Below are 115,343 nucleotides of genomic sequence, written 5' to 3'. Positions count from 1 at the left end.
TAAGTAGAATTTGAGGAACAGCTATCTTTACTCAAGGCAGATAAAATCTAGTTTTATTGGAAAGGAAATAAAAAATGGCGAGAAATTTTTATATGGTCAGCATGGCGCTTGGGCAAAAAGATAAAGATATTGAAACATGGCCTGGACCCGGAGGTACTTATATTCGCAACAAAGCAATTTCAATGGCAAAAGAGTTGCAAAAAGAAATCAATGCAGGCAAGTGGGATGAGAGAAAACGTGACGGATATACATTAAGAGCATGTATTGAAGAGCTTGATCCCAGAACAACGGATCTAATCTCTGTTATAGAAATCTAATTATTCGTCCTAAGAACAAGAGGAATTTAACTATGACAATAAAGGAATGCATTAAAGCAAAAGGAATTTTGATAGACTGCGAGGTAGTACCTCATCGCTGCGGAAACGTAGAGGTGTTTTTTCTTAACACAGCAGATGGCGCAGAGGACTCGACGAACTTTGATGTTCAGTGGCCTCTTACAAAAGTTGGAGCAGCCGAACTAGAATCTCTTTACAAGGAATTCTGCAGAGAGAACAAAATAAAGACAAACACTGTGGAGCTTATCCAGCTTAACAGCGTTGCTGAATACTGAGTAAAACCTAATTTTCATATTGTAGGAACATGGAAGGATAAAAATGGCTAAAGTCAAAAACTATGTATACGTCGTGACATCACTGCCCTGTGACTGTGACGGTGCATCAAAAGAAATTGTCAAAATCTTTTCTGACGAGGAAAAAAGCAGATGTGTTCAGGGATAAAATGGAGCTTAAGGATAAAAAAGATCAGAAAAAATACATGTGTGATCCTACAGAATACGAAGTGGAAAAATGGGAGGTTGAGTGAATGAACTATAAGAAAGTATCCGTTAAGGATTTGGTGAATGTTAAGAAATATGCTTATGGCTGCAAGTTTGAGGACAGTTTTCTCAATGCGGTCAGTGATGATATTGCTGATTATGATGTCAGCTACCTCTGGTATAAGGACTTACCACGAAATCGTCGTTTCAATGATAATTGTGAATGCTATATATCTGTGAGGCATAAAGAATTATGCCTTGCCGGAAGTGGATATATAGAGGGCGAACCCACAGACGAAAAAGTAACAGAAATGGTCAGATATTTCATTAAAGGAATTAAATTACATGCTGTTACACCGAAGCATATAGTAGGTGGCTCAAACGAAGCAGGATTCGCAAGACACTATGATAAGAGAGAGAAATATTGGCTGTAATACCAATAAGCCAATATTTTATGGAGGAAACCTATGAAAACTAATCTTTGATTTCTCGAAAAACTTGCTGAATAAGATAATAAAGAAAGAGGTTTAGAATTTGATATCCGAACATCGCATAAACGAAATATATAAGGCATCAAAGCCATTTCTTGATGATGAAAGAGACTTTGATGAATACTTTGAAGAATTAAAGACAGGTTACACTGAAGACGAATTAGAGAAGGGCTATGCCATTGTATCAGACAAGAAAGGACATGGAGCAACAAGGATAAAAGTCATTCCCGAATTGGGAAGATGTTCCTCTGATAAAGATGCTATGATATGCGCAAAGCATGATGGCATCAAAATTATAGAGGATCTCGTATTTGTAAAGCATCACAGAGCATTTTATATTGATACTCCTGAAAATCGCACTATTCTTGAACCATTAGTGCAGAATAATCCGGCTGCTAAGATTGTTATATCAGATGATGGACGGAAAACTGTTGAGATCCAGAGCATTAAATTTAGTGGGAAAAGAAAGATTGATTGGGAAGGTGTTGAACAATATCTTAAACAGTATATTGGGAAATATTATACTATAGATGAAACAGACGATATTGTTTACATTGGTTCAGACTTCCCGGATGAATATACTCACAGCAATTATAAGAAAACAGCGTTTGGAACTATTGGAAAAGCAAAAGCAAATCTATCGCAGGCTATCCCTGAACTTATTAAAACGGTTGATAATCTGTGCTTTAGACAGAATTATAAAAGCAAGAATGAAAATAAAGCAATGAATGGATGGTATTATGGGACTATTCATTTCACACTTCCAACCACAGACGATAAAGGTTCCATAACTGGGCGCAACAAATTTAGAGGGAGAATGGTAATTAGATGTGATACGAATAACAAACTTTATCTATACGACATAATTGACATAAAAAAAGAAACGTAGTAGGCCGCATGAGCTAAGGCTGTACGGTATGAAACCACATTTCCTAATCAATATAATACATATCATGCAGCTATATGTCAAGAAAAAGAGAGCCACTTTCCCTTTTTTAAGGAAGTGACTCTCTTCGTTTTTTCGTTAAGATTGTCTTAACTTAATAGCATTGGTCCTGAGGGGCTGGCTCTTTTTTTTAGTGGAGTTCGTGAGGGTTATTCGTGAGGGTTGTTCGTGAGGGGCATTCGTGAGGGGCAAACTTGAGGGTCTGGAGTTATAGCCCCAGACCCTCTGATTAGATTACAGCAGCACAGGATAATCAATACCATGTTCATCAAGGATTTTCTGTAGTTCCAGGATGTAGTTGTATTGTTTTTCTATTTCAATCCAGTTACCATGGCAAAGTGAGTCTGCTTCTTCTATCTCTTGAAGCATTATCTGATAATCTTCCCATTTGATGCATTTATGGTCTTTGCTGAAAGCACAATAATCAAGCATTAATTAGTCCTCCTAAAAATCATCTTCTTCAAAGTAATCAACAGGGTTATAGTCAGTTACGCCATTGAGCACAGGAGCGGATCTGGTTGAATAAAGGAACCGGTTGCGGAAGTGCTCAAAGTTCCTGAAGCCTCTGCCCATGCGCTTCAGATCCTTTATTTTCCTGTTTATTGATTCAATAGGGCCGTTAGAAAGCCTGCTGTTGTAGATTTTTCCATTTCCCATTTTTTCAACCATTATGAAAGAATTGATTATGGGATCCTCAAATTTTTCAAGAAGTGAGGCAAAATCGCGGAATATATCATGCCTGGAGCTTCTGTATTCTTTTATCAGCGTGTACAGTTCCAGCCTTGCTGAATGCGGATCGCCGTTGTTGCGAGAATTGAACTGCACATACTTTTCTTTGAGATCCCTGAATTCCTGAAGATTGGGATCTATCCTGAACAGGGCATCTTCATAATCAAACGTGTTCATAAGCCGGTGGAAATGCGGATCCATACGAAGATCTTGATGATAACGGATATTTGATAGATTGGACAGGACCAACCAACGGTACTTCTGTAGAATGTATACCTCATCAGAGACCGGAAGAGTGACAGGTTCATGACGTTCCATAGAAAGCTTGGCCTGGAGCTCACGGTCACGCTGGCGGTATTTCTTTATCAGCTGCCGGATATGATTGTCTATCAGGCGGGTTATCCATTGAATCACGTGAAAGGAATCCACAACGGGGATTGCATTGGGGAAATATTTCTCTACATAAGCGATATAGGGCTTGTACATGTCAGAAATAAGGTATTTTACAGATAATCTCTCCTCAATTGGAATTCCAGTGAAATAGGGCTCTGTGACATCATTTCTTCTACTGCGCAGCAGGTCAATCGGGTCACCGGTATGGAAGTCCTGTATGACCAGGGCGTACTTACAACGTTCATCCATATCTATGCAGACCTCATCAATAGAAATGGCATCTGTCAGAGGAAGACGGTCGAGTTTGACATACCTGTCGAAGACTTCGTGAGCATGGGAATCTGAAACATGAAACTTCTTGGCAATAGAGACCGATGTTTCCATAAGATTTCTATACGCGTCTACAATCAGCATATCCGTAGCGTTGGATGTGCGCCTGCGCTTGTTTACAAACTTGAAATTTTCGCTGATGTCATAAAGACACTCGGGATTAGTACAGCGCCATCGCCGCTGTTTCAGAATAATGATAAGCGAGTAGTTGTCTTGAAGAATAGGATGATTAACTTTTCGCTTTTTGACACCTCTTGAATACATCCTGTAGCCGCAGTTAGGGCAGTAATGAGCCACAGGTTTGGTTTCGATGGTGATAGTTTTAGTCTGACCTTGAATCTGGGTTTCTGTGATACAGAGGTCGCCATCTTCAAGGTCTAATAAATCTGTGATACTATTCATGTATCCTCCTTCTTTAGTGTATTTTCCGCAAAAAGTATCATACGAGAAGGAAGAAAGAAGGACAATGATCCTTCGAAAAAAAGAAACAGGATTAACCAACAGACTATGTTGATCAATCCTGTTTTTTTGCTATTTAAGGCTAAACCCTCACGAATAACCCTCAAACCAGACCCTCAAGTTTGCCCCTCACGAGCAACCCTCAAGAAAGACCCTCACGAAGGTAGCCCCTCATTAAAATCGATTACCCATAAATACTTAGAGAGAAAACAGTTTATTTACCTTTCAGGATGCAAGAAATCATAGGTCACTTTTCCGTTTTTGCAAGCTATAAGATGTTCTTCGGGATCGGTCTCATCGAGAAGAATTACATATACATGCCTATCATATTTTTTATAAGCAGCATACAATGTTTCACTTATATCTCTCATTGCTTCAACCATGTAATCCCAGGTGGGCTGGTACGTTTCGTCTATTGCAGCCAGTTTTACAAGGTCGTTCATTCCGGTATACCACATCTCAACAACTATACGGTCATCATAGGTTCTGAGATTGTAGCCGCTGCTTTCATCATCATCACAGCTTGATTTAAGCAATTCGTCGGTATAAGCAACAAGTTCATCTAGAGTCATAGCGTCCACTTCAGGACTGATTTCCACAGTGGTTTCTTCTGTTACTGTCCCTGCAGCTGGCTCAGATGCGGATGTTTTTACAGTACCTGTCATTTGATTAGCGGCTAAAACCCTGACTGACGGAGCCATTACTAGTGACATCATTATTGCCAAAGCCGTAAATGTAGCAAGCTTCTTATTGATCTTAACCATAAAAAATCCTCCTAACGCCTAGTCTTTTTCCACGTTACTTATAAATCAATTATATTTTGCAAAGTCTTTTTTTAGCCATAAAAATCCTATTAAATACGCTTGAAAAAGATTTTATATATCAGTAAAAACACCAATAACTGAAACTAAATTTTTTACTTTTGCTCTTTTTCCGAATAAAATAGGAGGAGAGGATTTTTTAGAAAACCAATAAAACACAAAAACTCAACTATGGATGTTGTATTTGGGAGCGATTAAGGAGTCGTTATGAGAGTAACCGGCGGACTTGTTTTTGATAATAATTTCAGATTTGTGGAAAAAGATATATTTACCGATGGCGAATTCTTTGTCGATGGGGCGGCTGCTGTGAAGGAATCAGAAGCAACTTATGATGATAAGGTTGTTGATGCATCCGGATGCTATGTTATTCCCGGTCTTGTGGATATTCATGTCCATGGATGTATGGGAAGTGATTTCTGTGATGGAAGTTTGCAGGCTATAGAAAAGCTTCTGACCTACGAGGCATCCTGCGGGGTTACAGCGATTTGCCCGACAACCATGACTGTTTCAAAGGAGAAGCTCCTGAAGGTGGCTGATGCTACCCGGGAGTTCTTTTTGCATGCTGATTCAAAAGATAATACCGAAGAGTTTGCTAGGAAAAAATCACTACAAAATAAGGCACATTTCATCGGAATTAATATGGAGGGCCCCTTCATCTCGCCTAAAAAGAAGGGATCTCAGGAACTGTCCGATATTCTTGCTCCTGATGTAGATTTTGCCAGAGAAATGATAAAAAGGAGCGGCGGGAAAATATCCCTGATCGACATCGCACCTGAAACCGAGGGAGCCATGGATTTCATAAGAGAACTCGCTGGGGAGGTGACAATCTCCATAGCTCATACGGACTGCGATTACAATACGGCTATGAAGGCAATGAACCTTGGGGCTCATCATGTCACTCATCTCTATAATGCTATGAGTCCATTTCTCCATAGGGCACCCGGAGTTGTAGGAGCTGCAGCAGATGATCCTGAGTGTATGGTAGAACTCATAACAGATGGAGTTCATCATCATCACAGCGTGGATCGAAACACCTTCAGACTTATTGATAAGGACAGAATTGTTCTTATAAGCGACAGCATGCGTGCCACCGGACTTCCGGACGGAAGCTACGAGCTAGGCGGTCATGAGGTGCATGTAGAGGGCAAGCGTGCCCTCCTTTCAGACGGAACCATCGCTGCCAGCGTAACTAATCTCTATGACTGTATGATTACTCTTGTTAAGGAGATAGGAATTCCGCTTGAGACAGCAGTGCAGTGCGCTACCATCAATCCCGCAAAATCAGTTCATGCTGATGACAAGCTTGGCAGCATAACTCCCGGAAAATATGCGGATTTTCTTCTTGTTGATAAGGACACACTTGAGCTTAAGGCTGCTTTCTGTAAGGGAAAATGTGTTATCTGATGTATTTTAATATATGGATATAGGCACTAATTATGAGATAATTGCCAAGATGCAGCCTGCTTTTGCTATATATTGGTAGTATTCTACAGACAATAAACCAATATAAAGCTGATTTCAGTTATATATTGGTATTATTTTTGCAAATCTGAACCAAGATATAACCGGTTTTAGAAATATCTTGGTATTATTCTGAATACTATGGACCAAGATAAAGGCGATTTTAATAATATCTTGGTGATATCGAAGTAATCCCATACCAAGAAAAGCTACAAATAGCCCATATATTGGTACTGGTTCCCCTCACCCCCAAAAATCACAAGACACTTTCAACAATAATGTGCACATTTTTAGTATCACAAGCGTAAAGGGATATCTAAAACAGCTTTCGGTACTTGCAGGTCTTATTGCGGGCTATAATGGAGATAGAATAACTTTTTTATAGTATTTATACATAAATTCTTTATCGTTATTTAATATATTCGCCAATTGATTTGATGTACCATATATTTATAGATATTTTGCCCTCAGTGTCGGAACGACTCCTTTACAAGGAAGGTGAACGTCTTGAAAAATATACGGAGATCAAGTCAAATCTTCATAGTTTTGCTATGCACCTTTATGGTGTTTATTAGCACTGCTATGTCTTCAAACAGCGTAGCGGCAGCTTCAAAGAAACCACTTATCGTGGGTGTTCCGGCTGACCGCTGCCCTATGTATTATGTTGATCATCGGACAAACGAAATTGTCGGTATAGGGGCTGATCTTCTGCGTAAAGCAGGAGATGCAGCCGGCTATGAAGTACAGTTTAAGGCAATGCAGGAAGGAAATATTAAGGCGGCCCTCGATAATGATAAGTATGACCTTGTCATGCCGCTTGGAAGTGCTATTTCAAGCGAGGGTGGTCTGCAAAGTGTCATAACGGATGCCTTGGTAGAGACGCCGATGACACTTGTTACTGTGAGTAATCCGGAACTTCCTGCATTTAACAAGTTAAGAGTAGGTATGCTTAAATCTCAGGCAGGTATTGCGGAGACACTCAAACAGACTGTACCGGGAATGGATATAACTTTATACGAAGATGTTTCTGAATGTGTGAGCGTGCTTAAGGCGGGAAAAGTTGATGCACTTTTGAATAATGCATATGTATGGAGCTACCTGCTTCAAAAGCCATTCTATTCGAATCTGAGGGTTCATCCGACGGAAGTCATTTCCATGGGAGTTTATGCAGGCGCGCCTGATACTTCAAATAGCCGTAAGATTATTGAGAAGCTGAACAAGGAAATAGCAACGATTTCAGATAGTGAAAAGCAGGCTATTATTCTTGATTACACGACAAGAAGGCTATACAAATATGATCTTTTGGATTATCTGTACGCGTACAGAGTTATTCTGGGATTATTCTTTATAGTTGTCGTGGTTGGAGCCATTATGTACTTCAGACTCAGAAAAGCCTACAAGATCGCAGAGGAAGCTTCCAGGGCTAAAACTCTGTTTCTTGCAAATATGTCCCATGAGATCAGAACCCCCATAAATTCAATTATGGGTATGGGGGAACTTGTGCAGAGAGAGACGAACGACAAAAAAATCAAGCAGTACGCATTCAATATAAACAGTTCTGCCAATGCGCTTCTGTTCCTTGTGAATGATATTCTTGATTTTTCCAGGATGGAAGAGGGCAAGTTAAAGATAAAAAAAGAGTCCTATCATTTATCGAGCATGATTCACGATGTCAATATGATGATTACAGAACGTGCAGAGAGCAAGGGACTTTTCTATAATCCAATAGTTAATCCGAATATTCCCGATGGGCTTATCGGCGATGAATCAAGGCTGAAGCAGGTCCTGATAAACCTTCTTACAAACGGTGTGAAGTACACCATGGCAGGCTTTGTGGAGCTGAATATAGACTTTACAAAGGTCGAAAATGATTGCATCGATTTGAAAATTCACGTCAAGGACTCAGGCATTGGAATGAAACCTGAGGAGCTTGATAAACTGTTTAGTACCTTGGAGAAAATTGAAGAAGGCAATAGAAGATCCCTTGAGGGGATAGGGTTGGGCTTGAGTATTGTCAAACAGATTCTTGATGGAATGGACAGCAAGCTTGAAATTAAGAGTTCGTATGGCGTAGGTAGTGAGTTTTCCTTTGTAGTAAGACAGAAGGTAGCCAACTGGGAGAAGATAGGGGCATATGACAAAATTGATGAGGAAGTTGCTACCGGACAGGGCAATTACAGTCCAAGCTTTATTGCTCCCAATGTAAAAATCCTGGCAGTTGATGATAATGAACTGAATCTTAAGGTTGTTACAGGGCTTCTGGAACGTACAAGGATGACAGTGGATACTGCCCTTAGTGGAAAGACGGCTCTGGATCTCCTTAGCAAAACGAAATATGACATTTTGCTGATAGACCACCGTATGCCCAAGATGGATGGTGTAGAGCTCCTGAAGCATATCAAATACGATGCTGATGGAATAAATTATTACAGCGTTTGCATAGTCCTTACAGCTAATGTTGTCAGCGGAGTAAGAGACATGTTTATTAAGGCCGGTTTTGATGATTATCTGGAAAAACCGGTTAACGGAAAACGTCTCGAGGATATGCTGAAGAAGTATATTCCGGCTGAGAAAATAATTACTCCGGGAAACGCCGAGGCTAATGCTATTGAACAAAATATTGGTAATGGCTCGGAAGAAACTGAAGGCAGTGACGATAATAACGAAGAACCTCCGGTAGTCAGATCCGACACTAAAAAAGTGCTTAACAGTCTGGAGAAAGAGGGCTATATCGATATCGAAGCAGGAGTGGACTACGCCGGAACGGAGGAATTGTTTGTCGATACACTTCGTTTCTTCAGGGACAGCGTGGATAAGAAATCGGATGAAATAGAAGAGCTTTACTTTAAAGAAGAAATTGAGGATTACACAACAAAGGTTCATGCACTAAAGAGCTCCGCCAGAATAATCGGAGCGAGGGACCTGTCCGAAAAAGCAAGACTTCTTGAGGAAGCCGGAAATCGCGGAGACCTTGATTACATTAAAGATAATAATGGCGAATTGCTTGAAGATTATCGAAAGTACAAGGAGGTTCTGGAGCAGTTGTAGTGTCTGTGAGAGGATAAGCAGTGAAGGCAAATACTTATCGGAACAAGAAATACAACCTGCTCGGAGTGGGAACAATTTCATTCGGTATTGCAGTCAATGTGATTATTTCCTATGTGTCCTATAAATTGGACTTGCCGATTTTTCTCGATACAATAGGAACCATAATTGTTGCTGCAATGGGTGGACTGTTTCCCGGGATAGTGACAGCTGTAGTGACCAATTTGATCTGCACTGCATTTAATGACATTGCGGTTTATTTTGGATTCGTAAACACTCTGGTTGCTATCTATGTAGCATGGTTTGTAAGAAAAAGATCGTTTCGTAAAATTCAAAATATAATTCTGTTCATACTGGTTTCGGGAAATATAAGCGGCGGAATCAGCGTGCTTATTCAGTGGGGCCTTTTTGGAGGCCCTCAGCAGGACTACACTCTGAGAATCCTTTCTGCGATCGGTGCAGAAGATGAATTTTACAGGTTCTTTATGTCTCTTGTAATAAACATCTGCATGGATATTATTGACAAGAGCATTTCTATAGCAGCAGCGCTTGCGGTTATTCATTTTATTCCATCTAAAGCGCGGGATATCATGCAGGAGATGGGATGGAGACAGCGGCCACTGTCGCCTGAAGAAATCCGGGAGATGGATGAGCATGCAGGTAAAACTCATCATTCCGTGAAAAGGCGAATGACGCTTATGCTGCTGGCGATTTCTGTTGCGCTTGTTGCAATAATCAGTGAGCTTGGAATAAGACTCTATTTTGATAATACAAAACAAGAAAGAATGCGGGTTGCAACTACTGCAGCCGATTTTGCTGCGTCCGTTGTTAATCCTGATATGATCGACTCCTATATTGAATACGGGAAAAACATGTCCGGTTATAAAGAGACCGAAGAAATACTCAGAAAGATCAGGGAAAATGCAAACGGAGTAGATTATCTTTTCGTTCTTCAGTACAGAGAAGACGGCTGCTACACCGTTTTTGACCTTGGGGATGAGAACGGCAACACAAACCCTCCGGGATCTGTTCTTCAGGTTGAAGCTTCAATGGCACCATACCTGTCACAGCTTCTTGCGGGCGAGGAAATAGAACCGATAGAAACTGATGCCATCAATAAATGGACGCTTGTTACTTACAGTCCTGTCAGGGACAGATTCGGGAAAACAGTTGCCTATGCGGGTGCTGTGGTTTCTCTGTCATATATGGCAGATTATATGGGTAATTTTATCCTGCGTGTACTTCTTAGTATGTCAGGATTATTCGTGCTGATTCTCGCCTATGGAATGTGGTATACAGGCGCATTTACAACCTATCCGATAAATAGCATGGCTCTTTCAGTAGAGGATTTTATAGGTGCTGGTACCGACCAGAAAAGACTCGATGCAGCCGTGAGAAAATTGCGAGCTCTTGATATTCATACAGGCGATGAAACAGAAAAACTCTATAAGGCTATCTGTGACATGGCACTTAATCAGACAGAGCAGTTCAGAAGTCTTCGCAGATTTTCCGAAAATACCGTGAAAATGCAGGATGGTCTGATCATAACGATGGCTGACCTCGTCGAGAACAGAGATTCCGATACCGGAGCACACGTCCAGAAAACAGCAGCCTATGTGAAGATAATAGTTGAGGGACTTAAGAAAAAGGGATATTACGCTGAAAAAATTACACCGAAATTCATATCAGACGTTGTTCGAAGTGCGCCTCTTCATGATATCGGAAAAATAAATATCCCCGACAATGTGCTTAATAAACCGGGAAAGCTTACGCCTGAAGAATATGAGATTATAAAAACGCATACCACCGCGGGCAAAGAGATTATGGAGAAAGCCATAAGTACGGTGGAAGGCGCGAACTATCTTAAGGAAGCAAGAAATATGGCAGCATATCACCATGAGAGGTGGGATGGAACAGGTTATCCCGAAGGCTTACACGGTGAGGTGATTCCGCTCTCTGCAAGAATTATGGCAGTTGCGGATGTTTTTGATGCGCTTACTTCTCCCCGGGTTTATAAACCGCCGTTCACCCTGCAGGAATCCCTTGCGATGCTGCAGGATGGTGCCGGAACACAGTTTGACCCCAAGTGTGTGGAAGTGTTTATGGATGCCCTGCCTGAAGTTAAGGTAGTGCTTAGAAAGTACAATGAAAATGTGAATATGGAGGTTGCCGATGAGTAAGAATTCTTTAAAAACAAGGCTAGCGGCAGCCTTTACAGCATTTGCATTATTCCTTACCATAGCGGCGAAAGCTTCTGTGGCAGTAAGTGCTGCAGGAGATACCGGCGATGGGGAAAGCTATGATTTTATTTCGGATGCCGCAGTAACTGCACAGAATTCTATGGATGAATACTCGCTGTATGGTGGCGGATACTCTGCTACGGGACAGATTCCCGGAGTATCTTATACTGCGAAACTGTATACTGCTGAAAAAGGCCTTCCGACCTCAGATGCTATGTTTTTACTTGGAGCAAGTGACGGTCACGTGTGGATTGGTGGCTACAGCGGAATAATAAAATATGATGGAACAGAGTTTACGAGACTGGACACTTCTGACGGTCTGACCAGTGCGAGAGCGTTTTTTGAGGACAGCCTTGGCAGAATATGGGTTGGGACAAACGATAACGGAGTTGTAATACTCGATGGAGAGAAAAGGACCTGGCTTACATACGATGACGGCCTCCCTTCATCTTCCACAAGGGAGTTTGCAGAGGATAATGCCGGTAATATTTTTATCGGAACCACAGCCGGTGTTTGCTATGTAGATAAAAATATGCAGATACATACTTCTGTGGATGACAGATTAGCGGATGAACGTTTGCTGAAGATGGATTCTGATAGTACGGGAAGAATCTATGGACAAACATCAAGCGGTATTGTTTTTGCGATAGATGACTGCGCGGTCAGTGAGCTCTATACTAGTGAAGAACTTGGACTCGGGAAAATAACAAGCCTTGTAGCAGACCCTTACAATAATGGTAAGCTATATTTCGGAACAGAAGGAAGTAACCTGTTTTACGGGGACTTTGGCCTCAATGCCAAAGCACTAAAACGTATATCGGTATCACCACTTGAGGGTGTTCATTGGCTTAGCTATGACTGCGGACGTGTATGGGTAGCTTCAAGAAGCATAGTGGGCTATATTGGTGATGAAGGTCATTTCCATGCTCTTCGAAATATTCCTATGGACAACAACATCGAGATGATGACTTCGGATTATCAGGGGAATATGTGGGTTGCATCTTCTACCCAGGGTGTGATGAAAATTGTGACAAACAATTTCATGGATCTCACCTATGAGGCAGGAATGGAAGAGGCGGCAGTAAATGTCACCTGTCTTATAAAAGGTAATATTTATACCGGTACGGATGAAGGTCTGAAAATTATTGGTAAAAATATAGGACAGGTAAAAAATTCGATTACATCTTTTGTCGGAGAAACAAGAGTCCGTGATATCGAAAGAGATCTGCTCGGAAATACCTGGATATGCACATATTCAAACGAGAAGGGACTTATCTGTGTCCTTCCGGATAATACTATTACTTCGTACACCGTAGAGAATGGCTTGCCTCATAACCAGGTGAGATGTATTGCCTTTAGTCCCGATGGCACAGCTGTTGCGGGTACAAATGACGGAATTGCCCTAATTAAAGACGGTGAAGTGGTAAAAACATTTACCGCGAAGGACGGAATAAAGAATTCTTTAATACAAACGATTTTTGTCGATGATTCCGGGACAATATTTGCAGGTTCGGACGGCGGAGGAATATATGTTATAGAGGGTGATAAGGTTTCGCATCTTGGAAGAGATGACGGGCTTACAAGCGATGTCATAGTTCGAATTATGAGAGATGACAGGCGCGGTGTTTGCTGGATTCTTACCTCCAATTCAATAGAATATATGAAGGACGGAGAAATAATTCCAATAACGACTTTCCCTTATAACAACAACTATGACATTGCATTTGACGATAAAGATAACGCATGGGTTTTATCCTCCTATGGAGTATATGTTGTAAACGCAAATCTTATGCTCAGGAATGAAATCAGTGATTACAGATTATACACTGTTGAGAACGGACTTCCTTACGGAATTATGGCCTATTCCTTTGCTACTAAGGACTATACGGGCAACCTTTATATTCCCGGAAGGAACGGTGTTATCAAGGTCAATATCAATGACTATTATGAAGAAAACGAAAAAGTTAAAACCGGTATAAGTTCTGTAGTTTGTGATGACAAGGAAGTTCCAAGGAGTGAGGACGGATCATACAGGATACCGGCTTCAGATGGAAGAATTCAGATTTCTGCCTCTGTTATGGATTACACAATGCTTAATCCTCTGGTAAGGGTATTCCTCGAAGGCGGGCAGGATGGTGGCATTACTGTGCTTAGGAGTAAGCTTTCACCACTTGAATTTACAAATCTCAAATATGGCAATTACACCTTGCACATTCAGATATTGGACACCAGAACCGGCGACATTTTACAGGATGATACCTACACAATTATAAAAGAGGCAAAATTTACCGAGCTTTTCCTGTTCAGAATGATAATGGCTTTGATTGTCATCGGTATTTTAGGGCTTTTAATCTGGAGAATATCGACACATTCAGTAGTGCAAAAACAGTATGCGGAGATCCTGAAGGCAAGGGACGAGGCCGAGCAGGCAAACCAGGCAAAATCCAGATTCCTTGCAAACATTTCCCATGAGATCAGAACACCTATAAACACAATTATGGGAATGAATGAGATGGTTCTGAGAGAGGATTCGACAGGAGTTCCCAAGGGATATTTTATGTCCATGATGAACTATGCTTTTGATATTAGAAATGCATCGGAATCCTTGCTGGGACTCATTAATAACCTGCTTGATATTTCAAAGATCGAATCCGGAAAAATGCACCTGGTGGAGCAGGAATACGATACTCAGGAGATGCTGCGTTCAATCGTATCCATGATACGTGTGAGAAGTACGCAGAAAGAACTGACCTTTGATGTCATCGTAGATGAAATCCTGCCGAAGCGCCTGTACGGTGATTCCGGGAAAATAAAGCAGATAGTTTTAAACCTTCTTACAAATGCGGTCAAATATACAGATTCAGGAGGCTTTGCTCTGATTGTGTCCATGGATGAACGTGAGGATGATATAGCTGGTCTTCGCTTTTCGGTAAAGGATACAGGAATCGGTGTCAAGGCCGAGGATATGGAAAAGCTGTTCACAGCATACGAAAGACTTGAAGAGGAGAAAAACGCAAACATTCAGGGAACAGGACTGGGACTTGATATTTCCAGACGTTTCGCCGAGCTTATGGAAGGAAAGCTATGGTGCGAAAGTATTTACGGTGAGGGCAGTGAATTTATTCTTACCGTGAAGCAGCGCATAGTTGACGATACTCCTCTTGGAGCATTCATGGAGCATGACGAAAATTCGCCTAAGGGACCTTATATTCCTAAGTTTATAGCACCTGATGCAGATATTCTGGTGGTTGATGATAATCCCATGAATCTCAGTGTTATGAAGGGACTCCTTAAAGCCACAAAGGTATATGTGACGACTGCTTCGAGTGGAGAGGATGCTCTGGATAAGATAAAGGATTCCTCCTTTGATGTGGTACTTCTCGATCACATGATGCCCGGGATGGACGGAATAGAGACGCTACAGAAGATCCGTGAGCTAGAACCCGATCTTCCGGTATACGCACTTACCGCAAACTCCATTGCAGGAGAGGAATTCTATCTGTCGAAGGGCTTTAATGGATATCTTGAGAAACCGGTGGATACTGAAATCTTGGAAAAAACCATCATGCGTCATCTGCCTGAAGAGAAGATGGAAAAGCCGACAAATGACTATGTGGTGGAAGAGATTACTGAGATGCCTGAAACCATGCAGTGGATATACAGCACAGAGGGCATAGATGTAGAAGAAGGTATTAAGAACTCCGGCGGTATTGCATCATATATTTTTGCTCTTGAGCTTTTCCTTGAAACAATTGACGGTAACTCAAAGGCATTAAATGATGCGCTTGAAAACGGAAACATAAGGCTTTACACGATAAAGATACATGCACTGAAAAGTTCTGCGCGTATTATTGGAGCAAAGGCACTTTCCGAGCTTGCATTTAAGCTTGAGGAAGCGGGAAATAAGTCGGATACTGATTTTATAGATGAAAATAATGATAAGTTCATGGTGGAATACCTGGCATATAAAGAAAAGCTTGCAAAGCTAAAGCAGGGAGATACCAAAGAGGAAGAGGAAAAGGAAGAAATATCACCTGAAGAACTTGCAGATGCTTATGCCGCTCTTTCTGATGTCGTTCCGCAGATGGATTATGATGCGGTTGAGATGATTCTTGAGCAGCTTTCACATTATAAGCTTCCGGAAGAAGACGAGAAAAAGATGAAAGAACTGGAAACCATGATGAAGAACTTTGATTGGGACAATATGGAAGAATTGGTAAAATCATTGTAGTAAAGGGGAAAAACAATGACGACAAAACGGATGCTTTTCATAGGAGATAAGGAATCATTCATTATTCGTGTCCTTATTGGCAAGGTCAGGGATGCAGGGGTGGACTGCGTGTTTGTTCCGTGTACTGTGAACAGTATAAATGAGAATTGGCAGGATACGCAGCTTCTGGCATTTTACATCGATGATGCTCCTAAGTCTAAGGAAGAAGTCATCCATTTCCTGACAGACAGTATGGAGGAAAGGGGTGCTGAGCTTATCCTTATCGGAGAACAGCTTGATCTTGAGTATGTTTCAGATCATATTCCTGAAGAACTGGTATACAGAACATTTTCACGACCGGTTGATAATCAGGAATTTGTTGATGCCGTAAGTGATTACTTTACGAAGGTCGATGCGGGAGAGTTCAGGAAAAGCATACTCATAGTAGATGATGATCCCCAGTATTTATCTCTTGTGAGGCAGTGGCTTAAGGAAGATTACAAGGTTGCTATGGCTAACTCCGGACTGCAGGCCATAAAGTACCTTGGGAAAAACAAGGTGGATCTCATACTGCTTGACCATGAAATGCCGATTACAACCGGTCCCCAGGTGCTTGAAATGCTCAGAAATGATGAGGAGACAAAGGATATTCCTGTGATTTTCCTCACCGGCAAGGGAGATAAGGAAAGCGTAATGGCAGTTGTTGCGCTAAGACCCGAAGGATATTTTTTGAAGGATATTACAAAGGGAGAACTCCTTGAAAAACTGGATGAATTTTTTATCCTCCACAGGTAGTTATGTTAAAAGGAGTAGTAGGATATGTTTGAATTTATAAGGGCATATCAGCTGGATATCATGCAGTGGCTCTGCGCTGCATGTACGACAATTGCATTCCTTTTGTTTATTACAAGATTCCTCGACAGGCGGAGAAAGTGGATCCTCATAGCAATGGAGTTCACAGCGACTTTTCTCCTCTTTTTCGATCGTCTGTCCTACGTATACCGAGGCGATCTTTCGCCTAAGGGTATTTTTTTGGTGCGCATCAGTAATCTCTTGGTGTTCTTTTTGACTTCACAGGTGGTTTTTGTATTCAATATTTATCTTTATGATATTTTGAGAAACGTGAAGGGTGAAATACGGATTCCGAGACGACTGCAGTTTTCAGGAGCGGCAGCAGCCTTCGGGATGATCTTTTCCGTGATAGCACATTTTACAGGTTTCTATTACTACTTTGATGAGAACAATGTCTATCATAGAGGTCCGGGATTTCTTGTGTGTTACATTGTTCCGGTAATATGCCCGATCATTCAGTACACAGCCGTCAGAATGTATAGAAAGAGAATAGCCAGGCTTATTTATATAGCACTTACGGCATACATTTTTGTTCCGATAGTAGTCGGGATTATTCAGATATTTGCCTATGGTGTTTCCATCGTAAACATGGCCATGGTTGTGGTATCAATCCTTATGTATGTGTTCTCTTACCTTGACATTAACGATACGGTTGAGAAGGCGCAGCGTGTTCAGATGCACGAACTGCGTGAGGAGAGGCGGAGTATGAAGCGCCTCTTTGATCAGACAGCGACAGCTTTTGTGACAGCAGTTGAAAAGAAGGATTCTTTTTCAGTGGGAACTTCCGAGCGTGTTGCGGATTGCGCCAAAAGGATAGCGGAGATTTACGGGAAAAGTGCTGAGGAGTGCGATGAGATATATTACGCAGCGCTTCTGCATGATGTCGGTAGAATAGGAATCGCTGATAATCTTATTGATAAGAATGAAAATTTAACGGATGAGGAGCTTCAAATTGTAAAGCAACAGCCGGTCATCAGCAGTGAAATATTATCCAGTATCAGGGAGTATCCTTCTCTAAAGACCGGAGCTCTTTACTGTCATGAAAGGTATGATGGCACAGGATATCCTGATGGCTTAAAGGGAAAAGAAATTCCTGAGATAGCAAGGATAATAGCGATTGCTGATGCTTACGGCGCCATGATGGCTCCGAAAAGCTACCGCGATGCTTTACCTTATCTCACCGTGCGTGAGGAACTTATCAAGGGATCAGGCACGCAGTTTGATCCGGATTTTACCGACATTATGGTTAAAATTCTGGATGAAGATAGAAGAAGTGAAAGTCAGGAGGAAATTAAGCTTCAGAAGACGCTTAAGTGCAGGAAGTACAGAGACAGTATCTCCGTGGGAATTCCGGTTAATACAAAGGAGAGGGAGATCATTTTTTCCTCCAAGAGGGCAGGTGGAGACAGTAAGAGCTTTTCAGCCCCTTCAATTATTCTGTTCGATTCCTATGACAGAATTGTGCATGACAATCAGAAAGCCATAGAGGCATATCATTATCTGGAATTCGGTGAAATATGGTTTGACGGGCATTATATCTCCACAAGTGCGAGAGAGGTGGAGATAACCGAGGCAGAGAAAACAGCATTAGATGGAAAACGTAAATACAGCATTCAGGCGGCAAAATTTGAGGATCATTTGTCACTTCAGATGATTAGCCCCGAGCACATTTTTAATGTTATTGTTGCACTGCCTGATAAATCAAAGGCTGTTTATATCGGTATCACCGGTGAAAACTGTGATATAAATGATATCGAAGTTCAGCTCACAGGAAGAGAGATTAAGGAAGGTGATATAAGGAAAATCGTTGGTGATGTAAGCTTCATCGAGAGGATGGAATCCGATGTCCCGAATGTCCAGGTAAACGGCTTCCGCAGCGCATCTACTCAGGGGATAAAGGTTGAAGACGGTCTTAATATCAAATTTCATAGCATGACACTTCCCGATGCGGATCTTGTGTGGCATTGTCCTTACATAGTTCTTTTCTCCTCCGAGGATGGAAACATAGGAGGAAGCGGGTATAAGGAATATGCGCTTATTAAGATAAACGGCGAGGAAGAGGAAGTAGAGACCAACGCCCGCAACAAATTTATTATGAAAAAGAAGGACACCTTCCCAGGGTGGGATGTCTGGAAAACTGAAAATAAGGCAGGAATTGAGAGTGAGATAAACTTTATTAAGCGAGGAAACAAGATTACAACGATTACTGAGAATCTTGGTATCTACATAGAAAATATCACTGAGGTATCGGGAATTGGAGAGATTGTTTACGCGGCTCTGACCGGCGATGAAGTCGCCCTGACTGACATCAGAATAAGATAAAAAATGGCACAGACGCCTCTAAGAGGAACTGTGCCATTTCTGCGTTTAAACATCAGTCTTCAAATGATACATCAAAAAGACCACTTGTGATATCTGCTTTTATGTACTTTTCTTTATTATTGTCTGTTCTGAATTTGCGCTCTGTTATAGTGCCGCCAACCTTGATGGTTCCGGAAGTTGCATCTATATTAAAGTCGTAATCGTCCTTTTTTCCGGCAATACCAACCTTCATATCACCTGAAGTGGATTGAAGATCAGCTTTGTTCACCTTGAATTTCTCAAAGACCATAAGACCGCTTGTCATATCGGCACTGAGTTCATCTGTTTCGCAATCTGTAAGGTGCATATCTCCCGAAGTGAGTTCGAGGCTCAGTTTGTCAGTGATGACTTTATCGAGATTGATGTCACCTGAAGATGCGGATACTCTAAGATCTTCGGACTTTATGTTATCAAGCTTTACAACTCCTGAAGATACTTCAACTTTTCCCTTGATATCAACACTGTCGACAGCTATTGTGCCGGAAGAAGCCTCGAGCTTGGTATCGATTATTCCGGCATTATCGGGAACGGTGATCTTGTAATACTGCTCACCATTTCTGTCAAAATTGAAGCTGAGAAGTATTCCGTTATGTGAAGGCTGATCAATCTTAAGCTTTTTACCTTTCTGATCCACCTTGGGAATGTTGTCCTCATAGGCGCAGTACTCAAGCTTATAGGAATCGCCCCTTACAAGATATGTGTTGATTGATGCTGTATCCACGTCCAGCTCGTCAAATTCGGAAAGCTTTATAGTATCTTTTACCAGTTCTTTATTTGCTCTTGCGCTCGCGCCGTTTGAGCCAATTGCGATAATGGGGCTGGCACCGAGAAGTATTCCTGCGCCGAGGATTATCGCACCGAAAGCTACCATCACACCTGCTACCATAAATACAATTCTATTATTCATATCGCGTCTCCCTCACTTTCTTATTTCTAAAAATCGAACGGAAAAATGCTTTAACAAATATAATAAGTGCATAGGTAAGTGCTATACCAAGACCTGCCATGATCAATCCCGCACCTATTGTGAAGAACTTCTGGCCTATTCCGGGAACCATCACGCCCCAGAATATGGAAGCAAAACCTGCTGCTGCAATTGCAACTGCTGTAATTACCAGTGATAAGAGTATGGCCAGTAATGCTATGCCAAGTGCAAACACAACCGCAACTGCTGCAATTCCAAGGGGCAGTGAGAGAGGGAGAGATATTATGCCAAGTATTGTGAGCCATAAAACTGTGGCCTTTCCCTTTACTGTCTTTTGCTCCTCGGTGTTCTCTATGTGCTTTTGCGTGCACTGTTCGATAATACTTTTGGCAACTTCCTTGGGAGTTCCGAGCTTTGCTACAACATCCTCGTCTCCGGTAAGTTCCATGTCGGAAATATATCCATCGTAATACTCGATAGCATCCAGCCTGTCGTCGACAGGGATGAGTCTTAATCTGTTATCGAGTTCATTTAAAAATTGTTCCTTGTTCATTCTGTCATCCCCTCCTCAGAACTCTTGGCGATGTCTGATCCTGTCCCCTTTATCAGACCGTCGATTTTGTCCTTGTACTCGTTCCACTCGCCTTCATAGAATCCAAGCATCTGTCTGCCCTCATCCGTGATTGCGTAATATCGTCTGTTTCGCCCCTGAAATGGAGCATCATAGGTTCTTAGGCAGCCTGACTTCTGAAGCCTTCTGAGAACCGGATAGAGGGTTGATTCCGAAATATCCACCACCTGACGCACCTTTTGTGTCAAAGTGTAACCATATGAATCTTCACTTCTAACTATTCCCAGAACGCAGGCATCAAGTAGTGGTGCTGTTAATTGATACGTCATGCTTGTCGCTCCTTTCTTTTTTTGATTATACAATATTATATAGCATATAGTATTATAGATGTCAACACATTATATAAAAAATAATAATATAACAGGAATAAGGATGAACTGTTTTGGGAATGAACATAATATGTTATTATATTGGTAAGAGGCAAAGACGCTTACATCAGTGGCGTTCTTTGCCTTTTTCTTTTACACAGTGTTTTTCTTACATGGAGGGCTTCGTATGGCAGCATTTGACAGAATATTGTCCGGGATTCCGGAGATGGATAAGGCACTTGATAACATCAGACTTGGTGACAATGTGGTGTTCAGAGTATCTGAGCTCTCCTACGGAAGCCACATCTTCCAGGATCTCGTCGAGGCTGACATCCTCTACACCGCTGTTTTTGCAAATGAAAAGACTCTTGCTTTCGCTCCGGATAAGCTCTCCGCATATAAAGATATCTCCTCTGATTTTATAAGTGATGAGAAAAATAAAGACATAGCCAGAGTCTACGATCTTAAAGGCAGCGAACTTACTCTGTACTACGACCTTGAGAACAACAAATTGCTATTGGTATAGGATAGTAAATAAAAATTTCATCCCCCGGTAAATAATTTGAACTTTTATTACGATATATAAGTATAGAACAAATTATGAGGGGGATCACATGTACAAGCACAGAATTACTTCACACATTTTATCAGTATGCTTTTCCTGCATGCTTTTTATTACTGCACTTTTCTCATCAAATATCACCGTTAGGGCTGACTCTGCGCCTACATCCTACAACCTCTGGATCGGCAGTACCCAGATCACAAGCGCCAACATGGCTTATATAAAATGCGGAACAGGAAGTGCTTCATTTGATCCTTCCACCAATACTCTTACCTTTAATAATGCAACGGCAATAAGCGGCACCTACAATGGGAAAATCGCTTCAAACTGCATGGTCTACACAGAAATCCCTCTTAAAATTCGCGGCAGCGCAAAACTACTGGCTCCCAATATCACAACTATGATAATCGGATCCTACATGGCTGCGCTCGACATACAAGGTAATTTTGATTTTAGCGGAGGAAAGAACGGCTTCTTCTCCACAGACAAAATAACAATTAGCGGTGGTAATACTTCTATTACAATAAAAAACGCTGACAAAGCGATATCAGGAAGAGGAGGAGTTCTGGTAGATGGCGGCACATTGGAATTCACCTCTGTCAATCAGGGAATTTATACGGACACAGGAGCGCTTGAACTCCTTAGCGGGAAAATAAGCATCAGTGCGAAAGAATCTGTAGTACTGGCCTATGATAACAATGACATAAATATAGCAAGTGACCTCATATTTGAAACACCCAAAAACTTCACAATTAAGAATATAAAAGTCGGCGATAGCAGCTATAACGTGATTGCGGACGAAGCAGGGAACATTGCCAAAGAACTACGCGCAGCATCAGCACAGCCTGCTACTTATGGAGAAGCGCCTGCTCCGGAGCCTGAACCTGAAACAAAACCGGAAGATAATACGAGCAAAACAGGATTGCAGCCGGTACAGGAAGTAAAGAAAGTTGAAGAACCTGCACCGGAAGGGAAGAAAGAAGGGACTACTTTTACTGTGGCGGAAAAAGCGGCTGAGTTTGTAGTGACTTCCTCTGCACAGGAAAATCCTACGGTAGATTATAAATGTACTATTAATAAGAAAGCAAAAAAGATAACCGTTCCCGAGACGGTTACTGTAGACGGAATTACATATAACGTTACGGGTATTGCAACCAAGGCATTTAGCGGATGCAAGAACCTTAAGACTGTAACTATAGGGAACAACGTAATTAACATCAGAGCAAATGCATTTAAAGGTGCAAAGAACCTTAATACCATAAATGTCAAATCTACAAAATTGACCAAAGACACTGTTGCTTCAAAAGCTTTTAAGGGCACACCTAAAAACGTGACAGTAAAGGTTCCGAAGAAACTGAAGAAGACCTATCAAAAGCTTTTCATAAAGAAGGGCTTGGCAAAAAACGCTAAGATCAGGTGATCTCTATGGATGATTCAAAAAGAAGCCATGACTTTTTATGGATAGTGTTATTTCTTATTGTATTCATCAACGGCTTTGAAGCAGGCGGATATCAGGCAAGTCTGTGGAACATCGGGAAAAACTACGACTTGTCGGTTACAACCATGGGCCTGTTTGCTTCTGTTGAGCTTTTTGCGACAATGCTTGCACCGTTGATTCTCGGAGGATGGGCAGACCGAACCGGAAAAGCGAAGTGCATTACAATTCTCTTAGCTCTTCAGATCACGGCAGCAACTTTGATATTCTTTACGGATGCGGAGAAATTCTTCATCGGTGGAGTGTTCTTCCTGGGACTTACCACCAGCGCTCTTCAATTTATTTCCATCGCAGCCCTGATTGACGCATATCCCATAAGCGGAAGTAAGAAGATAGGCTACATCACATCCATGTATGCCTTCGGTGCACTTACGTCGCCGCTTATCGTTAATTATTATCTTGGAAAAGGCCTAAGCTGGCGTACACTTTTCGCGCTTCTTGCAATAGGAAGCACAGTATCTCTGATAGGCCTGTTTAAAACTAAGAACACCGCGAATGAAACAGCAGTAGCGGGAGATTCCGCGCAGAGCAAGAACTCTGCCGGAGAATTTATCATTGGCGGAATTTTACTTTTGTGCACAATCATGTGTATCTATGTCGGTTTTGAAAACGGCTTTGCCTTCTTCGTCGATACACTGTTTACCGATGTATTAAAATCAGGAATCGGGAAGTATGCTCTGTCACTTTTCTGGGCTGTTATGATTCCTTCGAGAGTTATCGTCGGCCACTTCTCGAAGTATGCGCGGCAAATTCTCCTTACTGCCACTGCTGCAATTCCGATTATCACAATAATCCTAACCAATTCCGAAAACAGCATGCTTGTACTTTTACTTTGCATACCGCTTGGCTTTGCGAGTGGGGCAATCTATCCCTGCGTACTTAATATAATGAAAACTATGGCAGGGAAGAAGACAGCAACAGCAACCGGAATGATCACCACCGCTACAGGTATTGGCGGAGTAGTATTTACAGCCCTCACCGGAAAATTTGGGGATCTTTTTGGACTTCGCAAAGCAATTATGTGTCTTGCGGGCTTCTTTATAATATCTTTTTTGTCAGCATATTTCGCAGGGAAAATTCATAATAGGAATAATATGTAATTCTCATAAGTAATTTTATATGTAAATTTTTTGTAAACAATTTTTTTCTTGTTCTTTAAAATGCCGGTTAAATCACACCGGTTTCCGCGCTATTTCTGCGCTAACAGAATTCATTTAACAAAAAAGCTCGATAATAAAAGAGGAAACTCATAAAATTCATGTATACTTGAATATATATGCAAAGAGCGCATGAATTTATTTTTGTATGCCTTAATAATTGTATAAAGTGATGAAATTACTAAAAAATGCTTGCTATAATCATAGAAACGTATTATATTGTAATCGTTTCATATAATTATGATTATGTTATGGAGAAGAAAAATGTTGAAGAGGTCTAGCAAAGTAATTTCATTCGCGCTCGCTATCGCGCTTATGATAGGGGTGTTCAATGTAAATACCCTTAGTGCAGAAGCAGCGACAATCAGCGGCTATGCTAATGTGAATTTTAAATGGTCCGGAAATGGTGACACTCCCGGTAAGTCCATAAAATACGGAAATATTAATAAGGAAGTTTGGCCCAGATGGAAAAGCACAGGTGATCAGTCACAACCGGCAAATAATATATACTTTGCGAGCAAGCATAAAGAATATATTTTTGAATTGGATGATGAATATCAGGGCTATGATGTATACGAAATCAGGATAAAACTGAGCCGTCAGAATACTCCGATTGCCCTGGCATTGCATGATAAAATTACACTGAGCGATGGCAATAATGATACTCACAAAAATAAGGCAGATCTGTATAATCAAAGCATGAATTCAAACGGTGAGATTATTGTAAAGCCTGATTTCTCCGGAAAGTTTAAGTATATAGGCTTTGTATCCCAGGTAGCAGGAACAGTAATCGGAATAAACTCAGTTACTGTTGTAAAAAAGAGTCATGGTGATCAGTCATCTACATATTCCGGAACAACAAATACTTTAAAGTATTCTGCAAAAAAGAATATGGCATTCTACAATATGTATCCTAATGAGGATAATAAGTATTGGGGTAATAAGAATGTCATAACAGACGGAAGTATTTATTTCGGAAGAGATTATCAGGAATCTTATTTTGACCTCGAACAAGATATTGATATAAGTAAGCTTGTCAGCATAAAAGCAAAAATAAACAGTTGGGATACTTCTCTTAGAACTGTTACATATATTTTATATGATAAAAACTTCAATCAAATATGGTGCAGATATGATATAAACGGAACCGGAAACTTCGGAACTGAACCTGTGGCCGGAAAAGCCAGATACTTTGGCGTAATGTCAAATAATGATGATTACGAAGGGAATATATACTGGTCAACAAAAAAGGTATCCATCAGTGATGTGGAATTTGTTATGGCAGATAAGCCCAACCCGATCATTGATCCCAGCGCAGAAATTTCTGAAGCTCAGAGTGCATACACGGAAGCATACTATGCATACCTGGAAGCTTTAAATGCTGCAACAAATGTTAAGAATAATCCTACTGCAGATACTATTTCAAAAGCGCTTGAAGCAGCAGATTCAGCTAATAAAGCAGCAAGCAGAGCTAATGCAGCTGCAATGGCATTATATGATATTGCGTCTAAATTAACGGATTCAGATACAAAAACCAGAGCAAATAATAATGTATATTATGCCTGTTACTATGCTGATCTTGCTGAAAGCGGAGCTATACAGGCTAAATCAGCAGCAACTTCAGCAAAGAAAAAGTTTGATGATGCAGCAACAGCAGCAGCACAGGCAGCTAATGATGCAGCAACAGTTGCAAATAATGCGGCAAGCGCGGCCCAGAGAGCAGCAGATTCAGCAAATGCGGCACCAAGTGCAGACACAATCAAAACAGCAGAAACAGCAGCAAAGGCAGCAACAGATGCAGCAAAGGCAGCTGACACAGCTGCGAAAAATGCTAAAAATGCAAAAAGTGCAGCATATAGCAAAGATGCTCAGACAGCAGCTGGAAATGCATATACAGCAGCGAAGAATGCCAAGGATGCAGCTAATACAGCAGCGAAGAATGCAAAGGATGCTGTAAAATCAGCTAAGCAAAAACTTATTGATAAAGCAGAATCAGCAGAGGCAGCAGCAACAACTGCTGCAGATGAGGCAAACACAGCAGCAAAGGCAGCAAGAGATGCAGCTGCAGCAGCCAATGCAGAGTCAGAGAAGGAAAAACCTTCCATAGAAAAACTGGAGACAGTAGCAAAGAATGCTGAAGATGCAGCAGAGGCAGCAATAAACAAAGCAAAAGCAGCAGCAGAGGCAGCAACAGCAGCAACAAAAGCAGCAAATACAACAGATTCTACAGTAAATAAGAATGCGGAAAATGCGGCAACAAAGGCAATAAATGCAGCAAATGCAGCTACAGTATCTGCAGATGCAGCAAAGGCAGCAGCAGAGGCAGCAAGAGTAGTAAAGATTGCTAAGGAAGTAAGTGATGCAGCACAGGCAGCAAAGGATAAGCCTTCAGCAGATACAGTAGCGGAAGCAAGTGCAGCAGCTAAGAAAGCAGAAGATGCAATAACTGAGGCACAGGCAGCTGAAAAGGCTGCAGAGGAAGCCATAACTAATGCAACTGATGCTGATACAAAGAAAGCAGCAGAAGATGCTAAGAAAGCAGCAGAAAATGCTGTAACAAAGGCTACAGAAGCTAAAAAGGCAGCAGAAAAAGCAGCAGAAGAGGGACGGGGAAAACTTGAAGCTGCAGAAAAGGAAGCAGCGGAAAAGGCAACTGCAGCAGCTAAGGCAGCAGACGAAGCAGAAAAGGCTGCAGTTAATGCTGAGAAGGCAGCAGAGGAAGCTAAGAAGAAAGCTTCTGAAGCAAAAGCAACTCCTACAGTAGATACGATAAAAGCAGCTGAGGAGGCTTCAGAAAAGGCAAAAACAGCTAAGACTGCAGCAGAGACAGCAATGGCAACAGCAGATGCAGCAGCTAAGGCAATAACTGATAAGAATAATTCTTCAAAGAAAGATGCTGAGACAGCAGTAGGCCTGGCAGATACAGCAATAAAAACCGTAGAAGAAGCTCTGAAAGTAGCAGCTGATGATATTGCAGCAGCTAAGAATGCTCTTGATGAAGCTGCAAAAAAGCAGGCAGAAAGTGCAAAGGCAGCAGCAGAGGCAGTTAAAGGTCAGGCGGATTCAGCAAAAACTGAAGCAATCAATGCAAGAGAGGCAGTTGATGCTGTTGATCCCACAGAAGGTCAGATTAATGCAGCTAAATCAGCAGCAGATGCAGCAGTTTCAACTGCAGACATGACAAAAAAGACTGCTTCATCCTTAACAGATACAATTAACAGCATTTTGAATAATCCTTATATATCGGATGCTACAAAGGATGCCGCAAATACAGCAAAGACAGCGATAGGGGATGCAACCACAGCTGCCAACCAGGCAATAGAGGAAGCTTCAGAGACAAGACGTGTTGCAGAAGAAGCTCAGAGTAAGCTTAATCAGAAGGCAACAGAAGCACTCCAGAAAGCACAAACAGAAGCTGCGGCAGCAAAAACAGAAGCAACTAATGCAGTTGACGGAGCAAAGGATGCTGCAGAAGCAGCAAAGGAAGCTGCTGAAAAAGCAGAAGCGGCTGCAAAAGCTGCGCAGGAGAATCCGTCAGATTCAACATTTGAAGAAGCAAAAGCAGCAGCAAATGATGCTAAAGATAAAGCCAATAAGGCCAAGGATGCAGCTAATGATGCAGTAAATAAAGCTGAAAAGGCAAAGGAAGCAGCAGAGGCAGCAAAGACTGCAGCTCAGTCATCCGGTGATGCAGCAACGATAACTTCAGCAGGCAAGGCTGTAGATGACGCCACAAATGCGGTTTCAGCAGCAACTGCAGCTAAGAAGGCAGCAGAAGCAGCAGAGGCAGCAGCAAAGGCAGCAGAAGCAGCTATAGCAGCAAATGAGGCAAAGGCAGCTGTGGAGAAGACTCCTTCTCAGGCAACAATTGACGAGGCAAATACTGCAGCAATAAATGCAGAAGAAGCAGCAAAGGCAGCAGAAACAGCAGCAACTGCAGCCAGCGAGGCAGCCGGCAATACAGATGATGAAATTGCCAAAGGAGCAGCAAATACAGCAGCTGGAGCTGCTAATACAGCGGCAGGAGCAGCAAATACAGCAGCACAGGCAGCAAGAGAGGCGGCACAGGCAGCACAGAACAATCTTGAAAAGGATGCAGTAGATAAGGCAATAAGTGAAGCACAGGCAGCAGCTGAGGCAGCAAACGAAGCAGCTAAAACAGCAAATGAGTTAGTTAATAACACAAATGATAGTTATTCTCCTGAGGCTGTAACAGCTGCGGAGACGGCAGCAAAGACAGCATATGAAAAAGCAAAAACAGCATATGAAAAAGCACAGGCAGCAACAGATGCAGCAGCTAAGACAAATAATGAAGATTATAAACAGACATTAGCAAAGGCAGCAGAAGAAGCCAGAAAAGCAGCAAATGCAGCATCCCAGGCATCAACTGCAGCATACCAGGAAGCAAAGAGAGCTTCTCAGGGTGCAGAGATCAGAAAAACTGTAGATGAGACAACAGCAGCAGCCGATGCAGCTGATGCAGCTAAGGTAGAGGCGCAGAATGCACAGAAAACAGCAGAAGATGTAGCAAAGAAGGATGATAATGACATTACTGAAGATGCAGTAAATGAAGCTTCTAAAGCAGCAGAGAAAGCAAAGACTGAGGCAAAGACAGCATCTGACAAGGCTAAAGCAGCTGAAAAATCAGGAAATAAAGCAGCTGAATTGATTGATACAGCTAAGAAAGCTATAGATCAGGCTGAAACAGAGGCAAAAGCATATCCTGATAGTGAAGATAAAACAGCATGGCTTAATAAGATTGCTAAGGCCAAGGATGCAGCTGAAGCAGCTGCTACGGAAGCGTCCAATGCAGTAGCTAAAGCGAAGAAAGCAGCTAAGGATGCAGCAGATGCAGCAGAGAAAGCAGCTGAAGCAGCAAAGGATGTTCAGAAAAAGTATAACGATAAGCTGAGTGCAGAAAATGCTGCAGCAAGACAGGCAGCACAGGATGCAGCAGATGCAGCTAAAAAGGCAGCAGATGATGCCAAGGATGCAGCTGATAAGGCAAAGAATCTTGCAGATGATGCAACAAAGAAGGCAGAGATTGCTGATAAAGAGCGTACAGCAGAAAATATAAAGGCAGCAGAGGATGCAGCTGACGCAGCTAAAAAAGCAGCAGAGTCTGCAGCAAAGGCAGCTGAGAATGCAGCACAGGCAGCAGCAGATGCTAAGAAGACAGCAACTGATGCAGGAAATAAAGTTGCTGAAGGTACAGCTAATACTGCAGCAAATACAGCCGGAAATGCTGCAACAACTGCAAAAGAAGCATCAGAAGTAGCACAGGCAGCAGCAGATGCTGTAAAGAAAACAAAGGAAGAAGCGGAAGCAGCAAAGAAGGCAGCTGATGAAGCAAAGCAAGCAGCAGACGCAGCTAAGAAAGCTGAAGCTTTAGAGAAGGCACAGACAGCAGCAGATGAAGCAACAAAAGCAGCTGAAAAAGCAAAGACAGCAGCTGATGAAGCAGCAAATGCTGAGGCAGAAGCTAAAAAGGATCCTTCAAAAGATACAGCCCAGGCAGCAGCTGATGCGGCAGACAGAGCACAGCAGGCAGCAGAAGACGCTAAGGATGCAGCAGACGCAGCACAGAAAGCAGCTGATGAAGCAGCTAAGGCAGCTGAAGGATTAGACGACACAGAAGCTACAGATGCTGCAGCTAAGGCAGCAACAGATGCAGCTAAGGCAGCTGAAGCTGCGGCTCAGGCAGCTGAGGATGCTAAGAGAGCTGAAGATGCAGCAAATCAGGCCGTTGAAGCAATCATATCTGATGAAGACAAGAAGGCTATTGAAGAGGCAGCCGAGGAGGCGGCTAAGAAGGCAGCTGAAGAAGAGGCAGCTAAGAAGGCAGCTGAAGAAGCAGCTCAGAGAGCCGAGGATGAAAAGAAGGCAGGCGAGAATGGTCAGAATACTGATCCTTCCTCCAAAAATGATCCTGCAAATGGTGATAACGGAACAGGCGAGAATGGCACAGGTAACACCGGCGCAGGTGAGAACGGCACTGGTAACACCGAAACAGGTGAAAACGGAAACGGCCAGGGTACTACTCCCGAAGGTTTGGAGAACGGTGGCAACAACGGATCAGGCAACGGCACAGGTGCCGGAACCGGTGAAGCAGTAATTCCACAGGATGTTGCCGGGAACAACGGTAATTCCGAAACAGTTCCCGAAAAATCTGAGAACTCAGAAAATGCTAATGAAAGTAATAACGGTCAAGCTAAGTCTGGAAGCAAATGGAGTACTTCTGATTATGAAGAAGATGATAATGAATTTGATCCCGATTTTGCTGACTGGGATGAGGACGAGAACTTCGAATTCAATGGAGTCCTTCCGGCAACTGTTACAATAAGAGGCATCACATACTATGTTGGTGCTGACGGAAGAGCTACAGTTACAAAGATTGGAAAGATTAAAAAGGCTTACATTAACGCTATTACATTAAATGGTGTTAAGTATCCTGTAGTTCAGATCAAGGCAAATGCCTGCAAGGGTAACAAGACTCTTAAGATTCTTAAGATTGGTAAGAACGTAAAGAAGATTGGTAACAAAGCATTCTTTAAGAATACAAAGCTTAAGAAAATAACAATTAAGGCGAATAAGTCTCTTAAGGTAGGAAAGGGCGCCTTTAAGAAGCTTGCCGGTGGTGCAACCATCAAGGTCAAGAGTGTTAAAGGAAAAGCTAAGGCTAAATTTATTAAGAAACTTAAGAAGCAGGCAGATGCTAAGATAAAGTAATCATCTAAATAGCATAAGAAAAGACGCAGATAGAGAAATCTATTCTGCGTCTTTTTGTATTATCTTGCTAATGAGATATTGACACCTTCCGGGTGCCGGAAGATACCTTATTTATCTTCATCCAAAGGGAACGGAAAATCCTGAATCTCTGCGAGCGCATCGGAGAAACGTTTTGTAAGGCTCGCCTCATTATCCAGAATGTATCCAAGCCTCTGGCACCAGATTTCGTAAAGGATATTCACCATTTTTTCCGGATCATAGCCCAGATCGTTTAAAATGGCGCGCTCCTGATCAAGTAAATCATGGTAGTGCTTAAACTGCGGATCATCCTGAAGATCGTCTTTTGCTATATTTATAAGAGAATTGATTTTTAAGATATCCATAAGGTAGTCTCCTTGTTTCTCTATATCTATATTTTAACCCTTTTCATGCTATAAAAATCTAAAAGTTATCTTAAAAATAAACCAAGTAAGCTTTTGAAAAAAGGGCGTAAAAAGACTATAATTTGTATATTCGGTATAGAAAGAAAATACTATATGTAGTGGGAGGAAAAAAACAAAAATGTCAAAGACAATTACACTGACAATCAAAAAGCAGAAAAATATCGCGCTCATAGCTCACGATGGTAAAAAGGCTGAGCTTATCGAGTGGTGCAAGAATAATGCGGAACTGCTGAAGAAACACTTTTTATGCGGCACAGGAACCACAGCACGCATGATTACAGATGCGACGGATCTTCCGGTCAGAGGTTACAATTCAGGCCCTCTTGGCGGAGACCAGCAGATCGGAGCTAAAATCGTTGAGGGTAAGATCGACTTTGTAATATTCTTCTCTGATCCCCTGACAGCAGCGCCTCATGATCCCGATGTGAAGGCTCTCATGAGAATTGCCCAGGTGTATGACATACCTTTTGCAAACAACAAGGCAACAGCTGATTTCCTTATTCATTCAACACTTATGGATGAGGAGTATGATCACGACATTATAAATTTCAAGCAGAATATTGAGCATAGAGCAGAGACCTTGCTCTGATGCCCGGGAGGAGAAGGAAAAATGGCATCAGGTACACTTAGATATTATTCACTTGCCCAGGGGGGACAGGTTAACATCACTTATTCTATTCCGGCAGATACTCCGGACTTTATGGTGGCAGAGAATCCGAATTTCAAGCGCCCCATGAAGACTTTGTATCTTCTTCACGGCTATTCCGGAAATGAGAGCGACTGGATTTACAGCGGTGTCGCTGAGGATTTAGCTTCTACTTATAACCTTGCGGTTATCATGATTACAGCCGGCAACAATTTTTATCTGGACAGAAAGGCTACAGGCCACCAGTACTGCACCTTCGCAGGTAAGGAAGTGGTGGAATTTACAAGAAAACTGTTTGGCTTATCTGATAAAAAAGAGGACACTTTCATTGCAGGTCTTTCCATGGGAGGCTTCGGAGCCCTTCACACAGGTCTTGCTTTTCCTGAGACCTTTGGAGGAATTGTGGCACTGTCTTCCGCACTCATCATTCATGAGGTTGGAAACATGAAACCGGGAGAGGGCAATGATGTAGCAAACTACGAATATTACAGCGAGGTATTCGGAGATACCACCAAGGTAGTGGAATCCGATGCCAATCCGGAGGTTTTGTACAAGCGCCTCAAGGATGAGGGTAAGAGTATCCCTCCGATTTACATGGCTGTCGGAACAGAGGATTTCCTCTACGAGAACAATCAGGTGATGAGGAAATTCCTTGAAGACAATGATGCAAACATGAAATACGAAGAAGGTCCCGGAATCCATGATTGGAAGTTCTGGAACAAGTATATTTATAACGGAGTTGAGTGGGTTCTTAACACAGTCGGATAATTGGGGAAAAGTCTGTTGGGGGTTGTATGGAACTGTACTATAACATGATCGTTAATATCGGCTTTCTGATTCTGATTGCCAATATTTTAGTCAGGATTCCGGTAGTAACACAGATAATCTGCGAAGAAAAAAAGCACACGCTTTTAGCTAAGCTGGTGCTTGGAGCAATCTTTGGCGGCTTTTGCATTTTTTCGACCTGTACAGGCGCCCAGGTTCAGGGCGCCATACCCAACACCCGTGTTCTGGGTGCCCTTGCGGGAGGTCTCTTATGCGGACCTACCGTGGGGATTCTTGCAGGGCTCATCGGCTCTGTTCATCGTATCCTTTTTGATATTCATGGTGTGACCACCTTCGCCTGCGCACTTTCCACTTTTATGGAGGGCGTTCTTGGCGCTTTAATCTACACCTTTTTCCAGAAAAGAAATATTGATTTTGAGTGGTACTTCCTTGTGATGATAACCGCTGCCTGCGAGTGTCTTCACATGGTTAACCTTCTCATTTTCGTAAAGCCCTTTAGCCTTGCGGAGAGCATTGTTAAGGTTATCGCCATACCCATGGTGGCATTTAATTCAGCCGGAATGGTGTGGTTTTTCTCCGTGTTCGAGGATGTCTATACGAAGCAGAATCTTATAGCGGCGGATAAGATGAGGCTTGCTCTGAATATTGCGGACGCCTGCGTATTGAATATCAGGAAAAGTCGTATCACCGATGATGATTATAAGGAGATGGAGAAGACTATCAGCGGCTTTTCCAGGTGCAGAGACGTATTCTTCTTGCCTTACAGTCAGAAGAACAGGCTCTTTGAAAGTGAGTATGAGTTCAGTGAAGACTTTGTGGAGGGCATGGAAAAAGAGTGTACCACTCAGCTTATCTACAGGAAGGAAAAACGTCCCTTCGGTTTCAGGCAGGCACTGGTTGCTTCCGGCTGCCGAGTAACAATGGGAAATGAAACCTGGGGATACCTTGTTCTGGTATTTGAAAGACGATATTCATCTCCGGAGGCTGCGGAATGTCTGGTATCTGCGCTGGCAAAATTCTTTTCAACCAATTATGAAGCCTATCAGGTTGAGTACCAAAAGAAGATGCGAGAGCGCGCAGAGTTTAGGGTACTTCAGTCGCAGATAAATCCTCATTTTTTGTTTAACAGTTTAAATACTATCTCCTGTTTTTGTAGAGAAAAGCCCGACTATGCCAGAGAGCTTTTGCTGGCGCTAAGCGTGTACTTCAGGCATAACCTTAATTCGAGTAATGACTACATGATAGATATCGCTGCTGAATTTGAGCAGGTGGATGCATATCTGATGCTTGAGAAGGCCCGATTCGAGGATAGGCTCAGAATAGAGAAGAATATCGAGGAAGATATTCATATGCAGGTTCCGACGCTGATCCTCCAGCCCATTGTTGAGAATGCGATTAAGCACGGAGCGATGAAAAGAGAGATCGGAGAAGTCAGGATAGATGCCGGAATGGACGGCGAGGAGCTTCTGATAAAAATATCCGATAACGGCCACGGCATTCCCGATCAGGTACTCCGCGCTTTCAATGATAAAACGACCAAAGGTAAATACGGACTCCTTAATGTTGACGGAAGACTCCGCAGCATCTACGGAGAAAAGTACGGTCTTGCAATCGATTCATCACCTGAGGGCACAACCGTTACAATCCGTATCCCACCCAGGACACTAATTTGATTATATGCCTTCCCCCTCTGGGGGCGCTCGACGTCCGGGGTTGCTACTCGTCCGGGGGACGAGTGCTTAGCAACGACCGGAGTGGAACGTAGACCGTCGGTTCAGCGCGGACCGAAGCGGAGCGAAGACAGGTGTCTGCGAAGCAGACGGATGAGGGGAAAAAAATGACACGAATCCTTATCGCCGACGACGAACGTCCGGCACGCAGCGAACTGCGTTTCCTGCTTGAAAAAATAATAAGACAGCTAAACCGTCCCGATGCCGAGATCCACGAAGCGGGCAGCGGAGCAGCAGTTCTGGAGCTGACAGAAAAAGTTAATTTTGATGTCTGTTTTCTTGACATTGAGCTCGGGGACATGAAGGGAACAGAGCTTGCTGAGAAAATCCGAAAGAAAACACCGGATGCCGCAATTGTATTTGTGACGGCTTATGAAACCTATGCCCTGAATGCCTTTGAACTTGATGCCATTGACTATGTCATGAAACCCTTTGACGAGGTGCGCATAAGGAAAGCTGTCGAGAAACTCATGCAAAGAAAAGTCGCGGTAAAAAAGATGCCGGGGCCCTTTGCACTTCCGGCGGGAGATCACATGGAAGTGGTTATGGCTGACAGCATCAGTTATATTGAGGCGGTACACAAGGGAGCCAAGGTCCACTGCCATAAGAGCGTATACTTTACAGGAGATCCTCTTATTGAATGGGAGAAGAAGCTTTCCTCTGCAGGCGACCAGTTTGTCAGGGTTCACAAAAGCTTTATAGTAAACTTAAATGCCTGTGAAGCCCTTGTGCCCGATTACAATAACGGATATGCATGCAAGCTTAAGGATTGCGGTGAGGAGACTATTCCTATAAGCCGCAATATGATCCATGAGATAAAAACTCATTTTGGAGTCTGAATATATAACTGATTTTTATAAGCATATACATTTTAGTACCCATTTTTTGCATTTGAATCCCGGAGCATTGCTTCGGGATTTTCTGCGACTATACTTAAAAGTAGGGAAGAAATGTCTTTCACTAAAGTATAGGAGGGGATTCATATGATCAGCTTTTTGGTATGTTTGTGTGTTTTGGTAGCAGGTTATTTTATCTACGGCGGCATTGTTGAAAAAGTATATGGGCCGGATGACAGACAGACTCCGGCAGTAAGAATCAATGATGGTGTAGACTTTGTTGTAATGCCGAGATGGAAACTATTTTTGATTCAGCTCCTTAACATCGCAGGTCTCGGACCAATCTACGGTGCTCTTGCAGGAGCTCAGTGGGGAACATCCGTATTCCTCTGGATTACCCTCGGAACCTTACTTGCAGGTGGTGTACATGACTTCTCGGTAGGTTTCATGAGTATGCGTCATGACGGCGCAAGCGTATCTGAGCTTACAGGTATGTACCTTGGAAACATTATGAAAACCATCATGCGTGTTTTCAGCGTAGTACTGCTTGTAATGGTTGGTACTGTTTTCGCAGTAGGCCCGGCCGGACTTATTTCACTTCTTATTGGTAATCAGGGAGGTTCAGGACTTCTTACGAACACAACCTTCTGGCTTGCTCTTATCCTTGTTTATTACTTTATCGCAACCTTCGTTCCGATCGATAAGATCATCGGTAAGCTTTATCCCGTATTCGGTATCTGCCTTATAGTTATGGCAGTTGGTGTTGGCATTGGTATTTTCACACATGGATATACAATCCCTGAGATCGAATTATCCAATCTTCATCCCAGCAGCACACCTATATGGCCAATGATGTTCGTATCTGTTGCCTGCGGCGCTATTTCAGGATTCCATGCAACCCAGTCACCTCTGATGGCTCGCTGCTGCAAGACTGAAAAAGAAAGCCATATGGTATTCTACGGAGCAATGGTATGTGAAGGTATAATCGCCCTGGTTTGGGCTGCAGCAGGCAGTGCAGTTTATGCAAGAACCGGCGGCCTTACAGCAGGTCTTACAGAAATGCTTGGAAATGGCCAGGCAGCATGCGTATATGATATCTGCACAAAGACAATGGGCGGCTTTGGTATAGTTCTTGCAATGCTCGGTGTTATCGCTTGTCCTATCACATCAGGCGACACAGCTTTCCGTTCAGCAAGACTTGTTATTTCAGACTGGTTCAAGGTAGATCAGAAGCCTTATATGAAGAGACTTATCCTCTGTGTACCGCTTCTTCTTGCAGGCGCATTTATCAGCCAGCTTAACTACAATGTCATCTGGAGATACTTCAGCTGGTCGAATCAGACACTTGCTATGATAGCTCTTTGGACAGCATCAATGTACTTGTACAGAAATTCCAAGAACTACTGGATTACAGCAGTTCCCGCAACCTTCATGTCCGCAGTATCCGTTACATATTTCTTCTGCGCACCTGAGTGTCTGCACCTGTCGACGATGATCGCTTATCCTGTTGGAATTATCGCAGCGATTGCATTCCTTGGACTTTTCATCGTAAGCACAAGAAAGCCGGTGGTGAACAACGAAAAAAAAGATGATCACCATCAGCACTTACACACAGCCTGACAGCAGGTGGTGATTTACAGGCAAACTAAAACGGGAGCTTCGGCTCCCGTTTTTAATTGCCTTCCCCCTCTGGGGGCGCTCGACGTCCGGGGGACGTCGGTTCAGCGCGGACCGAAGCGGAGCGAAGACAGGTGGCACGAAGTGCCGGATGAGGGGATTTTTTTAATTACTTTCAGTTAAGGCTTCAACGATTTTCGTGTAAGCCGGCTTAGGCTGGTAATACTTGTCAAAGAGCCTTGAGTTGGTTGTATCGCCCTCACGGTAATGATCGACAAGACCAAACACGGTGACATTGGTTATGTTTGCTGGACCGCCGTTGTCACTGTCAAGTCTGCAGAGCATTTTGAAAATGCGACCGTATTTATCAGCCTGTCTGTTAAACTGAGAGTCGGTTTCATCATCGACTCCCACTGAGAGTTCGGTTATCTGAATCTCAAGACCGAGCTCGGAGAACTTGCGGATGGCAGATTCTATAACGGCATCCGAAGGATAATCGATGCCCCAGTAACCCTGCATTCCAATGCCGTCTATCAGTCCTTTTTCTTTCAGAGATTCACAAAGCGTATAAATACCTTCAGTTTTGGGCGCCTGATAGGTATTGTAGTCATTGTAGAAAAGCTTAACATCATCTGCGACATATTTTCTTGCGTAGGTAAATGCCATTTCTACGTAGTCCTGGCCGATAGTCTTGTACCATGGATTATCAGCGTTTTCTATTTTGGTTCTGCACATGAAAACACTGTCAGAGTCTGCGCTGTCGGGATCGACTGCCTCATTTACAACATCCCAGCAGTAAACAACTCCGGGATATTCATCCTGAACATGACTTACTAGCTGGCGGATATAACTCTCCATTCTAAGGAGCATGGTATCCTTGGAAACATATTCGCCGTCATCTGTGTAACCCTCTCTGAAAAACCACTCAGGAGCCTGGGTGTGCCACACGAGGGTATGTCCTCGCATCTTCATGCCATTTTGCTTACACCAGGAAAGCGTGGGATCTATGGACATAAATGAAAGAGCAGGCTCTTCATTTCCCTCTTCCAGGTTTTTCTGTGATCCGACCTGATCCAGTATGTAGCAGCTTTTCATCAGGTTTGTCATTGTGCAGCTGTTAAAATGCTTCTTGGAGAGCTCCATATACTGCGGAATGTTTAAGGTCTGATTGTCCAAAGTACTTCCGTTTATACCCACACCGATAGTGAAATAGTTTGCGCACAGATCCTTTAAAATCGCGTCATCCGTAGGTGCGGATTCTTCCTCAGTATCGTCTGTCTCTGTGGAAACCTCACTAACTGCTGTTCCGTTTGTGGTAGGATTGGTATTTCTTCCACAACCACTGAGCGATGAGATAATAAGGGCACTCATCAACAGAACACAAATGCAATTTTTTCTCTTCATCTTAATTCCCTCACATAATATTGATTTTTGCATTCTCTACTATAAATGAACATGGCTGTACTATCTAACCATTAGTTGCCATGATATACGTTTATATTGCGGGAACGATTAACGCCAAACGGCAAAAGGTAAACATTTTATCCACGAAACCGTAAAAGCGAATTATAATGATTTTAATAAATCAAAAAAAGTCGAGGGGTTTATATGATAATTGCTAAGTATTTCGTGGAGTTCCTGTTCTACAGCTTTCTGGGCTGGGTGTGGGAATCAATTTATTGCACAGCCAAGGAGAAGAAATGGGCGGACAGAGGCTTTTTGTTTGGGCCGGTGTGTCCGATCTACGGCTCATGCGTTGTGGTAACATCAGTAGTTTTCAGCTATTTCAAGGTGCTTTCTTCGCCTGATTTTCCTATATGGGGCATATTTATTATCTGTATGCTCGGAAGTGCTGTTGCCGAGTTTGCGACTTCCTGGGTACTTGAAAAAAGATTCCACGCCAGATGGTGGGACTACAGTACGATGCCTCTAAACATTCAGGGGCGCATATGCGTACCGGTAAGTATTGCGTTTGGAATAGCCGGAGTTTTGATAGTAAAATTCCTGATCCCTGTTGTGGAAGGTTTGCACTCTGTGGCCAATCCTCATATCTATGAGGTTCTGGCAATAGTTCTTGCGATGGTATTCGGAGCAGACTTTGCTCTCACCGAGGCCAGCCTTTCAGCACTTTTGAAGGATGTTGAGAGGATGCACGAGGAATTCAACATTCGAGCCCAGACCAATTATGAGAAGATGGCCTCAGCTTCCAAAGCTATTGAGCAGAGAATTACGGAAGAGCGCGCGGCGGCCGAACTGCGGGTGGAAGCGCTCTCAAAGGCTTATGTTGAACAGCTCTCTTTGAACCAGAGACGAATACTTCTTGGAATAGAGAGCTTTACATCCAGGAAAAACGAAGAACTTGCGAATCTGAAACTGAAGAATAAGTTTGCGCAGGACCTTAAAAACAAGGTAAGAGAGCGCAGGTCAAAAAAATAATCATCCGGTATTTACAAAATTAAATATGTGTAATAAAATATAACCGACAGCTTGTCGGTTATATTTTTTATTTCATAGAAAATTCCTATGAAATAAAAAAGTATCAGGTAGAATTGGAAGATGAGAATAGTTAAAAGTGCTGAAGAGAGAAAAAATGAAATACTGGATGTTGCGGAGCAGCTCTTTGCGGAAAAAGGCTACGACAATGCAAGCACAAATGATATCATAGCCAGAATTGGAATTGCCCGCGGTACCCTATATCATCATTTCGGATCAAAAGAAGAGATACTTGATGCGATAATTGACAGGATGACCCGGGAGGGTATAGCCAGAGCTGCTATGATTGTTGGCAGCAAAGATATGTCGATTGATGCGAGGCTGGTTGGAGCCCTCAGTGCACTTAATGTACAGAGCAATGTCAAGGATGAAGTCATGGAGCAGATTCATAAACCTCAGAATGCTCTATTACACCAGAAGATGCAGGAGAAGCTGCTTGGCGGTGTGGTTCCTCTGATGACAAAGCTCATAGAGGAAGGAATTTCAGAGGGGCTGTTTAATACTTCATATCCAAGCGAAGCGTCTGAGATGATAATGCTTTATGCAAATACCGCTTTTGATGAAAACGAGAACTTATCACCGGAGCAAAGGATAAATAAAGGAAAAGCATTTATTTATCACGCTGAGAGAATCCTTGGGGCAAAGCAAGGGAGTATGCAGGAATCGCTTATGAGATTCTTTTAGAATTTACACGGGACTTACAAAAGTGAGTCCCATATATTTGAAACTTTGACCGACAATCTGTCGGTAAGGGCGAGGTGAAAAATGTATAAGAGACTTTTACTTAATGATTTAAAAAAGAATAGGCTTTCTGCTATGGCTACCTGTATCTTCATGGCCGTAAATGCGACGCTTTTGGGACTGTCGATACTTCTGTTTGCCAGTCTGTCAGGTGCCATAGATTCTCTTATGCGCGTTGCGATAACTCCTGATTTTTTGCAGATGCATACCGGAGAGATAGACGAAGAGGAGCTGAGAGTTTTTTTACAAAACAGAAGCGATGTCCGGAATTGGCAGATATGCAAATTCCTGAATTTATCAAATAGTATGCTGCGTATCGGCGATAAAACCTTTGACACAAACATGCAGGATAACGGCCTTTGTTATCAGAGTGAGGAATTCGATTATCTTGTGGATATGGATAATAACATTATTGATCCCGGGGAGGGAGAGGTCTATGTGCCTGTCTGCTACAGAGATGAGTATGAAGTAAAAGTGGGAGATGTTCTCAGTATCGGCTCAGAGGAACTCACTGTCGCAGGATTTCTAAGGGATTCTCAGATGAATTCTGCCATGGCTTCATCTAAGAGATTTCTGATAAGTAGAGCTGACTATGAGCGCCTGAGACCGATGGGAAGTGAGGAGTATCTGATTGAATACAAGCTTTTGGCCGGAAATGATATCAATGCTTTTGCTACAGCCTATAAGGATGCAAATCTCCCTGATAACGGCCCTACGATCACATATCCTTTTATCAGAATGATGAATGCTCTTTCGGACGGCTTAATGATCCTTATTATTCTGCTAGTCAGTGTGGTGGTGCTTTTTATATCAATGCTTTGTATCAGATGCATGCTGCTGACTCAACTTGAAAAGGATAAAACCGAAATAGGTATGCTTAAGGCAATCGGAGTGTCACGAAGAGGAATTCACACTTTATATATGCGCAAATACATGATCCTTTCCGTGTTTGGATGTATCTTCGGAAGCATACTCGCGGTAGTGATATCGGACCCTCTTTCGGCCCAGATGAAAGCTCTGTACGGAGATGCAGGAGGGATGGGGAAAATCGGTATCCTGATGATCATAGGAGAGTTTTTTGTTCAGGTTATTATCCTTTTGTATGTGAGACTGACACTTTCCAAAACCGAGAAAGCATCTGCTGTTTTAGTCATGAACGGACAGGGGAGTTTCGGGAAAAAGAAGAACCTATGGATTCCGATTGGAATAATAACCGCATTCTCGGTTTTTATGATAATGATACCCCTAAATATCAAGAGTACCCTGTGTGCACCCGATTTTGTTACCTATATGGGAATTGGCAAGAGCCAGATTCGCATAGATATAAGGCAGACAGGTGGGGGTGATAACCCGGAAGAACAGCTTCAAAGGAAAATCGGGACAGATGCTAGGGTTAGCGACTTTGTGCTGATGCAGACAAAATCCTATAAGACAGTGATGCCGGATGGGGGCTCCTACAATCTTCTTATTGAAAACGGCGACCACGGGAAGTTTCCGGTAAGTTACAGCAAGGGGACTTTTCCTTCAAAAGCGGATGAGATAGCGCTCTCCGTACTAAATGCGGAGGAGATGAAAGTGGATGTTGGAGACACCATCAAGGTTTTTACCGATAAAAACGGGAAAGCGGATTCGGAGATATCCTGCAAAGTATGCGGTATTTACTCTGATGTGACAAACGGAGGGAAAACAGCGAAGGCTTGCATGGAATCCGATAATGACAATCTTCCTGTGATGTGGAGCATCATATATGTCACCTTAAAGGATGGACAGCCTTTGAAGGACTGGACAGAAGAATGTCGAAGCGCTTTTGCAAATTCGGGTGAGGGTATTAAGGTGACTCTCATCAGCGAGTATCTGGACGGAGTGTACGGTCAGACCATTGAAAATATAAAACGCACTTCTGCTGTTGTTATGATATTTGCCTGCCTCGTTCTTTTTGTTGTAATTCTTTTGATGCTGCGTCTGCTCATCTGGAGAGAAAGAGGAAGTAACTCTTTTAAAAAAGCGCTTGGATTTACGAGTGGTGAGATCAGAAAGGAATATCTAAAGAAAGCTGCAGCGGTTCTTGTTATAGGGATAGTGCTTGGAATCATAGCGGGAGCATTTCCCGGAGAAGGAATGGCGGGAGCGGTACTTGGCATGATGGGAGCGAAAGGGTTTCGCTTTATCATGGATCCGGTCTATGTAGGAGCGGTTGTTCCCATGCTGATTGTGATTACAGTTTTGGCTGCGGCCTTCACAGCACTTCTGGAGATAAAAAATATTCGCGCTAACGAATGCCTGGGGGCCGGACAAGGAAGGTGAGATATCTATGGAGAAAATATTAAAGGTAAAAAATCTTAGAAAAGGGGCAATTCTAAACGGCATAAGTTTTGAAGTGCTGCCCGGTGAGCTCATAGCAATTATGGGGCCATCGGGTTCAGGGAAATCAACGCTTTTATACAGCGTGTCCGGCATGGATACAGTAGATGGCGGAGAGATTTCATTTTGCGGGAAAAACGTAGAAGCATTAAGCGAAGATGAGAGGGCAGAGCTTCGGCTAAATCACATGGGGTTTGTGTTTCAGCAGATGAACAGCCTTTCAAATCTTAATATTGAGGATAATATAGTTTTTCCGGCAGTTCATTCTGATAAGAAAAACAGCAAGGCTCATTATGGTAAAGCTAGATTTCTTATGGAAAAATTCCACATAGAAGATCTGGCAATGCGAAGTGTGAATGAAGTCTCCGGGGGACAGCTTCAAAGGGCATGCATATGCAGAAGCATGATAATGGAGCCGGAGATCATTTTTGCGGATGAGCCCACGGGAGCTTTGAACCAGTCTGCGTCAGCGGAAGTTATGGATGCGTTTATAAAGGTCAATCAGGATGGGACGACAATTCTGATGGTGACCCATGACAGCAAGGTTGCGGGTATATGTGACAGGATACTGTACATTCTCGATGGCGAGATAAAGGGCGAGCTTAAGCTTGGAAAATATAAAGCGGAAAATAGAAAAGAAAGAGAGCAGGAGACAGCTGTGTGGCTGGAAAGTATGGGGTGGTAAATATGGAAAAAAAGAGTAATTTCGGAAAATTCTTACTTTTATGGGCAGGTGAACTTATATCATCTGTGGGCGGCGGACTGACCAGTTTTGGACTCGGTGTATATATTTTCAGACAGACGGGAAGTGCCGGGAGCATGGCAATGGTCACATTGCTTGGATTTCTTCCAACACTGCTGCTCTCAGTTCCCGCAGGAGCGCTGGCAGATCGCTACGACAGACGGCTTCTCATGATGATAGGCGACGGGTGTTCAGCTCTCGGAGTAGCCTATATCCTGTTTTGCATGATGAGAGGAGAAGCATCGCTTTTGCAGATATGTATCGGAGTTTTTGCAAGCGCATGTTTCTCGGCACTTCTTGAACCTTCATTTCGTGCTACAATCACAGATCTTTTGACCAAGGAAGAATTCTCGAAAGCCAGCGGTCTTGTGTCGCTCGCGGGAAGTGCGAGATATTTACTCTCGCCGATAATAGCAGGTTTTCTGTTATCAATAAGTGATGTGAAACTACTTCTTGGGATTGATATATGCACATTTTTCCTGACAGTAATAAGTGCAGCGGTAGTAAGACGCGGTATCGGCGCTAAAGAGATAGCGAAGAAAGAAACACTCCTTCAAAGCGTGAAAGAGGGCTGGAATATTCTCTGTGAAAAAAGAGGAGTTTTGACATTGGTAGCTATATCTTCCGTAATTACACTTTTTATGGGAGTGCTTCAGATACTTGCGGAGCCGCTCATCCTGTCAATTGCTGATGCCAAAACTCTGGGTGTGTCTGAGACTGTCTGCGCCTGCGGAATGCTTGTAAGCGGAGTGTTCCTGGGCACAAAAGGAATAAAGGGATATTATGTCAAAACGCTAGGAATAGCCCTGATCTTTGCGGGAGCCTTTATGTTTGGATTCGGGCTTTGGGAGAATATTTTTATTATATGTATCTTCGGATTCCTGTTTTTTGCCACTCTTCCTTTTGCAAACAACTGCCTGGATTACCTTGTGAGAACTAATGTGCCTGATGGCGCGCAGGGAAGAGTGTGGGGGCTTATCGGTTTCATTTCCCAGATAGGATATGTTGTCGCCTACGGTGTTTCAGGAACAGCTGCAGATTTGCTTGGGCAAATCGACGGTCGGGGCGTTGGAAGAGGAGCCGCTCTGGTTATTCTTATTGCGGGAGTATGTCTCTCCCTGGCATCGGTATCCGTTCTTATGTCCGGAGATATACGAACCCTGGAGAATAGTTGAATATTTTTTTATATAGATTTTAGATACTGTTCATAACATATTGATTTAACTTATGTATAATGATTTCTAATATGGTGCCAGACTGTGTAGAGTCTGATACCGGAGGAAGTTTGGGGGTATGTTTCTTTTGCTTATTTTTAAGGAGGAACTGCCTATGATTAGGAAAATGATCAGTAAAGTCAACGTTATTCTTGCTACAGTAGCTACTGTGAGTATGACTCTTTCGCCGGTTACAGCTTTGGCTAAGGGGAATATTGCCGAGGACATGATCGGCACAACTGATATTACTTGGGATATGGTTACTTCTCAGGATGGAGCAGATGAGCTGATCGATGCAGGAAGATTTGTCCAGTTTGATGAAGTGGATTGCCAGATGTGGATTCCTGATGCTATGCAGCCTGAGGAATTAACGGAAGAAGATCTTGAGAAGGGCTATCTTGGCTACTATTCCACAGAGGAAAGAGATTGTGTCGCAGGTATTGTATATGTTGATGTAGGTGGGATGACTCTTGAGGAATATAAAAATGCTCTTTCAGAAGATAAAGATATATCCGGAATTACTGATATTACATTGAATGGTTTGCATGGTATTATTTATGAAATAAAGAATAAGGATGCATGCTGCGTAAGCTTTACATCAGATACTGGCTACGTTCTTGAATTTACTTTTGCACCCATGTCAGATGAGGGATATAGTGCTGTAGTAGCCTGCATGATTGCCTCGATATCAGAACAATAATATAATAAGGACATCGAAAGCCTCGATATTGCTATCGAGGCTTTCATTTTTACTAGATGAAGGGACTAAAAATGACTAAAGCTGTTATATTTGACATGTTTGAAACGCTCGTTTCAATGTTTTCCGGCGATACTTATTTTAGCGAAGACATGGCGGCAGACTTAAAAATCGAGGTCGATACTTTCAAAAATGCATGGCATTCCACAGAACATGACAGAAGCTGTGGAAACTGCACAATAGAGGAAGGGATAAAAACAACCCTTGAAATGCTGGGGGCTTACAGTGAGAAATCCGTAAAGCTTCTTGCAGATAAGCGAAGGAAGACCCTGGAAGGGATATTTGAACGAACTCCCGCGGAAACCATAGTTCTTTTGAAGGAGCTTAAGAGACGCGGCATAAAGATTGGTCTTATAAGCAACTGTTATTCTGATGAAGCTGATGTTATTAGAAAAAGCTCTATTTTCCCATATTTAGATGCAGCAATGCTCTCATATGAGCAGGGAACATGTAAGTCTGAGCATGAAATATATGAAAAAGCAATGGAAAAGTTAGGCGTTACTGCTGAGGAATGCCTGTATGTCGGAGATGGTGGATCAAAAGAGCTTTTTGCTGCCAGAGACCTTGGAATGAAATGCCTTCAGGCACAGTATTTTGCTGATCTGGCTTTTGAGCCACATGTTCCATGCTACAAGCTTGATGAATTTGAACATGCATATGCGCAGGATGATGTTTTGAAGATTATTGAAAAATTGTGTGTGATTCGTTGATGGGAATAATGAATAGCATTATACTATATATGAACAGAAAAGTTATGTCGGGCGCAGCTCCTGGCTTCTCCGCTGCGGAGACGTTAAATATGAGCAGAATAAATATAGCTGCATAATTAAAGGGTTCTGGTGACAGAACCCTTTAATTATGCAAAAAGGTGGAAAATGTTTAGTTGGGATGAATTAAAAGAAGTAACGGTAAAGAATAGAATAATTACATTATAGAAAACTGATAAATATCATTACATAGACCAGCAAAGGTCGGAGACGTCCGATACTTACTGGTCTATTTTTATGTCCAAAATCAGGTGCACATGGAAAAGGGCATAACGGAACTATCAACCATATTTTTATTTTTAGAAAGGAGAGTAGTCCGAAAACTTGCGCAGTTTTTGGATGAAGGTACGTATATGAAGGGTATGACATGGATGAAGTATAGAGTATGAAGGTAGAGTATGAGGTGCAGGTTTCGGGCGTGGGATGCTCGGTAGATCTTACTACAAAGGACTATAGCGAATCGCTTGTTTTCTGTGATGGATACGCACCGAATACAATTATCATAATATGGAGCATTTGTTAACGAATACGTATGATATATTTGGTTATAAGGTTTAAGGCAGATGAATAATTTCTGCTGTAACAGAATCATTTCAGAAATGAAAAAGGTCGTTTCGTGATGAGATCATAGTTTTTCTTATGTATTTATGATACGAATAACTTGGAGGATTATTGCCTTATGAAGATAGCAGTATGTGATGATGAAGAAAAAATAAGAAACATAATAATGTCGGAGCTGAAATCATCATTTCCGGATGATGAGATTATAAGCTTTGGTATAGGGGAAGATGTGCTGAGATCTGTTGAACAAGATGGTTATATGCCGAATATTATTCTCCTGGATATTATGATGCCCGGCGTGTCCGGAATGGATGTCGCCAGGAAACTTCGTGATATTAGTGATGATGTTGTTATCATTTTTATAACAGGGGAAAAGCAATATGTATTTGATGCTTTTGATGTGAGAGCTTTCCATTTTCTTGTAAAGCCATTCTCAAATGAGAAGATGGTCAGCGTGATAAAGGATGCAAAAGAGGAAATAGCCAAAGCTACATTAAAGCCTCAAAAGAAGTATGTGATGTTGAACTCACGAGGCAGTCATATAAGACTATGCGCTTCTGACATTATATTTGCAGAAGTGTATGGGGCCAGGATAATCGTACACACAAGAACCGATGAAATTGAGTATTATGGACATCTTTCAGAACTGGAAAAGCTTGTAGGTGATGGCTTTTTCAGGACTCATAGAGGGTATCTTGTAAATTTGCGATTCGTAAAGAAGTATGATGCAGGAAAGTGCTATATGTCTAAGGGGGAAGCACTTATTTCAAAACAAAACTATAAGGTTTTTGTAAAAGCTTTGATAGATTACAACAAAAAGAGAGCGGAGTAAGCAGCTTTTCCATAATTTATAGAGGTTAAGAGAATAAATGATTACAGAAGCTATGTGGGATCAGGTAAATCAGATATCAATGATTGCAAATGTATTGTTAAATGCAGTACTTGTGTCAGTATTTTACATACCATTTATGAGAAAAAGAGTACGTGCTGTTATACTCGGAGCGGTTTATGCAATGGCGATGTCTATACTATATTTTGCTACCATAAATTTTTCAGGTGTGACTGCTTATGCTCTTGGCTGTGCTGCAGTATGTATTATCTCCGCTATAACGGAGAGGATAAATATACCGCAGAAAATTTTTTTATCAATAACTATGTATTTGCTTTTGTGGATATCAATGGAACTGGCAATTTTACCATGGAACTTAATATGTTCTGTGACATTTTTGAATCCTAAAGTGGTAGGGGATTTACAGCAGATTATGCTTTATGGTTTGGCACAAGCTATTCATGCTGTAATAAGATGTGCTTTGTTGGTTATAGGAATACATCTGATTAAAACGATGTACAGCCGTAAAAAAGAACTTATGGAATGGAGAGAATTAGCTTTTTTATCAGCAACGTACATAACAATAATAGTATCTTACTGGATATGTACATTTATGGAAGAAGCTTTTGAAAAAGCTTCGGGTGAATATTTCTGGAATAGATATCCTGTATATCATGAAATGCGTGCATTATTTGGTGTGGTAGCTTTTCTCACTATGATTGCAGTGATCTATTTTTATCAAAAGATTAAGACTTCAGAGGAAGAAGTACTGCAAAACTCTCTTGTAAACAGTCAGATTGACGAGTTGTCAGGGCATGTTCATTCAATGGAGAAAGTTTATTCAGATATTCGTGGGATAAGGCATGATACTAATAACCATATCATGGTACTTGGTAATCTAATAAAAGAAAACAATAGTGATCAGGCTTTACAATACTTACATGACTGGTCTGATGATTTCCATGCTGTAGATATAAATGCAAAGACCGGAAATCCTGTCACTGATATAGTGATTTCAGAGAAGCGGAGACAGGCTGAGGATGTTGGAATACGATTTGTAGATGATTTTCACTATCCGAAAGAAGGAAAAGTGGAATCCATAGATGTGGGCGTTATCCTGAATAATGCTCTTTCAAATGCTATAAGGGCTGCAGAAAACCTGGATAAATCTTTCGTGGAGATAAAATCCTGGCGTAGTGGTGATATGTTCATGATCCAAGTCAAGAACAGCTATAACGGACTGTTGCGGTCTTCTGATGAGAACGGACTTATGGAAACATCGAAGACAGATCGTGATAAGCATGGTTTTGGATTGAAAAATATGCGAAGGATTACAGAAAAGTATTATGGAACTACCCAGCTTGAACAGGAGGGAGACGTGGTTATATTCACTGCAATGATGGTTATTTGAGTCCATTCATGATTGAAAAAGGTCGTTTCATGAAAAATCTATAAGTTTTTTTTATTAACTTTCCGAAGCCTTTGGTAGAGCTGAGAGGACTTGGCGAAGTATTTTTGAGCCTAGTCCGAACGTGTTCTGGCGAACGAAGTGAGATCAGAACTTCCATTATTTAATACAAGGAGGTGTGTGTAATGGCTTTAACAAATGTTATGACTCAGTCTCTTATATCTGCCAGTACATCCATGAAACAGATACAGCTTCAGCAGGGAGTGAAAAAGCAGATGGATGGTAAGGCCGGTGTTTTGGATGCTGAGATCAAGAGAGATGAGGCATCCGGCGCGGATACCACAAAAAAGAAAGAAGAACTGGCTGAAACTCAGAAAAGATCTGAAGACATAGCAAATAACAATATGGAGCAGATTGCTGAGACTAATAAGGAAATGCAGAAAGCCAGGGAAGCTGATGCGACCCTGCAGAAAGAGAATGAAAGAGCTGAAGCAGCGCGTGAAAAGAAGAGAGCTGAGAGAAGGTGGCAGGAACAGCATCTTCAGGAGGCTGCATCAGAAAGAAGAGCGGAAGAAGCAGACAGAGTTGCAAATGCACAAGCAAGGGCATCCGGATTCTCAGACGAAGAAAATGCAAAGGTACAGCAGATCGATGTCGGTGGCGTGAAAGTTTCCGTTGTTTCAGAGTCCACGCACAATACAAAGGTTCCTCATATTGATGAAAAGATTGCAAAATCAACAGGAACAGAGGTGTCTGCAGCAGAAGGCGTCAGTGTGAGTATTGATGTAAAGACCTGACATAGATTTTTAAATTAAGAAATCAAGCTAAGTACTCACGGAAGAGTATGGGGTTATGCAAGGATGGCAACTTATAAAATATACAGTAAATGAGGATCGTTATACCCTTTGCATCACCCTATATGCAGATAGTGTATTTGGTGTAGATGTATGTATTATGGGCAGAATGATCCTTTTTGTTGCACTTGGCGGATTTGCTGACACATGTGTTGCTCTAAGCACATAAAGAACATGTGCTAAGACCAACAGCAAGTAAGACTGTATGCGTAGCGAAGCAAGGATGCTAGTCGCACTTAGCGAACTTGTGAGCTTAGTAAGACTGTATGCGGAACGAAGTGGAGAAGGCGGTAGGCTATGTATGGATATGAGTTACAAATTAGAGGAAATACTGAATATTACTATAAACGCCTATATGACCTTAATGGTAATCATGTAGGGACTATCTCTATGTCCAGGCCAAGGAAAACGGGTAACAGCTCAAAAAAGAAGAAGCCGGCAATGTATAGCTTCAAGCAGGTTTCAGCACAGGTCTTAAGTGCCAAGACTTCCGCAAAAGCTGCTCAGGTTTCTATCGGGATCAGGATGAAAATCGGGAACCTACAGAAAAAGCTGAAAACCGGAGAGTACGATGATGAAGAGATTTTAAGAGCAATCCTGCATGCAGAAATGGTCCAGCGTGCCTGTGAGAAGAAAAAGAAAAACCTGAAGATGGAAGAAACTGCTGAACAGAACATGAACGAAGAATTGCCTTCTGAGCAGGAAAATCCACTAGAAAATGATCAGTCTGATGAAGAAATAAAGGAACTTGAACAGGAAGAGTTCGAAGCTCTTATGGAAAAGCTGGAAATGTCTGCTGAGGAGATGTATGAAGAGGCTGAGGAAACGGCTCAGCTAGATCAGGAGCTAGATGAGATGGCTGAGGCACTTTCAGGAGCCATGGAGCCGCAGGATCTTGAACAGCTAAAGGCTAAACACAGATCTGATGAAGCAAGGGATATCATGAAGGCTGACTTAAAATATCTAAAGGCAATGTTTGAAAGACTTCAGGCAGAAAAAGAGAATTTGGGGAAATCGTCAGTTTCATCAGGTTTTGATAGCGGTGTTTCGCTATCACTTAGCGGAGATGAGATGCCCGTGATGGTACAGGACTCTGGAATGACAGAAGTAGGTGGCATGGTTGATGCAGAAATATAGCTTTTTTATAACTAAATGATTAACAGATGTTAATAAAGGAGGTATTTGTTATGAGTACAGGATTAGTAGGAAACATTCAGAATACTGATTATTCAGTCATGAACACAGAAAACTATAGTTCTGAAAATGGAAAGAAAACTGACAGTGTTCAGGAAGTAGCAAGCGAGAATAAAGAATCTGCGGCAGTTTACGAGAAGACGGCTGAAAAGGATGCAGGGTTATATAGCATAAATAAGAAGTCACCTGCAGACAGAGCAGCAATAGTTCAGCAGATGAAACAGGCTGAAGAGGATCAGAGAAACAAGCTTCTGGAAATTGTCAGGAAAACATTGGAAGGTCAGGTTTCAGCTTTTGGAAAGGCAACAGATGACAGCTTTTGGAAAAGATTGGCTGGTGGCAATTTCAAGGTAGATGCAGCAACTAAAGCTCAGGCACAAAAGGATATTTCTGAAGATGGATATTATGGTGTAAAGCAGACTTCTCAGAGACTTTTTGACTTTGCATCAGCTCTTGCAGGCGATGATGTAGAGAAAATGAAAAAGATGCAGAAGGCTATGGAAAAGGGATTCAATCTGGCTACAGGTGCATGGGGGAGAGAGCTTCCATCCATATGTAATGAAACATTGAAGGCAGCAAACAAGCTTTTTGATGAGTATTATAAATCGAAGGAAGAGGAGACTGCAGCTACTACAGCAAATGCTACTGAGCAATAATCTATGGGAGGATCTGCTTATGGGATGGATTAAGAGCATATATGCGAAAGCAATAGCATTGCTGGAATCTTTTTTCTCAATGGAAAAGGATTCATATATCACACAAGAGCAGATTGAAGAGTTAGAAAGAGTATTGGAGAGTGCATATGAACATAAATGTACAGGGTTTAAAACTGTTTAATAATTTTTCCTCCAAGGCAGAACAGAACCGAATGGAACGGCAGCAAAAACGCGATAATCAGATTGCGTTTATCGAGAACCAAAAGCATAACCTCAAAAATATACAGTCTGAGTCCATTGAAGACATCAAGAAGAAACTTCAAATGATTGAAGACTATGATAATCAGATAGCTGCGGTTAAAGCGGAATACAACCATGAACAGGTATTTCATATGCTTGATGAGGCATGGGAGACCGGAGAGAAGATTGCTGAAGCAGCCAAGAAAGCAGCACCCAAGACACCCGAAGAGCGCAAAGAAGAGCTTATCGAAGAAGCAACCGGAGTGGAGAAGAGCGATGGACTTCTTGCGGATGTCATGGATGAATTTGAGGATATCGCTGATGAAATGGAAGAGATGGAAGAATCCATTGAGGAGATTGAAGAGAACCTTGAAGAAATGGATGAAAACATGGAATCAGTTGAATCTGTTGAAGATATACCAGAGGAAGATAAGCTGATTGCCGAAGAAATGGAAAATGATCAAAGCATAGATGGGAAGACTTTTACAGAACAGCAGAGGATGGAAGAACTAATGATGCACAGAAAAAGGATAGACATTAAGGTCTGAGACCTGGAATATGATGGATACAAGCTCTTTCATGAAATTATCAACTTTCATAAAAAGATTGCATCCACAGTGAAGCAAAGGAGGGCAAGGAGATGTCAACGATAAGAGACTCATTAAGTGGTAGTTATTATGATAAATCTGATTATGATTTCAGCGATTATAATCAGAATGCAAGCTCTTTTTTATCGGGGCTAAATATAAATACCAGCACAAGTGCAACAAGCCCTTTTAGTGTTTCTGATTATGCTATGCTCCGAAATGGCTCGTACAAAAAGCTTGTGAAAGCATACTATGCCAAGCAGAAAGCAGAAAATGCTGCTGCAGGTAAGGACTCGCATGCAAAGCTTACTTCTATGGCAAGTAATGCAGGCACATTGACGAAAGCTGCGCAGAATCTGATGAAGGACTCTCTTTGGCAAAAAAAGCAGAAGACTACTAAAAATGAGGAAACAGGTGAAGAGACAGTAACTGAAGAGTACGATTGGGATAGTATCGGCAAGGCTGTTAAGAGCTTTGTGGATAGTTACAACCGAACATTGGATGGTGCTGCAGAGTCAAACACCAAAGATGTGCTACGTTCTGCTACATGGATGATTAAAACAACTGAAGTAAATGAGGATCTATTAAACAAGGTGGGCATAAGTGTAGGAGCCAATAATAAGCTTGAGGTGGATGAGGATAAGCTTAAGAGTTCAGATATAAAAACACTAAAGACACTTTTCACCGGGTATAATTCGTTTGCGTCAAAGATGAGTGACAAAGGAAGGGCGATTACTAACGCAGCAGCAAGGGGTGGTGGATCGTATAATAGCCAGGGAAGATATTCGGATGCACTTTCATCGCTGTTGCCTTCAACTGTTGATAAGAAGGAATAATGTCCACTCATGACATAAAACTGACCATTCATAACATTGACCTATAGAGAGTGCTGGCATAATGTTATGATTAAAATATAGTTGAAATTCAAAAAGCTTACATGAAGAATCATGTTAAGCTTTTTGTTATGTCTATGGAGATAACTTTGTTGTTAACGGCATTATGATTGTTAGTTTTTTGATGATATGGATGTAATGGTCAATAAAAACGGAAAGTAGGTTCACATCTTATGGGGAAAATGTGTTTTGCAATCTGTGATGATGAAAAAGCAGTACGAGAATTACTTTACGGATGGCTTTCCGGAAGTGTGTATAACGCAGAAATAAAGGAGTATTCATCAGCTGAAGACCTCATAAAGGACATAGATTCAGGAACAAAAATAGATGTGCTTTTTCTTGATATAGCTATGGGTGGTACTGATGGAATTGAGGCAGCAAAAGCTCTGGGGGAAAGAATTGAAGAAAGTGGCCGCAGTATCAGGGCTTCAAGACCACTTATCATATTTGTCACAGGTATTCCAGACAGAATGGGAGATGCTTTTGGTGTAAGGGCATATGGTTATCTTCTTAAACCAATATCCAAAGCCGCATTTGAGTCTGAACTTCGAAGAGCAGTGGAAGAACTGAAAAAAATGGATGCCCAGATGATATGTGAAGCTACATATGAAGAGGATGCAGGGGAACAGTACACAACTATCCAGACAGGTGGAATAACAATACAGATAGCCATCAAGGATATTTTATATGTAGAAAGTAATGGCCGGAAAACTACTGTACATCTCAAAGGCAAAAACTATGAAGTGTATAAAAGAATGTCAGAATTTGAAGATGAACTGGGAAAAGAGTTTTTCAGAATACATAGAGGATATCTTGTGAATATGAACCATATCAGAGGGTACACAAGGACAGAAGCCATTATGGACAGCGGAGATTCTATTATTATTTCCAAATATAAATATGCAGATTTTGTTAAAGCATATATGGATCATATTTTGTGACGAGGTACTTGGTGTATATGTCAGAAGTGCAAATTAGGATAATAGAAGAATTTTATGGAGTATCAATAATTTTGATACGAGGCATATTTTTGTATTTTTTCATGAGCCTGTTTATAAAAAAAGAGGTCTTGAACAGTGTAAAGAGGATTGTGTTATCAGTAGTAATTACGATTGAGGCATTATGTCTGTATTCTCTTCCTTTCCCTGTAAAAGGGCTATTTACCGTAATAAGTGTTCTGACAATCGCAGCAATATTTTATTTTTATGACAAAAAAGCAATGCCACACATAATCTTTGTGTTTTTCCTCTGGCAGAACGTATATTATGTCTGGCATTTGATTAATACAGCAGCTTCTAATTCAATAACAGACATGGTCATAGGAAGTATAGATTATTCGCTGGAAGGAGCGATAGAAGAACTGTGGCTCAGGATGTTTTTGCTGATGCTTGCTCAAGTAATATTTATGACTGTCATGGTGTGGGGAGAATTTTTATTAATAAAAAGGATTTGTCCAGAACAGTATGATATGACCTGGACAGAAGCAGTCTATCTTTCAATCTACTCTGCGGTATCATATTTTATTTCATACATGATTGTAGATGTCATGGTTGTTCCGCTACAAAAGGAAGTATTTGTTTTGCTGGATGAAAAAAGAAGTCTAAGATACACCCTGCCAATTCTTGCAGTGCTTATATTTATAGGTGAATTATCAGCCATAGCAACCTGGCAGCGGTATAGGCGATTAAAGGAAGAAGATCTTTTGCTTCAGGAACAGGTGCAGGAGCAGGAGTTTCTGAGAAAAAAGATAGAATTTACTGAAAAACATCACGATCAGATCAGGACTCTGCGTCATGATATGGCAGGAAAGCTGATGATTTTAAAGAGTTTTATCGAGAATAATCGCTATCAGGATGCAAGTGATTTTTTAAGTGAAATGGATATAGAGCTGAATGCCAGTGGGGTGAAATATTCTACAGGTAATCCGGTTACTGATGTTGTAATAAATGAAGCGGCAACTCAGGCAGAAAAGCAGGGATGTACCTTTGAGTGTGAGTTTTCTTACCCTGAGGATAAGAGTATCAGTGCTATGGATATGGCTATTGTACTCAATAACCTTTTAGATAATGCATTGGAAGCGGTGGCATTGTTATCGGAAAAAGAACGATTTATTAAGCTATATGGGACTTCAAAAGATAACTTTTATCTGATAAAAGCAGAAAATTCTTATGATGGAACTGTTATACGTGACAAAGATAGCTCGATAGTTAGCAGGAAAAAGGAAAAAACAGATAACGGGCAGCATGGTATTGGGCTAAAAAGTGTAAAAAACATCGCAGAAAAATATCTCGGCGGAGTCAAAGTGGAGACTGGAAATAATACTTTTATCGTTACGGTAATGCTGCAGTCAAAAGAAAAATGACTATTCATTACATTAAACTGTCCGTTCGTTACAATCCTATTTAATTGTCTCATTTCATGGACGATACTTGAAATAGCAAAGGAAAAAGCTCCTTATGAGGAGGTGATCGCATGAATTTTGGGATGGATTATGTAGGCGCGCTAATGAGCAGGATCGGTGGTGCCGGCTCAGTTTGGAGTGGCTATGGAACGGGATCCGTAAGAAACAGTGGAAGACAACAGCTTACCAAAGGTCAGGCTGTTGCGCAGGCAAGCTATGCGGACACTTTTATGAAAATGTCCAAGGCAGAAAGACGAGAGGCTGTTGAATCAGGCACTCGAAAAAATACTGGAGCTTCTTCATCAGGCAGGTATGGAAACGCTGGAAATATCCGTTCAACGGGAAACAGCAATCTGTATAACAAGCTTTATGGTAGTTCAGCCAGAGCAAACAGTTCTGTGCTTGAGGGCGGTGTAAAGGCTGAGGCAGCCGGGAAGACACTTGGCAGCGATTATATCTACAGTGATAAAAATACTGATGAGCTGTATAACAGTGCAAAGAATCTTGTTGATGGATATAATGACATTGTTTCTCAGGCAAAGAACAGCACAGCTACAATTATCGGAACCAGAGCTACTGCCATGAAAAATGATGCTGCCGGGAATAAAGATGCTCTTAGTGAAATTGGTATCAGCTATAACAGCAAAAATGGAACACTAAGCATTGATGAAAAGAAATTTAAGGCAGCTGATAAGGATAAAGTCAAAAACCTGCTTGGACGGGAAGGTTCATTTGGTCAGAGAATCCGTTCTAATTCTACACTGATTCAGAGTGTGGCTGCGACAGCTGTAAGGAATAGTACAACCAGTGCTTATGGCAGCAATGGATTGTATGGGACCAACAGCCTTTATGGATTGATGAGTAGTTATGGGTTAGGAAGCAGCTATGGGCTTACCGGGAACTATGGACTTTCATCATTTTTAGGAAACTGGCTGGCGTAAGGAAAAATTACATAGATTAAAGCTACGGAAAGCGCTTTTTGAGCAGAGCACTTAGTGAGGTATTGCCGAACTTAGTGCGAGCCATGCAAGTTCACTTAGTGAGGTTTTTTCGAACTTAGTGAAGCTTGCAGTGAGATATTTGACAGAAGCTTAAGGAGGGCTCTATATGCGAATTGATCAGAGTGAGATAAACAGTACAGCGTCAAGATATTATGATAAACAGTACGGCCAAACGGGAAAAGGCAGCAACATGGGATTTGTTGGTCTTGTCGATAAAACAACAGAGAAGGAAATGACAACATATGAAGCTAAGGGAACAGTCAAAACTACAGATGGTAGAAGTATTGCTGTTGATATGAACGCCTCTATGGAACGATGCAAAGTGTCAGAAGTTTTTGTACCGATGGCTTCTCCGCTAGATGCGCTGTTTGATCCACTTATCATAAATACAGGATCAGACACTGCAGGGCTTAGTGATAAGAAATTCAAATTTGACCTGGATGCTGATGGAAAAGAGGATGAGATATCTACGCTTGGTGAAGGAAGCGGATTCCTGGCACTGGATAAAAATGGAGATGGCAAGATTAACGATGGAAATGAGCTTTTTGGAGTGAAAAGTGGTGATGGCTTCAAGGATCTTGCAGAATATGACATAGATGGAAATGGCTGGATCGATGAAAATGATGAGGTTTTTGCTCAGCTCAAAGTGTGGTACAAGACTGAAAACGGCGATGAGTTAAAGAGTCTTAAGGATGCAGGTGTCGGAGCGATTTTCCTTGGAGCAGAAGAAACAGAATTCAGAATGGATGGTGCAGATCAGGTTCTTGACGGAAAGATCCGGAAAACAGGCATGTTCCTAAAAGAGAACGGGGGAGCAGGGACTATCCAGCATGTGGATATGGCTATAAAAGGACGCGAGGCTGAACTATTATCGGATGAAGAAAAGCTTGATCAGTTAATGGAACAGATAAGAAACCAGAGTACTCAGAATCGACAGAGAAACAATAATAATACTAACGCTCAGAGGAGAGCTCAAAGAGCTGCCAGACAAAAGAAGCAGATTGAAGAGTATTACAAGAAAAAGGATTATCAGAAACAATTGACTGAGGAAGCTATTGAGCGTCGGGAAATGCTGGAGGAGCGAAATAAACTTGCCTGACAATTGATAGTATTCATGATGACTTCATGAAGACAAGAATCAATAAGACAATACGTATACAGCTGGGACTCGATAATATAGAAAGAGTAGATAAAAAAGAACGGTCGAAGCCTGACACATTGAATGTACCGATTTGGCATAAGACATCAATGACAGTAGAAGAAGCTTCTGAGTATTCCAATATAGGAATAAACAGAATAAGGGAATTATGTAAAGATCCGTTAAACAAGCCTTAATTATTTTTTACAAAAAAATTGGGAAGTAAAAAAAATCAAAACTTATCATTTCTGGTGTAAAATGGTGTAGATTTTATAGTAATAATGTTAAGAAATCCCTCAAATAAGGGAAAAAGGAGATAAAAAATGAAACTAGGAATCGAAAGACTTCTCCTTTATCACGTTTAGTTACATAAGGTCACGTGAACCGTTATTTCGCGATTGTTTGGAAACTATAATTACACGTTTCGCTACATAAATTCACATTAGAAAATGACAATTGGTGTAAGCCTGGTGTAGCGCTGGTGTATGAACTGTTAACCGGACATCATCACGCAGAATAATTGAATATTGATTTACATAAAGGGCAGTTGTTCTTGAAACAGAACAATTGCTCTTTTTCTTCGTCCAAAACCGGACACAACCATTATTCAATTCATAGGAAGGATAGCATTATCGGAGTGAATCTCAATATTACAAATCTTTATAAGGAGTATGAGGATGGAAAGGACTTTGACAGAGTTGTGAACGGTGCTGCGGAGGTAGCAGAGAATGCTCTTAGCAACAAGCCTGATTTTAACCTGGATGCTATTAGTAACTATGACATGATGAAGGATAAACTTGCCATAGAAGTGGTTTCAGCTGAAAGAAACAAGGGAATGATGTCTCTTAAAGACGAGAAATTATATGATGCTGTTGAGATATGACAAATATGGCAGAGTAAAAACTTACTCTGCAAAACACTCATTTCTTTTTATTTGCCTGCCATTTTGCCAAAACATCCTCAAGTTTTTTAAAGTCTAAACATCTTTTGCGGATATTGTTATTGGCTTTGTCAGAATTTATCATTTGATATAGCTTATTAGCCTTTTTGATGATTGCATCTTGATTCTTTTGAACCCAATCAAGTTCGTTGGCGCAAAGGTTTTTATAGGCTTTTGTTTCAGGGGAATCGTTCTTGTTGATTTTTATATTCATTTTCTTGACTAAGGTACTATCGACTGGAATCATATTATTGAAGTTCATAACGCCGATAAGTTTTTCGTCATGAAAAATCCTTGTAAAATCAATATCGTTTTTCATAGTGAGGTGCTTTGGCTTGGGATGATCTAAAGGGATACAGTATTGATGTTCACCACATATTACTACAACACCAACAAATGGTCGGTTGCTTTTATGAATCTGTGGTGAAACTGATTGTACTCTGTCATCGGCAGAATGGAGATTACGGACATATTTCATATCCATGGTGTAAAGATAAAGCTTTTCTTGATTCATATTCCTCCAAAATATAAGAAGGCTGCAACAAGTGCAGCCCTCATTCGCTTCCACTTAACGGTAGGATTCACCGCTTTAATAGCTCCCACTCACAGTAGGGTTCACTGCTTTTATAGCTCCCACTCACAGTAGGGTTCACTGCTAAGTTAAGATTATCATAAATCATATTTAAGTCAATATGACTTTGGGAAATTTCATAGACTTCACAGATTTTTTACATAGGGCAGCAAAAGTCGGATTCGCCTGGGTTACCAATTTGCCACAAAATCTTCAATGACTGTTGAAGAAGCTTTTGAGTATTCGAATATTGGAATAAACAGAATAAGGGAATTATGTAAGGGCACTTTGATGCAAAATCTCATTTCAGGTAGGAAGAAAAATATTGATAAAACGAGAAACGTTTGACGAGTATTTAAATAATGTGGAACTCATCTGACAGGTAACACAGGTTTTTTGATGTTATTCTGATAAAGGAATATAATGTAATCTGTATAGTTATTACTAATCATTTAGCTTTTGAGGGAGAAAAAATGAGAGAGTTGGACGGGGTAACTTTTCAGAAAGAAAATATGTATTCTGTATTTTGGATAGAGAATTTTTCAGAAGATATTAAAGGGGCTATGTGGTAATAATTGTTCCTAAAAAGAACAATACATATGTTTACGTGAACGAACTTTTAAATTCAGATATGGTACAAAAGCAGATTAAACAGGCGGTGAGCGGGTCTGTACAGGGTGTAGTTAATACTCAAGCTATTGCAAATTCAAAGATAGTTTTCAATGAAGAAATTGCTATAAAATTTTCAGAAATGATGCTTCCAACATATTCAAGGATAGAAAAAGCAAGAAAGGAAAATAGAAGTTTGACTGAACTTCATGATTTCCTGTTGCCATTATTAATCAATGGTAGGATTCATTTTTGATTATCGAAAGGGATTATTATGCATACAAATGACAGGGAAATAACAGAATTAATGAAAGATGTTGATGCTGGAAAAGCACAACTACCTGACTTTCAGAGAGGATGGGTTTGGGATGACAACAGGATTAAGGCGCTTATAGCAAGTGTTACAAGTAACTTTCCTGTAGGAGCTGCCATGTTCCTTGAATATGGTAACGATGACATTCATTTCAAATACAGACCGATAGAAGGAGCGGTTGTAGATGAAAAGGCTCCTGAAGAACTGATTCTTGATGGACAGCAGCGTTTGACATCTTTGTATTCTGCGTTGTATAGCTCAAAGCCAGTAAATACGACAACTGACAAAGGGAAAGCAATAAAACGCTTTTATTATATTGATATCGCAAGGGCAGTTGATAAAGAAACAGATAGACTTGATGCTATCATTTCTGTTCCAGAGACTCGCTTGGTTACATCAAACTTTGGTCGTGATATTGATTTGGATTTATCTTCTCCTGACAAAGAGTATGAGAATAAGCTGTTTCCACTAAATATCATACTTGATTATGCTAAGGCTTCTGAATGGCAGAATCATTATTATGAGAAGTATGACTATGATAAGGATATTATCCAGCAGTTCACAACATTCTTCCAAGATGTTGTTATGAAGACCATGAAATATAAGATGCCTGTCATCTGTCTTGAGAAAGATACACCTAAAGAAGCTGTGTGTCAGGTGTTTGAAAATGTAAATACGGGTGGTGTTTCACTTACAGTATTTGAATTGATCACAGCAATCTTTGCTATGGATGATTTTGAGTTGAGGAAAGATTGGGAAGAGCGTAAGAGTGCTCACTTCAGTGGTGATTTGCTAAATATACTTACTGCTACAGATTTCCTTCAGGCATGTACGTTGCTTTCGACATTCAAAAAAGGCGGTACGGTCAGCTGTAAAAAGAAAGATGTATTGAACCTCACATTGGATGAATTCAAGAAGTATGCAGCTGATCTTACAAGTGGTTTTGAAATGGCTGAAAAGATTTTACAGGAAGAAAGGATTTTCTCAAGCAGAGATTTACCATATACTACACAGCTTATTCCACTTGCAGTGCTTTGTACATTATTGGCTGATGGTAACCAAATCAAGACTACAAGTGTTAAGGATAAAATCAAAAAATGGTATTGGTGTGGCGTGTTTGGTGAATTATACGGCGGTGCTAATGAGACTAGATATGTTAATGATGTTGTGGGTGTGATGGACTGGATTAAGGATGATAATAGCTCCCCTAAAACAGTTCAGGAAGCATATTTTAACCCTACAAGATTATTGTCGTTGCAGTCTCGCCAGAGTGCGGCTTATAAAGGCATAATGGCTTTAATCTATAAGAATCACTGTAAAGATTTCATTAGTGGTGAGGAAATGGACTTTACGCTTTATAAGGCGGAGAGTATAGATATTCATCATATCTTCCCTAAAGATTACTGCGAAAAGCAGGGCTATCCAAGGGAGAAGTGGAACTCTGTAGTTAATAAGACACCAATTACTTGGTCTACTAATAGAGAGATAGGTGGCATTGCTCCTTCTCAGTATCTTTCAAAAATTGAAAGCAAGGGAAAAGCGTCTGCAAATGCGTTAGATGATTATATGAGAACTCACTGGATTGATGTAGATTGTATGAGGTCTGATGATTTCGATAATCACATTATTAATAGAGCGAAGATATTGCTGTCATCAATTGAAAAGGCTATTGGTAAAACTATATCAGGTAAAGATAGTGAAGAGACAATCGAAGCATTTGGCGCTAGTCTTAAAACAAATATACAGTAAGAGTCAAGGGGACGGTTCTTTTGACTCCCCCCTGACTCCCCAACATATTTTTTACAAAATGGTCCTGACATGGTAATATATATTCGCCGTGTTAGGGCTATTATTATGTATATTATTGTTTTAAAGGAGATAAATCACCATGAAACTAGGCATCGTCGGGCTCCCGAACGTCGGAAAGAGTACCCTTTTTAATTCACTTACAAATGCAGGAGCGCTTGCAGCGAACTATCCTTTCGCAACAATTGATCCTAATGTGGGAATCGTTGCTGTACCGGATAAGAGATTGCAGCTCCTCGGTGACCTTTATAATTCCAAGAAGGTAACACCTGCTACAATCGAGTTCGTTGATATAGCAGGTCTTGTAAAAGGCGCATCTAAGGGCGAGGGCCTTGGAAACCAGTTCCTTGCAAACATTCGTGAGACAGATGCAATTGTGCATGTCGTAAGATGCTTCGATGATCCCAATGTGGTTCATGTTGACGGTTCGGTTGATCCTGCAAGAGATATTGAGACAATCAACTTAGAGCTTGTTTTCGCTGATCTCGAGGTTTTGGAGAGAAGAATTGCCAAGACTACCAAGGCAGCAAGAATGGATAAGACAGCAGCCAAGGAACTTGAGCTTCTTAATAAAATTAAGGAAGTTCTCGAGGGCGGCAAGATGGCAAGAGAGCTCGAGCTTGATGATGAGGATGAGAAGGCACTTATGAATACCTACGACCTTCTTACCTGGAAACCGGTAATCTATGCAGCTAACGTTCTTGAGGATGATCTTGCTGACGACGGCGCTTCCAATAAATATGTAGCAGCAGTTCGCGAGCTTGCGGCAAAGTCCGGTAGTGAAGTTTTTGTGATCAGTGCTCAGATTGAAGCTGAGATTTCAGAGCTTGAGGCTGATGAGAAGGCTGAGTTCCTTGAGAGTATGGGACTTTCCGAGTCCGGTCTTGATAAGCTTATCGCAGCAAGCTACAGAACTCTTGGTCTTATGAGCTTCCTTACTTCCGGTGAGGATGAGACCAGAGCCTGGACCATCAAAATCGGAACCAAGGCTCCTCAGGCAGCAGGTAAGATCCACACAGACTTTGAGAGAGGTTTCATCAAGGCTGAAGTTATAAATTACGAGGATCTTCTTCGTGAAGGCTCACTTGCAGCAGCAAGAGAGAAGGGCCTTGTAAGAATGGAAGGAAAAGAATACGTCGTTCAGGACGGAGATGTAATACTATTTAGATTCAATGTATAAAAGGTATGAGTTGTACAGCGAAAGAGGCGTGATTGCGCCTCTTTTTATTTTGCCAAATTGGGAAGATAGATGTGTTGACTTTTGATGTATTAATGATATCATAATGATATCAGATAGATGAACGGTTTTGATTCCGGTTCGTCGGAAACAATAAATGGAGGTATGTTATGGAAACTACTCAGTATGACAACAAGACATTATTTAAATACCTTCGATGGGTATTTATCATTGCCTGGGTGATGCAGGTTGCAATATGGATGCTCTATCAAAACGGTGGAGTACTGCCGGGACAGCTTCTTATGTCGGTTATGATGTATGTACCGCTGCTTGCAGTCCTGATTTCCGGAGTTAAGCTCAGAGGGATGGGCTGGAAGCCAAAATTTAAAGGGAATATAGGAACACTGCTTTTTTCATGGTTTGGACCATATATTCTCACTCTGATAGGCGCGGTTTTATACTTTGCAATTTTTCAAAAGCACCTTGATCTGACAGGGCAGTACGTAATGGCTGCGTCAGGAGAAGCCGGAGAAGCTGCGATGAAGACGCTCGAAGCACAGGGACTTACCTATTCAACTTATATGCTGATCACATCTGTCGCTTCCGCATTTTATGCGCCGCTTTTAAATATGCTTGCAGCAATCGGTGAGGAAGTAGGCTGGAGAGGATATATGAATCCGGTTCTCAAGGAGAAATACGGTAGAACAAAGGGCATCATCATCGGCGGTATAATTTGGGGCATGTGGCACTGGCCTCTCATAGGCTTCATCGGATATGAATACGGCCCCAGCTATTTCGGATTCCCTGTTACAGGAATGCTGGTATTTTGCATATTCACAATTACACTTGGAATTTTGTGTGACATGGTTTATGAAAAGAGCGGATGTATTTGGTTTCCTGCAATTTTCCACGGATCAATAAATGCCGCAGCAACTATTCCGATAGCGTTATGTGTGCCGGATACCGGCAACTACAGGCTTTTAGGACCTGCACCAAATGGTGTTTTGGCCGGACTGCCAATAATTATCATTGCAATACTAATATTTAAATCAAGATACTTTTCAACAAGGACAGAATAATTCAGGAGGTGAATATTATGAATGAAAATGTAAAAGAAAAAGTTATAACCGGACATAAAAATGGAATGGCAGTAATGATAACAGTTACAGTACTGTATTTACTTGCTATTGTGGTGCTTGTGTTTTCCGCAATGGGACTTGACGGCGCATCGGTATACATAACTGCCGCATTAGGAGAAGGCGCTAATCTTTTGATTTTTATTATAAGCATAATTTACATATCAATCGGCTGGTTCCCTTATCTTGGACTTAAGGTTATTAAGCCCGGTGAAGCGCTGGTGCTCACGCTTTTTGGAAAATATGTCGGAACACTTAAAGAGGATGGATTCTACTTTGTAAATCCTTTCTGCACAGCTTTCAATCCTGCTGCTGATACAAAGCTTGGTCAGAGCGGAGATATCGCTGATAATAAGAAGATTGCAGGTATAACTATCAACAGCGGTGAAATGCAGCTCACAGGAGCAGGATCATCAAAGAAGATATCACTTAAGGTTATGACTCTCAGCAATTCCAGACAGAAGGTCAACGATCTTCTCGGTAATCCTGTTGAGGTTGCGGTTGCTGTTATGTGGAAGGTGACTGATACTGCAAAAGCAGTATTTGCTGTTGATAACTTCAAGGAATATCTCTCACTTCAGAGTGATACGGCTGTAAGAAATGTGGTTAAGCTTTATCCTTATGACATCACCGAAAATGTTGATACCACCGGTGACGGACTGGCTGATGACGGAAGTCTTCGCGGGTCCACGGAACTTGTTGCACGACGTATCAGAGATGAGATTCAGGTAAAAGTTGCCGATGCCGGAATCGAGATAGTTGATGCAAGAATTACCTATCTTGCTTATGCTCCCGAGATTGCAGCTGCAATGCTTCAGAGACAGCAGGCAGCAGCAGTAGTGGATGCCAGAAAGCTCATTGTTGACGGCGCGGTTGGAATGGTTGAACTTGCTCTTGAGAGACTTAATGAAAAAGAGCTGGTTGAACTTGATGAGGAGAGAAAGGCAGCTATGGTATCCAATCTTCTCGTAGTTCTTTGCGGAAACCATGACGCACAGCCTGTTGTTAACTCAGGAAGTCTGTATTAATGGCAGAGAAAAAGCAGGTCCCGCTTCGCCTGAGTGCCAAGTTGTACGATGCCATCGCTGCCTGGGCAGAGGATGACTTCCGCTCGGTAAACGGACAGATTGAATATCTTCTCACGGAATGTGTGAAGCAGAGAAAAAAAGACGGCAAATATGTTTCAGAACATTTAGATGAGCCGCCGGAACTTGATATTTAAACAAAGCCTTCCCCTCATCCGGCACTTCGTGCCACCTTCCCCCAAAGGGGGGAGGCTTTAATCGGGGGAGGCTTAATTTTTTACAATTTAGCTACGCCGTACGCATCCAGATCATGTCCCAGCAATTCCATAATTCTCAGCTCATCCATTGCATCTATTACTGCGTTATGAGTTTCGCAGTAACTTGCATTTCCACTGATCATTCTCAATATATTTTCAACGGAATATCCACTTTTCAGGCGGCCGCTTTTACATAAAGCGGCACTGGCCGGAATGAAGCTGTTGAACTGCTTATATGCAGCCAGTCTCATGATATCGAACCAATCGAAGTCCGAGAGCTCTTCCAAATGACCGTAGTCAAATTTAGCATTGTAAGCGTATAAACTACCAACACCGTTTCCCCTCAGGTAATTGCTGATGTCAGCCATTGCCGCCTCTCTGGAGGCTACTGCCTTCGGAATGCTTTTCGCAATATTCAGAACGCTTGAATACATCCCGCCTTTTCTGTATTCGGGATCAATAATATAATACTTCGCACCAACACACTTAAAAGTACTCGCATCCGCAAGTGCGATACCGATAGACATTACCTCGTTATACCAATTGGTTTCGGTGTCTATTACAGCGATAGTGCTAAGTGAGTTGGGAGCTTCTTTGGGAACTTCTTTTGGAACCGGAGCGGAGGCGCTTTTTAGTGCGCCTTTTGCTATGTTATTTACTGCGGTACTTCTGCTGGATGTTCCTGAACCTCGTTTATTCGATGCATTAGCAGAAGGGTTTTTTATCATATTTAAAAATTCAAGTGAAGTATTGTGACTCATTTTTTTAAAATCCTTTTGGTAAATTTGCATTACAGCATGTTATATCTTAAATGATTTTGGGTTAAGAGACAATGCCATGAGTAAGTGGCGAGGTTGACAGATACTTCTATATGTGTTTCAATATCTACTATTATTTTTTCCATTTCTTCAATATGAATTCGTCATATTGTTTTTTCCATTTTTGTTTTCATAATTTTTATATAGGGAAAGGAGGAGAACTGTTATATTCCCAAAGTATGATTTTTTATCACAATTACAGGAAAGAGAAGCGTTATTAAAGAGAGAGGTGAATAAGAGAAAAAAACGTATAGCAAATGCGCCGGAAGGCAGTCTTAGAATAGCTACAACGGGAGGGAAGAGCCACTACTATCTTGGGATAAAGGGGCATAGGAAGAGTGAATATATTAAAAGAGAAGATTCTGACCTGGTTAGCGAACTTGCGCAAAAGAGATATGATTTGAAATTTGTTAGTGAAGCTGAGAAGGAGCAGAAGAGGATTTATTCATTTTTACGGGGCTATTCAGATAATATACCCGGACTTATTTCCGGATATCCTTCGGAATTAAAACAAAAACTCGATTTTGCAGACATGCCTGATGATGATTATGTCCATGATTGGCAACAGTTTGAGTATGTGCCCAAGAAATTTGATGAAGAAATGCCATATCATGTGACGGTAAGAGGAGAAAGAGTACGATCCAAATCTGAGGAGATGATAGCCAACGCATTGTTTTCAAGAGGAATTCCGTATAGGTATGAGTGCCCGATAATTCTGAGTAATGGGCAGGTGCGTTATCCGGATTTTACAATCCTAAAACCGGGGACTAGGGAGGAAATTTTTCTAGAGCATTTAGGGATGCTGGATAATCCCGAATATCTTGAAAATAATATGAAGAAGTTCAGAGAATATGAGAATAACGGAATAATTTTGGGGCGGAATTTGCTTGTTACTTATGAAAGTTCAAAGCAACCGTTAAATTCACGAATAGTGGAGAATTTTATTGAGGCTCATTTTGGCAAGATATCTGTGCTTTGATTCAAAATGGCCAAAACATAGATGCTTTTTTAGGGGAAATCTGTGTTTAGGCTGTAAATTAAGAAAACACAGATGGATATAGTAGGGATGGTCTGTGTTTTGAGAAGAAAAGCCCAAAACACAGAATGCTATAGTGGTTAGAGTCTGTGTTTTGAATGAAAGAACTAAAAACACAGACAGCCCTCGCAGAAAGAGTCTGTGAAATAAAAGAAAACATATAAAACACAGAACCCCTAAAATATTTAATATTTAATAAAAATTTCCCAAATAACTCGAAAAGAACAATACAGACAAGATATGCTAAGCAGAAAACTAAAACCACAATATCTTGTATGGGCGAGCCTCCCACCGTACGGTGGGAGGCATTTTTGCGCCTAAATTCAGCGATAAAGCCGCCATACAGAGGTTGTTAAATGAAGAAAAAAGGTATATTATACATTTAGGTGGAGGAATGTGGTGCAGAGTGGGTGATTGTGGTGGATAATAACATAGACCTGCCAAAAACAATCAATCACAAAAAATAAGTTGACGAATCAGAACAATCCACCTTACCGGTGAAGAAACTATGGGAAAGGCGTACAAAGGCGAATACAGCCATTCAATCGATTCAAAAGGACGACTGATCATCCCGGCCAAGTTTCGCGATCTGCTGGGAGAGCAGTTTGTGGTAACGAAGGGCTTTGATGGATGTCTTTTTGTGTTTGATCAGGAAGGTTGGGATGCCTTTGAGGAGAAACTCAAGGCGCTGCCTATGGATATACCCGGTGCAAGACAACTTGGAAGATTCTTCATGGCAGGAGCAGATGATGTCGAGCTTGATAAGCAGGGAAGAATACTTCTTAAAGCAAACTGGCTAAGCCACGCTTCTATAGAAAAGGATGCAATTGTTGCAGGTGTCGGCAATAGAGTTGAAATCTGGAGCAAGGAGAAGTGGGAAGAAGCAACAAGCTTTGATGATATCGATAGCATAGCAGCGAAAATGAGTGAATATGGCTTAAGCATCTAAGTCATGTGCCTGGTACAAGGAAAGAAAACAATATGGAATTCAAGCATTACTCAGTGCTTCTAAATGAAGTGATTGAAAACCTGAATATAAAGCCTAACGGCATATACGTTGACGGTACACTGGGCGGTGCGGGACATTCCTCACACATAGCCGAAAAACTCTCTGATAAAGGAAAACTCATTGGAATTGACCAGGACGAAGATGCAATTAAGGCGGCAACAAAGCGCCTCGAACCTTTTGGCGACAGAATCACCGTTATTCGTGACAACTATGAAAATGCGGTAAGCAGAGTAAGAGACCTTGGGATAGAGGGTGTTGACGGAATTCTCCTGGATCTCGGAGTTTCATCCTTTCAGCTGGATAACGAGGAGCGCGGTTTTACCTACAGATTCGACACACCTCTTGATATGAGGATGGACAGACGCCAGGAACTGACCGCGGGAACAATAGTGAATGAATTTTCCGAGATGGAAATATTTCATATTATAAGAAATTACGGCGAAGACAAATTTGCCAAGAACATTGCAAAGCATATAGTAGCGAGAAGAGCGGAAAAGCCTATAGAAACAACCTTTGAACTCAATGAGATTATAAAGGCTGCAATTCCCGCAAGAATGAGAGAAAAGGGAGGGCATCCTTCAAAGAGAACTTATCAGGCGCTGAGAATTGCCTGTAACAGAGAGTTGGATGTTCTGGAGAATTCTCTTGACGGAATGATCGATTTTCTTAATCCCGGAGGAAGAATCTGTGTAATAACCTTCCACTCTCTTGAGGACAGAATAGTAAAGAACAACTTCAGGAAAAATGAAAATCCCTGTACATGCCCGCCAGAGATCCCGATCTGCGTATGCGGCAAGAAATCAAAAGGAAAGGTAATAACAAGAAAACCGATAATTCCTTCCGAAAAGGAACTTGAAGAAAACTCAAGAAGCGCCAGTGCAAAGCTGAGAGTTTTTGAAAAAATAGAATCATGAGGGTGTATAGTAACGAGGAAATATATATGGAAAAGAGATATGTATACGGTAATACCGCAAGACAACTGAATGAGCCAAGAAGACAGACTCGAAGAGAGATGCCGCTCCATGAGGTTAAGCGCAAGGAGGCTAAGAAACGCGCGTCTCACATGAGCCTTGGATATTTGTTGTTTTTGTCACTTGCAGTTTTGGCTACAGGGGTTATACTTACTTGGTATATAACTCTTCAGTCGGAAATAACTTCAAGTGTTAAGGAAGTGTCCACTTTGGAGGCACAGCTCAATACCTTGAAGCAGGACAATGATGAGGCGTATAACAAGGCTGTAAGCAGTCTTGATTTGGAGAAGATAAAGCGAATCGCTATAGGGGAGTACGGTATGACCTATGCTACTGATGGTCAGATCGTATCTTATTCCGGTGGCAGTGGCAATGATTATGTAAGACAGGTTGCACCTATACCGGATGGTAATTGAAAAAAGTTATGAGAACTAAAAGAAGTAAAGCACAAAAATTTACAATAGGGATGAAAAAGAAGCTGTTAGTGCTGTTCATAATAGTACTGACAGCTTTTGTTGGTTTGAGTATCAGACTGATCCTCATAAACAGGGACAACGGTAAGGAATATGAAAAGCAGGTTTTGTCCCAGCAAAAGTATGATTCCAGCACAATACCTTACAGACGCGGTGAGATACTTGATGCCAACGGGACAGTGCTGGCATACAGTGAGAAGGTTTACAACATTGTTCTTGATGCCAAGCTTGTTTTATCGGGAAAAGATAATAAGTATCTGGATCCCACGGTCAGTGCACTTGTGAGATGCTTTGGTTTTGATGAGGGAGAAATCAGAAACTATATTTCCGATAACCCCGAGTCGCAGTACTATGTCCTGTCAAAACAGCGCACCTATGATGAAATCAGCGAATTCCAGGGGCTTATTACAATAGGCAGCGAAACCTACGACGAAAATGTACAGGGTGTGTGGTTTGAGGAAAACTACATCAGAAAATACCCTAACGGCTCAATGGCATGCGATGTTGTCGGATTTACAACAAGTGACAACAACGGCGTATTCGGACTTGAGGAATATTACAATGATGTCTTAAGCGGCAGTAACGGACGTACCTACGGCTACCTCGACGAGGATTCGAACCTTGAGAGAACAACAATCCCACCGACGGACGGAAACAGCATAGTTACAACTATAGACGGTAACCTTCAGTCAATCGTCGAGAAGTACCTTCAGGAATTCAATGATACCTATAAGGATGCATTTCGCCAGGGAAACGGCGCGAACAATATCGGTTGTGTGATCATGGATGTCAATAATGGTGATGTCCTTGCGATGGCCAGCTATCCCAAATTTGATCTTAACGATACCAGAAATACCGACAATCTCATCGGAATGCCCAGGGTAGATGAGAGAGGTCTGAAAATAGCGGGCGAGAGTATATATGATTCCGGAGTTTACATTACGCAGGAGATGCTCGATGGCATGAGCGAAGATGAAAAAATGTGGAACCTCAACGCTCTCTGGAGAAATTTCTGTATATCTGATACCTATGAGCCGGGTTCGGTCGCAAAGCCTTTTACAGTGGCAACGGGACTTGAAGCGGGCTGCATTACAGGCAATGAAGTATATGAATGTACCGGAAAAATGGATATCGGCGGACACGAGATTTACTGCCATAACAAGTACGGTGATGGCGCGGTTTCCGTTGAAAGAGGTATAGAGATTTCCTGTAACGTTGCTATGATGAAAATCGGCCAGACAATAGGTGCCGATACCTTCGCGAAATTCCAGAAAAGCTTTGGCTTTGGCCTTAAGACCAATATAGACCTTGCCGGAGAAGCCAGGACGGAAGGACTCACCTACAGTGCAAACGATATGGGTTCCACCGAGCTTGCAACAGGCACGTTCGGACAGGGCTTTAACGTGGACATGATTGAGATGATCTCTGCGTTCAGTTCACTGGTAAACGGCGGCAATTTTTATGAGCCCCATGTTGTAAAGAAAATCCAGAACTCTTCGGGAGCTACGATTAAGAGCATTGAGCCTAAGATACTCAGACAGACTATCTCGGAGTCGACTTCAAAGAAGGTTATAGAATTCTGTAATCAGGTTGTTGCAGGTGAAGAAGGTACCGGTAAGACTGCAAGACCTGCAGGATATATGATAGGTGGTAAAACAGGTACAGCGGAGACTATTCCGCGTAAGAATCAGCAGTACGTAGTATCTTTCATGGGATATGCTCCCGCTAATGATCCTAAGATTGCGATCTATGTTGTTGTAGACAGACCTAACGCAATGGATCAGGCTGATGCCAAGTTTGCAACAAGAGTTGTAAAAAAGGTGCTTACAGAGGCTCTTCCTTACCTGAACATACCTATGACTGAGCCTGTGACAGAAGAAGAGCAGGCTGAGCTTGATGCTTTGAGAGAGAAGGAAATTATGATGGCAGCTGCTGAGAAGACAGAGGCCACAGTGGATGAGAATGGTAACCCGATTCTTGATGAGAACGGCAATCCGGTTACCGCGGAGCAGGGAACACCTCTTTTGGATGAGGACGGTAATCCGGTGCTGGATGAAAATGGTAATCCTGTTATGCAGAACACCGGCGATGAAGTTTCCGGTGGCGATGCCGAAGATGGAGATCTCGATGAAGACAGTATCTGGGAGAAGATTCCGGAGGATGAACTTCCCGAAAACACTGAGCCTGTATGGAAGTCGTTTGAAATAGACGAGGAAACGGGGTATTATATTGACCCGGAAACAGGCGATCTGATTAATCCCGAGGATGGTCATTCTATCAGCGGTGACGGACTTCCGGACTATAACCCGCCTGAAACTGAAGATTCTGTGGGAGACTGATTTATTATTTGGAAGGAATAACTATGTTGGCTAAAGATATAATCGGCAAAAATGTACTTGTGATAGGAACCGGCATTTCCGGAATAGGAAGTGCGAAATTACTTGGAAAAGTAGGAGCAAAGCCTGTAATTTTTGATGAAAACACAAAGGTTACCGTGGAGGCTGTAAAGGAAAAGCTTGCGGGCTATGAAGGAACGGAACCTGAGATAATTATCGGAGAACTCTCTGATGAAGTTATAAAGGATTTGGTGCTTGTTGTTCCTAGCCCGGCAGTTCCGCTTGATTCGGATCTTATTCTTCGTCTTAAGGAGGCGGGACTCCCTATCTGGAGTGAGATAGAACTCGCTTTCAATTTTGCCAAGGGAAGTCTCGTGGCCATAACGGGAACAAACGGTAAGACTACTACAACAACCCTTGTGGGCGAGATTATGAAGGCTCATTTTGCATCCACATATGTTGTGGGAAATATTGGCTATTCCTATGCGGAGAGAGCTCTTGAGATGACGGATGATACGGTTTCAATCGGAGAGATCAGCAGCTTTCAGCTTGAAGCTGTGGAGAATTTTCATGCGAAGGTTTCCGCGATTCTCAACGTTACTCCGGACCATTTGAACAGACATCACACCATGGAGTGCTATGCCTCCATGAAAGAAAATATTACAAATAATCAGACTAAGGACGACACCTGCGTGCTCAATTATGACAATGAGTATACCAGGGCTTTTGCCGAAAGATGTCCTGCAAAGGTGGTGTTCTTTTCATCATCGGGGAAGCTTGATGAAGGCTTTTTCCTTGACGGAGAGGATATAATGCTCGCTGAAAACGGTAAGGCCGAGAAAGTTATGAATGTTCACGAGATGAACCTCGTCGGAACCTGCAATTATGAGAATGTGATGGCTGCCATCGCAATGGGACTTGCGATGGGAGTTCCTATGGATACAATACTTGGCGTTGTCCGCTCGTTCAAAGCGGTTGAACACCGTATCGAATTTGTTGCCACAAAAAACGGCGTTGATTACTACAACGATTCGAAGGGAACCAATCCCGATGCCGCAATCCAGGGAATAAAGGCTATGTGCAAGCCTACATATCTCATAGGCGGCGGATATGATAAGGGAAGTGAGTACGATGAATGGATCGAGGCTTTTGACGGCAAGGTTAAAAAGCTCGTTCTCATCGGTGTTACCAAGCAGAAGATAGCAGACTGTGCAAAAAAGCATGGTTTTAATGATTATGTATTTATGGAGACTTACGAGGAAGCACTTAAGTATTGCAGTGATAATGCTGTTTCGGGAGAAGCTGTGCTTCTTTCACCCGCCTGTGCGAGCTGGGATATGTTCCCCAGCTATGAGGTAAGAGGGCAACAGTTCAAGGATTATGTGAATAATCTGTAAGTTTTAAAGGGGGATTTTATATGGAGGCTGCAAGAATGGCAGGAGCTACAAGAACAGCAAGGTCTGGCGCGTTTGCCACTCGCGGTATGGATAGACCCGTATCTAAGAAAAAAGTAAAAAAAGAAGTCTATGTTGATTACAGCATGGTCTTTGTTGTGCTCTTCTTGCTGGTATTTGGCCTTGTTATGCTATATTCTACCAGCTCGTATGAAGCGACTTTGAAAAAGGGCGATTCGGCATATTACCTGAAGCATCAGCTTATACCGACTGTTTTGGGAGTTGGTGTGATGATAGTGGTATCGAGAATCCCGTATCAGATATATAAAAAATTCGCATCTATAGCGTATGTGTTATCTATAGTGCTTGTCCTTCTGGTTAAAACTCCTATGGGAATGACGATTAACAAGGCATCCAGATGGATTAAGATAGGCGGAGTATCTGTTCAGCCCGCAGAAGCTGCAAAGCTGGCGATGATCATTGCGCTGGCAACATTTATCAGTAAGCTTAGCAGGAACATAACCAATCCCAAGGCATTCTGGATAGTGCTCTGCGTGCCTCTTCCGGTATGCTTCCTGGTATGGAAGGTTACGAGTAACTTAAGTTCCGCAATTATTATTTTCTGTATCGCTTTTGCAATGCTCTTTATATCAACTCCGGGCTACAGGCGCTTTATTGCCATATCCGGATCGGTGGTCGGAGCAGCTGCCGGCGTGGTTTTCTTTGTTAAAAAAGCAGGCTTTAACAGCAGCATGAACTTCCGTTTCGTCCGTATTCTTGCATGGCTTGATCCTGAAGCATATGTAAACGATAAGGGTTATCAGACACTTCAGTCCCTCTATGCAATTGGCTCAGGCGGCCTTTTTGGAAAAGGTCTCGGAGAGAGTATGCAGAAACTCGGATTTATTCCCGAGGCTCAGAACGACATGATTTTTTCAATCATTTGTGAGGAGCTGGGAATTGTCGGTGCGATAGCAGTTATGCTCATGTTTGTTATTCTTATTTACAGAATGATGGTTATTGCCCAGAATGCACCGGATATGTATGGAGCTCTTCTTGTTATCGGAGTTATGGCTCATATTTCTATCCAGGTTATTCTGAATATAGCCGTTGTCACCAATACCATCCCCAATACGGGAATCACACTTCCTTTCATCAGCTACGGTGGAACCGCTGTGCTTTTCCTGCTTACAGAGATTGGAATCGTGTTTAATGTTGCAAGACATATAGACGTTTAAGGACTTTATGTAAATGGCAAGAAAGAGAAGACGAGTAAAAAGAAGAAGAACACATGCTCCTCGAATGAGCTTTGGGGAGCTGTTTTTTCTGCATAAGAGCCTTTTTATAATTGGAGCGATAATACTTATCGTTCTGATTGCGGCAATTTCGGCACTTTCGTATTTTGCGCATAATTACACCATCACAAATGTCTATGTTGACGGGAATGTGCATTATACCGATGAAGAGATCATGAACATGGTCATGACAGACAAACTCGACAGAAATTCCATGTACTTATCGCTCAAATACAGGGACAAGGAGATAACCGGTGTCCCTTTTATCGAGAAAATGGACGTGGAAATACTCTCTCCCGACACGATAAGGATCAATGTTTACGAAAAGGCTATTGCGGGATATGTGAAGTACCTCGACAGATATATATTCTTTGACAGGGACGGAATAGTGGTGGAGACCTCAGAACAGCCCTCCGATGATGTTCCTCTTGTGCTGGGGCTTAGTTTCGACTATATTGTTCTGCATGAAAAGCTGCCTGTCGAAAATGAAAACGTTTTTAAAGAGGTTCTTGATATCACTCAATTATTAAATAAATATGATCTGAAGGCTGATAAAATATTTTTTGACAGTGATTTTCATCTTTATATTTATTTTGATGAAGTGGAAGTCAGTCTCGGAACTAATGACAACATAGATGAAAAAGTGATACAATTACAATACATTTTGCCGGAACTCCAAGGAAAAAGCGGCATCCTGGAAATGTCAGAATATGATTCAAATACTCAGAACATTACATTTGAACAGAAAAATTAAAATTCTAGGTTGTAAATTATATAAAATAATTATAAAATGCTTTGTAGGAGTTTTAGGTTATGAAGGAGGAGCACTATCTTGCTTGAACTAAAGTCAAATGAGGCTGAATCCGGTGCCAAGATCATTGTTGTTGGGGTTGGTGGCGCAGGAAATAACGCTGTAAATAGAATGGTAGAGGAAAATATTTCCGGTGTAGAATTCATCGGAATTAATACAGATAAGCAGGCTTTGCAGCTTTGCAAAGCTCCCAAGCTGCTTCAGATCGGTGAGAAGCTCACCAAGGGTCTTGGTGCGGGAGCAAAGCCGGAAATCGGTCAGAAAGCTGCTGAGGAGAGCCAGGAAGAGATTTCCGCAGCTCTTAAGGGTGCTGACATGGTTTTCGTTACTTGCGGAATGGGTGGCGGTACCGGTACAGGTGCAGCTCCGGTTGTAGCTAAGCTTGCAAAGGATATGGGTATTCTTACTGTCGGTGTAGTTACCAAGCCTTTTGCTTTTGAGGCTCGCGTACGTATGCAGAACGCACTTGCCGGCATTAACACAATTAAGAACAACGTAGATACTCTTATCGTTATTCCTAACGATAAGTTACTTCAGATTGTTGACAGACGTACAACAATGCCCGATGCACTGAAGAAGGCTGATGAAGTTCTTCAGCAGGCAGTTCAGGGAATCACAGATCTGATCAACGTACCCGCTGTTATCAACCTTGACTTCGCTGACGTTCAGACAGTAATGAAGGACAAGGGAATCGCACACATCGGTATCGGTTCCGGTAAGGGCGATGATAAGGCTGCAGACGCAGTTAAGATGGCGGTTGAGTCTCCTCTTCTTGAGACTAAGATTGACGGAGCTTCCAATGTTATCATCAATGTATCCGGTGATATCACACTTATGGATGCTTCAACTGCATCAGACTATATCAGAAATCTTGCAGGAGATGATGTTAATATCATATTCGGTGCTATGTATGACGAATCAATGGCAGACACCTGCAATATTACTGTTATTGCTACAGGTATTGATGACAGAGCAAATAATGCTGCTGCATTGCAGAGAGCTCTTAATCGTAACGCTGAGAAAGCCGCAGCCGCTCAGGCAACACAGGCTGCAGCTGCTGCATCACAGCAGGCTCAGGCACAGCCTCAGCCCCAGGTTCAGGTACAGCCTCAGGTTCAGGTTCAGCCGCAGGTACAGCCTGTTCCGGTTACTCCCGAGCCCATGATTGATACACTGACAGCTCGTTCAGCTCAGACAATACCGCCACAGAAACCGGTTACTCCTCAGCCTACTCAGAGACCTTCATCAGGACTTAATCGTACTCCTGAAGTTAGAAGCTCTGTAGAAGCTAAGAGTCTTAAGATACCGGATTTCTTACAGAAAAAGTAATAATGACTTTCAAACAGTCACCTGAATAATCGGGTGACTGTTTTATTTTGCATTTTTTAATAGTTTGAGCGAGATAATGCATTTTTTTGTGGATAATTCCGTTTCACAATGTTACAATAACTTGTGTGGGTATTTTTTTTAGCCCCTAAATCTTGTAAAAGAATCAAAAGTTACAAATCTATAATTTTTTATGTGCGATAAAGCACAGAAAGGTTATCATTATGAAGTGTCCTTTTTGCGGTAAAGACAACACTCGTGTAATTGATTCAAGACCTGCGGATGAGAATACATCCATCAGACGCAGACGTGTCTGCGATTCTTGCGGGAAGAGGTTTACGACCTATGAGAAGGTTGAGACTATCCCTCTTATTGTTATCAAGAAGGATAATAACCGTGAACCCTACAATCGTGCAAAGATCGAAGCAGGCGTGCTGAGAGCATGTCACAAGAGACCGGTAAGTGCTCAGCAGATTACACAGATTGTCGATGCTGTAGAGACTGAGGTTTTCAATCTTGAGCAAAAGGAAATCCCCAGCCGTATTATCGGTGAGCTTTGCATGGATAAGATGAAGAATCTCGATCCTGTAGCTTATGTAAGATTTGCGTCTGTTTACCGTGAGTTTAAGGATGTAAATACCTTCATGGATGAGCTTAAGATAGTACTGGAGAAGGAAGAAGAGGGTGTTATAACCGATTCTACAGATAAGAACACACCCTTGCTGAAATAAACTGTCATCTGACCTTGGCTGTTGACATCTGCTACGTCTTTCCGTATAGTTTATGGTGCATCAAGACTTGATAATCAAATTGTTTTGGTGCGAAAACTAAATAAAGAAAGAAGGATTGTAACATGATGAAAAAAGGTATTGGAAGGAGAGGACTTTCCACACTTTTAGTTGTGTTAACGACACTGACTCTTACTATGAGCGGATGCTCAGGTAAAAAGGCAGAGGAATCTACGGCAGATGCGACCAATGCTACCGAGAATACCAGTTCAGGAAAGGACGGTAAAGCGGAGACAGCTGACAACACTGCAAGTTCAGATGATCTTTCAAAGATTACCATTGGTATTCCACAGGATATTGACAGTATGGACCCGCACATCGCACAGGCGGCGGGAACCAGAGAAGTACTGTTCAATGTTTACGAAGGACTTGTGAAGCCTGACCAGGATGGTAATCTGCAGCCTGCCATAGCCAGCGAGTACACAATTTCTGAGGATGGAAAAACTTATACCTTCACACTTAGAGAAGGCGTTAAGTTCCATGACGGTTCTACGGTTACGGCGGAGGATGTTAAATATTCAATCGAGCGTAATGCCGGTACCGATGGAACAGATCCGTTGATATCGGCATTTTCTAATATTGATAGTGTTGAGATTGCGGATGATTCCACAGTAGTAATGACACTTAAGGAAGCAAATACAGAGTTTCTGGCATATATGACAGTAGCTATTATTCCCGCTTCCAATGAGGATCCCGAAGGTAATCCTGTGGGAACAGGCCCTTATAAGTTTGTTTCACGTTCACCTCAGGAGAACGTAATACTTACCAAGTTTGATGAATATTGGGGCGAGCCCGCATACATTAAGGACATAACACTTAAGGTTGAGGCTAATGCTGATTCAATCGTTATGGATCTTGAAGGCGGCTCCATTGATATGTTTGCAAGAGTAACATCTGCACAGATGTCACAGCTTTCCGATAAGTTTGATGTATATGAAGGAACCATGAACCTTGTTCAGGCACTGTATCTAAACAATGCCGAGGAGCCCTTCAACAACGAACAGGTTCGTCAGGCTCTCTGCTATGCTATAAGCCCGCAGGAAATCATGGACTTTGTATCAGACGGAAAGGGAACCGAGATCGGAAGCAGTATGTTCCCTTCCTTCGGTAAGTATTTTGATGCAAGCCTTAGTGAGACCTATAACCAGGATATTGATAAGGCTAAGCAGCTGCTTGCAGAGGCAGGATATCCGAATGGTTTCGACTTTACAATAACCGTTCCCTCAAACTACACTCAGCACGTAGACACAGCACAGGTGCTTGTTGAGGAGTTTAAGGCTATCGGTGTTAACGCTACCATCCAGGAAGTTGAGTGGAATACATGGCTTGATGATGTATATACAAACCGCAACTTCCAGTCAACGGTTATCGGTGTTGATGCTTCAACACTTACAGCTTACGCACTTCTTAGCAGATTCAGATCTGATGCGCACAACAACTTCATCAACTACAATGATGCGTCCTACGATGCAGCATTTGATGCAGCTGTGAATGCAACTGATGATGCCGAGAAGACCAAGAACTACAAGGAATGTGAGAAGATTCTTTCTGAGACCGCAGCCAATGTATACATTCAGGATCTTCCGGAGTTTGTAGTATTAAATAAGAAGTTTACAGGTTATACTTTCTATCCGCTTTACGCACAGGATTTTTCAAAGATAAAACCTGCTAAATAAAATATTGAAAAAAGAGGAACACGCATATGAGATACGTATTGAAAAAAGTTTTGAGCATGGTGCTGACTTTATTCGTTGTATCTTTGTGCGTGTTCTTTGCATTTAGCCTAATACCGGGAGATCCGGTAACAAGAATGTTCGGAACAGAGGCTACACCTGAACTGATAGCGCAGTACAGAGCAAAAATGGGACTTAATGATCCACTTCTTGTCAGATATTTTCGCTGGTTTATAGCATTTTTACAGGGGGATATGGGAACCTCCTATGATTACAAGATTCCCGTAGCGGGTATGCTTGCAGAAAAAATCCCGATTACGCTTACACTTGCTATTATGTCTTTTGTGATCATGGTCATCATATCGATTCCGCTCGGCATTTACACTGCAAAGTACGAGAATGGAATAATTGATCATGTGATTTCTGTTATTAATCAGATAATTATGGCGGTACCGCCGTTTTTCTCAGGAATATTATTGACCTTCTTTTTTGGTGTGATTCTGAAAATATTCACTCCGGGAGGTTTTGTTTCATATACAAAGGATGTTCAGGGATTTCTTAAATACCTGATTTTGCCGGCTTTTGCCATAGCACTTCCTAAGGCAGCAATGGCGACGAAGCTTCTTAGAGGTTCTGTCATTGATGAGGCCGGAAAGGATTATACAAGAACAGCCTACAGTAGGGGAAATACCACAAACGGCGTTCTGTATCGTCACGTCTTGAAAAATGCCATGATTCCTGTAGTTACATTTATGGGAATGGCTCTCGCCGATATGGTTGCCGGAAGTATTGTAATTGAGCAGGTTTTCGGAATCCCCGGAATAAGCCGCATACTTCTAAGCTCAATCAACAACAGGGATTATCCCGTGGTAGAGGCAATCATCATGGGAATAGCAATCATGGTCCTTGTGATAAATCTGTTGGTTGATATCATTTACAGAATTATCAATCCCAGAATCGAGGTGGAGGAGTAATGAAGAAATTTCTTTCACTTTTCAAAAAGAATAAAGCTACAGGGCAGAGAAATACATTTCTTCTCCTTGGGACAATACTTACGGGAATAATACTCCTTATGGTTATAGTGGGAGTATTCTATACTCCCTATAGCCCGACTAAGATGGATGCTTCGGCAAAGCTTCAGGGTATCTCTCTTAAGCACATCATGGGCACTGATAACATGGGAAGAGATGTGTTCAGCAGAGTTCTCTACGGAAGCAGGATTACTCTTATAATTGCGACGTTCACCATTTTGATCGGAGCGGGAGTAGGGACAATTATCGGAGCTCTTGCCGGATATTTCGGAGGAATGTTTGGCGAGGTGACAATGAGAATTATTGATGCAATGCTGGCGTTTCCCAGTATTTTGCTCTCGCTGGTTTTTGTGAGCCTTTTCGGAACCGGAACCTATCAGGTTGCTGTAGCTCTCGGAATATCATTTGTACCAAGCTTTGCCCGCATAGTGCGAGGTGAATTCCTAAGGTGCAGAAACATGGATTATGTGGAAGTAGCAAGGCTCCAGGGAGTTTCAAATATCAGAATAATATTTGTACACATACTACCAAACACGGTAGGAGTATTGCTTTCATCAGTGATGATCGGCTTTAACAATGCTGTTCTTGCGGAGGCGGGACTCAGTTTCCTTGGAATAGGTGCGCAGCCGCCCTATGCAAGTCTCGGGAAAATGCTCTCGGATGCACAGGGTTATCTGTTCAACAGACCCAGCTATGTAATAAGCATAGGTCTTGTGATTGTGCTTATGGTTTTGGGATTTTCGTTCCTTGGTGAAGGTATAAAGAGAATTCAATGATTTTTATAAGGAAAGCAGTTTATGGGAAATGTAATACTTGATGTTACTGATCTTCATATAGAATTTCATGATCATGACAAGCCGGAGACGGTTGTCGAGGACTTTGATCTTATGCTTGAAGAGGGTGAGATTGTCGGAATCGTCGGGGAATCCGGATCCGGGAAAAGCATGAGCGCCCTCGCAATCGCAGGACTTTTGAAAAGACACGCCCTCACGAAACAAGGCAGAATCATGTTCGACGGTACCGATCTTTTAACCTGTGACAGACAAAAGCTGAGGTCATATCAGGGTGATGAGATATCAATGATTTTCCAGGAGCCCATGACCTCTCTTAATCCGGTGAAGAAGATTGGCTGGCAGGTGGAGGAATCACTTAGGATCCACCACCGCGAAATAGATAAAAAGGAAAGAAAACGCCGCGCCATCGAGATGATGGAGGCAGTAGGACTTCGGGAGCCGGAGCGTGTTTACAATATGTATCCGCATGAGCTGTCGGGCGGAATGCGCCAGAGAGTTATGATAGCTGCAGCGATGATAGGTGAGCCCAGGATATTGATCGCGGATGAGCCGACGACGGCGCTGGATGTCACAATTCAGGCTCAGATTGTGGAACTTCTTAGGAAAATGAACAGAGAAAAAGGAACCGCAATCATTTTTATCTCCCACGATCTATCACTCATCAGACAGCTTTGCAAAAGAGTTATAGTTATGCAAAAGGGGAATATAGTAGAGATTGGCGATGTGGAGAATATTTTCAGAAGACCTCAGATGCTCTACACAAGAAAGCTTATAGCTGCGATTCCGCAGATAGATCTATCGTAAAAGGAATGTCCTATGGAACAGGAAAAGGTAATTCAGATCAAGGATCTGAAGGTTTACTACAAAGATCATAAAAAGAATCCGCTTAGCAGGGACCATAGAAGGCAGGTTTTAAAAGGAGTTTCTCTTGATATATATGAAGGAGAGATTCTTGGAATTGCCGGGGAGTCAGGATGCGGTAAATCCACCCTTGCTAAGGCCCTGGTTGGAATGAATAAGGATATCGAAGGAGAGCTTATTCAGAAATACAATGATGCACAGATGGTTTTCCAGGATCCGTATTCGTCCCTTAATCCCACAAAGAAAATCGGATGGCTTTTGGAAGAGCCCTTAAGGGCTGATAAAACAAGGAATTGGACTAAAGAGGAGAGACAAAAGCGGGCAAAGGAGATCATGCGTGCAATAGGCCTTCAGGAGAATATGATGGACAGATATCCGTCGCAGCTATCCGGAGGGCAGAGGCAGAGAGTCAGCATAGGCGTTGCTCTTATGAAATCGCCCAAGGTTTTGATTGCGGATGAACCTGTATCGGCTCTTGATGTTACGATTCAGGCTCAGATTCTGGAACTGTTGCAGAAACTTCATCAGGATATGGGAATTACTATTCTTTTTATATCCCATGATCTTCGCGTCATATATCAGATATGTGACCATGTAGCTGTTATGCATGAGGGAATCATTGAGGAATACGGTGTTCCGAGAGCTGTTTATAAAGATCCCAAGAGCCCTTATACCATGCAGCTTCTGGAGGCTGCCGGAATAAGACAGCCCAAGGTATAAAGTTTTCGCCCCTATATGCCGATATAATACAAGATGATGTGAAATGATTGAAAAACGCCACAAGTTCGTGTATTATAACGATGTATGAAGAAAGGAGGGGCGTATGAGGATTGATGGGCTTGATAACTCATATATACGCGAAATATATCAGGACGCCATCGCTTCACCGGATAAGAGTTCGCAGGTAAGACCGGAGTCTACACCCCAGAGCAATGTTAAGGAAAGCGATAATACTGAAAAGTCTGTTTCTGAGGAGGTTGTAAAAACTCCCCGCAGAAACTCAAATATAAGTGATGTCAGAGTGTCTTTGGGGAATAGAGACAGTTCACTTGTGGGACTTTCCAATCTCGGAGGAATTCAGTCGAGCGTTATGCGCAAGGCCGTTTCGGATATGCAGAAGGATTCAATTCTTCATGAATATCAGTATTTTGTGGGAAGCGGAGCTGTAAGAAGAAAAGAAACTGCCGGTGACAGCAGTGTAGTGATGAATGATGAGGACGGACTTGTCGTTCGCAAGTGATTTGATAATTTAATGAAAATTAAGGGATAGGAAAGTGTTTTTCCTGTCCTTTTTTTATGTTATAGTTTTCTCTATGAGACACTTACTTTATCCGAGCGAGATCTCGGAATCAACCTATTTAATTCCATTTGACAGATTATATGATGAGGGCTACAGAGGGGTTATTTTTGATATAGATAATACCCTTGTTCCGCACGGAGCGCCGGCTGATGAGCGCGCTGTAGAGCTTTTTGATAAGCTTCATGAGTTGGGATATCAGACAATGCTGCTATCAAATAATAAAGAGCCCAGAGTAAGCCTTTTTGCGGATGCTGTGGAATCGGGATATATATACAAGGCAAACAAGCCCTTCCTTTCAGGCTATTTTAAGGCCATGGAGAAGATGGGAACCGGTCCGGATAATACTTTGTTTGTGGGTGATCAGATTTTTACTGATGTCTGGGGAGCAAACAGAGCCGGAATGCATACGATTCTTGTAAAGCAGATAGATAAGAAGGAAGAGATTCAGATCGTTATTAAAAGGTGGTTTGAAGCAATCGTTCTCTTCTTTTACAAAAAGCATGTAAAGCGCATGGAAAAATAGAGTACCACTTGGAGGCTGATATGGGAAAAGACATAAAGGGTACTACGAGAGTCTGCGGACTTATAGGTAATCCCGTTCATCATACGTTGTCGCCAGCTATTCATAATACATTGAACGAGCTTACGGATACGGATATGGTATACGTGCCCTTTGAGGTGAAGGGTGAAAATGTTGAGGCGGCGGTAAAGGGGGCATTGGCTCTTGATGTTCTGGGGCTTAATGTTACGATTCCGCATAAGAGTGCAGTTATTCCTTTTCTTAAGGAGATTGATCCTGTTGCAGAGAAAATAGGTGCTGTAAATACTCTCGTCAGAACTGAGGATAACACCGGTTTTAAGGGATATAACACGGACTATACAGGGCTTCTTAGATCTTTGAAGGAAGAAAATGTAAGCCTTTCGGGGCAGTCGGTTATTATACTGGGAGCCGGAGGAGTTGCAAGACCGGCGGCATTTATGTGTGTGAATGAAGGCGCTGCAGAGGTCTATATTCTAAACAGAACCTTTGAGAGGGCGGCTGATCTGTGCGCTGATGTCAATGGATACGCCGGAAAAGATATTGCAATTCCGATGGAGCTTTCGGCATATAATGAGCTTCCTTCAGACAAAAAGTACATCTGTATGCAGATGACTCAGGTGGGACTTTTTCCTGAATCGGATAAGGCGGTAATAGAGGATCCTTCTTTCTATGAAAAGCTGAGCACCGGATTTGATGCAGTTTACAGACCGCTTAATACACAGTTTTTGCAGAATTGCAAGAAGGCGGGGGCAAAGAGCATATCCGGACTCAGGATGCTTTTGTATCAGGGAATAGACGCCTATGAAAAGTGGAACGGCATAAAGATCACACGAAACCAGAGTGAGACAGTATACGGGAGACTTCTCGGGGAACTTATGGATGGGCAGAATATTGTGCTCACCGGTTTTATGGGAAGCGGAAAAAGCACAGTCGCCAAGATGCTGTCAACAATGCTTGGATATGAGCTGCTTGATTCCGATTCGGAGATTGAACATCAGCAGAGAACCACGATCAGTTCGATTTTTGAGCATCAGGGTGAAGGTGCTTTCAGGGATATGGAGACAGAGTATATAAAGCAGCTCCTCGAAAGCGAAAAAAAGCGTTTTATTCTTTCGGTTGGAGGCGGACTTCCGCTTAAAGAAGTAAACAGAGAGTTCCTTAAAAAGATAGGTAAGGTCATTTTTCTAAAAGCAAAACCCGAGACTGTCTATGACAGGATCAAGGATGACAGAACCAGACCACTTCTTAAGTCCGATGATGTTTTACAGAAAATAAAAGATCTGCAGAATGAGAGAAGAGCGGTTTATGAGGATGCAAGTGACATCGAGATCGATACGGATGCGATAGATGCTTTGCAGGTTGCAAATGAGATAATAGAGAGACTGATTTGAGGATTACGAAAATGAAGCTACTAGTTATAAACGGACCCAATCTTAATTTTCTTGGCATAAGAGAGAAAGCGGTATACGGCAATGAGGATTACGATTATCTTGTTAAAATGATAGAGGATAAGGCATCTTCATGCGGAGCGGACGTTGAAGTATGGCAGTCGAATCACGAAGGAGCGATTATCGATAAGCTGCAGGAAGCATATTTTGACGGCACAGAGGGAATTGTCATAAACCCCGGAGCATATACTCATTACAGTTATGCGATACATGATGCTCTAAAAAGCCTTGAAAATATCATCAAGGTGGAAGTGCACATCTCCAATATAAAGGAGAGAGAGGACTTCAGGGCGAATTCCGTCACCGCACCCGCCTGCGATAAACAGATATACGGACATGGACTTCAGGGATATCTGGAGGCAATTGATTACTGCATGAAAAAAAGTTGTTGAAAAAAATATAACATTAGTATAATATAATCTAGTTGTTTGATTTGTATTAATTAGGAGGATTTTTATGATTTCTGCAAGTGATTTCAGAAACGGTATGACCATCGAGATTGATGGCAATGTATGTCAGATTATAGAATTCCAGCATGTAAAACCCGGTAAGGGCGCAGCATTTGTAAGAACAAAGCTTAAGGATATTATCAACGGCGGTGTTAAGGAGACAACTTTCCGTCCTACAGAGAAGTTCCCTGCAGCACGTATCGATCGTAAGGATATGCAGTATCTTTATGCTGATGGTGATCTTTTCAACTTCATGGATAACGAATCCTATGAGCAGATCTCTCTTACAAAGGATCAGGTAGGCGATTCAATGAAATATGTTAAGGAGAATGAGACCGTTCAGGTTAACTCATACAATGGCAACGTATTTGCTATTGAGCCTCCGCTTTTCGTAGAGCTCGCTATTACTGAGACAGAGCCCGGCTTCAAGGGTGATACAGCTACAGGTGCTACAAAGCCTGCTACTGTTGAGACAGGTGCTGTTGTTCAGGTTCCGCTTTTCGTTAACGAAGGCGATGTAATCAAGATCGACACAAGATCAGGAGAATACCTCTCCAGAGTATAATTACCGTTCATCTGAAAAAATTGTATTTATAGACTTGTAAGGCAATGAAAGAAAAAATGATATCTTTCATTGCCTTTTTGCGTGTTTAGGTAAAAAAGGAGAAATAATGAATAAAAACAATTTTTTTAATGAGGTAAGAGACAAGGCAGCAGAGTATTATGAGGGAAAAGGAAAGGTTTCCATGCATGAGGTGGACAAAAATAACGGACTAAAGAAAATGGGAATTTGTGTAACTCTTGTTGGTGGGAACTGCGGACCTACGGTATATCTTGATGATTTTTATGAGGAGTTCCTGAAGGGAAAGTCTTTCGGCAGCGTTTTTAATGATATAATAAGGGTGATCGACCAGCATCTTGTGGGCGAAAAAGTTGATTTTTCATTCTTTTCGGACTTCGACCTTGTCTGTGACAAGATTTGTTTCAGGCTTGTCAGTTCGAAGAGAAATAAGGAAAAGCTTAAGGAAATTCCGCACAGGCTCATGGAGGATCTTGCGGTAACCTATTTTGTTTCGCTCTCTGCAATGGGGATTGAGGGAAGCGTTGCTGTAAATAACGAGATTATGAAAATCTGGGATGTTACGGAAGAGGATCTCTTTGAGGCTGCTTTGGATAACACCCCAAGATTATATCCTGCTGAGATTGTACCTATATATGATTATTTGGAAAAGCAGGGAGGACAGAACTGCTGTCCCGGTGATGTATTTGGATATGACTCTTATTTTGAGGGGTTGCTGGTAGCAAGTAACGAAAAATTAACAAACGGAGCATCGGTAATCCTTTATCCGGAGCTTCTTAAGGAAGTGGCTGAGCACTTTGGATCGAATTATTATATTCTACCATCATCAGTACACGAGGTGATCTTTGTTAAGGAACTATTTTCACAGGATGAGCCCGGAACACTTGAATATATGATAAAAACTGTAAACGCAACATGCGTTTTGCCGGAAGATGTGCTGTCGGACAGCCTTTATTACTACGACAGGACGCACGAAAATAATATAAAAAAGGTTGAACAGGTCAGAGATACTATGGTATTATAGTCGGGTACGTAATAAATCTGTAACAATTTTGCACCCGTAGTCTAATGGATAGAACGGAGGCCTCCGACGCCTTTAATGCAGGTTCGATTCCTGTCGGGTGCATCTTTTGTCACAGAAAGGATATAGAGTTTTATGAATTTTAAGGGTATGAATTTTAACAAAAAGAGTAGTAAGCCGGAGAATCCTTTCGCTGCTATGGATAAGCGCAACTTCTGGGAATTTATCTCTGACAATAAGAAGCTTGTGATGCCACTGGTGCTTGTTGTTGCGGTAATTATTACAATTGTTATAGCACTTAAGGCCAATAACAGAGCTGTGCCGACAGAGGCAGAGGACGCGCAGGTTACAATCGATGAGAATGGAAGCTATATTGTTCCGGAGGTAGATCTTGAGAAGAATGCTCATGAGGATGTTAATGCGCTGATGAGCACATACTTTAACGCTTATGCAGCAGGAGATATGGAGACGATCAAGTCGGTTTATACGGGACTTGAATCAACAGAGGAGCTTAGACTCAAGGAGGTATCGAAGTATATCACCGGAATTCCTACCGTAGATGTTTATACCAAACCCGGTCCTGTTGACGGAAGCTATGTTGCTTACGTGTACACTGAGGTTTTATTTGACGGCTATGACACAGCACTTCCCGGAATGCAGACTATGTTTGTTTGTACCGATGAAAACGGTAAGCTCTACATCAATGGTGATGTAGTCGATGATAAGGTTACTGAGTATATCAGCAACATTTCTCTTCAGGCTGATGTTGTTGATCTCAACAATACTGTTGCTGATGATTACAATAAGATTATTGCTTCCAATGAGGCGCTTGCTACTTTCCTTTCCGATATGAGTGCCAGCATCCAGGTATCTGTAGGAGAGGCACTTGCAGCTATTGAGTCCGGAGATACATCAATGCTTGAAGCTGCGAACCAGGAGAATCCTGAGGGTGCTGAAGCTGCGGCAGAGAATCCTGAAGGCGAAACTGCTGAAGGTACTGAGGCCGGAGAAGCTACCGAAGGAGCTGAAGCTGCCCCGGCTGAGCAGGAGCAGCCCGCTGAGGAACAGCAGCAGGTGGTTAAGAAGATCAAAGCGACAGACGTAATCAATATCAGAAGCTCTGATTCCGAGACAGCCGATAAGATTGGCAAAACAGAAAAGGGACAGGAGTTCACACAGCTCGAAGCACTTGCAAATGGCTGGAGTAAGATTGAGTATAACGGCGGAACAGCTTATGTAAAGACCGAGTACTTCGAGGAAGTAACTGAGGATCAGGCAGCTGCAGATACCCAGACCGAAGAGAATACCGAGACTCAGACTGAGGAAAAGAAGGAAGAGCAGACAGAAGAAAAGACCGAGGAAAAGAAGGAAGAGAAGCAGGAAGAGCAAACAGAAAGCGCATCAGTCAGTGTCTATGATAAGGGTAAGATGCAGGTATCAGAGGCTGTTAAACTCCGTAAGGGACAGGGAACAGATACTGATATCGTAACAACCATCTATGCCGGAGACTTTGTTGATGTTAAGGAACAGTATGCGAACGGCTGGGCTAAGGTTGAATATAACGGCAAGAGCGGTTATGTAAAATCTGAATTCCTTAAAAAAGAATAAGGATATGGTATAATTAACATTGGCGCGTAGCACTGACAGTGCTGCGCGTTTTTTTAACAGAAGGTTATCTCCGATGAGGAGCAGTTGGCACGAAGTGCCGGGCGAGGGAAATGGGAATGATATTTGATAAGAAAAAAGTTGGAATACTTGGAACAGGCGAGATTGCCAGAATTATGGCAAAGACACTTTCAGGAATGAGAGGCGTTACATGCTATGCCGTAGCATCGAGAACCAAGGAGAAGGCCGAGAGTTTTGCCAAGGAATTTAAGATTAAACATTTTTACGGCTCGTATGAAGAGCTTTGTCAGGATCCCAAAATTGATCTGATATATGTGGCAACTCCGCATTCTGCGCATTATGAGAATGTTAAGCTGGCACTTGAGAACGGTAAGAATGTTCTTTGCGAAAAGGCATTTACATTAAATGAAGAGCAGGCGAAGGAACTATTTGACCTTGCAGCAAAGAAGGATGTGCTTCTTACAGAAGCTATGTGGACAAGATTCCTTCCTCTTGCGGGAAAGCTTAAGGAAGTTATTGCAAGTAACGTCATCGGGGAAATCTCGATGGTAATGGCTGACCTTAGCTATAACATAGCGTGGAAACAAAGAATCCAGGATCCTTCACTCGGAGGAGGAGCTCTTCTTGATCTTGGTGTATACGGACTTACTTTTGCTTCAATGATTCTGGGGGAAGATATAACTGATATAAAGAGCCAGGCTGTGCTTGGTGATACGGGAGTTGATATCCAGGATACCGTGTCACTCAAATATCGCAGCGGGCAGATGGCGGTTGTTACCTGCTCGGCAACATCCTTTGGTCCATGTAAGGGAATAATATACGGTGCAAACGGACATATTGAAGTACAGGATATTAACAACTTTTCAGAGATTGTTGTATATAACAATGCCGGAGAGACAATTGCGCATTATAAGAAAGAGAAGCAGATAACCGGCTATGAATATGAAATTGAGGCAGCGTTTAAGGCGCTTTCCGAAGGCTGGAAGGAGTGCCCGCAGATGCCTCATGCGCTTACTCTTAAGATAATGAATATGATGGATTTTATTAGGGACCAGACAGGTGTGAAGTTCCCGCAATAATATTTTTATCGGTTTAAAGCAATAAAGTGCTTGACGATTTTTAATCTCTGTGGAATAATACTTGTCAGACAGTGGTGTCTACGCAAGGGAGCGTAAAGACCTATAAATCTTTACGCTCTTTTTTTGTACACAATTTTAATTTTTTAGGAGGAGCAAAAAATGTCTTACGTTGATGAAGTCTACAATTATGTTGTTGAGAAAAACCCCGCACAGCCGGAATTCCATCAGGCTGTAAAGGAAGTACTTGATTCACTCAGAGTAGTTATCGATGCTCATGAGGATGAGTACAGAAAGGATGCTCTCCTTGAGAGACTTTGTACTCCCGAGAGACAGATTCTTTTCAGAGTTCCGTGGGTTGATGATAAGGGACAGGTTCAGGTTAATAACGGATTCCGTATTCAGTTTAATTCAGCAATCGGACCTTACAAGGGAGGACTTCGTTTCCATCCTTCAGTAAATCTTGGTATCATCAAGTTCCTTGGCTTTGAGCAGATCTTCAAGAATTCACTTACAGGTCTTCCGATCGGCGGCGGTAAGGGTGGTTCCGACTTCGATCCCAAGGGTAAGTCAGACAGAGAGATCATGGCATTCTGCCAGAGCTTCATGACAGAGCTTTTCAGACACATCGGTGCTGATACAGACGTTCCTGCAGGTGATATCGGTGTAGGCGGACGTGAGATTGGATTCATGTATGGTCAGTACAAGAGAATCCGTGATACATACGAAGGCGTTCTTACAGGTAAGGGCCTTACATACGGCGGATCACTTGCTCGTACACAGGCTACAGGTTATGGCCTTCTTTACCTTACAGAGGAGCTTCTTAAGTGCAACGGCTCTGATATCAAGGGTAAGACAGTAGTTGTTTCAGGTGCAGGTAACGTTGCTATCTACGCTATCGAGAAGGCACAGCAGCTCGGTGCTAAGGTTGTTACATGTTCTGATTCCACAGGCTGGATCTATGATCCCGAGGGAATCGATGTTGAGCTTCTTAAAGAGGTTAAGGAAGTTAAGAGAGCACGCCTTACAGATTATGCTGCAGCAAGAAAGTCTGCTGAGTATCATGAGGGCAGAGGCGTATGGAGCATCAAGTGTGATGTTGCTCTTCCTTGCGCAACACAGAACGAGCTTCTTCTTGAGGATGCTAAGCAGCTTGTTGCTAACGGATGTATCGCTGTTTGCGAAGGTGCTAACATGCCTACAACTATCGAGGCTACAGAGTACTTACAGCAGAACAAGGTTATGTTCGTAGGTGGTAAGGCTGCAAACGCAGGTGGTGTTGCTACATCAGCTCTTGAGATGAGCCAGAACTCCGAGAGACTTAGCTGGACCTTCGAAGAGGTAGATGCAAAGCTTAAGAGAATCATGGTTGACATCTATCACAACATTGACGATGCTGCTAAGAAGTATGGTCAGGAAGGCAACTATGTTGCAGGTGCTAACATCGCAGGCTTCCTTAAGGTTGCAGAGGCTATGAAGGCTCAGGGTATCGTTTAATAAAAAGAATGATATTGTAGCTTTTATACATTAAAGCGATATAGTATAATCAAATAAAGAAACATCGAATACCGCACCAGAGAGTTCTGCTGCGGTATTCGCATTATATATGAAAAAAGTGAAAATTTAAGGAGGAGGGGAGTAAAAATGTTTGTTAACAGTTTTTGGGCTCTTTTGCCGGCTATTATCGCGATAGCTCTGGCGCTGATCACCAAGGAAGTTTATTCGTCGCTATTCGTAGGAATTCTCGTGGGTGGTCTTCTCTACACCAATTTCAGTTTTACTGCTACAATGCAGCATGTTTTTGTGGATGGAATGATCGGACAGCTCTCCGATGGGTGGAATGTCGGTATTCTGATATTCCTTGTAGTTCTCGGAAGCATGGTAATGCTTATGAACAGAGCAGGCGGATCTGCAGCTTTTGGAAAATGGGCAACTACCCATGTGAAAACCAAGACAGGCGCGCAGCTGGCGACAATAGCACTTGGCTGTCTGATTTTCATCGATGACTATTTCAACTGCCTTACAGTTGGTTCTGTTATGAGACCGCTTACAGATAAGCACAAGATATCAAGGGAAAAGCTGGCATATCTAATTGATGCAACTGCAGCTCCCGTGTGTATTATTGCACCTATTTCTTCCTGGGCAGCCGCTGTAACTGGCTTCGTTGATGGTGCTAACGGACTTACACTTTTTGTAAGAGCTATTCCGTATAACTTCTATGCACTTTTGACAATAGTAATGATGCTTACTCTTACTTTTGGAAAAATAGAATTCGGTCCCATGAAAAAGGCTGAACTCAGAGTAGGCGGTAGCGCTGATAAGGACAGCGAGAAGAATAAAAGACACTCCAGTATGACAGGTGCGGAAGATCAGCCTACTCCGCCTGTGTCCGTGAATGGCCGGGTTATTCATCTGGTACTTCCCATCATTACACTGATTGTGTGCTGTGTTATCGGAATGATCTATACCGGTGGATTTTTTGAAGGTACAAACTTTGTTGATGCTTTTGCAGGATCAGATGCTTCTGTAGGTCTTGTGTATGGTTCGGTGGTAGCCCTTGTCATTACGATTATCTTTATGGTTGCTACAAAGGTACTCAGCTTTACAGAGTGCATGAATGCTATACCTGAAGGTTTTAAGAGCATGGTGCCCGCTATTATGATTCTGACCTTTGCATGGACACTTAAGTCAATGACAGACTCCCTTGGAGCTGCTGAGTATGTCGGAGGTCTTGTGGCCAATATTGCAGACAAAGATGCGCTTATGAGTTTGCTCCCTGCAATTGTTTTCATAATCGGAGCATTTCTTGCGTTTGCGACCGGAACATCATGGGGAACCTTTGGTATCCTTATTCCGATAGTTGCTAAGGTCTTCGGATCTGATATGGGCAATGAGCTTATGATCATCTCGATTTCAGCCTGCATGGCAGGAGCTGTTTGCGGAGATCACTGCTCACCGATTTCCGATACGACGATCATGGCGAGTGCAGGTGCTGAATGTAAACACATAAATCACGTTTCAACGCAGCTGCCTTACGCGATAACAGCAGCAATAGTATCCTGCGTTGCATATATAATTGCAGGATTTGTACGTAACTGGATAGTATGCCTGATAGTTGGTGTTGGACTCATGATTTTTACTGTATTTGGAATACACGCTGTTACAAAAGAATAAATGATATTTCGTTTCAATAATTCGTGAAATTTAAGAAATAAAATTTTAAGAATTTCTTAAGTTTTTGTTCCTTGATTGGAGACGGCCAATACTTTAATATTAACCTTGCATCTGAAACACAGAAGTCTTTATCTGGGGGGAGAAAGTTCTGCAAATGTTTTTTCAGAACGCAGAAAAAGGCAGACAGGTATTCAGAATCTGATGGTGGGGACCTTCGGATTAGCAAGGAGAAAAGTATGGAATGGAAAAAAGCGTTTGACCGAATCATGGATCAGCTGTACAATCACCCGGAAGAAATGAGGACTAAACTTCTCGGAAAGTACAATACTCCTGCTGTGGCAGGACAGACAGAGGGGAAAACAGCAATTGAGTTATTGCAGAGCTTACAAAGAGGCTGAGTTTTAGGGCAGATTTGTAAGCAGATGAATATAGAAGAAGTACACCGGTCGGATTTCATAATTCGGCCGGTTTTATTTTTGATTTTACTGAAAAAATAACTGTTACTGTCGGCGTATTTTTGATAAAATGTAATGTATGTGTGGCGACAGGTTTTGATTATAACCACATTAAATTATGCTGCATAAGGCAGATATTCTGCCAAAGATGATGTTTTTCAAGAGAGGATTTTTATAAAGGTGAAATTTGGGAAATTAGCTGGACTTCTGGCTGTGGTCGGAGTTTCTGTGAGTTTATGTGCCTGCGGAGCAAAAAGTCAGCCTGATGAAGGCGATACCGCAGAGAACACATCTATTTTTCAGAAGATAGATAGTGAGAAGAGCGCCGCTGCAGAGGAATCTGACAGCCCCGCGGAAGAGGTTTCCACTCAGATAGTCGTGGAAGCAGAAGAGGTTTCTTCTCAGGATACAGAGAAAACGAACGAGAGCACTGAAGAAATCAGTGCAGACGAGCAGGTCACCGATGATGCCGGTGAGGCTGTTAGTGGGGAAGAGACAGAGCAGGAAGGTAATGCCGCGAGTGAGGGCGGTGATGAAGTGGCTTCTGAGGGCTCTTCAGATGATGTTTCTGTAGATGTTGCTCCTGCAGATGATACTACTGCTGAGAATACTTTAGGAAGCGGATTTACTGCATCCTATGATCTTCAGACGCTTCAGAATATGCATTATTCCGACGAACAGATGGAACAGATTCGTCAGTTCTATGAAAATACGGTATTTGCGGGAGATTCGGTTCTTCTGGGATTTAGGAATTATTCGGCCAGGAGCTCTGATCCGATGCTTACACAGCTGCAGTTTCTTGCAGCAGGATCGCTTTCGCTTCATAACGCGTTCTGGCCTGTAAGTGAGAAAAGTGTACATCCGCTATATCAGGGAGCGCAGCATCCCATCTGGGAATCAATGCAGATGATGGGAGCGAAGAAGGCTTTCCTGTTTTTCGGAATAAATGATGTCAGCTATGATATTGATGAGTCTGTGGCTCTTTATCCCCAGCTCGTTGATAAGATCAGGGAATTATCTCCCGATATGGAGATTAACATTATCAGCGCAACCTATACGCTTAAGGATTTGGGCAAAGGTAAACTGAATAATACGAATATCGCAGCCTTCAATCAGGCAGTTCATGAACTTGCAAATCAGAACGGTTGGGGCTATATTGACATGGCGACAGTTCTTTCCGACGGACAGGGCAATCTGTTACCCGAGTATTGCAGTGATGGATTCCTGCATGAGAGTAAGTCTGCATATAATGTCTGGACACAGATGCTTGTAAGATACGCGGCTGAGAGGCTCGGACTTCAGGAGACACCGGTGGATGATACTGCGCAGCAATAAGGAGGATGTTATGAAAAAAAATTATCTTAAAGTTATAGGAGTGGCAGCACTCACAGCAATGCTTTGCATTACAGGATGCGGCGGCAAAGGTACAGATGCTTCAGGCGCCGATACTGAGGCAGGACAGGAGGCAGCTGCAACACCTCTTAAGGCATCAGAGATCTATGAGAAGATCAAGGGAGCTTATACACTTCCCGAGATGTATGAAGCTGATGATGACTGGCTTATGAACTACTACGGAATTGATGCATCAATGCTTTCAGATTACGTTTTTGCTGAGGCTGATGAGGTTCATGCAGACCGCGTTATTATATTAAATGTTGCAGATGAAGCTAATGTTTCTACAGTTGAGGAGAAGCTTGGAGCTGTCCTTGAGCAGCTTTCTTCACCTGAGATGCTCGACTATCTTCCTGATCAGGCAGACATCATTAAGGCTGCAAGCATCAAGAAACAGGGCAATGCATTATACCTTGTTATTTCTTCCGACGCCGATGGCATCGAGGAAATCATTAAGAATGGTCTCATGGGTAAATAAGAAAGTAGCGTTTTATGGTATTTAGTAGTCTTACATTTTTATTCTTTTTTTTACCGGCATTTTTGATTTTATATTATGTAATTCCCGGCAGGGCGAAGAATTTCGTCCTGCTCATTTTTAGTCTGCTTTTTTATGCCTGGGGAGAACCAATCTATATTCTTCTGATGCTGTTTTCTTCATTTGTTGATTACACGGACGGACGACTTCAGGAGAGATTCGCTTCTTCTCTAGTGAAAAAGCGCGTATGCCTTGTGATAGCGCTTCTTATTAATTTCTCACTGCTTGGATATTTCAAATATGCGGATTTTTCCGTTGGCATCTGGAATGCGCTGACACCGTATGATGTAAAGCTCCCGGGTGTGGCTCTTCCAGTGGGTATAAGCTTTTATACCTTCCAGACTGTAAGCTACTCAATTGATGTATATAAGGGCCGTATTAAGGCTGAAAAAAACTATCTGGACTATCTTACCTATGTTTCGATGTTTCCGCAGCTTATTGCCGGTCCTATTGTGCGTTTTTCAACAGTTCAGCAGGAGATTCACAGTAGGGAAATATCAGAGTCCGGTTTCGTATCCGGTATGAAGCGTTTTATTCTGGGACTTCTTCGAAAGGTTTTGATCGCCAATCAGATCGGAGCTCTTTGGGATACTATTCGTGTGGCTGACGGCATTTCTATAGTTACGGCATGGCTTGGACTTTTGTGCTTTACACTTCAGCTTTATTACGACTTTAGTGCATACAGTGATATGGCTATAGGTCTTGGACAGATGCTGGGATTCCACTTCCCTGAGAACTTTATCTATCCGCTTAGCTCAGTTTCAGTTACGGACTTTTGGCGCCGCTGGCATGTGTCACTTTCAACCTGGTTCAGAGATTATGTGTATATTCCTCTTGGTGGAAATCGAGTAGGCATGGTCAAGCATTTTCGGAATATCTTTGTGGTATGGTTTTTGACAGGCTTATGGCACGGAGCTTCCTGGAACTTCGTCCTCTGGGGATTGTATCACGGAACACTTCTTACACTGGAGAAATTCATCTGGGGAAAATGGCTTAAGAAGCTTCCTATGGCGCTGCAGCATTTGTATGCAATTATTATAGTTATATTCGGCTTCGGAATTTTCACCTTTGATAATCTGTCTGAGATGGGAACCTATTTCGTTAAGCTTATAGGCATCCCCGGCAATCCGTTGTTCGGAACAGAGTTCTGGTGGTACACCGGAAATTATCTGCCGGTTTTACTTGCGGCAATAGTGCTTTCATTTCCTGTGTATCCCGCTTTTGTGAAAAAAGTGGAGGGAGCGGGAACCACTGCGGTGAATGTGGTGAAAACCGTTGGTACTGTACTTATGGCAGGTTTGTTTATTCTTGCAATATCCAGCCTTGTGAAGGATACCTATAATCCGTTCCTATACTTCCGTTTTTAATTTTGAGGTATTGATGTGAGTAATAATTCAGATAAAAAAAAGATAGGCATTCTCGACCGCATTCCGGTATATCTTATTTGTGCGGTGACCTTGTGCTTTATAATCGTGTTTTTTGTTTCTGAGAAAAAGACCTTTTCTCAGAATGAAAATCGCAAGCTGGCACAGATGCCCGAATTCAACTTTGAAAAGATAAAAAGCGGTGACTTTACCAGCGGCTTTGAAACCTTTGTGGCAGATCAGTTTCCTGCCCGTGATGCATTCATGCGTCTTATGGCTGAGGTTGAGAGGATAACCGGAAGGAAAGAGATTAACGATATTTATCTTGCGAAGGATGGCTCTCTTATTGAGAGGTACAAGTATCCTAAGAATACGGCAAAGCAGATTGATCAGTTTTCAAAGCTGGCTGTAAATGTTGAAAATGCCAGATGCATGCTGATGATGGTCCCGACTGCGGTATCGGTTTATTCCGACCTTCTGCCGGAAAATGCAAACGATCCTGATCTTCAGCAGCAGATAATATCAGATATTTACTCAGCAGCATCTGATAAGCTTCAGAAAATAGATGTTTCGACAAGGCTTAAGGATGAAGCGAAGAAGACTGTTTCAGAGCCTCTTACAGAGGATGTCACAGGCAACAGGCTGTTTTACCGTACAGATCATCACTGGACTACCTACGGGGCATATATAGGCTATGAGGCTTTCTGTGAAGCAGCAGGACTTACGCCCGTTCCGCTTTCTGAGTATAAAGGAGAGGTTGTATCGGAGAATTTCAAGGGGACAATATACTCCAAGCTTAATGATCCGTATTTCGGTGCGGACAGGATTGTTTCTTACAGCTATCCGGACTGGAAGCTTAGTGTGGAATATTCGGATACTGAAGAAGTGACCGATACTCCTTACAATAAGGAATATCTGTCCGAGAAGGATCAGTATTCCTACTTCCTTAACAACATTCATCCCATGATCACCATCACCAATGATGCGGTGCAGGATGGGGCGATAGCACTTGTTAAGGACAGCTATGCTAACAGTATTGTTCCGTTCCTTCTTGCACATTATCATACTGTCTATGTGTTTGACACCCGCTACTATAAAGGCGGACCGTCCAAGTTTATAAATGAGCACCCCGAGATATCTGATGTACTTATTCTGTATAATATGAACACGATTGATAATGATACAGGTATAGGTGGTATCTTCTAAGTATCAAAAAAGCTCCCGTGAACTCTTTGATGAGTTTACAGGAGCTTTTTTCGAAAGGAGATGTGACCTTGGAGTTTATTCCTTTGCAGCCTCTTTAAGTGCTGCAACTATATCTGCCTCAGTATCCATTGCCATAACCTTGTCTGCAAGAGCGTCTGCTTCAGCCTTACTCCACTTGGAGATGATGCAGCGGGCGGTCAATACAAGAACCGGATTAACGCTGTATTCATCGAGACCAAAGGACATAAGAAGCGGAATCATAAGAGGATCTGCAGCTGCTTCACCGCACATTCCAACTGGAATACCGGCCTTTTTACCACACTCAATAATATACTTTATTGAGCGGAGTACAGAGGGCTGGAAAGAGGAATACAGGTAAGCTACCTTGGGATTTCCTCTGTCTACGCTCATCGTGTACTGGGTGAGGTCGTTGGTTCCGATTGAGAAGAAGTCAGCTTCCTTTGCAAGGAGATCTGCTATGAGAGAAGCAGAGGCTGTCTCTATCATGCAGCCGACTTCAATATTCTTATCATAATCTATTCCTTCTGATGAAAGATTATCCTTTATCTCACCAACAAGTGCTTTTACGCTTCTTACCTCGTCAACTGTAGTAACAAGAGGTACCATGATCTTAACTTTTCCAAAGGCGCTGGCTCTTACAATGGCACGAAGCTGTGTCTTATACATATCCTGATTTCCAAGACAGTAGCGGACAGCTCTGTAACCAAGGAAAGGATTTTCTTCCTTCTCAAGTCCCAGATAAGGAATGTCCTTGTCACCGCCGATGTCGAGAGTACGGATGATTACGCATTTGCCATCCATTGTCTGAACAGCTTCCTTATACGCTTCGAACTGCTCATCCTCGGTAGGAAGGTGAGTGTTGTCCATGAAAAGGAACTCTGATCTGAAAAGACCGATTCCTTCGCCGTCGCATTCGACAGCTTTCTTGGCATCCTTGGGAGTGCCGATGTTGCAGAAGAGTTCAAGCTTTGTTCCGTCAGCGTTAACTGTTTCCTTGCCGATGAAGGTCTTAAGCTCTGACTGCTTACGGATGAATTCCTCACGCTTTAGCATGTATTTTGAAAGAACTTCGCCATCGGGATTAATGAAAACATCACCTTCGGTTCCGTCAATTATAGCGGTATCCTTATCTTTTACTTCATCGACGATTCCGGGAACGGAAAGTACTGCCGGAATCTCAAGGGCTCTGGCAAGGATAGCGGAGTGAGAGGTCTTACCGCCTATCTCCGTGATGATACCGGTTACATTTTCCTTGATGATCTGTGATGTCATGGAAGGAGTAAGATCCTTGCAGACAAGAACAGTACCGGGTGCAACCTTGCTGATATCAATATCCTCAATGCCGAGGAGCTTTTTCAGGACGCTTACCTTGACATCGGAGATATCGGAAGCGCGCTGCTTCATCATCTCATCATCCATCTGTGAAAACATGTTAATAAACATATCACAGACAGCAGTAAGAGCTGTCTCGGCGCACTGCCCCTGGTCGATCATTTTGTCCATCTCTCCGGACATGGCGGGATCGGAGATCATTACGGCATGTCCCTGAAGGATTTCTGCTTCCTTGGGACCGATGCGTTTTCTGACATCCTCAGCCATTGCGTTAGTTTCTTCTACGAAGTCAGCTATTGCTTTATGAAAACGTTCTTTCTCTGCAGCGGGATCGGCAACCTGCTTTGCCTCAAAAGAAAGATCATGCTCTATTATGCGGCATATACTGCCGATACCGATTCCTCTGGATGCAGCTATTCCTTTGTACATATTTATTCCTCCAGATCAGTCACCCATACCGGACTCAATAAACTCTGAAAGCTCTGCGAGAGCCTTTTCTTCATCGGGACCTTCGCATACAAGCTCAATCTCGGAACCACACTTGATGCAAGCGCTCATAAGGAACATAACGCTCTTGCAATCATAGCTGTTGCCGTTAAACATGATTTTTACTGAGCTCTCAAAAGGAGTAGCCTTCTGTGAAAGAAGACTTGCGGGACGCATATGCATGCCCTGCTCGTTTTTTACTGTGATGTTCTTTGATACCATAATGTATGTCCTTTCTTTACAAAACCTCTTCCGTCTGCTGCGCAGACACCTTCCCCTAAAAGGGGAAGGCGATAGAATGAAAATTACTTAGTTACGTCCTTCTTGAGGATTCCAAGCAGCACTGCTGATACTACTGAACCAACAAGGAGTGCTACAAGATACATTGCTACATTACCTACAACAGGGAATACGAAGATTCCGCCGTGAGGAGCCATAAGTGTGCACTTAAATGCCATTGAGAGAGCGCCTGCTACAGCTGAACCAACCATAAGGGAAGGAATAACGTGGAGCGGGTCAGCAGCTGCAAACGGGATAGCCCCTTCTGTGATAAAGCAAAGACCCATAATAAAGTTAACGGGACCTGACTTTCTCTCGCCCTCTGTGAACTTGTTCTTGAAAATAAGTGTTGCAATTGCAATTGCGATAGGAGGAGTCATACCACCAACCATAACTGCTGCCATGATCATCCAACCTGTCTGATCTGACTGGCTTGCTGTTGCAAGTGCTGCTGTACCGAATACATAAGCTGCCTTGTTGAGCGGGCCACCCATATCTGTTGCCATCATACCGCCAAGGATTGCACCAAGGACTACGATAGAACCGCTGCTCATTCCGTTAAGAACGCCTGTGATCCATGCATTGAGGGCACCAACCAGAGGGTTGATAGCGCACATTACAAGACCGATTACCAGGATACCGCAGAGCGGGTAGATGAGAACGGGCTTGATACCTTCAAGTGCAGCCGGAAGACCATCGGTGATCTTTCTGATTGCGAGTACGATATAACCTGCCGCAAAACCTGCTACAAGAGCGCCAAGGAATGCTGAAGGAATATCACCGCCGGGAGCTGCAAATGTAGCGCCTGTACTTGCAAGAGCACCGCCCACGAAACCAACTGCAAGACCGGGACGATCCGCTATACTCTGAGCAATAAATCCTGCAAGGATAGGAAGCATAAATCCGAATGCTGTTCCACCGATTGATTTAAACCATGCAGCAACAGGAGTGTTGGAACCAAAGTTTGAAGGATCGAGTGAGTAGTCATCCAAAAGGAATGCAATCGCAATAAGGATACCACCGCCGATAACGAAGGGAAGCATGTGTGATACACCGTTCATAAGGTGCTTGTATGCTTTTCTTCCTGCGCTTTCGTTATCAAGAGAAGCGCTGCTTGTTACGGATCCTGAATGCTGATAAACGGGAGCGTCGCCCTTTACCGCACGTCCGATAAGATCTGAAGAGTGGTGGATTGCATCGGCTGTTGAAGCCTTGATAACCTTCTTACCGTTGAATCTGCCCATCTCAACATTTTTATCTGCTGCGATGATAATAACATCAGCGTCCTTGATCTCAGCATCTGTGAGCACATTCTTTGCACCGCCCGAACCATCTGTCTCAACCTTCATTGAAAGGCCCTGGTCCTTTGCTGCCTGCTCGAGAGCTTCAGCAGCCATATATGTGTGAGCGATACCTGTGGGACATGCTGTTACACCAAGAAGCTTAATTCCTGATGATGTGGGAGCCGGAGCAGCTGACTCAGCACCGGAACTCTTTTTATCACGTGCATCTTCCTGCTTATCAATGAGATCAATGAATTCTTCAGGTGTTTTTGCTTCAATAAGAGAGGATGTGAAAGTATGATCCATGAGCATTGTCATGAGCTTTGACAGTACCTCGAGATGTGTGTCGGCAGCTCCGTCAGGTGCTGCGATCATGAACAGAAGCTTACTGGGCTGGCCGTCGAGTGACTTGTAATCTACTCCTGACGGAACAGTAATGGCAACAAGTCCTGCCTTGTTAGCAGCTGCTGTTTTTGCATGCGGAACAGCGATCCCCATGCCTACCGCGGTTGAACCTTTTGCTTCTCTGGCAACAATCGCATCCTTGAATGCTGCCTTGTCATTAAGATTACCTACTTTGTCGTGAAGCGCTACCATCAGGTCGATTGCGGCATTCTGATCCGCAGCGGTCTGATTTAAGCTTACCCCTTCTTTGCTTAAAAGATCTTTGATTTTCATGTTTCTCCCTTTCTATGCGTTAGCATCCTTGTTGGGGTTTTCCCCAATACATTTGTATTTATATTGACGAAACGTATTTACAGGTTTATCCCTGTTTATAATGTTTCGTAAATACTGTTAATCAGCTCGCCTGTTGCGAGATCGTCGGAAAAGGCTGTTGCGCTTCCGGCGGCGGTTCCCATGTTAAGGGCAACCTTGTAATCCTTTGTTTTCATATATCCTGCGACAAAACCGGCTACCATTGAATCACCGGCTCCTACGGAGTTTTTAACCTTTCCTTTCGGAACACCGACGCGGAATCTCTGTCCGTCCTCTGTTATAAGCATTGCGCCATCGCCGGCCATGGATATCAGAACGTTTCTTGCGCCCATTTCCTGGAGCTTTTTGGCATGTTCTTCAATTTCGTCATCTGTTTTAAGTACGGTTCCGAACATCTCACCCAGTTCATGGTTGTTGGGTTTAATAAGGAAAGGATGGTATTTAAGAACATTCATGAGAAGATCCTTTGTTGCATCAACCACGAAGGTGACTCCCTTATCCTTTAATCTGTCCAGAATGATTTCATATACATCGCTTGGAAGAGTGCTTGGAATGCTTCCCGCAAGGATTAGCATATCGCCTTCCTTAAGCGAATCGAGTTTGCAGAGAAGCTCGTTATAGGCTTCGTCTGTGATAACAGGTCCCTGAGCATTTATTTCTGTTTCCTGCTCTGATTTGATTTTTACGTTAATTCTTGAAATTCCATCCTTTAGCATAATGAAATCAGCTAGAATTCCTTTATTCTTGACACTTTCAACTATGGCCTCTCCTGTAAAACCTGCTACGAAGCCAAGAGCTGTGTTCTCGATTCCGAGATTCTTTAATATGGTGGAAACATTGATTCCTTTTCCTCCGAAAAAGCAGTCCTCGGAAACTGAACGGTTGGTCATTCCCGGATCCAGTGGCTTATCCATTCTGACAATATAGTCAATTGCAGGGTTAAAAGTTACGGTATATATCATTTGCTTCTCCTTCCTTATCAGTTGATGGCCTTGATGATGGTCTGATCCTTATATTTTTTGTCAGGCTCTTCATCTGTAATGATGCAGCAGTTCCTTAGCTCAGAAAAAGTAACCGAGCTCACAACTCCGAATTTGGTGTGGTCTGCAAGAATGTAGGAGAGATAGGTGTGCTTTATTGCTTCGGCTTTAACAAGTGCTTCGTCCACATCGGGGGTGGTGAAACCCGCCTGAACCGAAATACCGTTTGTTCCCATGAAGGCCTTTGTAAAATGGAATTTTTTCAGCGCTTCCACACAATCGGGACCGATGACTGCTTCAGTAACGGGCTTTATACGGCCTCCTATTATCATGGTGGAGAGTCCTCTTTCCAAAAGCCTCTTGGCATGAACAACGCCGTTTGTAATGTACTTCGCCTTTTTATTTGTTATGTGATCGATGAGATGAAGAGTAGTTGTACCTGAATCGATATAAACAAAATCGTTGTCCTGAATGAGTGAAGCAGCATATTCCGAAATGATGTCTTTTTCATCGGTATTACGATGTGATTTCTCGGCAACAGAGGGCTCTGTTGTGGTCACGTCCTTTTTGTTTAAAACAGTGGCACCGCCGAAAACCTTAAGAATGCGGCGCTCCTCGTGAAGAGCATTCAGATCGCGCCTGATTGTAGCCGCTGAAGAATCAAGAGCATCTACAAGCTCCTGAACAGTTGCTGCTTTATGTTCTTCAATATAGGAAACAATTGCTGATCGTCTTTCCTCGGTTAACATATGCTAAGTCTCCTTGAAAATTGATGATGGAATGTACCATCTGAGAAAAGAATAACATCAAGAGTAATCAAAGTCAATCATATATAATCACGAATGCTCATGATAAATAAACAAAAATAATCAAGAATGATTGTGAATAATCACAAAAAATCACTTATAAGAAGTTTCGAGGGGGCAATAGATAGGAAATATGCAGTGATAGAGTCATAAAACAATATGAAGATAGACAACAAGTTATTTAATGCAAGAATTGCCATAACAAAGGATAATTTGGAAAAGGAACACATTTGCTGCGCCATTTCCAATAACAAGGATGTGCAGGTATCATCAAAGAAAGCCTGGCTGGCGGACAAAACTCTCCATTTATTCTATTCATTTCCCACGTTCCTGAGAGGGCGTGAGATTGTAGGTGTCACGGTAGATTTTGCTGAAGTAGGCGAAGCTATCGTAGCCACATTTTTGGGAGATGGTACCAATGGGCATTTTTGTGTTGCGGAGCATGTTTCGTGCATGCTCCATTTTTACGGAAGTGATAAGTTCCTTCACCGTCATGCTCTCGGTGGTTTTTACCACCACGCTTACATGATCCGGGGATAAGTGCAGACTGTCTGCAATATCATTTCTTGAAATAGGTTCGGAGATATGCTCGTTGATATACTCCTTTATCTGACCAATATATTGCTGATATCTGCCCTGGCCTGAATTGGCACTGAGGTAAGCGTCGCTGTCAAAGGGATAGAACCTTACGCTGCTGGGAGCACCGGATTTTACTTCACTATTAAGAAGATGATCCATGGCATCCTTCATAAAGCGTAGCTCGGCCGCTGTGCAGGAAAGTCCGGCGTGGATACCTGCTTCAGAGGAAGCGCTTGAGAACAGCTCCGCAAGTGATACCTCAAGAGACATGGGAAGAGGCATGATAAACACAGCAAAGAAACGCTTCTCGGTCAAATAGCATGAAAAGCCGGGAGCATCATATTTTGTGCTTAGAAGATCGTAAAATCTGCTGCAAAGAAGAGAAAAATCCGAAGCCTCTGCACTTATCTGAGATGGAACATACAAGGAGACAAGCATGCAGGGAGTTGATCCGTTACAGTCCACACCAAAATGTCTCATCTGATTAAGCATCTTTTCAAGGCGCTGAGGATAAATAACTGTGGTTTCATAATCAGGCCAGCTATCAAGCAGATTGTTTATCACGATATTGTTAGCTGCAGCATTTATCTTCTGATTAGGGGAGGAGCTGCTATGCTGTCTTGAGCTTTGAATTTTATCGATGGCTCTTTTTACGGAGGCGATGATATCCTCAAAGCGTGCGGGCTGAACTACGTAGTCGAAAACATTTAAGGTTATAGCCTGCTTTGCATAGAAAAAATCAGCGTGTGCTGTCAGCATGATACACTCGTAATTCATACCCTGACTTCTTGCCCAGGACAGGAGTGATAGGCCATCCTCATTAGGCATCTCTATATCTGACACCACGATATCTACAGGGTGTTCGGTCAGAATGGCTCTGGCCTTAGCTGCACTTGTGGCCGCAAGGACAGAGGTAAAACCCATTTCATGCCAGTTTATTCCTGTAGTTAGTGCCGATAATATACTCGGCTGATCATCAATTAAAAGGATTGTCATAATAACCTCGTTTCCGAATCCTGTCCGGGTACTGTGGGAAATGTCATTGACACAGTTGCCAGATCGTCTTTATTTGTAAATTCGATATTGAAATCTTCTTTGTAAAATAGCCACATTCTGTAGCGGACATTTGATATTCCTATTTTATTGCTTCGATATTGAAACTCATCATTTGTCGCAGCATTAAGCGTGACAAGAACCTCATCATCGAACCTGCTGCTGTTTTGAATACACAGCTCAAGCATAGGCTTTTCGCTATTTTCATTATTTACGGAAGCAGTGATTCTGATAAGAATCTCATCCGAGTCATTACGGTGTTTTACACAGTTTTCCACAAAGGTAAGAATGGTAAGAGGAAGACAGGGGATTTCCATTGCCTCCTCAGGGATGTCCAATTCAAGTCGTATGGCACTGTAAAGACACCTGCAAAGATCAATATAGCTTCCTACCGAGTGCATTTCCTCCCTGAAGGTTACCAGCTGGTTCTGATCCTGGAAGGAGTAGCGGAAATAATCAGATAGGGAAATGACTATTGACTGAATTTTTTCATCCTCATGTATCTGTGCAAGAAAGTTTATGGTCTTTAGGCAGTTTAAGTAAAAATGCGGACGAATCTGCATCTGCAGGTATTGCATCTTAGCCTTTGCTGCTTCCTCCTGATGCTGATATTTTTCTATTTCAGCTGCATGGAGTGAATCAAGCATGGCATCAAAGCCCTTATAAAAGGTTGCAAATTCTACTATATTACTGCTTTTACCAATACGATAATTTGTATCGCCATCTGTTATTCGCTTAAAAGAAGCTGAAAGCTCGGATAAAGGTGACAGCAGGAACTTCTGCATAAAACGGAAGAGCAGAATAATTGATAAAAAGAGCAGTCCCAAAACCAGAATGGCAATAATCTGGAAAACACTTATACCTGTAAAGGTGCGATAGTTTTCAATTTTGTAGGATAGAAAAAGCGGTGCACTTTCAAGTTTTGAGGCTATGTAATTTCTTTCCTGTAAAGCAGCGGACTCTGAGCTGAAAAACAGAGAATATTCATAATTGTTTCTGTTTAGGGTGCGATAGTTTTCATTGTTGGATGGGCAAATGATAATGGTCATGCAGCCATAACGCTGCCTTACAACATATAGTAAAAAATACTGCCCTTCATATTCCGCAAGCTCCAGATGGTCATCTCTGTGTTCTGTGAGCGGAGTATTTGAAACAGGAACAAGGCTGTCCATGCCACTAAAGTCTGTTGAAAAGTAGCTTGAAAAGGACTGATCAAGCACTGAATTATATAACACCACACCAACAACTTCTTTATATATACTCATGCTTCGCTGCAGCTGCGCCAGAAGCTTATCCGAATTGACTGTGGCAACGTTCTTTGAACTGGTGTTGGAAAAATATAAAAACTCCATGCTATGGACAGAATCCAAAGCAGTCTTTTCTATTGAATGAACATGATCATCAATGGATCCGAGGATTGTTTCCTGATTGCTGGCTATTGTAGCTCTGTTATATTCGTAATTACTTATAACGGTGTATGTAAACAGTATAAATGCAACAACCAGAGTAGGAAGTGTGACCAAAAGAAGCAGATGCTGCGCAATTCTTGATATGTGAAAGCTTTTCATAATAACCTCATAAGCCTGTGTGTCTTTAAAAATGGAACTATACAGAGTTAAACCGAAAACCACGGTATCTGTATAATTTAGAAAAATTATAATTTTTTACAATAACCAAATCAAGCAAACCCGATTTCTTTATAATTTATTGCCGCATTTGTTATAAAAATTTAATTGTGGGATGAAAAATAGAAAATTTCTTACAGTGTTTTTTATAGAATGCCCCTTCCTGGATTTGTATAATTAGCACAACAAATTTAAGAAAGGAGCAGGAATTATGGACACATCGACAACTAATTCCTCGCAAAGGGTTACGGGTTATATCGAAAATGGCGGAGTGAAAGGCTTTTTTCACAATCAGCTTGTAGATATTCGCAGGAACCCTGTCATTTATTTTTTACTGGCAATTGTGCTGATCTATTTTGCTATTTTCAATTACGCGCCTATGGTTGGGCTGCTGATGGCATTTGAGAAGTACTCACCAGCCAAAGGACTTCTACATAGTAAATGGGTAGGATTGGACAACTTCAGGGAGTTTTTCGGAAGCCCCTACTTTGGGAGAACAATCCGAAACACAATAGGTATAGGTGTTCTTGATCTTGTCGTGAATTTTCCGATACCTATCATCTTTGCACTGATCCTCAATGAGATACATGCAAAGTTCTTCAAAAAGACAATACAGACTATAAGCTATATGCCTTACTTCATTTCAGCTGTAGTTGTCTGCGGACTTGTAGTGACCTTCATCGAAGCCGGCGGCCCTCTTTCAGTGATAGTGGCAAACATCACCGGTGGAGATCCTGTAAATCTTTTGAATAACAAAAAGAATTTCTGGCTTGTATATGTGCTGATGAATCTCTGGCAGGGACTGGGATACGGATCAATTATTTATCTGTCGGCTCTAAGCTCTGTGGATCAGGAACAGTATGAAGCGGCCTATGTTGACGGGGCGGGAAGATGGAAGCAGTGCATTCACATAACGATTCCGGGAATCATGCCAATGATCCTTATGATGCTGATACTTCGAATGGGTGCGGTCTTCTCGGTTGGTGCTGATAAGATACTTCTTCTTTACTCACCTGCAAACTATGAGTATTCGGATGTAATCAATACCTACACCTACAGACTTGGTCTTCTTGACATGAACTATGGACTGTCCACTGCGGTTGGTCTGTTCAATTCAATAGTTGGAACAATAATGCTTATTACTACAAATAAAATAACAAAGAAACTGTCCGGCTCAGGACTGTTTTAAGGGGGATATCATGAAACAAAAAATGACGGTATCGCGGGCTATTTTCCTGGTGTTCGCGGTCATACTCCTGATTGGAATAGCAGCGGCGTGCCTTTTTCCTTTATGGCATGTAATCATGGTTTCAATCAGCAATCCAACGGAGGTAACTTCCCACAAGGGATTGGTACTGTGGCGATTAAAGAATTTTGATTTCCAGGCTTATAACATCATTTTCAGTTATCAAAAGCTCTGGTCAGGCTATTTAAACACGATCATTTACATTTTACTTTCCTGTGCTTTTACAGGAGTGCTTACTGTTATCGCCGGCTTTGTTTTCTCAAGAAAACGCTTCAGATACAGAAATGCATATATGCTGTTGATTTCGTTCACAATGCTTTTTAACGGCGGTATGATTCCGACCTATATGGTTATCAGAAACCTTCATATGATAGACACCATGTGGGCTATGGTTATTCCGGGATCCTTAAGTGTATTCAACATCATACTTATGAGAACCTCCATGCAGGGTATAGCGGATGCTCTTGAGGAGGCAGCAAGAATAGACGGAGCAAACGAGTTCGTGACAATGTTCCAGATAATCCTTCCCTTGTGTAAGGCAACTTTTGCGGTAATCATGCTCTTTACGGTGGTCGGAAAATGGAATGACTTTATGTCAGCTCTTTTGTATCTTCCTACAAAAACCGAGCTATACCCGCTGCAGATGGAGATAAGGACAATTCTTTTCCAGAGTACCAAGGACATAACTTCAAGTACGGATGCGCTTTCCATGAATCTGTATTCACGTAATATTCAGTATGCCGTGATTGTGGTTTCAACATTGCCGATACTTGCGGTATATCCCTTTGTTCAGAAGTATTTTGTAACCGGTATGACGATCGGGGCAGTAAAATAACCCGACATGATATACAATTTTATATACAAGCAAAAAGGAGAGAGTATTTTATGAAAAAGAAAATTTTAGCAATTATTATGACAGCCACGATGGTTATGTCATGTGTTGCGGGGTGTGGCAAAAGTGAGGCTGATGCCCAAAACGGTGATCAGGCGGCAAAGACAGAAAGCACAGCTTCTACCGGGGAGGAGCTTCCGCTTAAGGAACTGACACTTCCTCTTTGTGAAGAAAAGCAGGAACTTACAGTATGGCTTTGCTACAGCGGAACTGTCATGAAGGATCTTAACGAGATCGAGGGCGTAAAAAAGATGGAGGAGCTCACAAATGTCCACATCAACTGGATTCCGATAAACCAGGATGATGCGGTTCAGAAATTCGGGGTTCTCATTTCCTCAGGTGATCTTCCTGACATCATTTATCCTGTTTCCTATCCCGGCGGTGAAGAATCCGGTGTTGAAGAGGGAATCATCTATCCTGATATGGATACACTAATTGAAAACTATATGCCTAACTACAAGGCACTTCTTGCAACTTCAGACGAGGCCAGACGTGAGGCAACTGCTGATTCAGGCAAAAGAATTGTCTGCAGAACGATAGTAGGTCAGGATAAGACTGCAGAATCTGAAGGAACCTATCAGGGGCTTGCGTACAGAGCTGATCTTCTGGAAGAGCTTGGACTTGATGTGCCTACAACAATTGATGAATGGCATGATGCACTTGTAAAGGCGAAGGAAGCAGGTATTGCAACGCCCTTTGTTCTTGACAATGACGGCGGTTCTGCACTTGCACTTTCCTGGGGAGTGGGAACCCAGAATCTTAAAGAGTTTTTACAGCTTGAAGGGGACAAGATCGTATGCGGACCGGCTAAGGATTCCTGGAAGGGATATCTTGATACCATGAAGCAGTGGTATTCAGAGGGACTGATAAATCCTAATTTCACAACCTTCCATTATTATCTTGATACACCTGCATCAGTTCAAAACAATGACACACTCCTTTACAGCATGGTACTGTCAGCTTTCACAGGAAACAGCTACAGCAATTACCACATGGTGGACAACGATAAGGAGTTCCTGCAGCCCATCGTGGCACCTGCCCTTAACCCGGGGGATGAGCCTGTTCAGCTCGGTGATCGTAAGATTGCAAAGGGACCTATTTTTATCAGCACATCCTGTAAAAATCCGGAGCTTGCAGCAAAATGGCTGGATTTCCAGTACACAGAGGAAGGTCAGTATCTTAACTGGTATGGAATTGAGGGCGAGACCTATACAATAGGCGAGGACGGAACACCACAGTATACAGATCTTGTTTTACACAACCCCGATGGACTTCCTGCAACAGATGTACTTCAGAAATATGCTCTCAATCAGGGCAGCAGTTTCCTTGGTAAGCATGATATTTCTGCAAGTTGGAAGCTTTCTGCAGCAACTGCAGGTGATACAAACTACGAGTTGGAGGCAGTTAAGATATGGTCATCTCCGGAGACAAATATGTCAATCTCCGAGAGCCTTACACTTACAGCTGAGGAGAGCAAGATACAGACCAAGTTCACTGATATTCAGACTATGATTGATGAATACACCATCAATTACATAACAGGTCAGGACGTTAAGCCCTACGAAGAATATGTAAACGACCTTTATGCATTTGGTCTGCAGGAGGTTATTGATACCTATCAGGCAGCTTATGACAGATATCTGCAGAGATAAAGTGACATCTAAACAAGGCTGGGCGGAGGAATTGATCCTCCGCCTTTTAAAAGACAATCAGAGGGACAGAATATGATGACAACTATTTTTCCGCCTCTTTCAGAGAGAGAGATCAAGGGAGCTGATGTTTCAAAAAAAGCAGCAATAGAAGGAATGGTGCTGCTGCGTAACAATAACAGAGCACTTCCGCTTAAGCCCGGCAGGGTATGTATGTTTGGAAACGGTGCAGTAAGGACCATAAGAGGGGGCACCGGATCCGGGGATCCCTTTAACGGCGGACTTACAGGCGGTGGCGACAGCAATGTAGACCTTTCACCCAGATATCATATACAGCTTTTACCTGCCATGAAAAATGCAGGTTTTACCATTCTTAATGAAGAAGAGTTACTTGAAACAGGTGATCGCTATGACAGGGAATTTAGCAACATGCCGGAGAGGGTAATGGCTACCTTTTCTTTTCCCGAAAAACTTATCTCGGCAGAAGAAGCAAAAAGCTATGCAGAGGATACTGATACGGCTGTCTATGTGATCTCAAGGAATTCCGGCGAGGGAAACGACCGAAAGGCAGAGGATGATTTTTATTTATCTGATACGGAAAAAGACAGTTTTAAGAACCTGAGAAAACATTTTAAAAAAGTAATTGCAGTTTTGAATGTGGGTGGCCCTGTTGCGGTAGCTGACCTTGAAAACACAGAAGCAGATGCCATACTTTTGGTAGGACAGGCGGGACAGGAGTGCGGTGAAGCTGCTGCTGAGATTATTACAGGAAGAGTAAATCCTTCCGGTAAGCTGTCAGCTACCTGGGCCTATGAATACAAAGATTATCCCAGTGCAGATTCTTATCTGAAAGATAAGGATACATCCCTTTATAATGAAGGCATTTATGTGGGGTACAGATATTTTGACACCTTTGATAAAAGGCCGGGATACGCCTTCGGCTATGGCTTATCTTATACGAGTTTTTCCCTGGAATGTATCGACACCGGAATTAATGATAACGAAGTCACAGTTTCAGTGAGAGTCACAAATACAGGTGCTGTTGCGGGAAAAGAGGTAGTACAGCTTTATGTATCGGCTCCTTCCACAGAAATCGATATGCCCTCTATGGAGCTTAAGGGCTTTGAAAAAACTTCACTTTTACAACCGGGACAGTCAGAAATTCTTAAAATTTCTTTTGCGTTAAAAATGCTTTCGTCATATAGCGAAAAGGAAAAAGCCTATATTTTATCAAAGGGTTATTACATCGTAAGGGTGGGTAATTCCTCAGATAATCTGACTAAAGTGGCGGCGGTTCAAATTGAGCAGACATTAAAAACAGTACTTGTAAATGCTGTGATGCCGTTAAAACAAGAGCTTGTTGAGCTTACAGGAATCAAGGGTAAAGATAACTCCGGTGAAATAAGGAATATTCCGGTTCTGGAGCCTGATAAGGAAATTGTATGTGAGGACAGGCGGTCAAAGCTTTCAGATGAGAAGGTTGTAACGTATACCTCTGATAAAGAGTATAAGTGCAAGATGCCTTATGAAGAAAAGAAGATCACTGCAGAAGAGTTCTTTTCCTATGATGATCTAATGGCCCGGAAGACTACTGTGGAAAACTTTGTTGCAGGACTTTCTGAGGAGGAACTGGCTGCCTTTGTCTGCGGCTCGGGCTGGGGCGTTGAGGATGACAGTAATCCCATAGTAGGAGCAAATTCAGAATCTGTACCTGGGGCAGCCGGCGAAACAACGCATGCGCTTTCTGAAAAGTATCATATTCCCTCACTTATTTTTGCGGATGGGCCCGGAGGGGTAAGAATTGCCCAGCATTTTGAGGCCACTAATATTGAAACCGGGAAAAAACAGATGGTATATCACCACTGCATTGCCTGGCCTATAGGAACACATCTGGCTCAAAGCTTTGACAGAGAGCTGGTACGGGAAGTGGGGGAAGGAATGAATGCTGACCTTCTGGCCATGAATATCGATGTGCTTCTTGGCCCCGGTGTAAATATACACAGAAATCCTCTTTGTGGCAGAAATTTTGAGTACTTTTCAGAGGATCCGTTGCTTGCCGGCGAGATGGCAGCAGCTGTCACAGCGGGGATCCAGAAGGACGGAACGGCAGCTGCCTGTGTTAAGCATTTTGCGCTGAACAACCAGGAGACAAACCGGCACGCAAATAATTCGGTGGCAGGAGAAAGAGCAATAAGAGAGATTTACCTGGAGCCCTTCCGTATAGCAATCCAAAAGGGTAAGGCAATGTCTGTCATGACCTCCTATAACCTTATAAATGGTGTTCCCACGGCGGATGACTTCGATCTTTGCACCAACATAGCAAGAGGTGAGTGGGGCTTTGAGGGACTCATAATGACCGATTGGAACGGGGGAAGCAGTTCTCCATACAAATCAATGCATGCGGGGAATGACCTGATAATGCCGGGTGGATTTGAAAAAAGTATTGAGATTTTAAGACACATGAAAAAGGTGGAGCCTGAATTTGAGCCTGATGGGCAGGTGAAAAAATACCGTCTGGGAATTCCTTTTGCAGAGGTTTACATTCTGCTCTGGAATGATTATGAACCCTCCGAAGACGGAGACAAGCTCATCAGGGTATCTCTTGGAGAGGGCTTTAAGGCAGAGGTAAATAAGGACCTTATCCTTGTAAACGGAGAAAAAATATATTATGAAGCAAGTCCGGTTTTTGAAGCATTTACTCTGAGAGATAAGTTTTTGCCAATGAAAACCGCAGTGGATACTAAGGTGGCTTTTTTAGAAGATGGTGGCAAGACCATAGTCTATAAGGTTAAAGACAACTATAAGCAGACAATCTGCAGAGGTGATGTGCAAAGGTGCGCGGCTAATATTCTTAAGGTAATGCTAAAGCTAAAAAAGAAATGCTGAGGAGAAAAATAAAATGAGCAAATTTAATAATGAATATGTTAAGGGTGTGCTAAGAACAGAGGGCACCAGATTTGTAAACGGAGAAGGGCAGGAAATCATTCTTCACGGATATGGAACAGCCAACTGGGAAAATGTGGAGGGCTTTATGATAGGCGGTGTTGAAACACCTATCGATGTGTTTAAGTTTTTTTTGTTCCCGGGCCCGGGACGCGATCACAATCCCGAGAGATGGACAACACGAAGGACCGTGACACAGACAATTAGAGAACTTTGCGGAAGTAAGTATCTTGAGACCTTCTGGGATCGTTGGGAGGAAAATCATCTTCGTGAAGAAGATATTGAGAAAATGGCAGAGCTTGGTTATAACTGCGTGAGAGTAGTTTTGAATGCCAATGCACTTCTCTACGAGGAGCCCGGAATTACTTTCAATGAAAAAGGATTTTTCCGTTTATCCAATGTAATAGACTGGTGCGAAAAGCATAAGCTCTATGTAATTCTTGATATGCACGGTGTTGTGGGTGGAAACAATGGTGCTACAGGTGACGGCCTGTTCTGCGAAGTACCTAATGTTTTCCTTGATGAAGAGAGTAAAGAACGTCAGATAATTCTTTGGGAGGAAATCGTTCGCCGCTACGGAAAGCGCTGGATAATTGCAGGCTATGATCTTATAAATGAGCCGGTTTCATCACCTGTTCAGCATGAATATATTCCACTTCTTGTTCAGTATTATGAGGAATGCATCAGAAGAATCCGTGCGATTGACAAGGAGCACATCATGTTCCTCGAGGGTGCAAAGTTCGCAAGAGATTTAAGAATCTTTGACCATGACTATGATCCCGAATGCCATAACTGGGCTATTTCAATTCACCTTTACGGAGCATCTCCTGAGATCAAGGACCTTTACCCGTGGCTTCTTAAGTGCAGAGAGTACAATGTTCCCCTTTGGCTTGGCGAGTGCGGATCAAAGCCGATTCACAACGGAATATTCTATGATATCTGCGCTCACTACGGCATAGCTTATACTCCCTGGGCATGGAA

At 42.3% G+C, this 115,343-nt stretch carries 102 protein-coding genes and 1 tRNA gene (1 of these 103 running past the window's edge); 86 read left to right on the top strand and 17 right to left on the bottom strand.

What is annotated here, in order from left to right:
• The first annotated feature begins 74 nt into the window (after positions 1-74).
• The 5 genes from G630_RS0104430 to G630_RS25310 all read left to right on the top strand — a co-directional run bounded on the left by G630_RS0104430 (position 75) and on the right by G630_RS25310 (position 2,194).
• Positions 75-317, top strand: coding sequence for a hypothetical protein (locus tag G630_RS0104430; RefSeq protein WP_026497873.1), 243 nt, complete (start codon positions 75-77; stop codon positions 315-317).
• A gap of 32 nt (positions 318-349) precedes the next feature.
• The gene (locus G630_RS0104425; RefSeq protein WP_026497872.1) at positions 350-610 is read left to right on the top strand and encodes a hypothetical protein; all 261 of its coding nucleotides are present in this window, start codon (positions 350-352) and stop codon (positions 608-610) included.
• A 43-nt stretch (positions 611-653) separates the two neighbouring features.
• Positions 654-776, top strand: a complete 123-nt coding sequence (locus G630_RS25575) for a hypothetical protein (RefSeq protein ID WP_256379734.1) — start codon at positions 654-656, stop codon at positions 774-776.
• 85 nt (positions 777-861) lie between these two features.
• On the top strand, positions 862-1,248 hold the full coding sequence (locus tag G630_RS0104410) for a hypothetical protein (RefSeq protein ID WP_026497871.1): 387 nt from the start codon (positions 862-864) through the stop codon (positions 1,246-1,248).
• 100 nt (positions 1,249-1,348) lie between these two features.
• The gene (locus tag G630_RS25310) at positions 1,349-2,194 is read left to right on the top strand and encodes a hypothetical protein (protein WP_242829901.1); all 846 of its coding nucleotides are present in this window, start codon (positions 1,349-1,351) and stop codon (positions 2,192-2,194) included.
• A gap of 291 nt (positions 2,195-2,485) precedes the next feature.
• Here G630_RS25310 and G630_RS0104400 read toward each other — a convergent pair whose 3' ends face one another.
• The 3 genes from G630_RS0104400 to G630_RS0104385 form a co-directional block, all read right to left on the bottom strand.
• Complete coding sequence (locus tag G630_RS0104400; protein WP_026497869.1) at positions 2,486-2,683, bottom strand: mobility-associated LCxxNW protein; 198 nt, start codon at positions 2,681-2,683, stop codon at positions 2,486-2,488.
• Positions 2,684-2,695: 12 nt separating this feature from the next.
• A complete protein-coding gene (locus G630_RS20680; protein ID WP_044958672.1) occupies positions 2,696-4,105 on the bottom strand; it encodes an ISL3 family transposase in 1,410 nt (469 codons plus the stop codon).
• 275 nt (positions 4,106-4,380) lie between these two features.
• Positions 4,381-4,926: a hypothetical protein gene (locus G630_RS0104385; RefSeq protein WP_022760668.1), complete on the bottom strand. Its 546-nt coding sequence runs from the start codon at positions 4,924-4,926 to the stop codon at positions 4,381-4,383.
• Positions 4,927-5,190: 264 nt separating this feature from the next.
• Here G630_RS0104385 and nagA point away from each other — a divergent pair, with 264 nt between their 5' ends.
• The 6 genes from nagA (at position 5,191) to G630_RS0104355 (ending at position 19,113) form a co-directional block, all read left to right on the top strand.
• The gene (gene nagA / locus G630_RS0104380; RefSeq protein WP_026497868.1) at positions 5,191-6,387 is read left to right on the top strand and encodes an N-acetylglucosamine-6-phosphate deacetylase; all 1,197 of its coding nucleotides are present in this window, start codon (positions 5,191-5,193) and stop codon (positions 6,385-6,387) included.
• Positions 6,388-7,005: 618 nt separating this feature from the next.
• Positions 7,006-9,492 carry a response regulator gene (locus G630_RS20675; RefSeq protein WP_196805749.1) on the top strand — a complete coding sequence of 829 codons (2,487 nt, stop codon included), beginning with the start codon at positions 7,006-7,008 and terminating at the stop codon, positions 9,490-9,492.
• Between the two features lie 20 nt (positions 9,493-9,512).
• Positions 9,513-11,669 (top strand): HD domain-containing phosphohydrolase, encoded by a 2,157-nt coding sequence (locus G630_RS0104370; RefSeq protein WP_026497866.1) that lies wholly within the window; start codon positions 9,513-9,515, stop codon positions 11,667-11,669.
• The gene (locus G630_RS20670; protein WP_049946085.1) at positions 11,662-15,960 is read left to right on the top strand and encodes a hybrid sensor histidine kinase/response regulator; all 4,299 of its coding nucleotides are present in this window, start codon (positions 11,662-11,664) and stop codon (positions 15,958-15,960) included. The genes G630_RS0104370 and G630_RS20670 overlap by 8 nt, the downstream gene beginning before the upstream one ends.
• A 15-nt stretch (positions 15,961-15,975) precedes the next feature.
• Entirely contained in the window at positions 15,976-16,734 is a 759-nt protein-coding gene (locus G630_RS20665; RefSeq protein ID WP_044958669.1) for a response regulator, read from the top strand.
• 24 nt (positions 16,735-16,758) lie between these two features.
• Positions 16,759-19,113, top strand: coding sequence for an HD domain-containing phosphohydrolase (locus tag G630_RS0104355; RefSeq protein ID WP_026497865.1), 2,355 nt, complete (start codon positions 16,759-16,761; stop codon positions 19,111-19,113).
• A gap of 52 nt (positions 19,114-19,165) precedes the next feature.
• Here the strand turns inward: G630_RS0104355 and G630_RS0104350 are convergent, their stop codons facing one another.
• From G630_RS0104350 to G630_RS20660, 3 genes are read right to left on the bottom strand one after another with little or no spacing between them, the layout of a single operon-like run.
• Complete coding sequence (locus G630_RS0104350) at positions 19,166-20,059, bottom strand: DUF4097 family beta strand repeat-containing protein (RefSeq protein WP_026497864.1); 894 nt, start codon at positions 20,057-20,059, stop codon at positions 19,166-19,168.
• A complete protein-coding gene (locus G630_RS0104345; RefSeq protein WP_022760660.1) occupies positions 20,052-20,630 on the bottom strand; it encodes a DUF1700 domain-containing protein in 579 nt (192 codons plus the stop codon). The genes G630_RS0104350 and G630_RS0104345 overlap by 8 nt, the downstream gene beginning before the upstream one ends.
• Complete coding sequence (locus G630_RS20660) at positions 20,627-20,977, bottom strand: PadR family transcriptional regulator (protein WP_022760659.1); 351 nt, start codon at positions 20,975-20,977, stop codon at positions 20,627-20,629. Before G630_RS20660 ends, G630_RS0104345 begins: the two co-directional genes overlap by 4 nt.
• 226 nt (positions 20,978-21,203) lie before the next feature.
• On the opposite strand from G630_RS20660, the gene G630_RS0104335 reads away from it, so the two are divergent.
• The 4 genes from G630_RS0104335 (at position 21,204) to G630_RS24560 (ending at position 30,959) form a co-directional block, all read left to right on the top strand.
• Positions 21,204-21,542, top strand: a complete 339-nt coding sequence (locus G630_RS0104335; protein WP_026497863.1) for a hypothetical protein — start codon at positions 21,204-21,206, stop codon at positions 21,540-21,542.
• An 88-nt stretch (positions 21,543-21,630) separates the two neighbouring features.
• Positions 21,631-22,998: a leucine-rich repeat protein gene (locus G630_RS0104330; RefSeq protein ID WP_026497862.1), complete on the top strand. Its 1,368-nt coding sequence runs from the start codon at positions 21,631-21,633 to the stop codon at positions 22,996-22,998.
• Between the two features lie 5 nt (positions 22,999-23,003).
• Positions 23,004-24,173: an MFS transporter gene (locus G630_RS0104325; protein WP_022760656.1), complete on the top strand. Its 1,170-nt coding sequence runs from the start codon at positions 23,004-23,006 to the stop codon at positions 24,171-24,173.
• 321 nt (positions 24,174-24,494) lie between these two features.
• On the top strand, positions 24,495-30,959 hold the full coding sequence (locus G630_RS24560) for a leucine-rich repeat protein (protein ID WP_026497861.1): 6,465 nt from the start codon (positions 24,495-24,497) through the stop codon (positions 30,957-30,959).
• Positions 30,960-31,066: 107 nt separating this feature from the next.
• On the opposite strand, the gene G630_RS0104310 is transcribed toward G630_RS24560, so the two are convergent.
• On the bottom strand, positions 31,067-31,342 hold the full coding sequence (locus G630_RS0104310; protein ID WP_022760653.1) for a hypothetical protein: 276 nt from the start codon (positions 31,340-31,342) through the stop codon (positions 31,067-31,069).
• 178 nt (positions 31,343-31,520) lie between these two features.
• Between G630_RS0104310 and G630_RS0104305 the strand changes: the two genes are divergently transcribed.
• From G630_RS0104305 to G630_RS20650, 5 genes are all read left to right on the top strand, one after another.
• On the top strand, positions 31,521-31,991 hold the full coding sequence (locus G630_RS0104305; RefSeq protein ID WP_022760652.1) for a methylglyoxal synthase: 471 nt from the start codon (positions 31,521-31,523) through the stop codon (positions 31,989-31,991).
• A gap of 21 nt (positions 31,992-32,012) precedes the next feature.
• Positions 32,013-32,816, top strand: a complete 804-nt coding sequence (locus G630_RS0104300) for an alpha/beta hydrolase (protein ID WP_026497860.1) — start codon at positions 32,013-32,015, stop codon at positions 32,814-32,816.
• Between the two features lie 26 nt (positions 32,817-32,842).
• Positions 32,843-34,507 carry a LytS/YhcK type 5TM receptor domain-containing protein gene (locus G630_RS0104295; RefSeq protein WP_022760650.1) on the top strand — a complete coding sequence of 555 codons (1,665 nt, stop codon included), beginning with the start codon at positions 32,843-32,845 and terminating at the stop codon, positions 34,505-34,507.
• A 164-nt stretch (positions 34,508-34,671) separates the two neighbouring features.
• Positions 34,672-35,403, top strand: coding sequence for a LytR/AlgR family response regulator transcription factor (locus tag G630_RS0104290; protein WP_026497859.1), 732 nt, complete (start codon positions 34,672-34,674; stop codon positions 35,401-35,403).
• Positions 35,404-35,547: 144 nt separating this feature from the next.
• Positions 35,548-37,020: a carbon starvation CstA family protein gene (locus tag G630_RS20650; RefSeq protein ID WP_044958667.1), complete on the top strand. Its 1,473-nt coding sequence runs from the start codon at positions 35,548-35,550 to the stop codon at positions 37,018-37,020.
• 162 nt (positions 37,021-37,182) lie between these two features.
• On the opposite strand, the gene G630_RS20645 is transcribed toward G630_RS20650, so the two are convergent.
• Positions 37,183-38,421 (bottom strand): endo-1,4-beta-xylanase, encoded by a 1,239-nt coding sequence (locus G630_RS20645; protein ID WP_049946084.1) that lies wholly within the window; start codon positions 38,419-38,421, stop codon positions 37,183-37,185.
• Positions 38,422-38,625: 204 nt separating this feature from the next.
• On the opposite strand from G630_RS20645, the gene G630_RS0104275 reads away from it, so the two are divergent.
• The 23 genes from G630_RS0104275 to G630_RS0104155 all read left to right on the top strand — a co-directional run bounded on the left by G630_RS0104275 (position 38,626) and on the right by G630_RS0104155 (position 58,737).
• On the top strand, positions 38,626-39,453 hold the full coding sequence (locus G630_RS0104275) for a putative ABC transporter permease (RefSeq protein WP_022761714.1): 828 nt from the start codon (positions 38,626-38,628) through the stop codon (positions 39,451-39,453).
• Positions 39,454-39,573: 120 nt separating this feature from the next.
• A complete protein-coding gene (locus G630_RS0104270) occupies positions 39,574-40,194 on the top strand; it encodes a TetR/AcrR family transcriptional regulator (protein ID WP_026497858.1) in 621 nt (206 codons plus the stop codon).
• A gap of 81 nt (positions 40,195-40,275) precedes the next feature.
• Positions 40,276-42,555, top strand: a complete 2,280-nt coding sequence (locus G630_RS20640; RefSeq protein WP_049946083.1) for an ABC transporter permease — start codon at positions 40,276-40,278, stop codon at positions 42,553-42,555.
• A gap of 7 nt (positions 42,556-42,562) precedes the next feature.
• Positions 42,563-43,297 carry an ABC transporter ATP-binding protein gene (locus G630_RS0104260; protein WP_026497857.1) on the top strand — a complete coding sequence of 245 codons (735 nt, stop codon included), beginning with the start codon at positions 42,563-42,565 and terminating at the stop codon, positions 43,295-43,297.
• Positions 43,298-43,299: 2 nt separating this feature from the next.
• Positions 43,300-44,529 (top strand): MFS transporter, encoded by a 1,230-nt coding sequence (locus tag G630_RS0104255; RefSeq protein WP_026497856.1) that lies wholly within the window; start codon positions 43,300-43,302, stop codon positions 44,527-44,529.
• 154 nt (positions 44,530-44,683) lie between these two features.
• A complete protein-coding gene (locus tag G630_RS0104250) occupies positions 44,684-45,268 on the top strand; it encodes a hypothetical protein (protein ID WP_139176290.1) in 585 nt (194 codons plus the stop codon).
• 71 nt (positions 45,269-45,339) lie between these two features.
• Positions 45,340-46,035: an HAD family hydrolase gene (locus tag G630_RS0104245; protein WP_026497854.1), complete on the top strand. Its 696-nt coding sequence runs from the start codon at positions 45,340-45,342 to the stop codon at positions 46,033-46,035.
• Positions 46,036-46,477: 442 nt separating this feature from the next.
• Positions 46,478-46,615 carry a hypothetical protein gene (locus G630_RS24555; protein ID WP_155831933.1) on the top strand — a complete coding sequence of 46 codons (138 nt, stop codon included), beginning with the start codon at positions 46,478-46,480 and terminating at the stop codon, positions 46,613-46,615.
• Positions 46,616-46,771: 156 nt separating this feature from the next.
• The gene (locus G630_RS0104230) at positions 46,772-47,485 is read left to right on the top strand and encodes a LytR/AlgR family response regulator transcription factor (RefSeq protein WP_026497853.1); all 714 of its coding nucleotides are present in this window, start codon (positions 46,772-46,774) and stop codon (positions 47,483-47,485) included.
• A gap of 37 nt (positions 47,486-47,522) precedes the next feature.
• Positions 47,523-48,893: a sensor histidine kinase gene (locus G630_RS0104225; protein ID WP_026497852.1), complete on the top strand. Its 1,371-nt coding sequence runs from the start codon at positions 47,523-47,525 to the stop codon at positions 48,891-48,893.
• Between the two features lie 182 nt (positions 48,894-49,075).
• Positions 49,076-49,687, top strand: a complete 612-nt coding sequence (locus G630_RS0104220) for a hypothetical protein (protein WP_026497851.1) — start codon at positions 49,076-49,078, stop codon at positions 49,685-49,687.
• 55 nt (positions 49,688-49,742) lie between these two features.
• Positions 49,743-49,913 carry a hypothetical protein gene (locus G630_RS24550; RefSeq protein WP_155831932.1) on the top strand — a complete coding sequence of 57 codons (171 nt, stop codon included), beginning with the start codon at positions 49,743-49,745 and terminating at the stop codon, positions 49,911-49,913.
• Between the two features lie 128 nt (positions 49,914-50,041).
• The gene (locus G630_RS0104205; protein WP_155831931.1) at positions 50,042-50,881 is read left to right on the top strand and encodes a hypothetical protein; all 840 of its coding nucleotides are present in this window, start codon (positions 50,042-50,044) and stop codon (positions 50,879-50,881) included.
• A 50-nt stretch (positions 50,882-50,931) separates the two neighbouring features.
• Complete coding sequence (locus tag G630_RS0104200) at positions 50,932-51,594, top strand: hypothetical protein (protein ID WP_026497849.1); 663 nt, start codon at positions 50,932-50,934, stop codon at positions 51,592-51,594.
• A 19-nt stretch (positions 51,595-51,613) separates the two neighbouring features.
• Positions 51,614-51,775 carry a hypothetical protein gene (locus G630_RS24545; RefSeq protein WP_155831930.1) on the top strand — a complete coding sequence of 54 codons (162 nt, stop codon included), beginning with the start codon at positions 51,614-51,616 and terminating at the stop codon, positions 51,773-51,775.
• Positions 51,741-52,382, top strand: a complete 642-nt coding sequence (locus tag G630_RS20635; RefSeq protein ID WP_049946082.1) for a hypothetical protein — start codon at positions 51,741-51,743, stop codon at positions 52,380-52,382. The genes G630_RS24545 and G630_RS20635 overlap by 35 nt, the downstream gene beginning before the upstream one ends.
• A 92-nt stretch (positions 52,383-52,474) precedes the next feature.
• Positions 52,475-53,257, top strand: a complete 783-nt coding sequence (locus tag G630_RS25305; protein ID WP_242829899.1) for a hypothetical protein — start codon at positions 52,475-52,477, stop codon at positions 53,255-53,257.
• A gap of 230 nt (positions 53,258-53,487) precedes the next feature.
• A complete protein-coding gene (locus G630_RS0104180; RefSeq protein ID WP_081667791.1) occupies positions 53,488-54,255 on the top strand; it encodes a LytR/AlgR family response regulator transcription factor in 768 nt (255 codons plus the stop codon).
• Positions 54,256-54,404: 149 nt separating this feature from the next.
• Positions 54,405-55,676, top strand: a complete 1,272-nt coding sequence (locus G630_RS0104175) for a sensor histidine kinase (RefSeq protein WP_196805748.1) — start codon at positions 54,405-54,407, stop codon at positions 55,674-55,676.
• A 110-nt stretch (positions 55,677-55,786) separates the two neighbouring features.
• The gene (fliD, locus tag G630_RS0104170; protein WP_026497845.1) at positions 55,787-56,656 is read left to right on the top strand and encodes a flagellar filament capping protein FliD; all 870 of its coding nucleotides are present in this window, start codon (positions 55,787-55,789) and stop codon (positions 56,654-56,656) included.
• Between the two features lie 166 nt (positions 56,657-56,822).
• Positions 56,823-57,815: a hypothetical protein gene (locus G630_RS23335; RefSeq protein WP_049946081.1), complete on the top strand. Its 993-nt coding sequence runs from the start codon at positions 56,823-56,825 to the stop codon at positions 57,813-57,815.
• 26 nt (positions 57,816-57,841) lie between these two features.
• Positions 57,842-58,051 carry an excisionase gene (locus G630_RS20625; RefSeq protein ID WP_044958664.1) on the top strand — a complete coding sequence of 70 codons (210 nt, stop codon included), beginning with the start codon at positions 57,842-57,844 and terminating at the stop codon, positions 58,049-58,051.
• A gap of 356 nt (positions 58,052-58,407) precedes the next feature.
• Positions 58,408-58,737 carry a DUF5688 family protein gene (locus G630_RS0104155; protein ID WP_155831928.1) on the top strand — a complete coding sequence of 110 codons (330 nt, stop codon included), beginning with the start codon at positions 58,408-58,410 and terminating at the stop codon, positions 58,735-58,737.
• A gap of 37 nt (positions 58,738-58,774) precedes the next feature.
• On the opposite strand, the gene G630_RS0104150 is transcribed toward G630_RS0104155, so the two are convergent.
• Positions 58,775-59,308 carry a type III toxin-antitoxin system ToxN/AbiQ family toxin gene (locus G630_RS0104150; RefSeq protein ID WP_026497843.1) on the bottom strand — a complete coding sequence of 178 codons (534 nt, stop codon included), beginning with the start codon at positions 59,306-59,308 and terminating at the stop codon, positions 58,775-58,777.
• Between the two features lie 237 nt (positions 59,309-59,545).
• Between G630_RS0104150 and G630_RS25935 the strand changes: the two genes are divergently transcribed.
• From G630_RS25935 to G630_RS0104115, 7 genes are all read left to right on the top strand, one after another.
• Positions 59,546-59,713, top strand: a complete 168-nt coding sequence (locus G630_RS25935; protein ID WP_442855936.1) for an excisionase — start codon at positions 59,546-59,548, stop codon at positions 59,711-59,713.
• A 217-nt stretch (positions 59,714-59,930) separates the two neighbouring features.
• Positions 59,931-60,230 carry a hypothetical protein gene (locus G630_RS0104140; RefSeq protein WP_026497842.1) on the top strand — a complete coding sequence of 100 codons (300 nt, stop codon included), beginning with the start codon at positions 59,931-59,933 and terminating at the stop codon, positions 60,228-60,230.
• 18 nt (positions 60,231-60,248) lie between these two features.
• Positions 60,249-62,036, top strand: coding sequence for a GmrSD restriction endonuclease domain-containing protein (locus tag G630_RS0104135; protein ID WP_026497841.1), 1,788 nt, complete (start codon positions 60,249-60,251; stop codon positions 62,034-62,036).
• Positions 62,037-62,175: 139 nt separating this feature from the next.
• Complete coding sequence (gene ychF / locus G630_RS0104130) at positions 62,176-63,273, top strand: redox-regulated ATPase YchF (protein WP_026497840.1); 1,098 nt, start codon at positions 62,176-62,178, stop codon at positions 63,271-63,273.
• A gap of 167 nt (positions 63,274-63,440) precedes the next feature.
• Positions 63,441-64,349 (top strand): CPBP family intramembrane glutamic endopeptidase, encoded by a 909-nt coding sequence (locus tag G630_RS0104125; RefSeq protein ID WP_026497839.1) that lies wholly within the window; start codon positions 63,441-63,443, stop codon positions 64,347-64,349.
• 17 nt (positions 64,350-64,366) lie between these two features.
• On the top strand, positions 64,367-65,434 hold the full coding sequence (locus G630_RS0104120) for an SPFH domain-containing protein (RefSeq protein WP_044958661.1): 1,068 nt from the start codon (positions 64,367-64,369) through the stop codon (positions 65,432-65,434).
• On the top strand, positions 65,434-65,628 hold the full coding sequence (locus G630_RS0104115; RefSeq protein WP_022761688.1) for a PTS ascorbate transporter subunit IIC: 195 nt from the start codon (positions 65,434-65,436) through the stop codon (positions 65,626-65,628). The genes G630_RS0104120 and G630_RS0104115 overlap by 1 nt, the downstream gene beginning before the upstream one ends.
• Positions 65,629-65,708: 80 nt before the next feature.
• Here G630_RS0104115 and G630_RS0104110 read toward each other — a convergent pair whose 3' ends face one another.
• Entirely contained in the window at positions 65,709-66,449 is a 741-nt protein-coding gene (locus tag G630_RS0104110) for a hypothetical protein (protein WP_242829898.1), read from the bottom strand.
• Between the two features lie 286 nt (positions 66,450-66,735).
• On the opposite strand from G630_RS0104110, the gene G630_RS20620 reads away from it, so the two are divergent.
• The 31 genes from G630_RS20620 (at position 66,736) to G630_RS0103955 (ending at position 98,471) form a co-directional block, all read left to right on the top strand.
• Entirely contained in the window at positions 66,736-67,485 is a 750-nt protein-coding gene (locus tag G630_RS20620) for a hypothetical protein (RefSeq protein ID WP_022761686.1), read from the top strand.
• A 565-nt stretch (positions 67,486-68,050) separates the two neighbouring features.
• On the top strand, positions 68,051-68,491 hold the full coding sequence (mraZ, locus tag G630_RS0104100; RefSeq protein WP_026497836.1) for a division/cell wall cluster transcriptional repressor MraZ: 441 nt from the start codon (positions 68,051-68,053) through the stop codon (positions 68,489-68,491).
• Between the two features lie 32 nt (positions 68,492-68,523).
• Entirely contained in the window at positions 68,524-69,465 is a 942-nt protein-coding gene (gene rsmH / locus G630_RS0104095) for a 16S rRNA (cytosine(1402)-N(4))-methyltransferase RsmH (protein ID WP_026497835.1), read from the top strand.
• A gap of 26 nt (positions 69,466-69,491) precedes the next feature.
• Positions 69,492-69,938: a cell division protein FtsL gene (locus tag G630_RS20615; protein WP_044958659.1), complete on the top strand. Its 447-nt coding sequence runs from the start codon at positions 69,492-69,494 to the stop codon at positions 69,936-69,938.
• A gap of 50 nt (positions 69,939-69,988) precedes the next feature.
• On the top strand, positions 69,989-72,334 hold the full coding sequence (locus tag G630_RS0104085) for a peptidoglycan D,D-transpeptidase FtsI family protein (RefSeq protein WP_242829897.1): 2,346 nt from the start codon (positions 69,989-69,991) through the stop codon (positions 72,332-72,334).
• A gap of 23 nt (positions 72,335-72,357) precedes the next feature.
• Positions 72,358-73,728, top strand: a complete 1,371-nt coding sequence (gene murD, locus G630_RS0104080; RefSeq protein WP_022761681.1) for a UDP-N-acetylmuramoyl-L-alanine--D-glutamate ligase — start codon at positions 72,358-72,360, stop codon at positions 73,726-73,728.
• Positions 73,729-73,763: 35 nt separating this feature from the next.
• Complete coding sequence (locus tag G630_RS0104075; RefSeq protein WP_081646720.1) at positions 73,764-74,963, top strand: peptidoglycan glycosyltransferase FtsW; 1,200 nt, start codon at positions 73,764-73,766, stop codon at positions 74,961-74,963.
• A gap of 13 nt (positions 74,964-74,976) precedes the next feature.
• The gene (locus tag G630_RS0104070) at positions 74,977-75,774 is read left to right on the top strand and encodes a cell division protein FtsQ/DivIB (protein WP_022761679.1); all 798 of its coding nucleotides are present in this window, start codon (positions 74,977-74,979) and stop codon (positions 75,772-75,774) included.
• A gap of 78 nt (positions 75,775-75,852) precedes the next feature.
• Positions 75,853-77,160, top strand: a complete 1,308-nt coding sequence (gene ftsZ, locus G630_RS0104065; RefSeq protein ID WP_026497832.1) for a cell division protein FtsZ — start codon at positions 75,853-75,855, stop codon at positions 77,158-77,160.
• A 221-nt stretch (positions 77,161-77,381) separates the two neighbouring features.
• Positions 77,382-77,888 (top strand): transcriptional regulator NrdR, encoded by a 507-nt coding sequence (gene nrdR / locus G630_RS0104060; protein ID WP_022761677.1) that lies wholly within the window; start codon positions 77,382-77,384, stop codon positions 77,886-77,888.
• 122 nt (positions 77,889-78,010) lie between these two features.
• Positions 78,011-79,621, top strand: coding sequence for an ABC transporter substrate-binding protein (locus G630_RS0104055; protein ID WP_022761676.1), 1,611 nt, complete (start codon positions 78,011-78,013; stop codon positions 79,619-79,621).
• 26 nt (positions 79,622-79,647) lie between these two features.
• Positions 79,648-80,592, top strand: coding sequence for an ABC transporter permease (locus G630_RS0104050; protein WP_022761675.1), 945 nt, complete (start codon positions 79,648-79,650; stop codon positions 80,590-80,592).
• Positions 80,592-81,425 carry an ABC transporter permease gene (locus tag G630_RS20610; RefSeq protein WP_022761674.1) on the top strand — a complete coding sequence of 278 codons (834 nt, stop codon included), beginning with the start codon at positions 80,592-80,594 and terminating at the stop codon, positions 81,423-81,425. Before G630_RS0104050 ends, G630_RS20610 begins: the two co-directional genes overlap by 1 nt.
• A gap of 21 nt (positions 81,426-81,446) precedes the next feature.
• Entirely contained in the window at positions 81,447-82,247 is an 801-nt protein-coding gene (locus G630_RS20605) for an ABC transporter ATP-binding protein (protein ID WP_049944859.1), read from the top strand.
• A 12-nt stretch (positions 82,248-82,259) separates the two neighbouring features.
• A complete protein-coding gene (locus G630_RS0104035; RefSeq protein ID WP_026497830.1) occupies positions 82,260-83,024 on the top strand; it encodes an ABC transporter ATP-binding protein in 765 nt (254 codons plus the stop codon).
• Positions 83,025-83,127: 103 nt separating this feature from the next.
• Positions 83,128-83,544 (top strand): hypothetical protein, encoded by a 417-nt coding sequence (locus G630_RS0104030; RefSeq protein WP_026497829.1) that lies wholly within the window; start codon positions 83,128-83,130, stop codon positions 83,542-83,544.
• A gap of 73 nt (positions 83,545-83,617) precedes the next feature.
• Complete coding sequence (locus G630_RS0104025; RefSeq protein WP_026497828.1) at positions 83,618-84,127, top strand: YqeG family HAD IIIA-type phosphatase; 510 nt, start codon at positions 83,618-83,620, stop codon at positions 84,125-84,127.
• A gap of 20 nt (positions 84,128-84,147) precedes the next feature.
• Complete coding sequence (aroE, locus tag G630_RS0104020; RefSeq protein WP_049946080.1) at positions 84,148-85,536, top strand: shikimate dehydrogenase; 1,389 nt, start codon at positions 84,148-84,150, stop codon at positions 85,534-85,536.
• Between the two features lie 11 nt (positions 85,537-85,547).
• The gene (locus G630_RS0104015) at positions 85,548-85,985 is read left to right on the top strand and encodes a type II 3-dehydroquinate dehydratase (RefSeq protein WP_022761670.1); all 438 of its coding nucleotides are present in this window, start codon (positions 85,548-85,550) and stop codon (positions 85,983-85,985) included.
• Between the two features lie 64 nt (positions 85,986-86,049).
• Entirely contained in the window at positions 86,050-86,607 is a 558-nt protein-coding gene (efp, locus tag G630_RS0104010; protein ID WP_022761669.1) for an elongation factor P, read from the top strand.
• Positions 86,608-86,713: 106 nt separating this feature from the next.
• Positions 86,714-87,646 (top strand): DUF5688 family protein, encoded by a 933-nt coding sequence (locus G630_RS23330; RefSeq protein ID WP_049946078.1) that lies wholly within the window; start codon positions 86,714-86,716, stop codon positions 87,644-87,646.
• 30 nt (positions 87,647-87,676) lie between these two features.
• Positions 87,677-87,748, top strand: a tRNA-Arg gene (locus tag G630_RS0104000).
• 45 nt (positions 87,749-87,793) lie between these two features.
• A complete protein-coding gene (locus tag G630_RS0103995) occupies positions 87,794-89,251 on the top strand; it encodes an SH3 domain-containing protein (RefSeq protein ID WP_196805747.1) in 1,458 nt (485 codons plus the stop codon).
• 110 nt (positions 89,252-89,361) lie between these two features.
• Complete coding sequence (locus G630_RS0103990; protein WP_022761666.1) at positions 89,362-90,348, top strand: Gfo/Idh/MocA family protein; 987 nt, start codon at positions 89,362-89,364, stop codon at positions 90,346-90,348.
• Between the two features lie 159 nt (positions 90,349-90,507).
• Positions 90,508-91,842 carry an NADP-specific glutamate dehydrogenase gene (gdhA, locus tag G630_RS0103985; RefSeq protein ID WP_022761665.1) on the top strand — a complete coding sequence of 445 codons (1,335 nt, stop codon included), beginning with the start codon at positions 90,508-90,510 and terminating at the stop codon, positions 91,840-91,842.
• Positions 91,843-91,989: 147 nt separating this feature from the next.
• Positions 91,990-93,519 carry a Na+/H+ antiporter NhaC family protein gene (locus G630_RS0103980; protein WP_026497824.1) on the top strand — a complete coding sequence of 510 codons (1,530 nt, stop codon included), beginning with the start codon at positions 91,990-91,992 and terminating at the stop codon, positions 93,517-93,519.
• A gap of 236 nt (positions 93,520-93,755) precedes the next feature.
• Positions 93,756-93,917: a hypothetical protein gene (locus G630_RS24535; RefSeq protein ID WP_155831926.1), complete on the top strand. Its 162-nt coding sequence runs from the start codon at positions 93,756-93,758 to the stop codon at positions 93,915-93,917.
• A gap of 237 nt (positions 93,918-94,154) precedes the next feature.
• Complete coding sequence (locus G630_RS23325) at positions 94,155-95,309, top strand: GDSL-type esterase/lipase family protein (RefSeq protein WP_049946077.1); 1,155 nt, start codon at positions 94,155-94,157, stop codon at positions 95,307-95,309.
• 10 nt (positions 95,310-95,319) lie between these two features.
• Positions 95,320-95,844 carry a DUF4358 domain-containing protein gene (locus G630_RS23320; protein ID WP_196805746.1) on the top strand — a complete coding sequence of 175 codons (525 nt, stop codon included), beginning with the start codon at positions 95,320-95,322 and terminating at the stop codon, positions 95,842-95,844.
• A gap of 164 nt (positions 95,845-96,008) precedes the next feature.
• A complete protein-coding gene (locus G630_RS0103960) occupies positions 96,009-97,268 on the top strand; it encodes an MBOAT family O-acyltransferase (RefSeq protein ID WP_330361224.1) in 1,260 nt (419 codons plus the stop codon).
• Positions 97,269-97,283: 15 nt separating this feature from the next.
• Positions 97,284-98,471, top strand: a complete 1,188-nt coding sequence (locus G630_RS0103955; RefSeq protein ID WP_049946075.1) for a DHHW family protein — start codon at positions 97,284-97,286, stop codon at positions 98,469-98,471.
• Positions 98,472-98,546: 75 nt separating this feature from the next.
• On the opposite strand, the gene ptsP is transcribed toward G630_RS0103955, so the two are convergent.
• The 7 genes from ptsP to G630_RS0103920 all read right to left on the bottom strand — a co-directional run bounded on the left by ptsP (position 98,547) and on the right by G630_RS0103920 (position 107,575).
• Positions 98,547-100,253: a phosphoenolpyruvate--protein phosphotransferase gene (ptsP, locus tag G630_RS0103950; RefSeq protein ID WP_022761658.1), complete on the bottom strand. Its 1,707-nt coding sequence runs from the start codon at positions 100,251-100,253 to the stop codon at positions 98,547-98,549.
• A 15-nt stretch (positions 100,254-100,268) separates the two neighbouring features.
• Entirely contained in the window at positions 100,269-100,532 is a 264-nt protein-coding gene (locus G630_RS0103945) for an HPr family phosphocarrier protein (protein ID WP_022761657.1), read from the bottom strand.
• An 83-nt stretch (positions 100,533-100,615) separates the two neighbouring features.
• Positions 100,616-102,550, bottom strand: a complete 1,935-nt coding sequence (locus G630_RS0103940) for a PTS fructose transporter subunit IIABC (RefSeq protein ID WP_026497822.1) — start codon at positions 102,548-102,550, stop codon at positions 100,616-100,618.
• A 95-nt stretch (positions 102,551-102,645) separates the two neighbouring features.
• Positions 102,646-103,551, bottom strand: a complete 906-nt coding sequence (pfkB, locus tag G630_RS0103935; RefSeq protein ID WP_022761655.1) for a 1-phosphofructokinase — start codon at positions 103,549-103,551, stop codon at positions 102,646-102,648.
• A 17-nt stretch (positions 103,552-103,568) separates the two neighbouring features.
• Positions 103,569-104,318, bottom strand: coding sequence for a DeoR/GlpR family DNA-binding transcription regulator (locus tag G630_RS0103930; protein ID WP_022761654.1), 750 nt, complete (start codon positions 104,316-104,318; stop codon positions 103,569-103,571).
• Between the two features lie 372 nt (positions 104,319-104,690).
• Positions 104,691-105,950, bottom strand: coding sequence for a response regulator transcription factor (locus G630_RS0103925; RefSeq protein ID WP_022761652.1), 1,260 nt, complete (start codon positions 105,948-105,950; stop codon positions 104,691-104,693).
• On the bottom strand, positions 105,947-107,575 hold the full coding sequence (locus G630_RS0103920; protein WP_026497821.1) for a sensor histidine kinase: 1,629 nt from the start codon (positions 107,573-107,575) through the stop codon (positions 105,947-105,949). Before G630_RS0103920 ends, G630_RS0103925 begins: the two co-directional genes overlap by 4 nt.
• Before the next feature lie 268 nt (positions 107,576-107,843).
• Here G630_RS0103920 and G630_RS0103915 point away from each other — a divergent pair, with 268 nt between their 5' ends.
• From G630_RS0103915 to G630_RS0103890, 5 genes are all read left to right on the top strand, one after another.
• Positions 107,844-108,821, top strand: coding sequence for an ABC transporter permease (locus tag G630_RS0103915; protein ID WP_022761650.1), 978 nt, complete (start codon positions 107,844-107,846; stop codon positions 108,819-108,821).
• Positions 108,822-108,831: 10 nt separating this feature from the next.
• Entirely contained in the window at positions 108,832-109,713 is an 882-nt protein-coding gene (locus tag G630_RS0103910) for a carbohydrate ABC transporter permease (protein ID WP_026497819.1), read from the top strand.
• 50 nt (positions 109,714-109,763) lie between these two features.
• Positions 109,764-111,422 (top strand): extracellular solute-binding protein, encoded by a 1,659-nt coding sequence (locus G630_RS0103905; protein ID WP_026497818.1) that lies wholly within the window; start codon positions 109,764-109,766, stop codon positions 111,420-111,422.
• A 72-nt stretch (positions 111,423-111,494) separates the two neighbouring features.
• On the top strand, positions 111,495-114,305 hold the full coding sequence (locus tag G630_RS0103895) for a glycoside hydrolase family 3 protein (protein WP_026497817.1): 2,811 nt from the start codon (positions 111,495-111,497) through the stop codon (positions 114,303-114,305).
• A gap of 13 nt (positions 114,306-114,318) precedes the next feature.
• On the top strand, positions 114,319-115,343 hold the 5' portion of the coding sequence (locus tag G630_RS0103890; RefSeq protein ID WP_026497816.1) for a glycoside hydrolase family 5 protein. It continues 682 nt past the right edge of the window; 1,025 of the gene's 1,707 nt are visible here — the first part of the coding sequence; its start codon is at positions 114,319-114,321; the stop codon falls past the right edge of the window.

Source organism: Butyrivibrio sp. WCD2001 (assembly GCF_000424485.1).
Lineage (GTDB): Bacteria > Bacillota > Clostridia > Lachnospirales > Lachnospiraceae > Butyrivibrio.
The sequence above is the reverse complement of the archived record's forward strand: the minus strand, read 5'-3'. Positions and strand labels throughout refer to the sequence as shown.

Excerpts from the sequence above, each read along its gene's own strand:
- G630_RS24555 (WP_155831933.1), top strand. The coding sequence starts at position 46,478 with ATGAAGGTAGAGTATGAGGTGCAGGTTTCGGGCGTGGGATGCTCGGTA.
- murD (WP_022761681.1), top strand. The coding sequence starts at position 72,358 with ATGTTGGCTAAAGATATAATCGGCAAAAATGTACTTGTGATAGGAACC.
- G630_RS20625 (WP_044958664.1), top strand. The coding sequence starts at position 57,842 with ATGAAGACAAGAATCAATAAGACAATACGTATACAGCTGGGACTCGAT.
- G630_RS0104430 (WP_026497873.1), top strand. The coding sequence starts at position 75 with ATGGCGAGAAATTTTTATATGGTCAGCATGGCGCTTGGGCAAAAAGAT.
- G630_RS20615 (WP_044958659.1), top strand. The coding sequence starts at position 69,492 with ATGGAAAAGAGATATGTATACGGTAATACCGCAAGACAACTGAATGAG.
- G630_RS0104150 (WP_026497843.1), bottom strand. The coding sequence starts at position 59,308 with ATGAATCAAGAAAAGCTTTATCTTTACACCATGGATATGAAATATGTC.
- G630_RS20665 (WP_044958669.1), top strand. The coding sequence starts at position 15,976 with ATGACGACAAAACGGATGCTTTTCATAGGAGATAAGGAATCATTCATT.
- G630_RS20635 (WP_049946082.1), top strand. The coding sequence starts at position 51,741 with ATGAACATAAATGTACAGGGTTTAAAACTGTTTAATAATTTTTCCTCC.
- G630_RS24545 (WP_155831930.1), top strand. The coding sequence starts at position 51,614 with ATGGGATGGATTAAGAGCATATATGCGAAAGCAATAGCATTGCTGGAA.
- G630_RS0104275 (WP_022761714.1), top strand. The coding sequence starts at position 38,626 with ATGATAATTGCTAAGTATTTCGTGGAGTTCCTGTTCTACAGCTTTCTG.
- G630_RS0104350 (WP_026497864.1), bottom strand. The coding sequence starts at position 20,059 with ATGAATAATAGAATTGTATTTATGGTAGCAGGTGTGATGGTAGCTTTC.
- G630_RS0104055 (WP_022761676.1), top strand. The coding sequence starts at position 78,011 with ATGATGAAAAAAGGTATTGGAAGGAGAGGACTTTCCACACTTTTAGTT.
- G630_RS0103995 (WP_196805747.1), top strand. The coding sequence starts at position 87,794 with ATGAATTTTAACAAAAAGAGTAGTAAGCCGGAGAATCCTTTCGCTGCT.
- G630_RS0104260 (WP_026497857.1), top strand. The coding sequence starts at position 42,563 with ATGGAGAAAATATTAAAGGTAAAAAATCTTAGAAAAGGGGCAATTCTA.
- G630_RS0104400 (WP_026497869.1), bottom strand. The coding sequence starts at position 2,683 with ATGCTTGATTATTGTGCTTTCAGCAAAGACCATAAATGCATCAAATGG.
- gdhA (WP_022761665.1), top strand. The coding sequence starts at position 90,508 with ATGTCTTACGTTGATGAAGTCTACAATTATGTTGTTGAGAAAAACCCC.
- rsmH (WP_026497835.1), top strand. The coding sequence starts at position 68,524 with ATGGAATTCAAGCATTACTCAGTGCTTCTAAATGAAGTGATTGAAAAC.
- G630_RS0103925 (WP_022761652.1), bottom strand. The coding sequence starts at position 105,950 with ATGACAATCCTTTTAATTGATGATCAGCCGAGTATATTATCGGCACTA.
- G630_RS0103990 (WP_022761666.1), top strand. The coding sequence starts at position 89,362 with ATGGGAATGATATTTGATAAGAAAAAAGTTGGAATACTTGGAACAGGC.
- G630_RS25575 (WP_256379734.1), top strand. The coding sequence starts at position 654 with ATGGCTAAAGTCAAAAACTATGTATACGTCGTGACATCACTGCCCTGT.
- mraZ (WP_026497836.1), top strand. The coding sequence starts at position 68,051 with ATGGGAAAGGCGTACAAAGGCGAATACAGCCATTCAATCGATTCAAAA.
- G630_RS0104110 (WP_242829898.1), bottom strand. The coding sequence starts at position 66,449 with ATGAGTCACAATACTTCACTTGAATTTTTAAATATGATAAAAAACCCT.
- G630_RS0103930 (WP_022761654.1), bottom strand. The coding sequence starts at position 104,318 with ATGTTAACCGAGGAAAGACGATCAGCAATTGTTTCCTATATTGAAGAA.
- G630_RS20605 (WP_049944859.1), top strand. The coding sequence starts at position 81,447 with ATGGGAAATGTAATACTTGATGTTACTGATCTTCATATAGAATTTCAT.
- G630_RS0104310 (WP_022760653.1), bottom strand. The coding sequence starts at position 31,342 with ATGGATATCTTAAAAATCAATTCTCTTATAAATATAGCAAAAGACGAT.
- nagA (WP_026497868.1), top strand. The coding sequence starts at position 5,191 with ATGAGAGTAACCGGCGGACTTGTTTTTGATAATAATTTCAGATTTGTG.
- G630_RS20645 (WP_049946084.1), bottom strand. The coding sequence starts at position 38,421 with ATGAAGAGAAAAAATTGCATTTGTGTTCTGTTGATGAGTGCCCTTATT.
- ptsP (WP_022761658.1), bottom strand. The coding sequence starts at position 100,253 with ATGTACAAAGGAATAGCTGCATCCAGAGGAATCGGTATCGGCAGTATA.
- G630_RS0104135 (WP_026497841.1), top strand. The coding sequence starts at position 60,249 with ATGCATACAAATGACAGGGAAATAACAGAATTAATGAAAGATGTTGAT.
- G630_RS0104030 (WP_026497829.1), top strand. The coding sequence starts at position 83,128 with ATGAGGATTGATGGGCTTGATAACTCATATATACGCGAAATATATCAG.
- G630_RS20670 (WP_049946085.1), top strand. The coding sequence starts at position 11,662 with ATGAGTAAGAATTCTTTAAAAACAAGGCTAGCGGCAGCCTTTACAGCA.
- G630_RS0104325 (WP_022760656.1), top strand. The coding sequence starts at position 23,004 with ATGGATGATTCAAAAAGAAGCCATGACTTTTTATGGATAGTGTTATTT.
- fliD (WP_026497845.1), top strand. The coding sequence starts at position 55,787 with ATGAATTTTGGGATGGATTATGTAGGCGCGCTAATGAGCAGGATCGGT.
- G630_RS0104220 (WP_026497851.1), top strand. The coding sequence starts at position 49,076 with ATGGCTTTAACAAATGTTATGACTCAGTCTCTTATATCTGCCAGTACA.
- ychF (WP_026497840.1), top strand. The coding sequence starts at position 62,176 with ATGAAACTAGGCATCGTCGGGCTCCCGAACGTCGGAAAGAGTACCCTT.
- G630_RS0104070 (WP_022761679.1), top strand. The coding sequence starts at position 74,977 with ATGGCAAGAAAGAGAAGACGAGTAAAAAGAAGAAGAACACATGCTCCT.
- G630_RS0104305 (WP_022760652.1), top strand. The coding sequence starts at position 31,521 with ATGTCAAAGACAATTACACTGACAATCAAAAAGCAGAAAAATATCGCG.
- G630_RS0104075 (WP_081646720.1), top strand. The coding sequence starts at position 73,764 with ATGGCAGGAGCTACAAGAACAGCAAGGTCTGGCGCGTTTGCCACTCGC.
- G630_RS25305 (WP_242829899.1), top strand. The coding sequence starts at position 52,475 with ATGTCAACGATAAGAGACTCATTAAGTGGTAGTTATTATGATAAATCT.
- G630_RS0104255 (WP_026497856.1), top strand. The coding sequence starts at position 43,300 with ATGGAAAAAAAGAGTAATTTCGGAAAATTCTTACTTTTATGGGCAGGT.
- G630_RS23335 (WP_049946081.1), top strand. The coding sequence starts at position 56,823 with ATGCGAATTGATCAGAGTGAGATAAACAGTACAGCGTCAAGATATTAT.
- G630_RS0104270 (WP_026497858.1), top strand. The coding sequence starts at position 39,574 with ATGAGAATAGTTAAAAGTGCTGAAGAGAGAAAAAATGAAATACTGGAT.
- G630_RS0103980 (WP_026497824.1), top strand. The coding sequence starts at position 91,990 with ATGTTTGTTAACAGTTTTTGGGCTCTTTTGCCGGCTATTATCGCGATA.
- efp (WP_022761669.1), top strand. The coding sequence starts at position 86,050 with ATGATTTCTGCAAGTGATTTCAGAAACGGTATGACCATCGAGATTGAT.
- G630_RS20610 (WP_022761674.1), top strand. The coding sequence starts at position 80,592 with ATGAAGAAATTTCTTTCACTTTTCAAAAAGAATAAAGCTACAGGGCAG.
- G630_RS0104300 (WP_026497860.1), top strand. The coding sequence starts at position 32,013 with ATGGCATCAGGTACACTTAGATATTATTCACTTGCCCAGGGGGGACAG.
- pfkB (WP_022761655.1), bottom strand. The coding sequence starts at position 103,551 with ATGATATATACCGTAACTTTTAACCCTGCAATTGACTATATTGTCAGA.
- G630_RS0104345 (WP_022760660.1), bottom strand. The coding sequence starts at position 20,630 with ATGAACAAGGAACAATTTTTAAATGAACTCGATAACAGATTAAGACTC.
- G630_RS0103945 (WP_022761657.1), bottom strand. The coding sequence starts at position 100,532 with ATGGTATCAAAGAACATCACAGTAAAAAACGAGCAGGGCATGCATATG.
- G630_RS0104035 (WP_026497830.1), top strand. The coding sequence starts at position 82,260 with ATGGAACAGGAAAAGGTAATTCAGATCAAGGATCTGAAGGTTTACTAC.
- G630_RS24560 (WP_026497861.1), top strand. The coding sequence starts at position 24,495 with ATGTTGAAGAGGTCTAGCAAAGTAATTTCATTCGCGCTCGCTATCGCG.
- G630_RS20680 (WP_044958672.1), bottom strand. The coding sequence starts at position 4,105 with ATGAATAGTATCACAGATTTATTAGACCTTGAAGATGGCGACCTCTGT.
- G630_RS0104050 (WP_022761675.1), top strand. The coding sequence starts at position 79,648 with ATGAGATACGTATTGAAAAAAGTTTTGAGCATGGTGCTGACTTTATTC.
- G630_RS0104180 (WP_081667791.1), top strand. The coding sequence starts at position 53,488 with ATGGGGAAAATGTGTTTTGCAATCTGTGATGATGAAAAAGCAGTACGA.
- G630_RS0104330 (WP_026497862.1), top strand. The coding sequence starts at position 21,631 with ATGTACAAGCACAGAATTACTTCACACATTTTATCAGTATGCTTTTCC.
- G630_RS0103960 (WP_330361224.1), top strand. The coding sequence starts at position 96,009 with ATGCTGTTTTCTTCATTTGTTGATTACACGGACGGACGACTTCAGGAG.
- G630_RS24535 (WP_155831926.1), top strand. The coding sequence starts at position 93,756 with ATGGAATGGAAAAAAGCGTTTGACCGAATCATGGATCAGCTGTACAAT.
- G630_RS23320 (WP_196805746.1), top strand. The coding sequence starts at position 95,320 with ATGAAAAAAAATTATCTTAAAGTTATAGGAGTGGCAGCACTCACAGCA.
- G630_RS0104290 (WP_026497859.1), top strand. The coding sequence starts at position 34,672 with ATGACACGAATCCTTATCGCCGACGACGAACGTCCGGCACGCAGCGAA.
- G630_RS0104085 (WP_242829897.1), top strand. The coding sequence starts at position 69,989 with ATGAAAAAGAAGCTGTTAGTGCTGTTCATAATAGTACTGACAGCTTTT.
- G630_RS0103915 (WP_022761650.1), top strand. The coding sequence starts at position 107,844 with ATGGACACATCGACAACTAATTCCTCGCAAAGGGTTACGGGTTATATC.
- G630_RS0104125 (WP_026497839.1), top strand. The coding sequence starts at position 63,441 with ATGGAAACTACTCAGTATGACAACAAGACATTATTTAAATACCTTCGA.
- G630_RS0103905 (WP_026497818.1), top strand. The coding sequence starts at position 109,764 with ATGAAAAAGAAAATTTTAGCAATTATTATGACAGCCACGATGGTTATG.
- G630_RS0104245 (WP_026497854.1), top strand. The coding sequence starts at position 45,340 with ATGACTAAAGCTGTTATATTTGACATGTTTGAAACGCTCGTTTCAATG.
- G630_RS0104335 (WP_026497863.1), top strand. The coding sequence starts at position 21,204 with ATGGCAGCATTTGACAGAATATTGTCCGGGATTCCGGAGATGGATAAG.
- G630_RS20660 (WP_022760659.1), bottom strand. The coding sequence starts at position 20,977 with ATGACGTATCAATTAACAGCACCACTACTTGATGCCTGCGTTCTGGGA.
- G630_RS24550 (WP_155831932.1), top strand. The coding sequence starts at position 49,743 with ATGCAAGGATGGCAACTTATAAAATATACAGTAAATGAGGATCGTTAT.
- G630_RS0104410 (WP_026497871.1), top strand. The coding sequence starts at position 862 with ATGAACTATAAGAAAGTATCCGTTAAGGATTTGGTGAATGTTAAGAAA.
- G630_RS0104205 (WP_155831931.1), top strand. The coding sequence starts at position 50,042 with ATGTATGGATATGAGTTACAAATTAGAGGAAATACTGAATATTACTAT.
- G630_RS20675 (WP_196805749.1), top strand. The coding sequence starts at position 7,006 with ATGGTGTTTATTAGCACTGCTATGTCTTCAAACAGCGTAGCGGCAGCT.
- G630_RS0104025 (WP_026497828.1), top strand. The coding sequence starts at position 83,618 with ATGAGACACTTACTTTATCCGAGCGAGATCTCGGAATCAACCTATTTA.
- G630_RS0104115 (WP_022761688.1), top strand. The coding sequence starts at position 65,434 with ATGGCAGAGAAAAAGCAGGTCCCGCTTCGCCTGAGTGCCAAGTTGTAC.
- G630_RS0103910 (WP_026497819.1), top strand. The coding sequence starts at position 108,832 with ATGAAACAAAAAATGACGGTATCGCGGGCTATTTTCCTGGTGTTCGCG.
- G630_RS0103920 (WP_026497821.1), bottom strand. The coding sequence starts at position 107,575 with ATGAAAAGCTTTCACATATCAAGAATTGCGCAGCATCTGCTTCTTTTG.
- G630_RS0104200 (WP_026497849.1), top strand. The coding sequence starts at position 50,932 with ATGAGTACAGGATTAGTAGGAAACATTCAGAATACTGATTATTCAGTC.
- G630_RS20640 (WP_049946083.1), top strand. The coding sequence starts at position 40,276 with ATGTATAAGAGACTTTTACTTAATGATTTAAAAAAGAATAGGCTTTCT.
- G630_RS0104250 (WP_139176290.1), top strand. The coding sequence starts at position 44,684 with ATGATTAGGAAAATGATCAGTAAAGTCAACGTTATTCTTGCTACAGTA.
- aroE (WP_049946080.1), top strand. The coding sequence starts at position 84,148 with ATGGGAAAAGACATAAAGGGTACTACGAGAGTCTGCGGACTTATAGGT.
- G630_RS23330 (WP_049946078.1), top strand. The coding sequence starts at position 86,714 with ATGAATAAAAACAATTTTTTTAATGAGGTAAGAGACAAGGCAGCAGAG.
- G630_RS0104425 (WP_026497872.1), top strand. The coding sequence starts at position 350 with ATGACAATAAAGGAATGCATTAAAGCAAAAGGAATTTTGATAGACTGC.
- G630_RS0104225 (WP_026497852.1), top strand. The coding sequence starts at position 47,523 with ATGATTACAGAAGCTATGTGGGATCAGGTAAATCAGATATCAATGATT.
- nrdR (WP_022761677.1), top strand. The coding sequence starts at position 77,382 with ATGAAGTGTCCTTTTTGCGGTAAAGACAACACTCGTGTAATTGATTCA.
- G630_RS0104015 (WP_022761670.1), top strand. The coding sequence starts at position 85,548 with ATGAAGCTACTAGTTATAAACGGACCCAATCTTAATTTTCTTGGCATA.
- G630_RS0104355 (WP_026497865.1), top strand. The coding sequence starts at position 16,759 with ATGTTTGAATTTATAAGGGCATATCAGCTGGATATCATGCAGTGGCTC.
- G630_RS0104230 (WP_026497853.1), top strand. The coding sequence starts at position 46,772 with ATGAAGATAGCAGTATGTGATGATGAAGAAAAAATAAGAAACATAATA.
- G630_RS20650 (WP_044958667.1), top strand. The coding sequence starts at position 35,548 with ATGATCAGCTTTTTGGTATGTTTGTGTGTTTTGGTAGCAGGTTATTTT.
- G630_RS0104385 (WP_022760668.1), bottom strand. The coding sequence starts at position 4,926 with ATGGTTAAGATCAATAAGAAGCTTGCTACATTTACGGCTTTGGCAATA.
- G630_RS0104120 (WP_044958661.1), top strand. The coding sequence starts at position 64,367 with ATGAATGAAAATGTAAAAGAAAAAGTTATAACCGGACATAAAAATGGA.
- G630_RS0104295 (WP_022760650.1), top strand. The coding sequence starts at position 32,843 with ATGGAACTGTACTATAACATGATCGTTAATATCGGCTTTCTGATTCTG.
- G630_RS0103895 (WP_026497817.1), top strand. The coding sequence starts at position 111,495 with ATGATGACAACTATTTTTCCGCCTCTTTCAGAGAGAGAGATCAAGGGA.
- G630_RS0103940 (WP_026497822.1), bottom strand. The coding sequence starts at position 102,550 with ATGAAAATCAAAGATCTTTTAAGCAAAGAAGGGGTAAGCTTAAATCAG.